This is a genomic window from Nodularia spumigena CCY9414, from assembly GCF_000340565.2.
In the GTDB taxonomy this organism is placed as follows: domain Bacteria; phylum Cyanobacteriota; class Cyanobacteriia; order Cyanobacteriales; family Nostocaceae; genus Nodularia; species Nodularia spumigena.
This window is the reverse complement of sequence record NZ_CP007203.1, coordinates 1205635-1320977: the sequence shown is the minus strand read 5'-3', so window position 1 is coordinate 1320977 and position 115343 is coordinate 1205635. Positions and strand designations below refer to the sequence as shown.

Genomic DNA, 115343 nt, shown 5'->3' with positions numbered 1-115343 from the left:
TGCCGAAATGACAATTGAGAAAGCCAGGAAAACTCAAGCTGCTCATGGTGTATCTGTTGTAGAGATATCCAAATTCGGGTGGAGCGGATTATTTTCAATAGACAGATCTGGTAAGAGCTGGAGTGTTGACCGCAATTCTCGTTATGGTCGCCGGATCACTGGTAACACAGAGATGCGAGTTTCTGGGCCAGCTGCGGGTGATGCGTTGATGAAATCCAAGAAATTCTCCATTCAACCTAATGGATCATTTGAAATTGGTATCAACGATGGCTACACAGCTTATGGTACGTTAAACAATTGCGCCCACGGCATAACACCTTGGGGTACTTACCTGACTGCTGAAGAAAACTTCCAAGGTTATTTTGCCAACCGGACATTTAGTAACGACCAAGCTGACGATGTAAATAACGATGTCCTGGCAAATCTAGGTCTGGAAGGGAAAAAGGCTGATATCGTCAATGGACAAAGACGCTACGGTATCCCCACATCATCCGGTTATCGCTGGCCTGTGGTTGATCCACGCTTTGATGCTTTTGACAATCCCCTAGAACCTCATTTGTTTGGTTGGATGGTCGAAATTGACCCTTATGATCCCAACAGCAAACCAGTCAAGCGTACTTCTCTAGGTCGCATCAGACACGAGAGCGCTCAATATGTTGTCGATGATAACAACCGTCTGGCTTACTATACAGGTGACGACAACGTAAACGAGTATATCTATAAGTTCGTTTGCTCTAGACAATATAATCCCAATGTTCGTAGTGCCAACCGTGACCTGCTTGACCACGGTACGCTGTACGTTGCTAAATTCAACGATGATGGTACTGGCAATTGGCTTCCTTTAGTCTACGGTCAGGGCGGACTAACTCCAGCTAACGGATTTAATAGCCAAGCTGAAGTTCTGATTAAAACCAGACAAGCTGCCGATAGAGTTGGCGCAACCATGATGGACCGCCCAGAGTGGATTGCTGAACGTCCCCGCATTGGTGGATTCAATGAAGTTGAAGTTTACTGTGCGTTGACCAACAACTCTCGTCGCGGAACAACTCCGTCCTCCGTTAATAACCCAGATGGTACAACCCCTGGAGGTAGTTCACGTCCTCCAGTTGATGCTGCTAACCCCAGAGAAAGCAACATTTACGGTCACATCATTCGTTGGCGTGAAACGGGACGCAGCGTTGCATCTACCACCTTCAGTTGGGATATTTATGTTTTGTGTGGCGACAGACAAGACAACGACCCGAATCGTAAAGGCAACATCAATGGCGACCACGACTTCGTTGCACCAGATGGTCTTTGGTTCGACTACTACGGTCGTCTCTGGATTCAAACTGACCAATCAGGTACTGGTACAGGTACTTTAAGAAACATTGGCAGTAACTCGATGGTTTGTGCCAACCCTAATGATCCTAGAGAAATTAAACTTTTCCTCAGCAGCCCCACAGACTGTGAAGTAACTGGTGTGATTACTACACCTGATCACAAAACCATGTTCATCAACATTCAGCATCCAGGTTCTCGCGGAAGTGTTGCTAATCCCACCAGCAGAAGTAACTGGCCACACAGCCAAGGTTATGGCCCCCAAGGTCGCCCCCGTTCGGCAACTGTGGTCATTACCCGTGATGACGGTGGCATTATTGGTGAATAAATCTTTGATGCTGTATTAGTTAAAAACTAATAACTTTGGATTTCAGATCCCCGACTTATTGAAGAAGTCGGGGATCTTTTTTCTTTTATTCTTTCACTTTTTTCGATATCTTATTCTTAATTTTACCTTTTCTTAAATTAACAAAGAGGGGTTTTATCATATTATTGTATGTGTACTGCTGTTCAAGCATTCTGATATTGAGAATCAAGTATTTACGGAAAAATTTGTGGGTCAGTTGATCAAAAAGTGTGGGATAGCATATTTTACCCATCGCTGTATTAAAGATAAGCTTTTAACCGCAGTATTTCCATCCTCTATGGAAATATTCTGCTAGTGAGCAACTTTAGGCTGATACTAATAAGGTTTTGGAGAATGTTTTCACTTCAATGGTGTGAATGTGACTGTACAGATGATCCAGAAATAATACTGCAAAGTCAGCAAAAAACCAAGATTTTATGGTTAGCAGCAGGCTTACTTACTTGTTTTTTTGTGGTTGAATGGACTGTGGGTTTGTGGAGTCAAAGTTTATCTTTACAGGCTGATGCTGGACATATGTTTTCTGATATTGCCGCTTTGGTAATATCTTTATTTTCTACTTATTTAGCACAGCAACCAGCCAAAGGTAAGGCAACATTTGGAAATCAACGCGTTGAAGTTTTAGCTGCTTTGTTAAATGGCTTAAGTTTGCTAGCGATCGCTACTTTTATAACTTGGGAGGCAATTCAACGCTGGCAACACCCAGGGGTGATTTTAGGCTTACCAATGTTGGTAGTTGCCGTCATGGGTTTAATTGTCAATTTGCTTAATATCAGCTTGTTACATCCCCACTCTCATAATGATTTGAATTTGCAGGGAGCGTTGTTACATATTATCGCTGATACTGCTAGTTCTGTGGGAGTAATTATTGCGGCTGTGATGATTCATTTGTGGGATTGGTGGTGGGCTGATGTGGCGATTAGTTTGGTAGTGGCAACTTTCACGGGTGTGAGTGCATTGCCTTTAGTCCAAGAAAGCATCAAGATTTTTTTGGAATATGCACCTAAATCTATTGACCCTGTGGAAGTGGAAAAATTAATCAAATCTTTTGCCGGCGTTGTGCAAGTAGAAAAACTACATATTTGGACAATTAGCAGTAATAAAGTCATGCTGTGTGCCAACGTAATTGTAGAATGTGCCACAAATCAAGAGCGCGATCGCCTCATCAATAAATTGCAAATTCACCTCCAAGAAAATTTTAAAATTGCGGAAACAACTTTGCAATTAACTAGCCCACCAAAGTCGGCAAAACTTCCCCTACATCCGTTGTTTAACCAAGATTTATCACTGATGTTAGCGGCTAATAAATCTAATTAAATATAAATTTTCCCTTTAAATTCGATGTTAAACATGATGCTTACCCTGTTTTTTAACCAGTCAAAGCATATGATCACCAATTTATCAATTGGTTACTACCTACTATGAGGTCTTTTAATCGATGAAAGATATTTCCGGATTCGGGTCTGTTAGGACTCGATTGCAAGCAGCAGGAATGGTACTGGTATTGGTGCTATCTTGCTGGTTAGGAACAACAGTTCCAGCTTACGCCCAACCCTTTAATAATCTGCAAGACGAAGTGAGAATTTGGCCTACCAATAATTCCACTCTCTTGGTAGACCAACGTTTTGATTTACGGGTAGAAAGCACATTCCCTGCCGAATCTGGTCAGGAACCTACCTTAACTTCTCTGAGAATCAATGGAGTAGACTTTACCAATACTTTTAGAGAAGGTATTAACGAACAGTTGCAACTACCCGGTGGTGAACTGGAAATTGGTAAGCCAACCAATGCAGGACTATTTGGTCAAACACTGCGGAACTATTCATTTGAAAATCCTGGTACTTACACCGTAGAAGCCACAGTCAACATTGGTGGTAGAAGCGTTTTTGCTCGCAATACCTACAAAGTACAGCGTTTCCAACGCTCCGGCGACCTCAGTCGGATTATTTTCTACGTCGGTGATGGTATGGGGGTTCCCCTGCGGACTGCGGCCCGCATTATGGAATATGGTGTAAAAGATGGTCAACCTGCTGGCTATATGCAAATTGAGCAAATGCCAGAATTGGGTTTAATGTCTACCCATTCATTGGATAGCATTATTCCTGACTCTGCTAACACTGCTGCGGCTTGGGCTTCTGGCGTTAAAACCATTAACAACGCCATGAACGCTGTCCCAGACAACACTCCGAGTAATCCCTTCGACAATCCTCGCGTTGAAACTCTACCTCAGTACATGAAGCGGAAATTTAACTGGGGTATTGGTTTAGTTACCACTGCGTTCACTACCGATGCAACACCGGGATCATTTGGGACTAATATTGTTAACCGTGGTCAAAATCCCGCGATCGCACAGTCTTATTTCGACTTTTTTAGTGATGATGGCTATGTTCTACCCGCCACTGGCTACCAAGGTTGGAAGAAATTAGCCCAACCAGTTGATGTGATTTTAGGACCTGGCGCACGGAACTATGTACCCCAAAGCCGGAGGGATGAATTTAAAGACACTGCATCTCGTCCTGATGGCAAAGATTTAACTGAAGTCGCATCAGAACTAGGCTACAGCATTGTTAAAAACTTAAACGAGTTAAACAGCGCTCCTAACAACCGTCCGATGTTAGGCCTATTTTTAGGAGACTTCCGTGAAGGTTCAGCTTTAGGAGCTTCAAATATTCCTTCAGAACTAGACCTATTAATCTCTAGAGGTTTAGCCAAAATTGAAGGACGCGGAGCTAATGAACTTAATCCTCCTATTCCTTCAGAATTTGCCAGCATTCCCACATTGGCAGAAATGCACCAAAAGGCGATCGCAGTTTTAGATCAACTGCATCCTGAAGGTTGGATCTTACTGGTAGAATCTTCTCAAAGTGACAAGTTAGCTCATCCTCTGGATACTGACCGGACAATATATGAAGTCTTGGCACTTGATAAAGCAGTTAAAGGCGGACGCGAATATGCTCAACGCTCAGGTAACACTCTGTTAATCGTCACCTCTGACCATGCCCAAGGTCAAACCATTGGTGGTACTGTAGACAGCGTTGGTATCCGTGAAGGTCGAATTGATCTCAGAGATGCTATGCGTTCCTTCGGTGGTGCTGGCTTTACCAATTACGTTGATGCTGATCGTAATGGTTTCCCCGATGATGCAACTCCTTCTAGAAAATTAGCCATCGGTGTTTCGGCTCGCCCAGTCTTCCGTACTGACTTTTTAACTGATGACATTAACCGAGCGCCAGCTGTAGGTGGTGATGGGACTCAAGTCAATCCAGCCCGTGATCCAGAAGGACTGCTGTTAACTGCTGACTTGCAACGTGCGACTACAGTTGCTAACCACACTGCTGATGACGTAGCGATCGCAGCTGAAGGGCCAGGTAGCACCTTATTCAACGGTACGATTGATAACATTCAAGTATTCCAACGCATGGCGGCCGCGATTTCTGGTGTACGCGATCGCAACGCCTTATCTCAGTTGTTGACCGAAACCAGACCAGATCCCCAACGTCCACAGCGTCCAGTTCGTCCTGAACCTCCAGTGCGTCCAGTGCGTCCATTTCGCTAATCTCAAAAAGATTCGTAATCGTTAATTCATCAATTGCAATCAGTGGCGAGTTCCAACTCCCACTGATTACATATAACTTAACTACGAATTACGTAAAGCCTGCGGCATAGCTGCGCTTAGAGCGTAGCTCTCCCAAAGGGAGCATGACGAATTAGTAATTATTCACTAGTAGGTGTAAGATATGTTGAAAATGAAACTTCAGCCGAATTTTTGGAGCTTCCGCGCCAAACAACTGCGACGATTCGTGAGTGGCTTGTTAGTCATGGCTACTGCGATCGCCGCGATCGCCATTCAGCAACCTGCTATGGGTTTGTGGAACCCACCCCAAGGCGACAGCATAATTTACGGTCAACTCGCTGATACTCATCGCTGGAACGGTCTCCCAGCAGAAGATTTGGTAGAAAATGCCAAAGTTACCATCAATACCTTGCCACCCCAAAGTACTCGTACTGATGAACATGGTAACTTCTGGTTCAAGAACTTACCAGAGGCTGACTATCTCCTCAAGGTGAAGTTGCCTTACGACAAAAAAGAGTACAGCTTTAGAACTGAGGTTCATGGCAAAACCGGTACATTCTTAGATGTGGCAATGGATGAGGAACACAACCTCAAGGAAATCGATTACTAAAGAACCTAAATATCCACGACTTCTACCCGCCTGTAAGCTGCTGTTCCCCTGTTTACAAGCCGTTGGGGAATGTAATTAGAGGGTAGCGATCGCACAAACTGAAATTAATTGAATTAATTTGAAATATGAGGGTGCGTTTTAATTAATGCACCCTATTTTATGGTATTACAAAGTGCTGAGTATAAAGCCAGTAGGGGCGGGTTGATTAAAATTATTATTGGTAGTAGCAATAAATAAAAACTTAACCTTTAATTTTTGTTAATCTTAACTTAATTTAAATCATTAGTATGAAGGGTTAAGGTATTAGGATATGCTTTGATATCATATTGGTCTATAACAAACTAATAAATATATTCTCTATCTCTGCCAATAAATTGAGGCATTTAAAAGTACTTTCTCTAATTAGACAGGACTTACGCAATAATTGCCAAAAATCTTGATTCCAAGCCGCCCGCGCGCAGCGATGCCCGCAAGGGCTGTAGAACGCCAAGAAAATGTAGAGTGTGCGTAAGTCCTATTAGATAACCGCTATAGATAGCAGTAGTTGATTTTGAGGGTTTAAAAACCGAAATTTGATATTTCGCTCTCAGCATTAAATTAATTAAATAAAACCAGTACAGCACAACGTAAATAGACCTACATCTCAAGTGAATGAAAAGCGCACGGAACAAGGTTTTTGACTTTTGGCTTTTGATTTTGAATGCTCTGTTTATTTATGCTGACATTGAACAAATGCTTTTATATTAATAGCAACTGTTGGCTTTTTAATGGCAAAAACAATAAGTAATTACTTTGTATTTGTTTTAAGATCAGGTTAAATTTAGTTAAAAGATTGCTGAAATCAGTAATAACTAGAAAATTGATTTTAACTACTTGACTAAGTAATTCTTTTTAAGTAATATAAATCTGTGATAAAATTTACGTATTGCATTTTTAACCTAAAGTTAACCTAAATCATGCTGTAATATCATGTTTTATTACTTCAGATACTAAAGAGTAAGCACACCTTAAAATCAACATATTCTGTTGAAAAAATTACTGGCGCTCACAGTAAATGAAATAGTGAAAATGACCACAGCACAGATGTTAAGATGCGTAGATAGTCAGGACATTGAAGTTTCAATAACAGGAATAAAAATCCATGAAATTCAACAAAAAAGTAGCGATCGCCTTAGTTACAGTTTCCACTAGTGTATTTGGCTTCGGTGCTGTAGCTTCTGCCGGTGAAGGCGGTGCTGCTGGCGCTGTAGCAGCTACACTTGACGCTGATGGGTTGGTAATTGAAATGGTTGCTGCTGGCGCTGTTGGTAAAAATGATGCTGCTGCTGTAGCTACCGCTAACTTTGGTGTAATCTCAGCTTCCGCCTTGGGAAGCGCTGGTGTCATCCAACTACTCAGCGATAACGGATTTTATTCCTTCTCAGAGGGTGATTTTTCTGAGGAAGAAGTTTACAACAACGTCACTATCGAAGGTGGTACAGACACTGCTTTAGAAAATAACCAAGCTAACTCTATTGCTACCTTCACTGAAACCCCCATCGGATCTATTGAAACTGGGTTTTAGTTGATTTCTAGTCTTGTTGCTCTCACTCACACTCTATCCAAGTAGTGTTAAGGTCAGTTATCTATAGTAATCCGCTTTGATTTTTGATAGCTTGCGTAGGTGGGGAGTGGTCTGTAGGGAGTAGTCCGTGGGAAACAGCTTTTTGAGTTGTCAGCGCAAAGCGCAGACTACGCCAACAGAAATCAAATAGGAGTCCTATAGCATCCCTAACAACTACAAAAAAATAGGATATCAAGAATTAAGAAGAATCAATATCAGGAGTCAGACTGATAGTGTTCTTAAATTCTTTCAACCCTATATCTGTTGTGATTATCTGTTAGAGACATGATTACCTTATGTCTCTAGCTCATTATATCAGCGAATTAAATCACTGCTAAAATAGCACCATTTTGAATTTTTACCCATTCAATATTATAGTCTAATTTTATCGAATTACCGCAAAAATCAGATTTTGCCAGGTATTAATTGCTGGTCTGTTATAAATGTTTATGATGATTTCGTTGCAAAAAAGCTCCAAACTGGTATTTGTATTATTATTTAGTTCAATCACAATATTCTTTGGTAAAACGGCTGGTGCTGAGATATCTGCAACCTCAGAAGATGCTTCTGTATTAATTACTAATTTGGAATATTTGAGGCTTGTGTCAGGTTCCCAGAAGCAATTACCACAAGTAACAGATTTAGCAAACACTAATTCCCAGTTTCCATCTTGTCCTCCCCCCAATGCTGGACAAACAGAATTCACCAAAGTCACAGATTTAGCAAACACTAATTTTCCAGTTAAATCTTGTCCTCCCAATAGGATGAGTCAAGCAGAATCTAATTCTAATCGCCAAGAACTAGATCCACAAGACCCTCCACCAGTTCCACAACCTAGAGTTGATGAATTGGAAATTGACCAAAAATCACCAACAAAAAAACCACCCGAAGCTGAACAAGAATATATTATTACCCCTAGAGTTGCTGATGAGAAAAAAATTCATCCCCGCACAACTACCATCCCCATGAATGGTGTGTTAATTAATCATTTGACTCAAAGAGAACTTAGTGTAGGTTCCAGATTTGGTAATAACCAAAATACTACTTTTGATATTAACGGACTGGTCAAGCTTAACGGACAAGTCCAAGAGAATTTGACAACCAATAATATTTTCACTGTAGAGCAAACAGGAGAATATTTGCAACTGCAAACGGTGAGACAAAAGAGAGAAATTACTGTAAATCTCAAAGAACCCCGGACTGTATTGGGTACAGAACTCCAATTAAGTATTACAGCTTCATGTATATTACCTGGTGCTAACCCCAATCAAATATGCACATATACTCCTGGGTTAAAATCTGCTGATATCAACCCTGATACCCAGACACCAAATCGGATTTTGCAAACTGCAAATGTAGGTGATGTGGTAGAACCAGAAACACTAGCAGCAATTCGCCAACCGGGTTTTCAATCTGGGGCGAATGGTCAAGAAATTGGTATAGACTTGTTTTTACCCAATACAGGTTCATTTGTTGGGAATAGCACGGGAGATCAACTTTCTATTACCAGAAGAGAAGAGATAGAAAATACACCCACAGCTATTTATTCTAGAATTAGACAGATTGTGAAGGTGAATGACCGTGAAGCTGTAATGGGTAGGACAGTCCGGGGGTTTAGCTTCATTTTAAATGATGATAATACTTTACTAAATACAGCTTTGCAACTGGGATATACTTTGTTACCTGATATTTTACCTAATATTTCTAGTTCAGAAAATCGAGTCAACCCAAATGTCAACAACAATTTGTTTTTAGCTGCTAATAATGTCAGACTTCCTGCTAATAGTTTAACTGCTTATCATGGGGGAGTTGCTAGAGCGCAGAGTGTCCCGCCAAAAGCGACAAATTTGAAACAAGTACCTGCTGCGACATTCAATAGTATTTGGTTGGGTGCATCACCTATTATTAAACGCAGGTCTAATCTTATTACTCGTTTTGAAGAAGTTAGCCCTCAGACAGTTTTATCTTCTGGGGGTGAAGAAGGGGGATTTGCATCTAATTTGAGTTTTGTTTCTAATATTAATAATGAAATTTTTTCTACAGCTAATTTACAAGATTATTACACTCAGGTTTACGTTACAATTCTCAATCAAGAAGTAAATAATGTTACATCTAACAGATATAGAGAAGAAACCGAATATGCTCCACATCTGAGTTTTACAGGAAATATCACAGGGACGCAGGAAGCTTTGAGATATTATACAGGTGTGATAGGTGCAGAAGAAATTAAAGCTTATGGTGGCGTAGATTTTACGAAAAATACTGCCAATGGATGGACTTTTTCTGGAGGTGTGATTGGCTATGTTAATCCAGATGTTGATTATTACAGTCAAGTAACAGGTAGTGTTGGTAAACGGATATCTTTGAGTGGGAATAGTAATTTAGTGCTATCCACTGGAGTTAATTATGCTTTGGATAGAGAAACTCGCCCTAATGACTTTGTGAACTCAATTACAGTCAGAGCTAGAGCAAATTTAGGTAATGTTTGGTTTGGTTTAACTAACTATTTTGGGGATGTTTTACCCGATGCAATTAAGAATACTCTGGTAACAAGTGTTGGTATTCAATTTAGCAAGAGTTTTTCATTATCAGGATACTATAATCTGATTAATGAAAATGCTGCTCGTTCTGTCTATGGTGCTGGAGCGCGATTGAGACTGGGCAAAAATCAAAATAGTCCTACACTCAACCTATCTTGGAGAAATAATGAGTACGACTATGGTAGAGATAGGGCTGATAATGAATTGAAAATTAACGAGAATATATTTACTGTGTTTTTGAGGGGTAATTTTTGAGATGGTTTTCAACCTACATATCTTATAATGATGACTCATTCTTTGTTTTTCTAACTGGAGAAACCAATGGGTCGCGCTAAAAAGGTTGTCTTGGCATATTCTGGGGGGGTGGATACCTCTGTTTGTATTCCCTACCTGAAAAATGAGTGGGGTGTAGAAGAGGTGATTACCCTCGCAGCAGATTTAGGTCAGGGAGATGAATTAGAGCCAATCCGAGAAAAAGCGCTGAAATCGGGTGCGAGTGAGTCTTTAGTGGTTGACGTTAAAGACAGTTTTGTGAAAGATTATGCTTTTGCGGCGATTCAAGCAAATGCTCTTTATGAAAATCGCTATCCTTTGGGGACAGCTTTGGCTCGTCCGTTAATTGCTAAGATATTAGTAGAAGCTGCTGATAAATATGGTGCTGATGCGATCGCTCACGGTTGCACAGGTAAGGGTAATGATCAGGTTCGCTTTGATGTGGCTTGTGCTGCTCTTAATCCCAATTTGAAGATACTTGCACCGGCGAGAGAATGGGGGATGAGTCGTGAGGAAACTATCGCTTATGGTGAGCAATGTGGTATCCCTTCCCCAGTGAAAAAATCTTCTCCCTACAGTATTGATAAAAATTTACTTGGTCGTAGTATTGAAGCTGGTGTACTGGAAGATCCAGCCGTTGAGCCACTAGAAGAAATCTATGAAATGACTAAGGCGATCGCTGATACGCCTAATGAACCAGAGTACATTGAAATTGGTTTTACACGCGGTATTCCTACCACCCTCAACGGTACACCTAAAAACCCCGTGGAGCTAATTGAACAACTCAATCAGGTGGTGGGAAATCACGGGATTGGGCGGATCGACATGATTGAAAACCGCTTAGTAGGGATAAAATCTAGGGAAATCTACGAATCACCCGCTATGTTAGTGCTAATTCAGGCACACCGAGATTTAGAAAGCCTGACTTTGACAGCAGATGTTAGTCACTACAAACGAGGTATTGAAGAGACTTACACCCAAATTGTTTATAACGGTCTGTGGTACAGTCCACTCAAAAGCGCACTAGATGCTTTTATTCAAAAGACACAAGAACGTGTTTTGGGAACTGTCCGAGTAAAACTTTTTAAAGGTAACGCTACTGTGGTTGGGCGTTGGAGTGACCATTCTCTCTATAGCCCAGATTTGGCAACTTATGGTTCTGAAGACCAATTTGACCACAAAGCTGCTGAAGGCTTTATTTACGTTTGGGGTTTACCCACTCGCATTTGGGCGCAGCAAGGTAGAAGTTAGGGAGTAGGGAGTGGAGAGTAGGGAGTGGAGAGTAGGGAGTGGAGAATAGGGAGTAGGGATTGGGAAAAAACTTCTCCCCTGCACCCTGCTCCCCTGCTTCTTCTCCCCTGCACCCTGCACCCTGCTCCCCTGCTTCTTCCTACTCTCCTGCGGCTCGTTTGACTTGGCGGGACTCTAACCAGATGGGTATAGCAATCAAGGCCACAAGGATAAGTAAAGCGGCGATCGCAAATTGACTCACCCAAGCAACTAGTTGTTCTAGGGAGACAACTTTGCCAGCAAAGAAAGCTAACGTTACCATCACACTAGCCCAAGTGGTTGCTCCTGCTAAGTTGTACAAAAAGAATTTTCTGAAAGGCATTTCAGCTATACCAGCTAGTGGCGCTGCAAAAATTCGCAATAATGCGAAAAATCGCCCAAAAAATACAGCTTTAGTAGCATTTTCACTAAATTGATTTTTAATATTCAACAACCGCTCATCGGAAATCCGAAAGAGTTTACCTATTTGTACCAGGAAAGGCCAACCGCCAATTTTACCAATCCAATAACCGCAAGCACCACCAATTACAGCACCTGCAACGGCATCACTGAGAACTAACCAATAGTTTAGTTCCTCACTCCCAGCCAGAAATCCGCCGACCAAGGTCACGGTTTCACCAGGAAGGGGAATACCCAAATTTTCTAGTAAAATTCCCAAAAAAATTGCCCAGTAACCATACTGGTGGGCAAATTCCTGGATGTTTTCTAGTGAAATCAGCTCAAGAGACATCCCGCACCGCCGCCTTTACAATTTTTTACCTTTCATATATCTTGGCTGCTATATAAAACCTAGACAAAACTAGACTTTACTTTCTACTTCAACGGGAGCATGGGAGCAGTTATCCCTCAGTAGACTTTCACGCCTTAGCCAGACGCGATTGTGTTCCAATTAAGTTTCTGAAAAAGACTACCACCATCATTGCTTGGTTTTCGCGTCGGCAATAGTCTCAATTCAATACTTGATATCACCGTATTATATATCAAGTAGTTGATTTTTTCCTAAAATATATATTGATTTTTGTCAATATAAGTATAGTTTTGTTTATGAAATTGTCAACTTAGGACTTGCTCTTCTATGGCTGGGCTGTCAATGAATCCGCTACGTGTCATTGGTCATTGGTCATTGGTCATTGGTCATTGGTCATTGGTCATTGGTCATTGGTCATTGGTCATTAGTCATTGGTCATTGGTCATTGGTCATTAGTCATTGGGAAGTTACGGTCTTCTCCCCACACCTCCCACACTCCCCACACTCCCCACACTCCCCACACCTCCCACACTCCCCACACTCCCCACACTCCCCCTGCCTCTTCTCGTTAGTCATTGGTCATTACCACAAATGCATATTTGATGCCACTTGAGCAAGTATTTTTTATAAAAAATTTATGAAAATCCTGGTTAAATATAAAAATTCTGATAAAAGATACGATTGATACCGAAATTGTCAAGGCATTATGCCTATATTTAGGAAAGTTAACATAAACTATACGACATAATTACTGGAGTCAATTGTCTCAACCCCAGGGCTGTAAATTCTTAAATCTCAAAATTAAACAGTAATTTTGCCGTTGACACTGAATCAGTATTGATGCCAATTTTCTGTTCTGTTACGTGTTCCAAATATTTAGTTAAATTATGACTATCTCACAAGATAAAGTGATTTTATTCAAGCCTCTGGGCAGTATAGACTTGCAGGGTGGAATGACTTTTAGCGAACAGATGCTTGAGGTGACACCCAAGCCTGATCAACTCTGGGTTATTGATCTGTCAGAAGTTGATTTCATGGACAGTTCAGGATTAGTCCCGTTAATCAATGGACTAACATCTGCTCGTGAATGTGGTTGTCGTCTAGTTTTGTGCAACGTGCAAGCTCCGGTAAGATTAATTTTGGAACTCACACAACTGGACTCAGTGTTTGAAATCTTCGGTACTTACGAGGATATTTTCACCCACACCAATGAGAAAAATTTAGCCCTAGCAAGCTAATTTACTAATTTCCAGATAATCAATTGCTACCTAACAAGCACCAAGTAAAAATCTGAGATTGCTACTAAAGTTTGCCAGAACTGACCACTTCCGCAGAGGGAAGTGGTTTATTTTTGGGAATAATTGCCGATATTATGCCAAAATGAGCTAATTTATGGATTTTATAGCAAAGTGCTGTAGGAGGAATGTGAGGAGCATATAGAGTATCAAATGTAACTATATCTACCCGTAAAATTTCCAATGGCTATCAGGCATTCTGCACAGTAGAAATATGATTTTTTTGACCGAAAAACGAGACGCAAGCCCCTGGCTTCAGACATGGGGATAAGTCGGGTGCGGCTTTAGCCGCATTAAAAAGATATATAGAACCAGCTTCATATAATCTTTAAATTGTTATTTAGCTCAAAGCTGTATAATTACGGAATGATCCAAAAATACAAATCAAACAACAATATTACCTACTCTTGTAAATACCATGTTGTCTGGTGTCCCAAATATCGGAGGAAAGTTTTAGTTCAAGGTGTAGATGTTCGCCTTAAAGCTATTTTGCAGGAAGTAGCTACAGAGTTCAAGAGCGAACTTATCGAGATGGAAGTAATGCCAGATCATGTACACATATTAGTCGAGGTAGATCCTCAATTTGGAATTGCAAAATTAATTCGATATATGAAAGGACGTTCATCTCGGTTTTTGAGACAAGAGTTTCCTTGGCTAAAAAGTCGGCTACCAACACTTTGGACAAATAGCTATTTTGTTTCAACTGTTGGGGGTGCGCCGATTTCAGTTATTAAGCAATACATCGAAAATCAAAAAAATGTCTAATTATGGTTGCCAACAAGTTTTAATCAGTCCAGACAAAGAATTGAGAGCCATCTTAGAGTTTGTTTGCGAACAGTCAAACAAACTTGCTAACTGTGGACTATATTATTCTCGCCAGTTATTCTTTAAAACTGGCAAGATACCGAGCAAAGCTGAGTTGCATCGGCTATTGAAATCTAACGCTCATTTTCAGGCTCTTTATTCCCACGTAGCACAGCAAACTTTAACAACTGTATTTGAGTCATTTCGGTCGTTTATTGGATTGCTCAAAGGCGTTAAAGGTGGAACTGTTGAGCAGCGTCCAAAATTACCAGGGTATAAGAAAAACGCTCTCAAGTTAGTTACTTTCCCTCGCGCAGATGTCAAATTGAAGAATGGGCAATTACGCTTTCCTCTAGGCACTAAAGTTAAAGCATGGTTCGGAATAGATGCCTTCTATTTACCGATGCCGTCAAACTTAAAATATTCTGATCTAAAAGAGATTCGGATTTGTCCTCGCAATGGATGTTTCTATGCTGAGTTTATTTATTCAGTTGAAGAAATAAAAGTAGAATTAGACTTTGAGAAAGTSCTAGGTATAGATCCAGGCTTAAACAATTGGCTAACTTGTGTAAGTAATACAGCCACTAGCTTTATTGTTGATGGATTGCACCTCAAAAGCTTAAATCAATGGTACAACAAACGGGTATCAGTCCTTAAAAAGAATCAACCCCAAGGATTCTGGAGTAAACAATTAGGTGGTATAACCGAGAAACGTAACAGACAAGTTAGAGATGCAGTAAATAAAGCAGCAAGAATTGTAGTCAACCATTGTTTAGAATTTCAGATTGGTAGTATTGTATTTGGTTGGAACAAAGGACACAGACAAGAGATAAATCTGGGTTCAAAAACTAATCAGAAATTTGTCCAAATACCTACTGCACGATTAAAAGACCGTATTGCCCAATTATGTAAGCAATATGGCATCAAGTTTATAGAAACGGAAGAATCTTACACTTCTAAAGCATCCTACGTTGATGGCGATTTTCTACCTGTATTTGGTTCCAAACCAGAAGGGTGGAAAGCGTCAGGAAGAAGAGTTAGTCGTGGTTTGTATCAGGCTTCTAGCGGACTAAAAATAAATGCAGATGCGAATGGGGCTGCCAATATTTTAAGAAAAGTAGCGGTAAAACTGGGATTTAATCTCAGTGGAATCAGTAGCGGCGAATTGATAGCGCCTTTGAAGATCCGTTTGTGGACTCTTCAAGAATCCCCGTCCCTTTAGGGCTGGGGAGTATCAAATACCTCCTCTTTCTGAAGGAGAGAGGATTCCTTAACGCTTCATTGGGTTGTCCTATAAAAATAGTCTTACCATCCCTCGACGTTCGTTTAAAGTCTCCCAATGCCCTATGGCGACTATACTTATTTTAATTTTACCAGAAAGCCATCTTAAAAAGACGGGGCTTGTATCCCATTTTTTCGGTCAGATTCTTCTGGGCGGGCAAAATTCGGTAAATCAATACCACTGTGACTCGCTGTGCGGGTTTTTATGGCCAAACGATAACTTACACTTTGCAGTTCTGCCTGCAATTTGCGGTTTTCTCGTTGTAATGTTGCCACTTTTTCTCTAACTGGAGCCATACGCTCCTCGAACTTACGACGGTAAATTTGCGGTAATTCTTGTACAACTTGCTCTAACATCCGACTGCGATCTGTTAGTTCTTGAACTGACTGCCGCAGTTGGTAAATTTCGGTATCACGAGTGGTAATTTGTTCTTGGTAGAAAGTTACCTGCTGCTCAACTGCTTGCAATTGTTCTTGCAATGCTTGTAAGTGACTCGGATCAAATTCAGGTTGAGAGCGCTGCTGGGGCATAAAGTTAGTATTACCCTTTACCAGCCGGAAGAGTTCTTGAGATAGCTGCTGCACTAATTGATCGCGAAGCTGCAACTCTTGGCGCAGCTGCGATACTTCGGTAGAGAGCGCTTGGATGTTGGGTGTGTCAGTTTGGCTCACAGTGGCTTACAGCTCCCATTGACGAATGCTTGTCTAATCTTAGGTATAACTGCGATGGTACTGCCTTTAGCAGGTACTTGTTAATTTAGCATTCCCAACTCAACCCAGAAATAAGCAAATGGTAAAAATTTTTGGAGATTTACGGTTTTGATGACTGAGTACTGAGTTGGAAAAACTCAACACTCAGTCTTGCTGACTCAGAAGTTTTTTTTAGGCAGAAACAGCGACTGTTTCTTCTGCTTCTTCTTCTACTGTTGCTTCTGGTATATCCTGCTTAATAGTTAAGTAGCGAATTACTTCTTCGCTCAAACGCATAGCACGTTCCATAGGAGCGATCGCAGTTCCTGGGCCAGTGTAGTTCATTTGAACGTAGATGCCATCCCGATGCTTTTTAATTTCATAAGCCAGGCGACGTTTACCACGATTTTGAATTTCGATATTTTCAGCGCCTTGTTCAGTCAGCAGTCCCTGATATTTAGCAATTGCTTGCTCTACCTGTTCTTCTCCTAGATCAGGACGCAGAATGTAAATTGTTTCGTAAACTGTGGACATGATTTTAAGTCACCTTATGGACGAAGGGGCTGCTGATGTGATTTTATACGGAAGTATTATAAAAAATACTATGAATAATCAACATCTAAGCAACAAGGAACTATAATCTTACCAGTTTTCAATTTAAATCATCAGCTAAATCCGCAAAATTCGCCTCTTTAACAAAAAGCTGCCTTTGAAGCTATCTACTGAGCTAAAGGGGTAGTACAGGTATACTTCCCAAATTGAGACTGTAGTTATCAGTCTGAGGCTCAGGCCTACCACAGACTAAAGATAGCTACCCGCTAACAGCTTTTAATCGCAGACAAAAGGATAATCATCAAGGTTATGGCGCAGCGCTATGTGCGAGTTCAAAATCTAGAAGGCAAGATTTACTATGGATTGCTACAACTATCCCTGAATGTGCAGGTGCTAGATGCTCCACCTTGGTTACAAGGGCAACCCACAGATTTAATTCTAGAAGCCGACAATTACCAAATTCTTACCCCCTGTGCGCCCTCAAAAGTTGTGGCGGTGGGTAAGAATTATGCAGATCATGCTCAAGAAATGGGAACTACAGTACCAACTGAACCATTAATATTTCTCAAGCCGCCGACATCAATCATTCCCACGGAAACAGAAATTAAGTATCCGCCCCAGTCGCAACGGGTAGATTACGAAGGTGAGTTAGCACTGGTGATTGGCGATCGCACTTGTGACTGCACAATAGAGGAAGCCCAAACCAAAATTTGGGGCTATACCATCGCTAACGATGTCACGGCGCGGGATTTACAACAAAAAGATAGCCAATGGACTCGCGCCAAAGGTTTTGATACTTTTTGTCCTTTAGGCCCTTGGATTGTCCGAGAATTGAATCCTGGGGCGAGATTACAGACCTTTTTGAATGACGATCCTATCCCTGTGCAATCTGCCTGTATTGATCAGATGGTGTTTCCCCCTGATGTGCTAGTGTCCTACATTAGTCAGGTGATGACACTACTACCAGGAGACGTGGTGCTAACTGGTACACCATTGGGTGTTGGGCAGTTACACATAGGCGATCGCATCCGGATCGAAATTGAAGGCATTGGTCGCCTAGAAAACAAAGTAACTAGGCGTTAACTCTTAGCGCACTTGCATATGTACTGCATCTGAAATTGCCGGAATTTCTGCATAACGCCCAAACAGAGATTGAGCAACAGAATATACCACTGCTGCCACTATGCCGATAAAAATGGTGTTGGAGATGGTTTCTAAAGCAAAGTCAACACCAGGAATTGAACCTAAAACTTCCAGCACTATGAAACACAAAAATAAAGCAATGTCCAAAAGAATAGCCTGCATAGTGTTGAAACGAATGAAGTGACTAATTTTTTCGTTTCTCACCACTAAAAATAATAAGGCAAAGAAAATAATCAGGCTGGCAAAAGGGATACTGGCATAAATTCCCTGTATGGGACTCAAAGGGAGAAACAGCAACGCTAGTAATGGAAACTGTGCAAACAAATATCTACCAAAGGCTAGGCCTTCAATCAGGGGTAGCAAATAAGGTAAACAAGCAAAAATCCGGTCGGAAACCGTTGTAGACCCGCGCCAAGTCATTGTGCGTTCTCCTATGGCTAAAATGTAAGACTTCTTGAGCCTAGGATAACGCAGTTGCTTTATCTTGCTGACAAATCCGATTATTCTATATCGGCAATTCGGAAACCCATCAGACATTGATACTGCGCTGGCTGCTGTGCAGTTAGTTGGCGAATTGCTTGACCGCATCGCAGTTGACCCCCACGCCAACGGGGTTGACCGCTACCGTCAGCAAGTAAACAAGATTGGCAAACTTGCGTGGGAGCAAGGATTTGATTATCCATTAAAATGACTAACATCCCATCCCTCCTGTAAATTTTGATTACTATCTTTATAGGTTTTAAAATTGCGCCTGAAGCCGCATTAAAGTGATTATGGTCAGCGATCGCCTAAATTCCAGCGAGCTTCTTCAGATGCTGTAGGTAAATACGAGGGTAGTTAGAAAAAATCCCTAGTAAACTTTCATTTATTTTATGTTCTGTATCGAAAATATGGCATTTTTCGTAACAAATCATACAAAAACACAGACTCTCGCTTTGAGTAGAGATATGCCACAGTATCCAATCAAAGTGTAAAATTTAAGATTCAGGAAAAAACTTGACAACGTTAGTAGTCAGCAGTGAAAAACTTTTGACGGAGCTGCTATACCAGCCCCTATTGACAGTTGTGCAAATTTTCACCAAGGATAAATGTAAGTGACTAGAACGAATTCCGAATTTTTGGCGAACTCCGATCCCGCGATCGCGGAGTTAATTAACCAAGAACTACAGCGTCAACGCGACCACCTAGAGTTAATTGCTAGTGAAAACTTTACCTCAGCTGCTGTCCTAGCAGCCCAAGGTTCCGCATTAACCAATAAATACGCCGAAGGATTACCAGGTAAACGTTACTATGGCGGTTGTGAATTTGTCGATCAAATCGAGCAAATCGCCATCGACCGAGCTAAACAGCTATTTGGTGCAGCTCATGCGAATGTTCAACCCCATTCCGGCGCTCAGGCAAATTTTGCAGTTTTCCTGACATTACTGCAACCCGGTGACAAAATCATGGGGATGGATTTGTCACATGGCGGACACCTCACCCACGGTTCACCTGTAAATGTTTCGGGTAAATGGTTCCAAGTTTGCCATTACGGTGTCAGCAAAGAAACAGAACAGCTAGACTACGAACAAATTCGGGAGCAGGCGCTGAGGGAGCGTCCCAAGCTCTTAATTTGTGGATATTCTGCTTATCCTCGTGTAATTGATTTTGAAAAGTTCCGTAGTATTGCTGATGAAATCGGCGCTTACTTGCTGGCGGATATTGCCCATATCGCTGGTTTAGTGGCTAGCGGTCTGCATCCTAACCCCCTTCCTTACTGTGATGTCGTCACCACCACAACTCATAAAACCCTCCGTGGCCCTCGTGGTGGGTTGATTTTGACCCGCGATGCCGAATTAGGTAAAAAGTTCGATAAATCCGTTTTCCCTGGCACTCAAGGCGGTCCCTTAGAACACGTAATTGCCGGGAAAGCAGTGGCTTTTGGAGAAGCACTGAAGCCAGATTTTAAAGACTATTCAGCGCAAGTAATTGAAAATGCTCGTGCTTTGGCAAGTCAACTGCAAAACCGTGGTTTAAAGCTGGTGTCAAATGGTACAGACAATCATTTGATGTTAGTAGATTTACAGAACATTGGACTTACCGGAAAGCAAGCCGATCAACTGGTGAGTGGAGTGAATATTACCGCTAACAAAAATACAGTTCCCTTTGATCCGCAATCACCATTTGTTACCAGTGGTTTGAGGTTAGGTTCTCCAGCCATGACGACACGGGGCATGGGTGTAACAGAATTTACCGAGATTGGGAATATTATCGCTGACAGACTGCTGTCGCCTGATTCTGAGACAGTAGCACAAGATTGTCGGCAACGGGTAGCGGCATTGTGCGATCGCTTCCCCTTGTACCCACATCTCCAAATTCCCGTACCAGCCTTAGCTTAAATCAGTGAACAGTGAACAGTTATCAGTGATCAACGCTGAAAAACATCGAGTTTGCATATTTCAATTAGATTAAACTCTTGTGGGGTGGGCATCTTGCCCGCCTTCTACTCGTTATGTGTAAAACCCCTCTCCAAACCTCTCCCCTGCAAGGAGAGAGGCTTTAAATTTTCCCCCTTCCCTGGTAGGGAAGGGGGTTAGGGGGTTAGGTTTTCCACATAACGTGAAAAGTCCAGATGAGAAAAAAGCGGTAAAAAGTCATACAATATATAATGGTTTTTCCCTATACAACCTCACCCTAGATGGATTTATCACTGCAAAACAAAATCGTTTCCTTTATTTGGTCAATTGCTGATGATTGTCTGCGGGATGTCTACGTTAGAGGCAAATACCGGGATGTGATTCTGCCTATGTTTGTTTTGCGGCGGCTAGATTGTTTGCTGGAATCAACTAAAGCAGATGTCCTGGAAGAGGTGCGCTTTCAACGGGAAGAAGCCAAATTTGAGGTGCTTGACCCGTCGGGTTTACAAGAAGCTTCGGGTTATGTATTTTATAATGTTTCTGAGTGGACATTAAAGAAATTATTGAACCTCCCCACGTCTAAAGCCGGGGGATTCTTGCCCACCTGAAAAAGGCGACAACGGGACATTCAAGTATCCCTCTACTCACTCAAAGAGCTTTTGCTCTCATTCGCGCATACTTTCTGAGTCCTTCATATTTTAAAGATGAACGCTCCATATCCTGCCCTTATTTGCCCTTTAACTATTCCGAATCGAGTCGGATATGTCCGTTGCCGGGATTGCTCCGTACTAGGATATTTCAAGGCGCTGAAGGTTATTCCTACTTGTTTTCTCGCTAATCTATTTTAACACTGTGGCTAAAGCCACGCAATCGTTTGACGGAACTTAAAAGTTCCTACCGCCTTCTCCCCATGCCTAAAGTCAGGGGCTTGCGTCTCGTTTTTCGGTCAAAACTGCTGCTAATAATCGCCAAATTTTAGAGGCAAATTTTAAAGCTTATTTGGATGGGTTTAGCGACAACGTTAAAGAAATTATCAGCAAATTTGAACTGCGTAACCAAATTCGGCGCATGGTGGAGGCTGATGTTTTACACGATGTTTTAGAGAAATTTACTTCCACAGACATTAACCTGAGTCCCCATGAGATTGTAGACAGCAAGGGAGAGACATTACCTGGGCTGAGTAACCTGGGAATGGGTTATGTATTTGAAGAATTAATCCGCAAGTTTAACGAAGAAAATAACGAAGAAGCCGGGGAACACTTCACCCCCCGCGAAGTTATTAAGTTGATGATTCATTTATTATTTATTCCCATTAAAGATGAAATTCCGCCAGTAATTACGGTTTATGATGGGGCTTGCGGTTCCGGGGGAATGCTGACAGAATCTCAAGGTTTTATCGAAGCAGCAGAAGGAGAAATTAATTCTCAGTCTAAGGTGTATTTGTATGGGAAAGAAGTCAACGGCGAAACCTATGCTATTTGTAAATCAGATATGATGATTAAGGGGAATGACCCAGAAAACATTAAGTTTGGTTCTACTTTAGCGACGGATGATTTTGGGGAAATGCGGTTTGATTTTATGTTATCAAATCCGCCTTATGGTAAATCTTATAAATCTGACCAAAAATATATTTTAGATGGTAAAGAAGTTTTAGATCCTCGCTTTCAGGTTGAACTGCAAAACTTTCAGGGACAATTAGAAACATTACCAGCAATTCCCCGTTCTTCTGATGGTCAATTGCTGTTTTTAATGGATATGGTGGGGAAAATGAAACCCCTAAATCAAAGTCCTTTGGGTAGCCGTATTGCTTCTATTCATAATGGTTCGGCTTTGTTTACTGGGGATGCGGGAAGCGGCGAAAGTAATATTCGGCGGTGGATTATTGAAAATGACTGGTTAGAATGTATTGTGGGTTTACCTTTGAATATGTTTTATAACACGGGTATTGCTACTTATATTTGGGTGCTTTCTAACCGGAAACCGGAAAAGCGTAGAGGCAAGGTACAATTAATTGATGGTACTGAATGGTATGGCAAGTTAAGAAAGAATTTAGGTAAGAAGAATTGTGAGTTAACGCCTGAAAATATTCAGCAAATAACGGAAACGTTTTTAAGGTTTGAGGAAACAGCAGAATCAAAGATTTTTGATAATCAAGATTTTGGTTATCATAAAATTACTGTGGAGCGTCCTTTAAGGTTAAGTTTTCAAGTCACACCAGAACGAGTAGAGCAGTTTGGCAGTTTAGCTGATGATAAATTATATCCGGTTTTGGGGATATTAAAGGATTTATTTGGGGATGAGGTTTATCAAGATTTTAATTTGGTTAAACAGAAGTTAGAAAAAGCTTTGAAGGCGGAAGGATTTAAGTTAGCGGCTAAGGATTTGAAGTTGGTTTATGATACTTTTACAGAAAAGGATGAAACGGCGGAAGCTGTAATTAAGAAGAAAACGAAGGCGGGGGTAGTTTATGAGTCTGATTCTGAGTTGCGCGATACTGAGAATGTGCCTTTAAAGGAAGATATTCAGGAGTATTTTAACAGGGAAGTTTTACCCCATGTCCCTGATGCTTGGATAGATTTTGAGAAGACGGTACGGGGTTATGAGATTTCTTTTACTAAATATTTTTACAAGTTTCAGCCTTTGCGGAGTTTGGCTGATATTGCGGCGGATATTTTGGCTTTGGAAGCTGAGACGGAAGGGGTTTTAAAAGCGGTTATTGGGGTTTGAACCCCCTCTAACTCCGCCTTGTAAAGCTACGGTGTACACACAAGTGATCGAATCACTACCAGTCCTCGCATTACCCCACCCTAACCCTCCCCTTGCAAAGGGGAGGGAACTAGATTTTCCGGTTTCCCCCCTTTCCAAGGGGGGATTAAGGGGGGTAAATTCAGGGTTTGTGCTTGATTTACCAAGATATGTGTACAACGTAGCCCCGCAAGCGAGGAGGGGGCTATGATATGTGTTTTTTGATGAGCAAGTATAAGCGGTGACAGGTTTTGCAAGGATATACAACAGGCTTTTTACATTACTTTCTGGGTGCGGAGGTTGAAGGGTGAAGCGTTATCCACATTATAAAGATTCGGGAATTGATTGGTTGGGGGATATTCCTGAACATTGGGAAATAGTGAGATTTTCTAACTTCATTAATTTTCAAGAAGGACCCGGAATAATGGCGGCTGATTTCAAAGATTATGGTGTCCCTTTATTACGCATTCATAATTTGAAACCGGGTTTTGTAGATTTAGAAAGATGTAATTATTTAGAACCCCAAAAAGTCGAAAAGACTTGGAAACATTTTAAGTTAAATGAAGATGACATTCTGATTAGTTGCTCTGCATCTACTGGATTAGTTTCAATAGTTGACAAAAAAGCAGAGGGTTCTATTGCATATACAGGAATTATTCGGCTTAAACCAGCTAATTCAAATATTTGTAGAGAATTTATAAAAATAATAGTTGCTTCAGAATTATTTTTTACTCAAATTGAGTTGCTCAAAACAGGGACGACAATTCAACATTATGGACCAACACATTTAAGGCAAATAAAAATAACTTTCCCACCGCTATACGAACAAAAAAAGATCGCTTGCTTCCTTGATAGCAAATTAGAAGAGATAGACAAGTTCATCAGCAACAAACAACGGCTGATAGAATTACTCAAAGAACAGAAAACCGCCATCATTAACCGTGCTGTTACCAAGGGACTCAACCCCCATGCACCTATGAAACCTTCTGGTATTGAGTGGTTAGGTGATATTCCAGCCCATTGGGAGGTGACACGAGCAAAGCACATTAGTTATGTTTTTGTACCCCAAAGAAATAAACCAAACCTTAACCTTAATATTGGATTTCCTTGGATAACAATGGAAGATATTACTTCACCTTCCATATCAAAGTCTACTTTTGGTTATCTTGTTAGTGAAATTGACGCAATGAATGCAGGTTCAAAATTATTACCTGAAGGTTCTGTTATTGCTAGTTGTGTAGGAAACTTTGGTTTATCTTCAGTAAATACCCTACAAGTTATTATCAATCAACAATTACAAGCATACATACCCATCAAAATTAATCCTTACTATTTGAGGTATTTAATTGGTATATCTAAGAGTTACTTCGAGCAAATAGCCAATGCAACAACTCTAGCTTATGTAAATCAGGCAGGATTTGCTGAGTTACCCATAATTTTACCTCCTAATGATGAACAACTAGCAATTGTCAGAAATATTGATAAAGAATTAACTACAATAGATAAAGCCATAACCACAATAGAAAAAGAAATAGAACTAATAAAAGAATACCGCACCACCTTAATATCAGAAGCAGTCACCGGGAAAATAGATGTACGGGAAACAGCAGCGCATGAATAATGTTTGATAACCTATTAACAAGGGTATCGCCTAAATAAAACCCACTCCCCAGACAAAAGAGAATTATTCACCATGACAGAATTACTCGAACAAGCCATTATCAAACTCAAAAGCTTACCGGCTAATGAACAAAATGCCATAGCTGCGATAATTTTAGAAGAACTGGAAGAAGAACAGCAATGGGATGAAGCCTTTTCCCGTTCTCCAGATGCACTAGCTACACTAGCAACTCAAGCAATGGCGGAACATCGCGCAGGTAAAACTCAAGAATTAAATCCAGATACATTGTGAATTCTTATATCACTTCTCAGTTTCGCCAAACTTTTGGTAAGTTACCGGAAAACGTTCGGGAGCAAACCCGCGAAGCATATCGCCAATTTAAACAAAACCCAAACCATCCCAGTTTACGTTTCAAAAAAGTGCATCCTGAATTACCTATTTATTCTGCAAGAGTCAGCAAAAGCTATAGAGCCGTTGGACAGTTAGAGGGAGATAAAATTATTTGGTTTTGGCTAGGAACACATACAGAATATGACAAGCTACTATCTCAGATGTAATAAAACAGTCGCCTAAATGTTGGGTTTCACTTCGTTCTACCCAACCTACAAATACTTAAACTCTCATGACTCTGTGTCCTCTGCGCCTCTGTGGTTCGTTTATCCCCTAAATCGTAATAAAATAGGTATGATAAAAAAGCCAGTGTAAAAAATATCATGAATTTCCTATGGTCAGCAAAACCAACGAGTCAGCCTTAGAAACCTGTATAGAAACTGCACTCATTGAAGGCGCTGACTATGAAAAAGGAAACCCCGCAGACTTTAACCGAAAAATAGCCATAGACGAAGAAAAATTCTGGCGCTTCTTAGAAACCACCCAACCAGAAGAACTAGCCAAACTTCAAGACCGACCCAACTGGAAAAACTTGATTTTAGAACGGTGCGATCGCAAAATAAAAAAAGATGGTATCCTCTCAGTCCTCAAAAAAGGATTATCCATAGATAACGCCCATCTCACCTTACTTTACAGCCAACCATACAACGACACAAACCAAGCTGTAACAGAAAACTTTCAAAAAAACATCTTTTCAATTACCCGTCAAGTACATTATTCCCAAAAAGATACAGCATTATCCATAGATATAGTACTATTTATCAACGGATGTGCGATCGCCACCATAGAATTAAAAAACCCCTGGACAAACCAAACAGTTTACCACGCCAAAAAACAATACCGGGAAAACCGCAACCCCCAAGAACCACTCTTCCAATTTGCGCGTTGTCTAGTTCACTTCGCAATTGACACAGATGAAGTGTGGATGACAACAAAATTAGACCGAGAAAAAACCTACTTTCTCCCCTTCAACAAAGGTTTTAACTTCGGAAAAGGAAACCCACCCAACCCCAAAGGACATAAATCTGCATACCTGTGGGAAACCATTCTTACCCGTCCCAGTTTCACCAACATCATTGAACACTTCGCCATTCTCATTCCCAGCGACAGCAAAACATCCCTAATTGAAAAAACCCTATTTTTTCCCCGCTATCACCAACTAGATGTAGTCCGCCAACTATTAACTCACGCAAAAATAAACGGTACTGGACAAACATATCTGATTCAACATTCCGCAGGTTCAGGAAAATCCAACTCCATCACTTGGATAACATATCAATTAATAGAACTCTACGCCCAAAACGCAGACAGTCCCCTATTTGATTCCGTCGTAGTTGTCACAGATAGACGCATCCTAGATAAACAACTCAAAGACAATATCAAAGACTTTTCCCAAGTTAAAAACATAGTCGCCCACGCCACAAATTCCAAAGACTTAAAAACCGCCTTAGAGAACGGTAAAAAAATCATCATTACGACAATTCAAAAATTTCCCTTCATCATAGAAGGTATTGAAGACTTGAGTAAAAACACCTTCGCTGTAATTATCGACGAAGCCCACTCATCCCAAAGCGGAAAAGCCGCAGATAATTTAAATATAGCCCTTGGTAAAGCCGAAGAAGAAGACGAAGAAGATTTACAAGATAAAATTCTCAAAGCAATGGATGGGCGCAAACTGAGTAAAAACGCTTCTTATTTTGCCTTTACCGCCACACCCAAAAACGCCACCCTAGAAAAATTTGGTCAACCAAACCCAGAGGGCAAATTTACACCATTTCATCTTTATTCAATGAAACAAGCCATAGAAGAAGGCTTTATATTAGATGTCTTAGCCAATTATACCACATATAAAAGCTATTACGAAATTAAAAAATCTATTCAAGATAATCCCGACTTTAATACTACCCAAGCCCAAAAAAAGCTGCGCGCTTACGTCGAAGGAAATAAACAAACCATCAGCACCAAAGCCGAGATTATAGTTAACCATTTTATCACACAAGTGTGGCAACCCAAAAAGCTCAAAGGTGAAGGAAAAGCAATGGTTGTCACCCGCAATATTGAAGCAGCAATTCGTTATTTTTTCGCCATCCGCGATTTATTAACACAGGCGAAAGTCCCCTTTAAAGCCATTATCGCCTTTTCCGGTAAAAAGACCATAGACGGAATTGAATACACCGAAGAAATCATTAATCAATTCCCCAGTAAAGATATTTCTGACGAGTTCAAAAAACCCGATTATAAAATATTAGTCGTCGCCAATAAATTTCTCACCGGCTTTGATGAACCTTTATTACATACCATGTATGTGGATAAAAAATTACAATCAGTCACAGCAGTCCAAACCCTATCACGCCTAAATCGCTGTAACGCCAAAATGGGGAAACAAGACACATTTATTTTAGACTTTAACAACACAGTCAGCGATATTCAAACCGCCTTTGACCCCTTCTACACCGCCACATCATTAAGCGAACCCACAGATATTAATGTTCTCCATGACCTGAAAGAAGCATTAGACGAAGTGGGAGTTTATGAATGGTCAGAAATTGAGAAATTTAACGAATTATTTTTTAATAACGTCGAAGCCGAAAAACTCAGCCCTCTGATTGATATTGCTGTCGCGCGTTTTAGCTCAGAATTAGAACTAGAAGCAGCCAGTAAAATAGACTTTAAAATTAAAGCAAAACAGTTCGTCAAAATTTATGGACAAGTAGCCTGCATGATTCCCTATAATAATCTGCAATGGGAAATGCAGTATTGGTTCCTAAAATTCCTCATTCCCAAACTAGCGGTAAAAAATCCTGAGCAAGACCAACTTGATCAACTTTTAGAAAGTGTAGACCTTTCCACCTACGCCATAGAAAGAACCAAACTAAATTATAGCATAAAACTTGATAATTCTCCATCAGAAATAGACCCACAAAACTCAAATATCCGGGGATACCACAGTGAAGCACCACAACAAGACCCGCTAGATGAAATCATCGCCGCTTTTAACAATCGCTTTTTCACAGACTGGGATGTAACACCCGAAGAACAACGAGTAAAATTCATTAACATCGCCCAACACGTAATAGAAAATCCCGACTATAAAACCCAAATTGTCAACAACCCAGACGAACAAAATCGCCGTTTAGCCTTAGAAGAATTCATTAAACAAGCCATCAACAAAGAACGTAAACGTGAACTCGACTTATACAAACGTTACGCTTCCGACCCAGAATTTAAACGTGTTTTTGATGCCACAATCATGCAATTACTAGCCCAGATTAATCTAGAAAATCCCCAACAATTTGAGGGATAAAGAATAGCAATTAAATATAGGACTCATATTTGGTTTATGAAATACACGTAGGGTGTGTTATCGAGGAGAGTACCGCACCAATACCCAGAAGACGGTGCGTTAGGCTAAAGCCATAACACACCCTACATATACTTAGATTTTTTCAATAATCAAATCGGATTTCTGTAACATCAAAACCGAGGCTTTAAACCTGCATTCCAACCTCCCCTCTCCTTAGTAAGGAGAGGGGCTGGGGGTGAGGTTCTTTCCTTTATTAAACTCACATTCCTAAGAGTACCGCACCAACACCCAGAAGACGGTGCGTTAGGCTAAAGCCATAACACACCCTACATATACTGAGATTTGTTCAATAATCAAATCGGATTCCCATAACATCAAAACCGAGGCTTTAAACCTGCATTCAAATCTCCCCTCTCCTTAGTAAGGAGAGGGGCTGGGGGTGAGGTTCTTTCCTTTATTAAACTCACATTCCTAAGAGTACAACACCAACACCCAGAAGACGGTGCGTTAGGCTAAAGCCATAACACACCCTACATATACTGAGATTTGTTCAATAATCAAATCGGATTCCCATAACATCAAAACCGAGGCTTTAAACCTGCATTCAAATCTCCCCTCTCCTTAGTAAGGAGAGGGGCTGGGGGTGAGGTTCTTTCTTTGATTAAATTCACATTTTTACAAGTATTTTCAGGTAAATAGACCAAAATCGGGTTACTGTAAAATACAGCCCTTTCTCCCTTCCCTTTCATCTCAATGAGTGCAGAAATTATTTGTGTTGGTACAGAACTCTTACTAGGGGATATCCTCAACAGTAACTCGCAATATTTAGCCCAACAATTAGCCCAACTAGGGATACCGCACTATTATCAAACAGTCGTAGGCGATAACCCAGAACGATTAAAGCAAGTTATAGAAATTGCTATATCAAGAGCGCAAATTCTTATTTTTACTGGTGGTCTTGGTCCCACACCCGACGACCTCACCTGCGAAACCATAGCAGATTTTTTTGGCGTTCCTTTAATAGAACGTCCAGAAATTATCGAAGATATAACTCAGAAATTCGCCCAACGTGGTCGGGTTATGTCCCCCAGTAACCGCAAACAAGCATTAATTCCCCAAGGTGCAGATATTTTACCAAATCCCACTGGGACAGCACCGGGGATTATTTGGCAACCGCGCCCCGAAATCACGATTTTTACCTTTCCCGGTGTCCCCTCAGAAATGCACAGGATGTGGACAGATACAGCAGTCCCTTATCTGAAAAACCAAGGCTGGGGAAAGGAGATTATTTACAGTCGGAGTTTAAGGTTTTGGGGTATTGGTGAATCGGCTTTAGCAGAAAAAGTTGCGCCCTATTTTAATTTACCTAATCCCACTGTCGCCCCTTATGCAGGTAAAGGTGAAGTCAGATTACGAATTTCTGCGAAGGCTAATTCAGAAGCTGCTGCTGAGGCTTTAATTTCACCTGTGGAGAAACAGCTAAAAGATATTGCTGGCTTAGATTATTACGGGGCTGATAATGAAACTTTGGTTTCTGTAGTTGGTGATTTGTTGCGTTTATCAGGGGAAACGCTATCAGTAGCCGAGTCCTGTACTGGTGGTGGTTTGGGACAAATGTTAACGGATATTTCTGGTAGTTCTGATTACTTTTGGGGTGGGGTAATTTCTTATGATAATTCGGTGAAGGTGGGGTTACTGGGAGTTAACCCAGAGGATTTAGATAAATTTGGGGCGGTGAGTGGTACTGTTGCAGAACAAATGGCGATGGGGGTAAAAACCCGCCTTTCCACGTCTTGGGGTTTAAGTATTACTGGTATTGCTGGTCCATCTGGGGGAACTCAGACAAAGCCGGTGGGTTTAGTTTACATCGGTTTAGCCAGTCCCAAAAATGAAGTTGCTAGTTTTGAATATCGCTTTGGCGCAATGCGGGGACGTGATTTAATTCGTTATGTGAGTGCTAATACGGCTTTGGATTTGCTGCGACGCAAATTAATTCAGTAGTCATTTGTCATTAGCGGATTTAATAAAATACAGAACCTCACCCCCACCCCCTCTCCTTACTAAGGAGAGGGGAGACTTTGATGCAACTTTTTAGGCGGGGTGATTGCAAAAACCCGAATTTGGATGTTATTTAATTCATATTCCCAAGAGGTTGTTTTGCTACCGAAAATAGGACTTTTCAAACAACCTCTAATGACTAATGACTAATGACTAATGACTAAAAACCTCACCCCCAACCCCTCTCCTTCTCCCAAAGGGAGACGCTACGCGAAAGTAAGGAGAGGGGAGACTTTGATGCAACTTTGCCACGCCAGCAACAACCTCTAATGACTAATGACTAATGACTAATGACCAATTTATTCTGTTTCTATGAATTCTATAGTTTCCACAAACTCTAAAATATTCTCCTTAATTTCCTCGGCTTCTTCTTTAATGGAACTTGGTTTTTCACCGTTAAAAAAGCTGTGCTGGCTGCTAACTATATACAAATAGTTAGAATTCATAAATGCCAGCAGCCCTCGGTATGCGTCTAACCTGGTGGCTGTGCCGTTATTTTTTGACTGGGAAATTGTTGAACCTTGGGGCATATCAATCAGCGCAAAGTAAGAACCCTCAACCGCGTCTTTCAAATATTCAGTATGCCTGACTTCAGCCCTGGGCAAATTCGTAAAAATGGCTTCTGGTACATACTTGTTTAGGAGAATTGATTGCAAGTATTCTTCTTGTCCAATAGATTCTACTTCTTCCCATTGTTCTGAGGATATGGGATAGTGATCAATTCTCAGCATTGTCCCGAAGTTATCAAAAAAGCCCACTACCCCGTCTTGACTTTCTACTTTACCTCCCTGTTGTGGGTCAACAGGAATGGGGACTGAAAAATTACCGGAGGGCGATTCATATATCTCGTCGCCATAATCTCTGACTATAACTGTGTCTTCTTCGTCGTCTAGGTAAATTTCGTTTTCTGCTTCTTGATAGGCGGCAATTACTTCCTGTACAATCTCATGGGCTTCTTCATCTTCCAGGTCTAAGGCTTGCTGTAACTGTTTGAGATAGGGCTGTTTCTGTTTGGGGATAATCAGATCGTCTTCATCTATACTTACCATTACCCCGACGGCAAAAGCGTCTAGAACTAGTTCATCAGAAAGGCTTTTACTGGCGAGATTAAATAGGGTTCCCACTCCCTCTTTTTCTGCAATCCCTATGAGTTTATCGATGATTTGGGCAATTTCATCTTCTGAGTAGTCCTCAAAAACCTCAAAGTCCCACAGGATGCTGGCTAAAATTTCGCCATCTACTTCCTCTACAGACAAATCAGCCATTTCTGTGACAACTGCGATCGCTGCTACGGCTTCTTCTGGACTCAGTGATTCATTTGTGGTCTTTGTTGAATTAAAAATCTTGTCATATTTAGTCATAAATATTACCTCTTTTGTTGATTCCTAACAGCTTAAAAGTAACAATGGTTAGTTTAGTAACCTTGGTGTATTGTGTAACCCTAGGATGCTGGAATATTTAATCCTTTATACTTACTTTACAATTCAATTCCCATAGCAGTAATCATCTTTTGCTGGAATCAGGTGGCAAATGAATTTCATCTGTGGGTAGAATTATCAACTAACTAGAGATGGATTTCTATACCAAGGGCAGGATGTCATATAATACCGTTGTTTGCAGTGACACATGGCATTGGGGAGTGGGGAGTGGGGAGTGGTCCGTAGGGAGTGGTCCGTAGGGCGGGTTTAGTAATATTGTGGGGTGGGCATCCTGCCCGCCTTCTTTGTTGAATCATATCTGAGAACCCGCCCCTACTAGGCACTGGGTTGGGAGATTCGGGCTTCAATATCTTCCAAGGTTTGTAACAATAAACGCTTGGCTTGTAATTTCCAACCCCACTTTTGAATTCTGAAGGCGGCGACAGTCCCCACCACACCTACTAATAGAACTAGGGGCTGATTCAGAGAAATTCCGAATAATAAACCCAATCCGGCAATTCCCCAAAATGGTAACGCTGCGGCTTGCCTTTGTTCTTCGACAATATTAGTAATAATACTAGGCTTCATAGTAGTTAATAATTCAGCTTTGATTTGCCGTTGTTCTGCTAGTGATAGAGATAAACTGATTTTACGGCGCATTTTTTCGATTTTGCGGGCATCACTGCTATATTCAGTTAGCTCATCTTCTGCCATTTGTAGTAGTCGTTCTAGTTGTGCCATTTTGCCATAAACTTGGGATTTTAATATTGCTATTATCTAAGAAAATGTTAAATTTTCCTAACTATAATCTTGCATGGGATAGCACGATACTAAATCTTAAATCTAAAATTAAACATAGGGAAAATATCCTAGCGATAACAACCTGACAACCAGAGCGTCTACTTGAGAGGTAATACAGATGGTTACGGTATCTCCAAACACATTGACTCAAACTGACAAAGGGCGATCGCTGATTCTCTGGTTTAATGAAGTTGGTATTGGTGATATACCCTTAGTTGGGGGGAAAAATGCCTCACTAGGGGAAATGATTCAACAGTTGACACCCCAAGGCGTGAACGTTCCCACAGGATTTGCTACCACTGCTTATGCTTATCGGTATTTCATCGAGTCGGCTGGGTTAGAAGCACAGTTACGGGAACTCTTTGCGGATATCGATGTTGAGGATGTGAAAAATTTACGGGTACGGGGAAAAAAAGCGCGATCGCTACTGATGCACACACCGTTTCCTGTAGACTTAAGGGATGCGATCGCCTCAGCATATCTCAAACTATGCGAACAATACAACACAGATACAGATGTCGCCGTCCGTTCCAGCGCCACAGCCGAAGACCTCCCCGACGCAAGTTTTGCAGGACAGCAAGAAAGTTACTTAAACGTTGTCGGAGTCCAAGGAGTTTTAGCAGCTTGTCATAAATGCTTTGCTTCTATATTTACCGACCGCGCCATATCCTATCGCCACACCAAAGGATTTGATCACTTTAGCATTGCCCTCGCCGTCGGCGTACAAAAAATGGTACGTTCTGACTTAGCCACATCTGGAGTCATGTTCTCCATAGACACCGAAACCGGATTTAAAGATGCTGCACTAATTACAGCCGCTTACGGTTTAGGCGAAAACGTAGTTCAAGGAACCATTAACCCCGATGAATACTATGTTTTCAAACCCACATTAAAAGCAGGTTTCCGCCCCATTATCGATAAAAAGTTGGGCAGCAAAGAATTAAAAATGATCTATGATGACGGCTCAAAATTCACCAAAAATGTCGCCGTCTCCCCCACAGAACAAGGTAAATTTGCTCTGAGTGATGCAGAAATTTTACAACTAGCACATTGGGCTTGTTTAATAGAAGACCATTATTCCCAAACCCACGGTCATTACTCCCCAATGGATATCGAGTGGGCAAAAGACGGAATTACCAATCAACTTTTTGTTGTCCAAGCCCGTCCCGAAACAGTCCAGTCGCAGAAAACAGAGAACGTTTTGCGGAGTTATCATTTCCTGAAAACAGATAAAGAAGTAAAATTCCCCCATTCCCTAGTAACAGGTCGGGCTGTAGGAGAAGCCATTAGTCAAGGGAAAGTACATCTAATTTTAGATGTGAATAAAATCGACCAATTCCAAACCGGCGATGTATTAGTAACAGAAAGAACAGACCCCGACTGGGAACCGATAATGAAACGCGCCAGCGCCATTGTCACCAACTCCGGGGGGCGCACCTGTCACGCGGCGATTATTGCGCGAGAATTGGGAGTCCCCGCCATTGTGGGGTGTAGCAATGCGACAGCAGTCTTAAAAACTGGTCAAGAGGTAACAATTTCTTGCGCCGAGGGAGATGAAGGCAAAGTTTATCCTGGTTTATTACCCTTTGAAATTAAAGAAGTTCTCCTAGAAAACTTACCCCGCACCCGTACCCAAATTTTAATGAATGTGGGAAACCCCCAAGAAGCATTAAGTTTATCTGCAATTCCTAATGATGGCGTAGGTTTAGCCCGCACAGAATTTATCATCGCCAACCAAATCCAAATTCATCCAATGGCGTTGATTCACTACGATAAGTTAGAAGATAAATTTGTCAAAGCCAAAATTAATCAAATTACCGCCCTTTACGACGTTAAACCCCAATATTTTGTTGATAAATTATCCCAAGGTATAGGCAGAATTGCGGCAGCTTTTTATCCTAAGCCAGTAATTGTCAGAATGTCGGATTTCAAAAGTAATGAATATGCTAATCTTTTAGGTGGTCAGCAATTTGAACCCAAAGAAGAAAACCCCATGTTGGGTTGGCGGGGTGCAGCCCGTTACTATGACACAGGATATCAAGAAGCTTTTGCCTTAGAGTGTGAATCTATTAAGCGAGTTCGGGACGAAATGGGTTTAACTAACGTTATCCCAATGATTCCCTTCTGTCGCACTCCCGATGAAGGGCGGATGGTGTTAGCAGAAATGGCAAAAAATCATTTAAAACAGGGTGTAAACGACTTGCAAGTGTATGTAATGTGCGAGTTACCCAATAATGTGATTATGGCTGAGGAGTTTGCAGAGGTTTTTGATGGCTTCTCCATTGGTTCCAATGACTTAACTCAGTTAACATTAGGCATAGATAGGGATTCAGCCTTGGTGGCGCGGTTATTTGATGAACGCAGTCAGGGTGTGAAGCGCATGGTGAAAATGGCCATAGAAGCGGCGAAAAAATATCACCGCAAAATCGGTATTTGCGGTCAAGCGCCCAGTGATTACCCTGAATTTGCCCAATTTTTAGTAGAACAGGGAATTGATTCTATCAGTTTGAATCCAGATTCGGTGTTAAAAACAATGTTGGAAATTGCCAAAGTGGAGCAAAATATCTAGAAATTCAACCCCTGGGGAAACCGCTCATAAAAATCTAGACAAACTTAACCAAGAGTCACCAAATCTAGACAGATAAATTGTCAACTTAAAACTAGGGCGTGTTTTCAAAGTCTAGAACTAGGTTGGGTTAAGCGCAGCGCCACCTGTACGAAGCAAACCAAATATTGGGTAAAGTTGGGTTTCCCAAAACCTCAACCCAACCTACATTTACGTCTAATTTTGGGTTTCAAAACACTCCCTAGCTTTATTGGCTATCGCACAGTAATTTCCTCAGTTTTTTCGCTAAAAATGGTCTGACCGTTTTTCACAATAATGGTCTCAGTCCTTTCTACACTAAAGCTCTCATTACCGGGAGTCATCGGGTTCTGAACTCCTACCTCTCTGACTCGCGCAGTAATTTGACTGAGTAAGTTAAACAGTAAATTGCGAAATCTATTTCTGTCAAAGAAAAATCCAAATCCCCCTTGTACCTTCTCGGTTTCTTCCTCGGTTAGTTCTGTCCACAGCGACTCTTGAGGCTGGCGTTCGGCAGAAATGTGATTAGACTTCATTGAAGTTGTCTCCCTTTATGGTGCTTACAACAACATTTAAGCATATTTGTTATTTGAATTGGAGGAAATTTACTTATATTGTCTGTAAATATTATTCTCTGTATAAAGAAACAAATCCCAGTTGTCTCGGATGCAGTTGCAGATTCATCTTATATCTTCCCACTCCCAGGGCAAGGACTGCGTTGCGTTATGTCCAAAATTACTGCTATAGCCTAGAGTTTAGCCTATGGCAGGGGAACAAAAAATCAGGGGCGATCGCACTTATTATTAAAGACAGTTAGATATTCTCAAAAAAATTACTAATGAGTACAACAACACCTCAGCCCAAACGATTAGACCCCGAATTGTGGCATAAATTTCTCAAGGTTGCCAAACCCTACTGGTTTTCTGAACAAAAATGGAAGGCTAGGGGATTATTAGGACTTTTGCTACTCTTGGCATTAGCCGTTAATGCGATTAATGTCGGTATTAGCTTTATTTTCCGGAATATTGATACTTCTCTGGCAACTTTTCCCCAAACTAAAGATGCGTCAATCTTTTGGCGCTTCATCACCTTGTATGCTGGGTTGTTAGTCCTTGGTACTCCCATTGTGGTCATGTATGGCTATATCCAAGACAAATTGGGATTGCAATGGCGGGAGTGGTTGACAAACCATTTTCTCGATAAATATTTCCAAAATCGTGCTTATTACCAAATTAATTTTAATCAAAAAATTGACAACCCAGACCAGCGAATTGCTGAAGATATTAGGTCATTTACTCGTACCAGTTTATCTTTTACATTGCTGATTCTGACATCAATTATTACTTTAATATCTTTCACTGGAGTTTTATTATCTATCTCAGTTTCTTTATCAGTGGCGCTGGTAATTTATGCAATTCTGGGGACAGTGGTTACGGCTGGGATTGGTCAACGATTAATTGGCATTAACTATAATCAACTTAAACGAGAAGCTGATTTTCGTTATGGACTCATTCATGTGCGAGATAATGCCGAATCTATTGCTTTTTATCAAGGTGAAACAGAAGAAATACTTCAGCTAAAACAGCGTTTTATGCGAGCAATTCTCAACTTTGATTTATTGATAAATTGGCAACGTAATTTAGGTTTTTTTACTACTAGCTATAACTATTTTGTTTCCGCACTTCCTTACTTGGTAATTGCACCTATTTACTTTGCAGGTGAGACTGATTTTGGGACATTCACTCAAGCGGCGATCGCCTTCAGTCAGATTTTTAGTGCTTTATCTGTGGTGGTGGGACAATTTGAAAGCTTAACAGCTTTTGCTGCCGGTATTGAACGGATGGGCGACTTAGACGAAGTTCTGGAAACTTCAGACCAACAACAGCCAGGAATCAGGACTATCGATGTTACGGAAGACTCTCGGATTGAATTACGTAGCGTCACCCTAATGACTCCCAACTACGAACGCACCTTGGTTCGGGATTTACCATTCATGTTACAGCCTGGTGAGGGTTTGGTAATTGTGGGAAATAGTGGTAGTGGTAAGAGTTCTTTATTAAGAGCGATCGCCGGATTATGGAATGCGGGTACTGGTCAAATTATCCGCCCTTCTCTATCGGAAATGATGTTTTTACCCCAACGTCCTTATATGGTATTGGGTTCGCTGCGGAGTCAGTTACTCTACCCCAATCCTGACAATGATATCCTCGAAAGCAAAATGCGCCATGTCTTAGAAGAGGTGAATTTGGCAGAGTTACCAGAACGAGTTGGTGGCTTTGATGTCGAGTTAGACTGGGCTAATGTACTTTCTTTAGGCGAACAACAGCGCTTGGCTTTTGCTCGACTTTTGCTGAGTATGCCTAACTATGTCATCCTTGATGAAGCTACCAGTGCGCTGGATTTAGCTAATGAAAAGAACCTTTATCAACAACTCAAAGCCAAGGAAACTACATTAATTAGTGTGGGACATCGCCCCAGTTTGTTACAGTACCATGAGTACGTGTTAGAACTCGATGGTAGCTCTAATTGGCGGTTGTTACCGATGGATGAATATACTGTTAATTTGAATGCTTTTAGCTAATTTTCTGCCATTAAGTACAGAGAAAGCTATGCTTGAGAACAGAAGTGTTGATGCTGTAAATGTTGCACTACAGACTCAGATCAACCAGTGATGCGATCGCTTCAATTGCCATTCCTTCTGCTAGTAAGTTAATGGCAATTTAATGTGCTTTCTCCTGACTACCTTCTTGTCTACCTTTTTCCAAACCTTCAGTTTTATTCGCGCATAATATCCTTCTGTATTGACAAATGACTAAAAAGTGGTTTCAAATTGGGATATTAGGTGTCTTTCTTCTATCACTGTGCTTACGGTTTTGGGGATTAGAGCGATTTAACACTCTAGTATTTGATGAAGTTTATTTTGCCAAATTTGGTAATAATTATCTCACCAATACACCATTTTTTAATGCCCATCCGCCCCTGAGTCAATATATTATTGGTATTGGGATTTGGATGGGTAGTCATCTTCCCTTTGGACAAGATACAGTAAATGAACTTACAGGTTCAGTGCGATCGCCTTGGAGTTATCGTTGGTTAAATGCCCTAACTGGCTCATTTATTCCTTTAGTTGTCGCAGCTATTGCCTATCAATTAAATCATCGTTATCGTTTTGCTTTATTGGCAGGTTTATTTACAGCCTGTGATGGTTTCTTTTTAGTAGAATCGCGATATGCTTTAAATAATATATATATTATCATCTTTGGTTTATTAGGACAATGGTTTTTACTATTAGGATTAAATCACCAAAATCAACAACGTTATTGGTATTTAGTGTTAGCTGGGGTGAGTTTTGGGGCATCAGTTGCCACTAAGTGGAATGGCTTATGGTTTTTGTTAGGTGCTTATTTAATTTGGATAGCAGCTTATATAATTCGCGGAATCCAATCTTTTCCTGATAACCCAAATCTGGTAACATCTCCCGCAACAGTCATCAGACAAACAAAGATATTTCTGAATAATTGGTATCGCAAATGGGTTGATATCAATCGCACATCCCCAGAAATTGCCCTTCAGACACCACTACAAAAGCTGACGCAGATCAATATTTTTCAAATGCTATTTTATCTGGGAATTATCCCAGCTATCGTATACAGCATCATTTGGATTCCTCATCTCCAGCTAGATAGAAGATATGGATTTATTGCAGTACATCAGAAAATTTTGAGTTTTCACCTCCAGATGGGGGGAAACAGTGCCGATGTGCATCCTTACTGTGCAGCATGGTATAAATGGCCATTAATGAATCGACCAATTGCCTATTATTACCAAACGGCTGAGAGTATTAATCAACCCTTGTCAGTATTGCAGCCTCCTTTACCTCCTGGGACCGAGAAAATTATTTATGATGTCCACGCAATGGGAAATCCTTTTTTGTGGTGGTTTGGTGTCGCCGCCATTTTGTTTTTAGCAGTGATGTTGGTATTACAAGTGGTGATTCCTTGGTTGCAAAAAAAGCAACTTGTAGTACCTGCAAATATGACCGTTAATACTTGGATGTCCCTATACTTAATTTTAAATTATGCTGCTAACTTATTACCTTGGGTAAAAGTAACAAGGTGCGTTTTTATGTATCATTATATGAGTGCTGTAGTATTTGTATTTTTAGCGATCGCTTGGCTTGTAGACCAGTGTCTTAGCAGTTATTACCGCGAAATTCGGGCAGTAGGTATCAGCATAACATTCCTAATTCTTGCTGCCTTCATCTTTTGGATGCCCATATATTTGGGTTTACCTCTATCCCCAGAAAGTTACAAAATCCGAATGTGGTTTAACACCTGGATATAAATCCAGCCATCCTACAGCACTTTGCAATATATAAATCTTGTGGGGGAGGGCAAAGATGCCCGCCCTTGTTTATTTCATTCAGATATAACTAATAAAAATTCAGACAAGCACGGTTTAATCCTCCGGTAAATTAGCAAATGCCTGTCCCACTAAATCCCTAGTCTTATCTTCCAAACACTGCCAATCCACCTCACCCGCCTCATCAATTAAACGACTATCAATATTTACAGCTTCACTCACAGGAGAGTAATTAAGAAAACAGACTTGATAACAAATTTCCCACAAATCTATACTCACCTGATGCTGTTGACGTTGCAAAAGCAGATGGTATCCTGGATGGGGCATGGGCAGCGAGGCAAGAGTCGCGCGAATTTCATCCGCCTGTTCTAAGGTTGCAGTTTCCATTTCTTGCAATAACTGAGTTACCAAAGCTTTAATTTCATCAGTGGTGTTAGCTGGCCAAATCAAGACATCATGGTAAGTTCCCTTCCAAGTAGACGTGTCAAGATGCTTGCGAATATTATCGACAACACGAATAAACGCAGGTTGCATGAGGAGTTCAGCCTGCTGCCATGTGACTGGGTTAGATATTCTAGGTGGCATTGGTAATAAAAGGGGACACTAATTGACAAATAAACCGTCTAACTTGATTAAAAAGCAAATTTTTTAGTTTAAATCTTTATCCCAAGATAGCGGATTTCATGCCATAAAATTTGGAGATACTTATTACCACAGAAAAATCAGGTAATAACTCTGAGGGGAAAATATGATCGGCAAGCTACTAGACAATCGTTACCAAGTTATTCAAGTCCTAGCGCACGGGGGATTTGGTCAAACCTATATTGCCCAAGATACCAGGAGGCCAGGGAACCCAATCTGCGTCGTCAAGCATCTCAAACCTGCAACTTCCGATCCCAGAGTTTTTGACACAGCCAAGCGTTTATTTAACAGCGAAGCCGAAACGTTAGAAAATTTAGGACATCATGACCAGATACCCCGGCTACTGGCTTACTTTGATGAAAACCAAGAATTTTATTTAGTCCAAGAATATATTGCCGGACAAACCCTAGCAGAGGAACTCATACCCGGTGAGCCTTGGAGTGAAAGCCAAGTCATAGAACTGTTGCAAGGAGTTCTGGGAATCCTAGAGTTTGTTCACACTCAAGGCGTGATTCACCGCGATATTAAGCCAGATAACATTATCCGTCGCGCCTGTGATCAGAAATTAGTTTTAGTAGATTTTGGGGCAGTCAAACAGTTAAGATTACCAATGGTCAGCGTGGGAGTCCAACCTACAGCAACAGTTGCCATTGGCACTCCCGGCTATATGCCAACCGAACAAGGACAAGGTAAACCCCGCCCCAACAGTGATATTTATTCCCTGGGCATTATTGCAATTCAAGCGCTCACAGGAGTACCCGCAGCCGAATTACCAGAAGACCCCAATACTGGAGAATTCCTCTGGCAGCATTTAGCACAAGTCAACTATCGGTTGGCAGCAGTCATCACCAAAATGGTGCATTATCATTTCAAAGACCGCTACCAAAGCGCAACAGAAGCACTGCAAGCTTGTATAAGCAGCACTAATCGGGTATTTACACCAGCCACACCTCCAGAAATCTCTCACCATCAGCCCTACCAACCCACTAAGTCTTTATCTCAATTATCTCCACAAAAAACCATTGCAGTAGCGCCAGCAAATCCTTTGGCTGCTAAACCAGTCCGTCAAGAATCTCACAAAATTGACCCGTGGCCGTTCTTAATTGGCTTATTTTTGGCAGGTGGGGCGGCTTTAGCCACAAATGTCTACCCCAATGTCAGGAATTTAGCTCCTAATTTTACGGGGAATAATACCCCAGGGAAGAACTGCTTGGCTGTGGTCGCAGGTAATTCTAATGTTCGTTCTGAACCTAGCTCGATTAATTCTGATACTGTGGTGCAAACAGTTGGTGAAAATACTGGGTTTGAGGTGACTGGCAAGCGCACAAAACGGGGTTGGGTAGAAGTTAAAATCAACTCTGGTGGTTTGGCTTGGGCGCACCTAGATGTCATTACCAATAAAGAACAGTGGGTTTCTTGCCTCCGAGACAAAGGCATTGCTATTAATACAGTAGATGATAGTAATTTGATTACCGCTCGACCGATTCCTCAGCCTAAACCACAACCTCAGCCAGAACCAGCAGATACTTCCAATCAATCAGAGCCTAGTGATGATAGTGAAAAGATTATAGCAGAAGCTCAACAGAAGTATGAATCAGGAGATTTGCGAGGAGCGATCGCTTTAATGCGGTCTATTCCTGGTCATGCTTCTTCTGGCTTTAAAGAGACAGTTTCTATGATTAATCAGTGGCAAAAAGATTGGGCTAAGGCCGAGGCGCTATTTAATGACATCAATAAGGCAATAGACAACGGTGAATGGGACAAAGTTTTAGATTATAAAAATCATGCCGAAAAGTTGCCTGATACTCAATACTGGCGCAACAAAATACAATTGTTATTTCAACAAGCCGATGAAAATTTGGCAAAACAGAAATCACCTAAAGTAGATAATCAACATCAGTCCCCACCGGAAATTCCCAATGCTGAAGAAGCATCTGCAACAGAAGAGGCAGGGGAGCAGGGAGCAGGGAGCAAGGGGGAGTAAGAAATTACTTTAAACTTCGGTTACTTAAAAACCGTTCCTCTTCTCCCCTGCCCCCTGCTCCCTGCCCCCGTTCCTCTTTTCCCCTGCCCCTTATCCTCTTCCTTGACCTAAAATTAGTATTTTATTTTGCCCTTAGTGCATCTGGTCATATTCTGGGGTTTCAACTCGTCTTGCGTCCATCCGAGGCGAAGGCAAAAATTCCGCGCGACGTACAGGAGCTAAGGGCGGTGTGGGACCGTGGTAAGGATGCATTACTTGTACTGTACGGGTGGGACGCTGCCGTGGTGAAAATAAAGCTAATACACCAGCGACTACAACACCACCGCCAATAGTGAGAGTTGCGCCTCCTACTGCCCAAATGATCGGTGAAGACCACCAAGGTTCTTCAGTTTGAGGCTTTAATACTTCTGGTGCAGCAAGTTTTTGGCTATTTTGTTGGGCTAATTGCATCTGCTGGTGATTCCAATTTTGGTATTGGAACTGGAGTTGTTGGTTTTGCGCTCTGAGCTGCTCGTTATCGCTCTTTAAACGTTCCAACTGCATATTCAGCCGTTCCATTTCCACACGCTGCTCTGGGTTAACCTGAGCAGGCGGTTGACTGGGGTTAGGATAATATGGATTCACCCCATAAGGCGGATACATTGGGGTTTGCGGCGGCATCATCGGCAGGGCTAGATTAGCCGGCATCTGCGGAGAAGATACAGCGAAATTACTTTGCATGGGACTATCTGCGCCCCTGAGCATTACAAGCGCAGCCAGCCCAGCCACGGCGACTCCGCCGATAAATGCCATACTCTCACTCATCGCCTTTGCTCCTCTGTCACTTGTGACTGACTCACTCTCACACTCATTATTATTCGCCTACTCAACGTCACATAAAACTCAACTATAAGCGACCGGACTAGCTAGTTTTTTTACAGCTTACTATGTGCTGTTAATATTCAAAACTATATTCGCTAAATTGTCCACCAGTTCATGGTAAAAAAACGACGCTGTTATCTTTTTTAGTCTACTTTATCGTTTTGAGCAAGTGATGTATTTGTGCTGCTGTCAGTTGTCTTAATGGCAGCTTTGAGACTTTGACAAAATTCAGCGATCGCCTTTAGTCCCTGCTCTGGTGTACCCTCTGCTAGACGTTTGACAAAGGCACTACCCACAATTGCCGCATCTGCGCCCCATTCTCTGACTTGATGAGCTTGTGCAGCTTCGGAAATACCAAATCCTACCCCAATGGGTTTATCTGTAAAACTACGAATTTGTTGCAATAAATCTGATACTCGTGATTCCATTTGAGTCCGCATCCCGGTAACACCAGTCACACTAACCAAATAAATAAATCCTTGGGAAGAACGAGCGATCGCTTCTATCCGGTCAGCAGAACTAGTAGGAGCCACCAACAAAGTTAAATCGATACCCATTTCACCGGCTGGTTTGAGCAAGCCTGCTGCTTCTTCTAGGGGCAAATCTGGGACGACTAATCCTGATACCCCAGCCGCCGCAATTTGTTCCAGAAACTTGTCAATACCACGGTGCAAAATGGGATTGTAATAGGTAAACAGGATAATAGGCGATCGCAAACTCGGAGTAGTAGCTTGCAACATTTCCAACACCTGTTCCAACTTAGTCCCTCGTTGCAAAGCGCGGGTAGCAGCCGCTTGAATCACCGGACCATCGGCGAGAGGATCAGAATAAGGTACACCCAGTTCAATAATATCGGCTCCATGAGTATCCAGAACCTTCAAAGCTGCTGCTGTCGTGGTTAAATCTGGATCTCCAGCAGTAATAAACGGAATCAGAGCGCACTCTCCATTTCGTCCCAATGTCTTAAAGCAATCAGAAATCGCGGTCATGAGTCAAAAATTATGAGTCAGTGGTCAGTGGTCAGTTAAACAAATAACGAATAACTGACCAATGATAACTTTACACTTGACTTTGTTCTTCTTGTGCGATTTCGGCTTGAATTTTTGCTAGTTCTTCAGGAGTCAGTTCATCCAGCCGTTTTTGCAGAAAGGCTTTTTCATACTGTTCCCGTTGTTCATGGTAGGTCATTTTATTTCCCACCGCGCGGAATATGTAAGAAGCTAACCAGCCAAGCAAGCCACTGACCAGTAAGACTTGGCTCCAGATTCCAGCTTGTTGACCATCTAAACCCACTAGCTGTAAACCTACATATCCCAAACCACCAGCAATAAAAACACCCAAGCCAATTCCAATAGCGTCAATGCGTCGCATGAGAGTTATGACCTACCAATCTATTTACACTTCAATTTGTCGTGGCCGGGGGCGAAGATTCACAAAAGGTGACAAAACTAACAACCCAGGCAAGAAGAAAAACACCATAAAATACATTACAGTCCGCTCAATGGAGCTAGCTACATACCAGCGCTGCTTCAGGTACAGCATGACAGCAATAGGGACTACTAACAGGTAAGCTCCAGCCAGAGCTAGATACAGCAGGGCTACAATCATAGATTTTCTCTTTAAAGTGGACAAGAGCATTCAGTGCATCTATTTTCCATCATAGGCTGAACCACTCCGCAGAGCGGAAGTCAAAAGTCAAAAGTGAGCCAGCGCGGTCTTCTCCCAAAGGGAGAGGCTAACGCCAAGGGGGTTTCCCTCATGAGCGACTGGCGAACCCCGAAGGGGTCAAAAGTCAAAAAACTTATTCTATTCATAAAAACGCCATATTTGATTTTTACCAGAGGTGGAAAATTTTTATTGTATATTTCTGATATGTATGCTACAGTTGCAAAGGCAGTAACAAAGAATTGCTTGAGTAAGGCAAAATTGAAGATCCGAAAACCAGATAAATTGAGAAGAAACAGCAAAAACTTCCAAATCTGGAAAAAATTTTTCAATTTAGTTGTACAAAAGACGCAATTGATGCTAAATTAGGCAAGAGTTATTTGCTGCTTAAGCAAAAGCCGATCCCAATCAATATGGGGGTGTGGCGGAATGGTAGACGCTACGGACTTAGAAAACTGAGCCTTGATCGAGAAATCTTTCAAGTGGAAGCTCTCAAATTCAGGGAAACCTAAATCTGTTTACAGATATGGCAATCCTGAGCCAAGCCGAAACAAGTCCTGAGTGTTAAAGCTCATAACTCATCGGAAGGTGCAGAGACTCGACGGGAGCTACCCTAACGTTAAGCCGAGGGTAAAGGGAGAGTCCAATTCTCAAAGCCGAAGGTTATTAAAACCTGGCAGCAGTGAAAGCTGCGGGAGAATGAAAATCCGTTGACCATAATAGGTCGTGTGGGTTCAAGTCCCTCCACCCCCACTAAAAATTGAAGATACAAGCAGACCTGCCTGTCACTTTACCCATAAGTTTGCCGTAACAGCAAGCTTATGGTTACAGTAAATGTTGCTTTACCTTGATCACCACTGGGCGATCGCCTCAAGCGTACATCTGGAACTACTGTTTCGTCAACGCCTATAGCGTCAGCTTGTGATTTACCCAATCTAAATTGAAAATTGTGGCGTAGATTGGGTTTTTGACTGTTAAATTGCTTTGGTGTTGGGTAACAAGTCCCGATAAAAATAATTCTAGATATTCAGGGGAATTGTGAACTAAGATTTTTCCCCGTTGGAGAATTTTATTATATAGCTGCAATAGATTTTTGCTTTTAGGAATATTGTAAAGTAAGCGATCTCTGATAGTTATTAAATGCTTTGGTTCGTCTTGAGCTTCCCAATTTTCAATAATTTGCTTCTGGACAATTTGCTTAACCCACTGGTTTTCTTCATCTTCTAGATAAGGGTAAATTTCTCTACTATTATGGCAGTTATTCACAATTAAAAACAACAGTTTTTGGGTGAGAAATGGCTGTCCTCCCGTCCAAAAAAAAACTTCTTTTAAGATTGCTGACGGGTTACTAACTTTGCCTATTAATCCTGTTAACAAAGGCTGACTATCTTTGATTTGTAATTCTTGAAGTTGAATGACTCTACCAATATTAAAAGGTTTAGAGTAGTGTTGGTCTTGAATCAAGTCTGAAGGTGTAGCTACTCCCAACAAAGCAAATGAAAGTCGCCTATAGGCTGGTTTGATAGCGCGATGATCATAGCAGTGACGAATCAGGGCAAAAAATTCGTCTGTGGAAAAATTCAAATTTAGCAGATGATCAATTTCATCAATAAAGATCACAATTTTTTCCTGAATTTGCGTTAATAATACTGTTTCGATAAATTTATTTAAGCACTGGATAGGAGAAAGATGATCATGTTCTCTTAACCAACTACGCCGATTTATTTGTAGTTTAAAACCGCTTATCAATTCCTGAATAATCCCTCCATACCATTGAGGTGGAGTAATTTCCTGGCTACCAATCCCGCTCAATTCAATTTCAGTACAGGCTATTCCCATAGCTCGTAATTTATCCATTGTCCGCACTCGCAAGCTAGATTTCCCCATTTGTCTAGCGTTGAGAACATAGCAATAATCCCCTGCTAATAAACCTTGGTAAAGTTCTGTGTCAGCCTGTCGCTCTAGGTAGGTAGGGGCATAAGGCGGCAGACTGCCACCTAACTGATATTGATAGGTGGCGTTGAGTTTGGCAAACATTGGGATGATTCAGATGCTTAAAATCAGGTTTAGTTATAATTATTACACAACTTAAGATTTTCAAAATAGGACTTACGCAAGAACTCTCTAAAACCCTCTTAACTTTGTGTCCTTTGTGTCCTTTGCGGTTCGTTCTTTCATAATTTTGCGTAAGTCCTGCAAAACCTGAATTTAACTGAATTTAACTAAATTGGCTGATTTTTTAAACTCCTAAATTTAACTCAAGTATTGAACTGACAAGCTGGGTATCATATAAACAACTGCTATATATCTGATAAAAAATGTGGGCAGATAAATTTATATAGCAGTTAAAAATAGTTAAACAGCCTCTAAACCCCACATTCCGCACTTCCTTTACTAATGAAACTTGAGGACAAAATATGGCTACTTATCAATAGTCCCATAAGCGATCGCTAATCGCAGCTTTTTCCAGTTGGGACGATTTCTGCCTTTTTCATACCAAGAACGCAACAACCCAAAAAAGTCTTCATAAATTTCAGGATAACGAAAAAGCACGTCTACATCATCTAAGTATAGAACTAGAGGGTTGGGAAATCCTGCCAATAAATATGTTTCTAAATAAGTTGTGCAACTTACCTTAGCGCCCATACCTTCTGCATCCCAATATTCATCTAACTGATTAGGTAAGTTAAGTTCTCGACTAAGATTTAGACATAACCAACGCAAGAATTTATTTAGGTTAGTGAAGTGAGTTTTCCTCTCAGCCATCTCTAAACTTAAACTGACTATGCGATAGCCTTGCTTTGCAATTTGAGTTAATACCCGTTCCATAAGGTACGTTTTACCCATGAGTTTAGGTGCTTTAATCCGAATCAGAGAACCAGGCTGCAACAGAGTTTCATAGCAGAGAAATTCAATGGCAAAACGCTCTACATATAATTCTGGAATTGGTAAGTTGTGTTTAGTTTGAGTTAAATATAGAGAAGTAGTAACTTCTTTGAGATTGCCGTTGTGCTGTAGGATATTAGCAGTAATTGATTCTGGAGTTCGTGAGCAATATTCATCTTTAAATTGCTTATCCCAACATTGCTTTTCCCAATGTCGTTTTAGGGCTTCTTTGAAATTACTTTTTTTGACTTTTTCTCCTAGAGCTTTTGTCAGTAATTTCCAAAGTTTGGGTGCAACGTCTTGGCTAATATAACTTGTTGCATATTGATTTTTAGCCGCAATTTTATGATATTCTTCTCTTTTCCAAGATCCTTTAATTATAATTATTTCAACATCAGTTAAGGCTCTATTACACTTTGCCAAAACTGCTTGGTTAGCAATTTTAATTGCCTGATCTAAGTTTAAATCCATAACCATGAAAAATGAAAGGGTATATTTATCTATCTAATGGCAGGGTCACGATTTACAATGCGTTCTTCTAACTTGCTAGATGGAGTGTAATATTGAAGTATGACCTTTTTTGATGTAATAACTGTTAACTGTTAACTGTTAACTGATTTACTCAGGCGTTCATCTAGGGAAGCTAGGGCTGCACCAGCAGTTTCAGCGATAATACTAATGAGACGATAGGAGGCGATCGCACTAATTATAACCGCAGATGGAAACCTGTGCTGCAAAAGTGCGATCGCAGTCACTTCAAATACACCCAAACCACCAGGCGCACCCGGAACCACAAAACCTAACAACCAAGCAAAGCTAAAAGCCCCTAATAATAAAGGCAATTGGCTCAGATTTAATGGAGTTAGAGCAAACACAGTTAAAATAAACCCAGTACCACGCAATACTAAAAAACCTAATTCCCCTAACAAAGGTCGTAGAGGATAGCGTTTAACTTTAAAGGGAATATTCGGCTGAGTCTTCGCACTAGACCTTTTCACCTTTAATTTGTAGACAAAGCGAATTGCTGGATTCAAAAACCGGGGATGAACCGCACAAAGCACCACAGCTAAACTCACAAATTGTAAAATTTGTACAGACAGAGTAGTATGAGTAGCTGCAAATTGGCTGCCAAATATAACAATAATAATTAAAGCCGCCGCCGCCATCAATAGCGGTTCTAGCAATACGCTTAAAGTAGCCGCACCAGCAGGAATATTAGCATTTTTCGCTGCCACAATTCGCCCATAATGATGCCAGACATTACCAGGTAAATATTTAGCAATATTTGTTTTTAAGTAGACTTGAATAAATTCCGCACATGGCACAGATTGATTTAATTCCTTGAGAATCCAAGTCCATATCCAACCACCCCAAATATGTGCCAGTAAAGTTACGCCTGTCGCTATGGACATAATAGCCCATCCTACTGCATCAATTTGGATTGCAATCACTTCAGACCAGTGATCCTTCAGGGCTTTCCCTAAAAAAAATAGTGTTCCCCCTAAAATTAGCCAGCGTAAAATTTGCTTCATCATTTACAAAAATAAAAATATTTTCAATCACCAAAATCGCCTAAATTTTCGCCTGATATCTCTCTACAGTTAGATAAATGTCTGATTTTAGTATCAAGTATATTGTTACCTACGCTAGAGGCGAACTTATTTTTTTATTCGTAATCTTGGGAAGGGTTACGAAATATTTGCCAAGTCTAACACCAAGCAAAAACTTGCTGATTATCCAAACTATTAAACTAAGCAAATCAATGACCTGTTGTCCTGTATCAAGGAGGGCTAGATGAATAGTGTAATAGCTTTCTGGAAAAAATTAAAACTACGCCAGATTTTAACTATCTTTGTAGCTGGTCTATTGTTGATAGTTAGCACTGCTTGTAGTGGCGCAAATCCTCAAGGTGCAAACCCCGAAAATCCTGCCGTCCAGGCTGGTGGCGCTAACAATCCTTATAAGGGTGGTGGAGACAAATATACCAAATATAGAATGACCACCGATCCCAAAGCGATTGAAAGAGAAGAGAAAAAAGAAAGTGATCGAGCTAGTTTACAGCCAGATTTACAAGTTTTGATTGCCATAAATAGAGACTCTGAAATACTTTATCCCGGTGCTGAAACACCCAGAGGTAGAGTTGAAAAAGAGAAGGAATTGCCAATCATCACTGACAATAACTTTCAAAGACCTGCGCCTGGTGGTTTGATTCAACGAGAACCAGATGTAGGAACTCGGATTCAAAAACGCATTGAAACAGTGCAGGATTCAGTTAAAGAAGCTTCTAGTTTTTTGCAAGACAAGGCAGAAGAAGCAAGTTCTCGACCTGAGTTACAAAAAAATCCAGCCGTCGGTAAATAGAACTTTTGTTTTATGCCCAGATTTGAGATTTTAAGTCAATCCCAAATCCTCTCAAACAAGTGCTAAACAGAAACGCGATTCATCGCGTCTGAGTGCAGCATAAGTTTAACTTAATCACAAGCATTTCAGGAGTAACATTATGAAAAAAGTCATTACTTGGCTAAAAAATATCCGTCCTGTTAAAATTTTAACAGTCTTTTTGGCAGCAACATTCCTCTTGATGACACAGGCGTGCAATCGTCCGGGAATAGCGCAACAGCCACCACAACCAAATGCTCAACCACCAAATGCTCGACAATACAATCCCACAAAAAGTTATGAACTCAACGCCCCAGAAGGTGGGATGAATAACTTTAGTGATGTAGATCCTACAGCCAAAGCAGCTGAAAGAGCCGCAAATGCTAGAGCCGCAGAACTGGCGAAAAATGCGCGCAGAAACGTTGAGCAGAAGGGTATTGATAGTTCAGAGCAATATGTCCGCAATTATCAAGAGGGTACACCCTTGGATGAACGAATCAAGCGCCTCGGTGAGGATGTTGGTAGTTCTGCTGAAGAATTAGGTAAAGGTGTCACCAAGGGAACTCAGCGCGGAGTGGAAAATATTCAGAAAAATACTGGACGTGCTGCTGAAGACTTGAGTAAAAGTGTCAAACGTGGCACTGAGGATACCACAACTAATCTGCAACGCCAAGCTGAGGATACAGCTGATGCAGTGAAAAGGACTATGAGAGAAGTTGATTTAGATTAGTTTGAGGTAAAAGAACCCTGGTTTATTGACTAAATCGGGGTTCTTTCGGCTAATTAGGGTTAACTAAGAATATGGATTTGTGTCACGCAAAGGCGCAAAGAAAAAGAAAATCTAGTCATAGTAGGTTGGGTTGAGGGTTTGCAAAACCCAACGCCAAAAAACCTCGCTTTTGTTGGGTTTCACTGCATTCAACCAAACCTACAAATACTTTATGTTTTCAGAGTCATAGAAAAGCGCTAATGACTAATGACCAATGACCAATGACCAATGACTAATTTTGCAAATACCAAGTTTGTAGTGCTAATCTTTGAACTTCACGCCAAGGGATATTATGCTTGCGAGCTAAGTCTGCACAATCTTCATATTCTGGCTGGATGTTAATAATAGATTTATCTTTTTTTTGTCCTTTCCATGCTATTTTAACCCGAACTTGGCCGTATTCAATTTCTACTGATTGAATTTCTCGTTGTAAGATGGCGCGCTGTTGGGTACTCCGGCGAATTCCTAAAGTTGTGGTTTCGCGGAATAAAACTGCTTCACAAGCCGGTAAATTTTCCTGATGACAGATGACAGTTAATAAAATTCCTGGACGGGATTTTTTCATTCCGATGGGTTGGGTGAAAACATCCACTGCACCAACGGCAAATAAGGCTTCAAAGACATAGCCGATCGCCTGGGGATTTAAGTCATCAATTTGGGTTTCCAGTACGATGATGGTTTCTAAATTAGAATGGGGATCTTCAGAATTATGAGGGCGATCGCCTAGCCAAAGACGTAATATATTAGAAATAGGTAAATTGATAGTTCCGGCTCCCAGTCCTACTTGTTTAATGCTCATTGGTGGTGGTGAACCAAATTCTGTAGCTAGGGTAGTGGCGATCGCCGCCCCTGTTGGTGTCACCAGTTCCCTCTCAATGCCATTACTAAAAACCGGACAACCCCGCATTTCCCACAACTTCAATACAGCAGGTACTGGTACAGCCATCTCACCGTGAGCGGCGCGCACTGTTCCCCCACCTGTGGGCAACGCTGAACAGTATAGTAAAGGTAATCCCTGATCATTACTAGCAATCCCTAACCAATCCAAGCCCAAGCACGTACCCACAATGTCCACAATGGCATCTACAGCGCCCACTTCATGAAAATGAACCTTTTCTGGCGCAATGCCGTGTACTGCCCCTTCTGCCACTGCTAGCTGTCGAAATACCGCCAAACTCCAGGCTTCTGCCCGTGTTGGTAATTCGGCTTTGAGGATCATTTTTTCGATTTCTGGCAGGTGACGGCCGTGGTGGTGATGGTGGTGGAGTAAATCAACATGAACTTTCGTCGCCTGCTGCCCATTACGTTGCACAAGTTCGCCTCTGAGCTTATAATCTTGGGCAATTCCCAATTTATTGAGTGTTTCACTTAAATATTCCACGGGAACACCCAGACTAACTAAAGCCCCTAGACACATATCACCAGAAATTCCCGTCGGACATTGAAGATAAGCAACTTTAATCATATAGATAACTTAATCAACTTTATTTTTAGACTTTGCACAATTATTTTGATGTAAATCATTGCGGATTTGTGGAATGCGCTCATCCATCGGTGAAAATATGTCTAATGCGGAATTTAATATTTTCCCTGAACTGCGACATTTCCCACCTCTTACTCAGAACTGGCTATGGCAAAAATTTTCGCTGTCCATCCTGATAATCCCCAAACCCGCCGTATAGAGGAAATAAAGTCAGCGCTCTCTAGTGGCGCAGTTATGCTCTACCCTACAGACACAGTTTATGCTATTGGTTGTGATTTAAATGCCAAGTCGGCAGTAGAACGAGTGCGGCAAATTAAACAGTTAGCTAATGATAAACCACTGACATTTTTGTGTCCCTCACTATCGAATGTGGCAACTTATGCCTTTGTCAGTGATACAGCTTATCGGATTATGAAGCGCTTGATACCAGGGAGTTACACGTTTTTACTACCTGCTACCAAGTTAGTGCCTCGACTAGTACAAAGTCCCAAGCGAAAAACTACTGGGATTCGTGTACCCGATCATCCGGTATGCTTGGCATTGTTAGCCGCGTTGGAAAATCCGATTATTTCAACTTCGGCACATCTACCACCAGATGATGAACCAGTAGAGCTAGATTTAGAACCTAGACTATCACGGGTGGAACTGTTTGATCGTTTGGATAACTTGGTAGATGTAATTATAGACACTGGTGAGGAAACAACTTATGAGGTGTCTACAATTTTGGACTTGACGGGAGACGAACCAATGATCACAAGGCGGGGTTTAGGTTGGGAAGCAGCAGCAGCTTGGGTATAAAAAACAAACTTCACAGGCAGATTCTTAATTTTCGGTGAAATGTTATAAAAAAGGCTCCAGTTTTGAGATCGTCATACCGAGAATATCTGGCAGTGGGTAAAATAGGATGGCGATAAATGTCGATATAGCAAGTCTTTTCACCACTTTTAAGGCGTGGCAGATATCTATGTGCTATCCCCAATGTGGTTGCTGGTACAAAAAGCGACACACTAATTTTGTTGTAACTTTTTAACTAGCTTACAGTCTTATATATGAGCAGTGCTTGCAGTGGGTTTTGAGAATGTCAAAAGAGGCAGGGGAGCAGGGAGCAGGGAGCAGGGGGGAGGATTGGAAGGAGCTTGTACTCCCACCAATCGAGAACGCCCTGGAAGGGCGGGGCTTGATACCCATGTTCCGCTCCGCTTCACGGCTTCGGGTCAGGGATTGCTCCCCCTGCTAGAAAGCCCCCTGCCCCTCCGCCTCTTTGGTCAAATAATTCTCCAGCCAAGGCTGGTCTCATTTGCTGTATCTGCGTTGTAGTTACGGTGCAATACCACACTTAAAGAAAAGTCATGAAAGCCAACCTTGCAAATCTACCAACTTCTCAATCCGCTTTTTTCTGCAATGTTTCGCCGGACCAATTGCTCGCGGACAATCACAATAGCTTGAGACAAGTGCTATGTAAGGAAATGCAAGCTCAAGTGAAGGCGGGATCTAAGTGTGTACAAGCCGTATCAGCACGCATCGCTACAGAAGTTGAACGAATATGTGATAAAAGTTCGCGCATCCAACAATCTGGCGAAATCCAGTCATGGCAACTTAATTTAGCTCGGCATCGTTTGCAAAAGTGCCTGCATTATTACCAATTGGGTTCCAGACGGGGAAGGGTGGAATTACATAGTACTTTAGGTGCTATGGTTTATCGCCATGTGACGATTGCGGGTTCTGAGTTGGGGTTTAATGCTCGTTACAGTCTGATTGAAGATTTTCTGCAAGCGTTTTACATTGAAGCTATTAAAGCTTTCCGGCGGGAAAACCAACTCCCAGAAGATTATCAGCCCCGGACTCAGTTGCAATTGGCAGAATATATCGCGTTTACAGAGCAATATGCCAAACGCCGGATTAATTTACCTGGTGGTAATAATCAGCAATTGATTATTCTCCGCGCCCAAGGTTTTGCACGTCGTCAGCCCCAGGAAACGACTGTGGATATTGAAATGGCGGTGGAATCTGCTAAGAGTGAAGAAGCTGAATCTTACCAGCGTAACTCGGCGGTGCAACAAATCAGGTCACAGATGGTTGCCCAAGCTAATTTTGATCCTTCGGAGGAGTCGGAACGCGATCGCGTGATTGCGGAATTGGCAAAATACTTGGAAGCTCAAGGTCAATCTGACTGTGTGGACTACCTGACGCTGAAGTTACAAGACCTCTCAGCCCCAGAAATTGACGAAATTCTCGGTTTAACTAGCCGTCAGCGCGATTATCTGCAACAGCGTTTTAAATATCATGTGGAAAAATTCGCCAAAAATCACCATTGGCAATTAGTTCATCAATGGTTAGGTGCGGGTTTAGAGCAAAAGTTGGGTTTAACTTCTGGACAATGGGAAATCTTTGTGGGTGTATTATCTCCTGAGCAGGAAGAAATTTTGCAGTTGAAAATTAGCCGACACAGTGATCAGGCGATCGCTAAAACTATCAAATGCACACCCAAACAGCTACAAAAGCGCTGGACTCAAATGCTAGAAATAGCATGGGATATCCGTAATGGTCAAAATGACGTTCAAGCTAGTTAAAGCTAAATTTACTCAAGCTCAACTCCTGTAATTACAGATATCAATTCCCTTTACTATTTTTCCTGATTTGGGATAACTTAGAGGCGAACATCGGGAAATTAACAGGAGTTTATCTTATTCGTAATTTCTCCAAACTTGTAAAACTGTGATTTTTATAGTACAAAAATACCATTATTTGAGATTGTTGTTGATTAATCTAAACTGACATAACCAAAATTAAAAATTTTAGGACTTACTCTTGCTTCCTGGGAATCGTAAAATCAGGAAACCTTGTGAAATGAATCAGGATAAATATGAGTCAAGGCGGAAGAGCAGTTACATCTGGTAATGTCTTAGAAAACTCTGTCGAAGGTGCTTTACTGGGACATAGATATGTTCAAGTTGGCTGTGATTTACCCAGAAAACAGCGCCTGGGATGCCTTTTAAGCTCCCATGACATACCCAAAAGATATGCAAAACAGGTTTATATTGGAAAAGGAATTTATGGTAGCGATATATATGTAGATTTTTATATTATTGGTGCTGCGCCAATTTCTGCGGGACTAATTATTGAATGTAAATGGCAGCAAAGTAGTGGTTCAGTCGATGAAAAACTGCCCTATCTCAATTTGAATATTCAAAATTGCTATCCCACACAAGCCCTCGTATTAATCGACGGTGGAGGTATGAAAACACAAGCAATCTCATGGTTAGAAACACAAGTTGTCTCTAACCAAAACTTATTAGCAGTTTACGACTTGAGGAAATTTATTATTTGGTCTAATAATCATCTTTAATAGTTACCAGTAAAGAAACCTCATTGGCTTTAATTACTGACAGCCGATTAGTAATAGGCGTTGGTAGTGGGTCTAAATCCAATACTACTCGGTTAAGCAAATTCGTGAGCCGAAAACTTTTGTAGAGAAGTTCCATGAAACGTCTCTACATTCCTTAACCGAAAAGTAGTGGATCTAAATCCCCCAGCAGAAGCATTGATAACTGATAACTGATAACTGATTTAATAGGAAGTAACTAAGACTTCAGTGATTTTGCCTCGCTTTTTGGCATTAGAATTAATTGATCTGGCTGCTGATATTGTGTAAATATTAAACTTGCTATAAAGTTCACGAATAAAAGTACAATCTGAATTAGATAACATAACTTTTACTCCACGGTCGGCTAATTGTGCAAAGATATCCCTGAGTAAAAACTGTTTATTTTCAGTAAAGCAATAGGTGCTATAAGCTGTAAAATAGCTGGTTTCACTTACAGGATAGTATGGTGGATCAAAATAAACAAAATCATCACTGCTAGTGGCATGATTTAAGACATCTGTAAAGTCTGCTTGTTTAATTTCCGATGTCGCCAGTCCGGCTGAGGCGGCTCTTAGGATATTGTCAGGACAAATATTAGGATTTTTATATCTGCCCAACGGCACATTGAATTTACCTTGGGAATTAACTCGATAAAGTCCATTAAAACAAGTTTTATTCAGATAAATGAAACGAGCCGCTTGTTCTAAATCACTACCTCCAGGATAGGCTCTCACATCATAGTAATAGTCTTTGTTATGCCGCTTTTGATGTTCTTCCAACAGTCCAATTAATTCTTCTACATGGTTTCTCACACAGCGATAAGTAGTAATTAATTCGGCATTAATATCAGTTAATATGGCTGCTGGGGGATGGAGATGGAAAAAAATGGCTCCACCGCCTAAAAATGGCTCGTAGTAAGTTTTATATTGCTTGGGAAGATAGTTAATGTATTGTGGAATTAACCGACTTTTCCCCCCAGCCCACTTTAAAAAGGGACGCGGGCAAGTTTCTTTGGGGATTTGACTTACCATGTATTTACGGTTGACCTAAAACTCAGCTACTAAATATAACAAATATAGCTACAGAAGCATATTTTAAATGATTTGCGTAATTTTTGGCTGCATAGATTACAATTGGATAGAATCAAAGCAAATGTAATTCTATAACAAGGCAGTCTATATTCAAATGTTTGACGGATTTTGGGATAACGTCTTTCGCTACCCCCGCTACTTCATTACAATCCTCTTAGGGGTGTTTCTGAACACGATTGAGCCATTAATGCCATTGCTAAAACGCCCTGTCACCTTGATTGCTCTGGTGGGCTTTTTTGTGGGTACTCTAGTTTTTGTGAGTCTCACTGTCCGGGCGATGTTGGGCTTGAGTACAGTCTAAGCTAAAAGTGTCCGGGTGTTGATCTCTAGGCAGCAGCTATGGCCGTTGAATGCGTCAAGCTCTGTTCTACCAGTTTATATATAATTTATGTCGTACAACCTCTGTGAGGAGGCAAAAATTTATGGCTACTAATCGCCGCATTTCCCGCGTTGCTGAGTTGATTAAACGGGAAGTTAGCCAAATGCTACTCCACGGGATTAAAGATGATCGTGTGGGTACTGGAATGGTCAGTGTTACCTATGTAGATGTTTCTGGTGATCTCCAACACGCTAAAGTCTATGTCAGTATTTATGGTACAGAGTCAGCTAAGTCAGAAACAATGGCGGGCTTAAAGTCAGCCACTGGTTTTGTCCGTAGTGAACTGGGTTCAAGAGTCAGGTTGCGTCGCACCCCAGAGGTGATTTTTATCGAAGACGATTCCATCGAACAGGGTAATAAGGTGTTGTCGCTGTTGAACAAACTTGAGGATGAGCGATCGCCATATAATATGACAGTATCCGAGAATACGACCGATGAAGACGATGAATCTTCTGAAGAAGTAACTCATTAACAATGTCATTTTAGAACAATTAACCCCTAGGGAATTCGCTAAGGAGTTTACAGACGGGATCATATCACGTCTGTTTTAATCTGAATATAACGAAGTGTAAAGAGTCGGTAATACCAGGTAGATAGCAGGACATTTTTTTGAGGAGAAAAGCAACGAAAGCAACATCCATGCTAAAATCCGCTAATACGCACTATAACGTTTCGCGACGTGTCCCGTAGCAAATTGTTTTTACCCGTAAGTTAAGAGTTCACCACAAAATCAAATATTTCATGCTTGATGAATTTATGGCTAGCACAAATGATGATGGCGGCGAAAATTGATCATTCTCTCGTTCATGACTTACGTAACCTTTGGTGGCAAATGAGCAGGTATTAGGATTGTGGTGATCATCTTACGCCAATTATGAGTAAAATTGGCACTGCCTTGTTCTAAATACTGTTAAGCTGAGTATAAAGGCAAAAAAGCATATTTGATCACAAGTGTTTACCGACACAAAGTCGTTAACCTCAGTGCTACAATTTACCAGAAAAATTGTTTGCTTTTTCAGCAATTATTCAAAAGTCTCACATTTTGAAGTTTTTCTGATATGGCAACGGCCTCATATTTGGCAATAGTTTATGGCGGTTTTCCGGCTGAAAATTAGCCATAACCAAATTCCCAAATATCTCAGGTAAAGCTTCTATAGCAACCGCCAAGGACGTTAGGACATAAACTGATCATAAAAGTTAGACACCGAAAGGTTTTTACCCTACGGACCACGGACCACGGACCACTCCCCTGCTATATGTGATTATTTTGTACATCAGCTATCCACTATATGATATAATTCCGCCAAAATAACCATGCTGAAAATTAACAGCAGCAAGACCTTGAGGTATATTGAAGACAAATCAAACTATCTGGCCAGCAAGTTAAGTTAATTACCCTAAGATCACAAACTCCAGTGCATTTTTCATTCTAGTCAGGATTTGTTGACATTCTTAACATTTCTTTAGATAATTTGAAGGTGTATAGCGTCAAAATAAAATGAGTTCCGTATAGCAAACTACAAAATCCTAGCCACAAGTCTAATCCTTGTCATGTTTGTTTCCGGCATTTAATGGGAACACTATCTACTTGTAAACTTTGTGAGTAAAAACCATGAGTGTGAATACGGTGCCTTCTATCAATTACTACTCTTACTACTCTTTGGATGTGATCCAAGATGAAGCACGCCGACTGGTGGAAAGAGGAATGGTCAGTCGGCAACAGCCAATATATACCCTCTGCCAATACATTCCTGCGAGAGAGTGGGTTTGTGTGGAAAGTGAGTTAGAAAAATGTGATTTTTTATTACGCGATCGCATTGGCGATCTGATTGGTCGTGAACAATGGGAAAACGACTAATCATCATGTGATTCAGATTTTGGATTGGGACTTTATTTTGGATGTCTATATTTGACAGCAACGAATTGAATAGCTAATTTGAGGGATAATCTCTAGTTTTGATATATATTTCCCCATCCAGAATCTTAGTTTTTCCATTAACCCAGAAGCATTAGACGCTGAAATTTATACAATTTTTCCAGTTACGAATAATGTAGATTTGCTGTCCGGGGCGGTTTAATATGTTAAACTGCCCCGGTAATTTTTTTGATAGTCAACCTACTTGCTCTAAATATTGGTTAACGTCTTCAATAATTCGCGTCAGTTCAGCTTCTGTAGTTAAGCGAATGTTGATATTGCGGATAGTCAGCAGGACTTTAGCCGCAAAGGGAGTAGGCCAAATATTGGGGTTACAAAAAACTTCTAAAAATACATCACCAGTGTAGCGATACTCAACGGGAGGCTGAGGAGTGACTTTACCGCCCCCTGGAGTGGGTTTAGCGGCGACAGCTTTCAGGCGTTCCATTAATTGGTCAGTTGCTGCCTTTAATTCCCGTGCTGCTTGGGGTGAAAAACTGAAAGTGACAGAACCTTCAATCAGATTCAGTGTCAGAGGAGTTGAAGACATGAGTTCTTGATAAAACTGATTGATAATTATCTATGTTACCGGAATAGGTGATGCTTAACGCGGAGACTTTCCCTGCCATCGTGCAAATTTTGACAGAGTGGTGTGAATTTAGGATAAAAAATTGCTCCCGAAATTTACTGCTATTAATGATAATATATGCTGTTATGGCGTAGTGAAGTATACAAAGGTGGGCAAGAACCACAAGATCCATCATCTTCAGATGTGTACTTGATTTACTGGCAAAGTGCTGTTATTTGTATAGCGATCGCCTATATCTATCAAGGTTAGAGAAAATTTTAGTGATAAATACTCTCACTAAACCCACAAAAAACCAGAGACTAAAGACAGATATAATCCTTACGGCGTAAGACTTTGACACAATTAAACTGAGTTTTAAGTTTTACATTATTAGTCATAGATATAAATGTTAAATCTACTCTATGACTGACGATAATCGCCCCGAAGTGCAAAAGGTTTTAATTATCACCCTATTGCTGAACCTGCTAGTAATCGGATTGAAAGGATTTTTAGGGTACATGACAGGTTCTTTAAGCTTGTTAGCCGATGCCTTGCATAGTGTTACCGATGCTGCCAATAATGTTTTAGGATTAATCGCCAGTAAATATTCTGCCCCCGAACCAGATATAGAACACCCTTACGGACACCAGAAATTTGAAGCTGTGGGGGCTTTAGGAATAGCAGCTTTTTTAGCCATAGCCTGTTGGCAAATTCTCCAAGGTGCTGTGGAGCGGATAATTCAGGGTAGTGAACCTGTGAATATATCCCCTGTGGAGTTGTGGTTATTGCTGATTGTCCTGGGTATAAATATTTTTGTGGCGTTTTACGAACGTCGTGTAGGTAAGCGGGTAGGTAGCCCAATTTTGGTGGCTGATGCGGCACATACTATGAGCGATGTTTGGGTGACTATAACTGTAATTGGGGGTTTGATCGGGGTTTGGCTAGGTTATCAATGGCTGGATGTAGTCTTAGCTTTTCCTGTGGCTTTGTTAGTGTTTTGGACTGGGTTCTCAGTTGTTAAAACCAATTTACCTTGGCTTGTAGACCAAATGGCCATAGCACCAGAAACAATTTATGCGATCGCCACTGCGGTTCCGGGAGTAATTAACTGTCATAAAATCGCCTCACGGGGTGTTCTCGGTCGCCAAGTCTTCATAGAAATGCACTTAATCGTCGATGCACCAGATGTAGAAACTGCTCATCACATTACCGAAGAAGTAGAACGCCGACTAGAACAACGTTTCAGTCCCGTGAGGATTTTAATTCATATCGAGCCACCAACATACAAATCTGAGCAAATTAGCTTTTAACGCAACGGCGGGGACTCGCCCACCTCTGTCTTTTGTCATTTTTTTACCATCAAAAAATTTCACAAGCAATTTTGCCGGGATTCCTTAGTTATTTATAATACAAATAGCTGGAATTGTTCATAAAAATTATTATATATAATTCATTTTAATTAAAATTTATTTATCCGACTGTCAACAGGAATTTACGCAAAAATACGGCAATTTTAAAGAAATTGTGAACTGCTGATGAACACAGTCACAACTCGTTAATATCAACTCCATTAATTAACTCTGTAATATAGTTATGCTAGGAATGAGAGTATTTAACCATTAACGGTGTTTGAGAAATTGAAAAAAACTGCTATGGCACAATATTAGAGGATATTTTAAAACAACTTGTAATCACTAGGTTTGAAACGTGAGTACTAACTATATTAACATCCCGGTGACAATTGATATTAGCAGATGTAATAAAGAGCCAATTCATATTCCTGGCTCTATTCAGCCTCATGGAGTGCTTTTTGCTTTAAAAGAACCAGATTTAACTATCCTGCAAGTCAGCGATAATATATTCAACTTATTTGGGTTACACCCCGAAGAATTACTAAATAAAAATTTAAACTATTTTCTCGAAACTGACCAAATTAGTTTACTAACAGAGTCTTTAGTACAAGAAGATTTACCGATTGTTAATCCCATTGAATTGACTATCAACTTAAAAAATGAGCCTGTAAATTTTGATGGGATTATTCACCGTTCTCATGGAGTTTTAATTTTAGAATTAGAACCGACAAAAGCGGAAAAAAGTAATACATTTTTCAAATTTTACCATTTAGTAAAAATGGCAATGTCAAAGCTACAATCTGCATCCAATTTGGCAGAAATTAGTCAGATTGTTGTCAAAGAAGTCAAGAAAATTACTGGTTTTGATAGAGTCATGCTCTATCGATTTGATCAAGATTGGAATGGTACAGTTATTGCAGAAGAAAAACCAGAATATCTGACAGCTTATTTAGGCTTACATTATCCGGCTTCTGACATTCCCACCCAAGCCAGAAAACTCTATAGCCAAAACTGGCTGAGATTAATACCAAATACTTATTATCAGCCTGCGGCCATTGTACCAACCAATAATCCCTTGACTGACGAACCTTTAGATTTAAGCAGGTCAGTCTTACGGAGTGTTTCGCCTTTACACGTTGAGTATATGCACAATATGGGCGTGACAGCATCAATGTCAATTTCTATCATGAAAAATGGCAACCTCTGGGGACTAATTGCTTGTCATCATCAATCACCTAAATATATTCCCTATGAAATTCGGAATGCTTGTGAATTTTTGGGGCAAATGACATCTTTAGAAATGGCGGCTAAAGAAGATAGTGAAGATGTAGAATATAAAATGCAAGTGAAATCTTATAATTCCAAGTTAGTGGAATATATGTCATCAGAAAGTAACTTCATTGACGGTTTAATTAACAAGCAGCCAAATCTCCTCAATCTTGTGGATGCTCAAGGAGCAGCCGTCTGTTTTCATGGCAATTATTTCACGGTTGGTAAAACTCCTGAACAACAGGATATTAAAGATTTAGTGGAATGGATAAATCAAAACCAGCAGGAAGAGATTTTCTACACTGATTCCTTATCTCAAGTTTACCCACAGGTGGAAAAATTGCGGGATGTGGCAAGCGGTTTGATGGCAGTTTCCATTTCCAAAAGTCAAAAAAACTATGTTTTATGGTTTCGCCCAGAAGTAGTGCGAACTGTAGATTGGGGCGGTAATCCTAATAAACCTGTAGAAGTGAAACAAAATGGAAGTATCCGCCTATCTCCCCGGAAATCTTTTGATTTATGGAAAGAAACAGTCTTATTAAAATCAGTTCCCTGGAAATCCTATGAAGTGAATGCAGCACGAGAATTGAGAAGTGCAATTATTGGCGTAGTGCTGCGGAAAGCAGATGAACTAGCACAGTTGAATATTGAACTAGAACGCAGTAATCACGAATTAGATGCCTTTGCTTATATAGCTTCTCATGATTTAAAAGAACCACTGCGCGGTATTCACAATTATTCTAACTTCTTGATAGAAGACTACGCTGATACCCTGAACGAAGAAGGTAAGAACAAATTAAAAACATTGATTCGTCTGACGCAGCGCATGGAGGATTTAATCGATTCCCTGCTGCATTTTTCTCGCTTGGGAAGAGTAGACCTTTCCATGCAACCAACAGACCTGAATGATGTAGTGTATCGCAGTTTAGATTTATTGAGCGCCCGCATTGAGGAGATGAAGGTAGATATTCAAATTCCGCGACCGCTACCAACAGTGTATTGCGATCGCGTCCAACTAGGTGAAGTCTTTAATAATTTGATTGCTAACTCGATTAAATACAATGATAAACCTGAAAAATGCCTTGAAATTGGTTATATAGAGGAACCACAATTACCAATCACATTGTACGTCCGAGATAATGGTATCGGTATTCGAGATAAACACTTTGAAGCCATTTTTCGGATTTTCAAACGGCTCCACGGACCGAGTAAATATGGCGGAGGTACTGGGGCGGGTTTAACTATTGCCAAAAAAATAGTAGAACGTCATGGCGGTAAAATATGGGTAGAGTCAACCTACGGTGAGGGTAGTACCTTCTATTTCACATTACAGGGAGTGAACTAAACCGATGATTGGTAATTTTGCCAGACCTTTACTAGTAATTGAAGATAGCGACGAAGACTTTGAAGCCTTGTGTCGAATCATGAAAAAACAAGCTGTTGTCAATCCTGTGTTTCGCTGTAGTGATGGCGAGGAGGCACTAGACTTTCTTTACCACACCGGGACTTACAGTGATAGCCAAAACTCTCCTCGTCCCGCCCTTATTTTGCTCGATTTGAATTTACCGGGAACTGATGGGCGAGAAGTCTTAGAAAAAATCAAGCAGGATGAAGAGTTTAGATATATTCCGGTAGTTGTATTTACCACATCATCTAATCCTAAAGATATCGAAATATGTTACCAATATTGCGTTGCTAGTTATATGTTGAAACCAATTGATATTAATAGATTGGTTGAGACTATTCAAACCTTCATCACTTATTGGTTAGATATTGTAATCCTCCCTGATGCTGTTAACAATTAGTTATGGCGCAACCGCTAACTGTTTTAATTGTCGATGATTCTCCTGAAGACCGGCAAGCTTATCGTCGTTATCTATTACAAGACCAGGAATACAGCTACACAATTCTCGAAGAAGAATCAGGAGAAGGAGCGTTAACATTATGTCGGCAGTTTCAGCCTGATGCTATTTTATTAGACTTCTTACTGCCAGACTTAGACGGTTTGGAATTTATGGCGGAATTAAAACAGCAATCACAACAAGCCATCCCAGCAGTGATTATGTTAACTGGTTATGGTAACGAAGCTGTGGCGGTACAGGCAATGAAAAGCGGTGTCCAAGATTATTTAGTCAAGGGACAAACCACGGGCGAGTATTTGCGCTCAACTATACACTCAGCAATTAAAAATGCTCAACTTAGTCAAGAATTGCAACGCAGCGAGGAACGTTTCCGCACCTCCGTTGAGAATATGCTGGATTGTTTCGGCATTTTTTCGGCTGTGCGCTATGAGACGGGCGAAATCCTCAACTTTCGTGTTGATTATATGAACGCCGCAGCTTGTGAATTTAGCCAGATGAGTTCAGGAGAACAGGGCGAATATCTGGGCGAAATTCTGCTGAATATTCGAGAGAATGGCTTGTTTGATGAATGTTGCCAAGTTGTAAAAACTGGTCAGCCCTTAGTTAAAGAAGCACTCGTTTATACTTCTTTGAATAGTCAACAGCAATCAACCAGAGTTATTGATATTCGCATTACCAAAATGGGCGATGGCTTCGTCGCTGCTTGGCGAGATGTGACGGAAAAAAAACAGGCAGAGGCAAAATTACGAGAGAGTCAGCAGTTCATTGAACGCATTGCCGATACCACACCGGGAATTTTGTACGTTTATGATTTGATGAAACAGCAGAACGTCTATACCAATAGTCAAGTTATTAATCTACTTGGTTATACTTGCCAACAAATTAAAGGTATGGATTCTGAGTTTCTATCAACTTTAATGCATCCTGAAGATAGGGCGCGATTTCTGGAACATCTGCAACTAATCAACGTAGCTGAGAATGGCGAAATTCTCGAATTTGAATATCGGATGCGACACGCCAATGGTGAATGGCTGTGGTTTTATAGTCGGGATACTGTTTTTAATAGGAATGTTGACGGTTCGCCGCGCCAAATTGTGGGTACTGCTTTTGATATCACTGAGCGTAAGCAAGCAGAGGAACAGCTACGTTTAAGTAATGAGCGTTTTCAACTAGCAGCAGCAGCAGTTAATTGTCTAATTTATGATCGGGATATTAAAAATAATATTGTTAGTAGAACAGAGGGGTTAACCCGGATTTTGGGCTACTCCTTAGAAGAAGCTGACCCCAGCGCTGAGTGGTGGATAGAGAAGGTTCATCCCGAACATAGAGAGCGTCTGCTCAATCAATTGACGGATTTCTTTAACCGTGAAAATTACTATACTATTGAGTATAAGATGCGTCATAAAGACCAAGAGTATAGGTATGTATTAGATCAGGGCATAATTGTTCAAGATCCTCATGGTCAGGTAGTGCGAACAGTGGGCAGTGTGACAGACATTAGCGAACGCAAACAGGCTGAAACAGCTTTGCGCGAAAGTGAGGAACGTTACCGTTATTTATCAGACTTAATTCCACAACTTGTCTGGACGTGCAATTCTCAAGGGGAATGTGAGTATGTCAATCAACGATGGTATGAATTGACTGGGCAAATGCTCGAAGAGGCGAAAGGGTTTGGTTGGACAAAAGTTATACATCCAGATGATCTCTCCTCAGTCATACCGGAATGGACACAAGCCTTGCAGAGAAAGAAGCCCTACGAACAAGAAATGCGCTATCAAAAACATGATGGCAGCTATTGTTGGCATCTAGTCAGAAATGTGGCTATTAAGGATGAACAAGGACGAGTCGTCAAGTGGTTTGGCACTGCTACAGATATAGACCATCGCAAGCAATTAGAAGCGGAACGGGATCGGCTGTTGCAGAGGGAACAAGCGGCACGCAGTGCAGCCGAAAAAGCCAACCAAACTAAAGATGAGTTTGTGGCTATGGTATCTCATGATTTGCGATCGCCACTTAATGCTATTCTGGGTTGGGCAAAATTATTGCGGACTCGGCAACTACCTCCAGATACCGTTACCAATGCTTTAGCAACCATCGAACGCAATGCCCAATCTCAGGAAAAACTCTTAGAAGATTTGCTAAATATGTCACGCATTCTTCGGGGTCAGTTGCAGTTGGAAGTCTGCCCAGTCAACCTGGTGAACATTGTCAAAGCATCTGTGGAAACTGCTTACCCCTCTGCTCATGCTAAGGGAATTCATTTAGCATCTGTAATTGATGAGTCCATTCCGCCCATTGTCGGTGATACCCACCGTTTGCTACAGGTTTTAGGTAATTTACTTTCCAATGCTATTAAGTTTACCCCATCCGGTGGACGAGTCCAAGTGCAACTGGCAAAAAGTGATGATTCCGAAATCCTCATCCAGGTGAGTGACACAGGTTTGGGTATAAAACCGGAATTTCTGCCCCATGTGTTTGACAGGTATCGTCAAGCACATTGTACTGCCAAACACAGTGGTTTAGGATTGGGTTTAGCGATCGCTCGTCATTTAGTAGAATTACACGGAGGTACTATTCAAGCCCATAGCCAAGGCGAAGGACTAGGAGCTACTTTTAGCATCAAGTTACCTTTTTGACACTCCTGTGCCTAAAGGCATCTCGTAAGTCAGGTTAAACACTCAATCACCTCCTGACTTATTTTAGCAGATATAATAATCGGTGTTATGGTTTTTAGAATAAAGTCGCCCTAGAAGGCGATGCACTGAGCCTGTCGAAGTGGCGAGGCTCTAACCCCATGTTTTTGGTAGCTATTTATCAGTTAAGAAGGCAGGTTGTGATAACTGATAACTGTTAACTGTTAACTGTTAACTGATTTACTCACTAGGTATAGTGATAAAATCTTGCACTGATCCCAAAGAATAATCTTGTAACTTAAAATCAGCAAAGGGTTTATTTTCTAATCTATCCCGTAAAGCTTCATCGATAATTACACCTGGTGCTTCTTGTTTAACACCAATAATAATGACACTTTTTTGGTATGCAGTTAAATCCTGATTTTGCTGACAATTATTTCCTTGAAATTGACCAAAATTTAATAAGCGATAGCCTTGAACACTGGGTGTATTCCTAAATAAACTTTTGGCTAAACGTTGTACTTCTTGAGCGCGTTCTAAAGCTTTGCGTTCTTGAACTCCTGAATTTTCCCCACAAGCAGCCATACCTACAGAAATAATTTCATTAGGTTCTGCCATTATTTGCTGAATCCCTTGTTGTTCTAGTTTCAATTTTAAAACATCAAGACTAATAATTTGATCATTATATTCAATTTGAAAATTACTCCCAGTCAGCCATTTATATTCAACTGATAAAACAGCGATATTAAACTTGGCGATTTTACCTTGACTATCCCTTCCCTCCTGATAAGGAAAGTAATCAATCGTACCTTTTCTTTGAGGTGATTTCGTTGATGTTCCCAAAGTAGTAAACTTCTGTGAAAGTGTTGCGAAAGCTGTCAAACCGAGTAAACCTAAAGAAACTAACAAAGCTGTGAATAGGGCTGTTAGTGGTACTTTTTCGGAATTCTTAGCTGAGTTGAGCCAAGTTACATTATTTGGAGAACTGTTCACCACATTTGCGGGTATGAATCGTTTTAACCAGTCTACAGCTTCTCTTGGGGAAATCAAACGATTTTGCTGCTGTAACCACCCATCCAAGTGCGGCTGGTCAATTTTTCCCATCACAATGCAGTGCATCACTAAACCATTTCTGGTTTGATACTGAAAATAATCCTCAAATTTGGGAATATCTGGATGATTCAGATGTGCTGAAATTGATGCTTCTTGGCAAAATAATTCCACGGCTTGAGCGTCATTTGATAGCTCTTGATTGAGTACCTTGAGGATTTTTGGTGTGTTTTGTTCATCAGCTGCATAGACTTTGCTAAAACCATTTTTGTCACTCAACAAATTTATCACCCGATAGCGTCCTAATAGTTCCAAGGGTGAACCACAACTTTTACAAAAACGGTCTTGATTATCTGGGTGGTAAGGTTGAGGACAAGCTGGATTAATACAAAGGCTCATGATCAAATTCAGTCAAAGTCAGACTTGTTTTATTCAGGACTTACGCAAAATTATGGAAAAACGAACCACGAAGGACACGAAGGACACGAAGTTAAGAAGGTTTCAGAGAGTTCTTGCGTAAGTCCTATTACTTAAATTCTGCTAAAAATGCGGCTACAGTCCGGTTAAATGCTTCAGGTTCAGTCAAAAATGGCCAATGATTTCCCGGAACTTGACACAGACGGAAATTTTTTAGGTGGGTTTTGTAAGGTTTGATTTGCCAATTTTGACGGTTTAGCCCTTTTTCTGGTTGTACGAATAGCGCCGGTGTATCCACAGGTTCAATAAAACCGGGTACACACATCACGTCTTCAAAAATGCGATCGCGCGCTGCTATAGTAAATTTACTACCCCAACTCCCATCGGGTTTTTGTTCAATTCCGGCTTGAAATACTTGCTGTTGTAAGCTAGTCCAGTCCTGATATTGCTTTAACTGACGCGCTTGTGCTTCGGCTTCTGCGTAACTAGCAAAGGGACCCATACCTTTGAGAAAAGATAAGTAACGGTATAACAGAGGAAAAGTTAACCGTAATAAACTCGGCATTTTCCAGATAAAAATCGGGTCAACTAGAATCATACTGCGTAAACGTGCGGGATTTTTTCTCGCCCAGATAGCGGCTAGTTTCCCCGTCCAAGAGTGACTAACAACGTGAGCAGAAGACCATCCCAGATGATCCATCAGGGTTTCCAGGTCAGCGATCGCACTATCAAAGGTATAATCATCTTCTGGCTTACTGCTTTGGCCATGACCACGCATATCCGGCGCAACTATGTGATATTCTGCCGCTAGGTCATCTCCCAAACCAGACCAAACGAAGGCGTTATCAGCTAAACCGTGTAACAGCAGTAAAGGTTCTTCACCTTGGTTCCACTCTAAATAAGAAAGTTGAATATCAGATTTCGATAATGTTTGACGTAAAGGCATCGTTATACAATTTTGGATTTTAGATTTTGGATTTTGGATTGACCCACAAATATAGTCAGGAGGGGGAACAAGTTTATTTAATTTTTTTGTATTTAGAAAGATAATTATGTAATGTTACAAAAAACATTAAAGTGTAACTTGTATAAATAGCAATACTCAAAGTAACAAAGGTAGGCAAATTCAGGCTTTTAATTAAAATTATCATGAAAACACTAAAAAATATACTAGCTATAAAAGCTAACAAATCCTTATTCAAAATCATCGCCTAAATATGATCTATTACGACTTGATATACTCATAGGGGATTAATGGGTCTAAATACCGTAAACCTTGTTACGTAAAAACCTGTTTACGAGTTTATTTAGATTAGTTTTATGATTTAAAATAAAATCAGGTTTCCTAATTTAAAGTTAACCAAAGAAATATCCGCGACGAATGGAATAATTAGGAGATTGGAGGCTATCGGTGTTTGCAATAGTTCCGGACTTATTCTAATACTGAAGTAGGTGTATTGATTCCATAAGGAAAAATTGACGATATGTATCTCTCTCTCTGGCCTGGTAAACCCTATCCTTTAGGAGCAACTTGGGATGGTAAAGGCACTAACTTTGCTCTATTTTCAGAAAACGCCACAGGGGTTGAATTGTGCCTGTTTGACCAGCAAGACAGAGAAACTAGACTAACTCTCACAGAAATTAGTAATTTTACTTGGCATTGCTACGTCCCCTCTATCGTCCCTGGTCAGCGATACGGATTTAGGGTACACGGTCCCTTTAACCCCCAGGAAGGGCATCGCTTTAACCCCAACAAGCTGCTGATAGACCCCTACGCCAAAGCACTTGACGGCGAAATCGGTTTTGGGGAAGAAATGTTTGGCTATCCCTGGGATGATCCTCAAGCAGATTTGGGATTTTCGGAACTGGATGACGCGCACCTCGTACCAAAAGCGGTGGTGGTGGATGAGTCCTTTGATTGGGAAGGAGATGAACTGCTGCAAACACCTTGGCACGAAACGGTAATTTATGAAACCCACGTCAAAGGTTTTACCAAGCTGCACCCAGCAATTCCCGCCAAACTCCGAGGAACCTATGCTGGACTAGCTCATCTCGCCAGTATTTCCCATCTCCAGTCTTTGGGTGTGACAGCTGTGGAATTGATGCCTGTGCATCATTATCTCGCATATCCCCGACATTTAGTCGATACAGGGCTGAGAAATTACTGGGGTTATGACTCTATCTGCTATCTAGCTCCTTACCACGGTTATAGTGCTAATTCTGGTCATGGCGAGCAGGTAAAAGAGTTTAAGGAGATGGTGAAGGCACTACACAAAGCCGGAATGGAGGTGATTTTAGATGTAGTTTACAACCACACTGGGGAAGGTAATAATTTAGGGCCGACTTTATCTCTGCGAGGGATAGATAATACCTCTTATTATCGCCTAGTAGATGGTAACGCTCGTTATTATATGGACTTCACCGGTTGCGGTAATTCTTTGAATGTGCGCCATCCGCAGGTGCTGAAACTGATTATGGATAGTCTGCGTTACTGGGTGCTGGAAATGCACGTTGATGGTTTCCGGTTTGACTTGGCTTCGGCTTTGGCGCGGGAACTTTTCGCAGTTGACAGGCTGGCTGCTTTCTTTGATATTATTCACCAAGACCCGGTTTTAGCTGATGTGAAATTGATTGCAGAACCTTGGGATGTAGGGGAAGGTGGCTATCAAGTGGGGGAATTTCCTTTGCTGTGGTCGGAATGGAATGGTAGATATAGGGATACTGTGCGGGACTTCTGGCGAGGTGAAGATAGTAGTTTGGCAGAGTTTGCTTATCGGTTTACGGGTAGTTCTGACCTGTATCAGTTAAACGGACGCAATCCGAGCGCTAGTATTAACTTTATCACAGCCCACGATGGTTTTACTCTCAATGATTTAGTTAGTTACAACCAGAAGCACAATGAGGCGAATGGGGAAGACTGTCGGGATGGGGAAAATCATAATCGCTCTTGGAATTGTGGCGTAGAAGGAGAAACGAATGACCCGGTAATCAGCAAGTTACGGAAGCAGCAACGGCGAAACTTTCTCGCAACTTTACTGCTTTCCCAAGGTGTCCCGATGCTGGTGATGGGTGATGAAATGGGGCGGAGTCAAGGCGGGAACAATAACGCTTATTGCCAAGATAATGAAGTTTCCTGGTTAGATTGGGATTTACCAGAAGAAAATGAAGCGCTGTTAGATTTTACCCGTCAGCTGATTGATTTTCGCCGCAAGCATCCAGTTTTTCGCAGACGCAAGTGGTTCCAAGGTAGAGCTATCCACGGTTCTGGGGTACATGATATTGGTTGGTTCAATCCCGATGGTCAGCAGATGACTGAACAACAGTGGAATGAAGGTTTTACTAAGGCTATTGGTATCTTTATGAATGGTGAAGAAATAGCGACTCCTGGGCCACGGGGGGAACGAATTATGGATGATTCCTTTTTGTGGTTTTTTAATGCTCACCATGAAATGTTGGAGTTTGTGATTCCCAAAGGGTTACAGAACTGGGAATGGCTGACTATTATTGATACAACTAAGCCACGCTTTGTACAACGTGGTAAACGTTACATCGATGATAAACCAATTTCTGTGGCAGGGCGATCGCTTGTGGTTTTACAGCGTTTGGGTAGAGCTTTATTTGAGAATGAAGAGTAATTTGTAATAAATTTGTAATATAGTCCCAACAGATCCCCGACTTAAAGAAGTCCGGGATCTGAGAGCTTTTTTTAAAAGTGTCTGGCTGTGATTTTAGGCACTTAATGATCCCCCCTAGCCCTGCCTTAAAAAGGGGGGAACAGTGATCAAAGTCCCCCTTCTCAAGGGGGATTTAGGGGGATCTAGAATGTTTTGCTACCGACAATAAGACTTTTAAAACATCCTCTGAGCCTCTGTTTCATAAACTATTGTATATTGTCTGGAAGGATTCAATCAATCCTGTCATAAAAGGTGACATCCAAACTAATAAACTAGCATTTTTAACTAATATCGATGTCATATTAAGGTAGTGTAAAATCATTAAAAGTCCTCCAATCAAATGAACGAATAGTGTGTATAGATTTAACTAATTTTTGCTGCTTGACAAATTTAGTTAAAAAGTATTTTTAGGAAATTACATTCCTGGTTGATCAACGCCATTAATCAGGCATTATTGCTGAAATTACGCAAATATCAATATCAAGAGATTGTTATGATATCTCTTTTCAGATCAACTAATACAGCTATTGAAACCGCCTAGAAATAAATTTTCTGACTAATAGCTTAAGTAGACTCAATATATATTGAGTCATGTCTAAACGACATATACTGCAATAATGGGACTTAAATAAAGCCCAAGAGGTTCCCGTAAATTCTTGGCTAGGCTAGATTATATCTAAGACCCTTAGCCTGCTATTTTCTAGTTTTGCTAAATAACAACAAAACTGCAATTGCAAAGAGCAAACTCATCTGCATTTTTAGTTTTGCTTTCTAGGATAAATTGTATTAAGGTATACAAAATACCTTATACTGTTGACCAGCTATGATCAGGCAAAAATTTAGACAAGAGACTGAAAAAAGTCTTTGTTCTTGAATTATATAACAAGTATATCAACAAAATCCTTGACGCACAGCAATTTGAGAATATTTTTTATATTTTATTTTTACCTTAAGCATAAACCCTGTTTATTCGTCGGTAGAAACATAGTTAAATAGTTAAATGTTAACAAACATCAAGGCGTTGAATGTGTTATCAAGTTACCGAGCCGTAATTTTTGATATGGATGGTCTACTTTTTGATACGGAAAGTATTGCGCGATGGGCTTGGAAACAGGCTCTCAAAGATCATGGCTATATCATGAACGACGATTTATATATGCAGTTTGTCGGGCGAGATTTGACATGGCGGGAAAAATTACTCAAGAAAATCTACGGGGACAGTCTACCTTTTGAGTCTGTGACAGTCCAACGCATCGAAATTGGTGATGAGCGAGAATTGCGAGAAGGTTTACCAATGAAGCCAGGGGTGTTAGATTTGCTTTATACACTTAGTGACTTGGGTGTGGTGATTGCATTAGCTACGGGGACGGCTCACACTAGAGCGATGCGACGGTTAAAAAATGCTGGTATTAATCAATACTTTACCACAATTGTGACGAGTGCAGATGTTGCTGAGGGCAAACCAGCACCAGATATTTTTCTGGAAGTTAGTCGCAGGCTGAATGTTGAGCCTGTGCAGTGTGTGGTTTTTGAAGATTCATTTGTGGGGGTGGAAGCTGCTTTTCAGGCGGGGATGTGTCCGATTATGGTTCCTGATATCGAACAGCCATCTGCGGAAATTAGACGTTTGGCTTATCGTGTGTTGGACTCTCTGGAAGAAACCAGGGAATTATTACCAGAATTATTTGGAGAACCCATTAAAAATTAAAAATTAAGTAAGTGGGCGGAAATAAAGTTAACTGGTGGGGGTCGTCATTTGTCCTTTGTCATTGGTCATTGGTAAAGATTTCCGGCGTGTTTACCTTTCGTAATGTAGTTTGGTTTTTCGGTGCTTACCTACTGAGAAATTCCGAATTATTGAGGCTCAATTGTGGCGACTACTTCCCCCGTTTGACTGGTATTATAACCGCCGATGGCTTCTAGCTGTGAGAGTACGCGCCGATGTCCTAATGTGCCGAGTAATTTTTGTACGGGAGCTTCATCTAAGTATGATTTGAGAACTGCTAAATCATATCGTGATTGTTGTAAGGGGATGAATCCTAAGCCGAAGGCGGTGGCTACAGATGCTGTGCTGATACCAGATGTAACTCGGCCGGTGGCGACTGCTTGGGCGACTTCTAAATGTCCGTTGACAATTTGCTCAAATCCTTTGACGGCGGTAAATGGTATACTTGCATCTTGGAGCGATCGCTCTAATACTTGGCGACTCCCTGAACCTGTTTCACGGTTAACAATGGTGACACCTGTTTGGGCTAAGTCTGCAATAGTTTTCAATCCTAGAGGGTTATTTGGCTGAGTGAGCATTCCCTCTTCCCAAACGCCGAGGTTAATTAATACAACCGCCGTATCTTTGAGAACTGAACGCACAAAGGGAGTATTATATTCTCCAGTGTGGGGATCATATAGATGCATCCCTGCAAAGTGAACTTCTCCCCGGCGCAGTCGATGCAATGCGGTCATACTGTTATCTAATGTCCAGTGTACTCTGAGGTTAGGATGCCAACGTTCAGCAGCCCGCGCCCATAAGGATAAAGCCGGCGCACAACCTGCCAAAATGACTGTTTGATGTAAATTTCCGGGGTCATCTAGTAACTTGACGACCATTGTCTTTGTACCGGGTAGGCGATCGCCTTCGCCATCAGCTGGTATCATTTCTGTACGAAAAGCATTTTGCCCAATTAAAGGATGAGCAATCCATTGATTACCCACTTGAGCCAAAATCAGCCGCAGACGCTGACCTAATGGCACATTATAGGCTGGTGTGGCTGCTATTTCTGGTAAATCCTGCTCTAACCAAAATAAATCTTCCACTTGACAACCCAAGGCTTTTGCCAACCGTAGGGCTATAGTAGTGGATGGTGCATATTGTCCCGACTCGACACCGCTAATAGTTTGTCGGGTAACATTAGCCAAGTTAGCCAAGTCTTGCTGACTCATACCCAAGCGGATTCTGGTTTGTTTTAATTTGTTGCGAAGTTCGTCCTGTTTTACCACTGGTTAAGTCTTCAGTGTTTGTGGTTTCGTCTTCCTTTAAAATACCGTGAAATGGTGATTATTGTTCTATTTGATGCGATCGCTTGTGCCAGATTCTTGACCACCAAGCCTTAAAATTAGATTAAGTCAACTATCATCATATATGATTAATGTCCTTTGACAATCTTTGCAAACTGCTTTCGGAAAAATATCCCCAACAATTCGCCACTTGGGTGCTAGGAACACCACAAACAGATGTGACAGTCCTCAAAACCGAATTAAGCATTGAACCCATCCGTGCTGATTATGTCACTTTGTTACAGATTGAAGGTAGAATTTTACACTTAGAATTTCAAACCAAAATCGAATCCACACCACCCCTACCTTTGCGAATGCTCGATTATTGGGTGCGGTTATATCGGTTGTATCGATTACCAATTACCCAAGTAGTAGTTTTATTATTACCTCCCAAAGATAACACTGAAATTCCTAACGCCTTTGAGGTAGAAAATACCCGTCACGAATATCGTGTAATTAAGATGTGGGAAGAAAACCCGGAACCATTTCTAGAGAATGCAGCCTTGTTACCATTAGCATCATTAGCAGCCAGTAATCAACCCCAAGTGTTGCTAGAACAAATTGTGCAACGAGTTAACCAATTAGAAACAACACAGCGACCGGAAATTTCTGCCTATACGCAAATCTTAGCCGGGTTAAAATTTAGAAAGGATTTGATTAGAACATTGTTTCGGGAGGGTATGATGCGAGAGTCAGTCATTTATCAGGAAATTCTCGAAGAAGGGGAACAACGAGGCGAAAAGAAAGGGGAACAGCGAGGACGACTAGAAGGGGAACAGCGAGAACGAACTCTCGTTTTACGTCAACTTGCTCGCAAGGTGGGAGAATTATCATCTAACATCCGCGAACAACTGCAAACTTTATCTTTAGAACAATTAGAAAATCTGGGTGAAGCTTTACTGGATTTTACCAGTGTGTCTGATTTGGAGAATTGGTTAGCTCAGAATTAGTGTAACTGTTTGCGGGAGTCAGTGATTAATCATCAGTCTTTCCGCGAACAGGATATAGTCCGGGAGTGGAGATGAAACCGGACAAATACTTAAATGCTGCCTAAATATAGTATACTTTGATTCTAAAATATAAAATTTAGGTGAGCAACTCGTGGGCTATTTTGATACTCTCATTGATAAATTTGCAGAAGATAATCAACTAGAAACAGCATTTGGTCAACATATTCATTGGGGTTACTGGGAAGATCCTTCTCAGGCTAAGGGTACTTTATTAGATTTTGCTCTAGCTGCTAATAATCTCTCTCAAAAAGTGATTCAAGTCAGCGAGATTAATCATGGTGATCATATTTTAGATGCCGGTTGTGGTTTTGGTGGCACAATCAGTATGTTAAATAATCAATTTTCTCAACTAAATTTAGTGGGAGTAAATATTGATGAGGCGCAGGTAATCAGAGCTAGCGAAACTATTCAGCCTCAAAATGATAATCGGATAAATTTTGTTTGTGCTGATGCTTGTGATTTACCAGATTTTACCCATTTATTTGATTATGCGATCGCTTTGGAATGTATTTTTGCTTTTCCTAGTAGAAAAATATTCTTTAAAGAAGTGAGAAACCAATTGAAGCCAGGGGGTAAATTAATAATCGTAGATTTTCTGATTAACGATAAAATCAACCGTCTGTGGCAAAATTTAGAAAAACAAGTATTAAATCGTCTCATCACTGATACCTATGGCTCAAAAGCAACGCAAAAGATAAATTTTATCACTTTGCGAGATTATCAAGAGATTGCCAAAAACACAGGATTTTAACTGGAAAAAGTAGTTAATATCAATAAAAATGTTCAGCCTACCTACCCAGTAATCAACAAGTTAATTGTTAAGAGTTTCGGTGATTGGATTACAGCTACAGGCTTGGAATATTTTAGTTTATTCGACCTGATTAGTTATGAAATTCTAGTGTTCAAATAGTGAAGATAATCACATTAAAATACGGCGTGCTGATTTAAAATATGAATTTGGTGGGCTACGCCCCGCTTCGCTAACACGCAAAGGCGCAGAGGCGCAAAGAAGAAGAGTTAAAAAAGTGCAATTTTGGCCTTTCATATTCTGATTCAGCAAAGCCGCAAATCTTCTACTCTGGCATTAAAAAGAGTTTTATTATATCTAAACGCACATACCAGGGGAAAGGTTTGTCTTTGATATTCAGCCATTTTTCTTTAAATACTTCGGCTTGTAGGTGATAATCATGATTGTTATTCAATGAATTGTGCAGTCGTAAATACAGCGTCATCCGGTGCGGTGTTTCCCTTGTCCTTACTAACCAACAGGGAAAGGTATTCTCTGCGTTGGGGTCGCTTGTAAAGGTGATATGATGGGCGCGAATGCCTATATAAGCTGGTGACTGGGGTAAAGGTTCCATCACTTTTAAGGTGCAGTCCCAATCTAAAGCTTGGACTTGATTAGCAGATACTACTGTGACTGGGGAAAAGTTTTTGCAACCTGTTAACTGGGCGACTGTGTAATTATTGGGATGTGCGAATATGTTTTGTTTATCATCGTTAGCAATAATTTGTCCTTGGGAAACTACTAATAATTGTTGACAAATTTCATAAGCTTCTTCTAAATTGTGGGTAACAAATAGTGTTACGCCTGGATATGTGCTGAGGGTTTCACTTAATTGCTCTTGTAATTGATAACGCAGATATGTATCTAGGGCTGAAAAGGGTTCATCTAATAGTAATGCTTCTGGTTTGATTGCTAAAGCTCTGGCTAAGGCTACCCGTTGTTGCTGTCCTCCTGAAAGTTGATGTGGATAGCGATTTTCTAATCCCTCTAACTGTACTGCTAATAGTTGCGCCTGTACTTGTTCCTTAATCGCTAATGTGGATAAGCCTTTAGGTAAGCCAAAGGCGATATTTTGCATTACAGTCATGTGCGGGAATAGTGCGTAATTCTGCATTAAAAATCCAATGCGGCGATCGCGCGAAGGCAAATTAATTCTTTTTTCAGAATCAAATAACACTCGCCCATTTAAAACAATACGTCCTTTTGTGGGTGTTTCGATGCCTGCAATGCAGCGCAAAATCATACTTTTACCAGCCCCGGAACCTCCCAAAAATCCCAAGGTATTACTATCGCCATTAAAACATACTTGCAATCTAAAGCCTGAAAGTTGTTTTTTAATATCAACAAATAATCCTGATAAATCTGGTTTCTGACTGGTTTGACATATCTGGTATTCTTGATTTCTCATTCCTTGGGGTAATGGGGAAGTTTGTTGTTTGTGTTTCCCCCGGTTTTCTTGCCAAAGGTTAACTGCAATAATCCCAGATAAAGAAATACTCATGATGGCGATCGCCCAAAACCAAGCTTCATTCATTGCACCAGCTTCCACAGCAAAATAAATTGCCATCGGGATATTTTGAGTTTCTCCGGGAATATTACCAGCTAACATTAAGGTGGCTCCAAATTCACCCAAAGCCCGCGCAAAAGCTAAACTTGTGGCGGCAACAATTCCGGGAAATGCTAGGGGTAAACTGATGCGCCAAAAGATGCTTGATTCAGATGCACCAAGGGTTCTGGCTACGCGTAAAAGATTACCATCAATTTGTTCAAAAGCTCCCAAGGCGGTTTTATACATGATAGGAAATGCTACCACTGTGGCGGCGATCGCTGCACCGTACCAAGTAAAAACAATGCTAAAATCGAAAGGTTCCATGAGTTTACCTACCGGACCATTTCTGCCAAAAAATAGCAGTAATAAAAATCCCACAACTGTAGGCGGTAAAATCAAAGGAGCGATAAATATTCCTTCAATTAATGACTTGGCTTTACCTCGATATCCTAACATCCAGTAAGCAGACAAAATCCCTAAAAAAAATGTGATAAATGTAGCAAGCAAGGAAGTTTTTATTGATATCCAAAGAGGTGATAAATCCATAATATTTTGAATTAATTCGTGTTTTAGTCGAATTATATGAGTAACGAACCACAAAGGACACAAAGGACACAAAGGAAGAAGGAAGATAAAAGAAAGAAATCCATTAATTCACGATAAATCCGTATTTTTTAAGTACGGTTTTGGCTTGATTACTGGATAAAAATTCTAAAAATTCTTTGGCTGCTGGGATATTTTTACTCCTTTTAATTACTGCCATTGGATAAATAATTGCTGAGTGATATTTTTCATCAGCCGCAACTACAACTTTGACTTTATTGGAAATTTTAGCATCTGTGGCGTAAACTAAACCTGCATCGGCGTTACCACTTTCTACTGCTGCTAACACTTGGCGGACATTATTGGCTAAGACTAATTTAGATTTAATTTTCTCAAAAATACCCAGTTTCTTTAATACTTGATCAGCGTATTGTCCTGCTGGTACGCTTCTGGGTTCTCCTAGGGCAATTCTCTTAATTTTGGCATCTGCTAAATTGAAAAAACTATTAATGCTATTAGTATTATTCGGTACTATCAAAACTAAGCGGTTATTTGCCAGGTTGGTACGAGTACCTGCAACTAAGAGTCCTTTTTGCTCTAGTGCATCTACTTGGCTTCTAGCGGCGGAAATAAAGATATCTGCGGGCGCACCCTGTTCAATTTGTTGTTGTAATGCTCCCGAAGCCCCAAAGTTATATCTGATATTGACGTTTGGTTTACTTTGTTGATATAGGGGCTGAATTTCTTCTAGTGCATCTTTCATACTGGCAGCCGCAGATATCAGTAAGTTGATGTTTGGCTGTGCTGTTAGGGGAGTGGGATTAATTAAGGGTAAGGCGATCGCTAGGAAAAAGCTAGTAACTGCGATACCAATCAGAGACAGAATTTGTTTTTTATTCATCTTTTTATTTTTACTGTGTAACTAAAGTTTCCAGGTGCTATAAAGCTGCTTGTTTGTATTTACACATGAATTTAATTTTAATTCTGTAGCAAGCATAACTAACATGATGCCAAAATATATGCTGGCAGGGGTCTTTTTTAACGCAGAGGGGCGCTAAGGTAAACGCAGAGGTACGCTGAGTTGTGGCTAATAATCTGGAAATTACGACATCAAAATTCGCGAAAAAGACGTAGAGTTTTACTCCCGCTCAGACTAAATTCTGAATTTTAAGTCTCATCTGTACTTTACACTTTACATATATAGAATCAATTTTTTAGCAGACTTAATTTACTGTTTAACTAAGACAATAATTACTATTAAATGTCTTTTTAAAACTGCTTTTGTCCTTGACTTTCTCTAATTGCTTGAATAAAAATAGCAGTATCGATTAAGCGAACTCAGCTTAATTGTTAAACGACTAAACAATAAAGCAATAAATGCTTGAGGAGCAAATAACATGGCTAATATCACTCTTTCTGAACTAAACAATGCTGGTGCTGAATTATTTCAAGATTCTGAAAGTTTCCTAAATGAACTCAAAGATGTAGATTCCATCTCCGGTGGTAGCACCGACACCTACGGTTATGTCAGCGATATTTCCACACTGACTAAGTTGGCTGAGGCGTTTGTGACAACTTATGCAATTGGTCATGTTACCGTACTAGCTAAGTCATTCAGTTACGGATACTAATGACTTTCATCGCTTCATTTAACTAGTATTTCTGCACGGCATTCAAAAGTCAACAGGCTTTAATTATAGGCTAATTGAACTGTTGAGAATGGTATCTCTCTTGATGCCGTGCTGTACTAGATGGCTGTTCAGGGATTAAATTTACTCAGAATAATCCCTGATAGCTAATCCAATTAAAATTTTTCGCAACCAATGCTTGAGGAGCAAATATTATGGCTAACATTACTCTTTCTGAATTAAACAATGCTGGTGCTGAATTATTTCAAGATTCTGAAAGTTTCCTGAATGAATTCAAAGATGTAGATTCCATCTCCGGTGGTAGCACCGACACCTACGGTTATGTCAGCGATTTGTCTACACTGACTAAGTTGGCTGAGGCGTTTGTCTTCACTTATTCCATTGGTCATGTTACCTACTTAGCCAAGTCAATCAGTTATGGATACTAATGACTTTCATCGCTTCATTTAATTAGTATTTCTGCACGGTATTCAAAAGTCAACAGGCTTTAATTATAGGCTAATTTAACTGTTGAGAATGGTATCTCTCTTGATACCGTGCTGTACTAGATGGCTGTTCAGGGATTAATCTATTTACTCAGAATAATCCCTGATAGCTAATCCAATGGAAAATTTTCGCAACCAATGCTTGAGGAGCAAATATTATGGCTAACATTACTCTTTCTGAATTAAACAATGCTGGTGCTGAATTATTTCAAGATTCTGAAAGTTTTCTTAATGAACTGAGAGATGTAGATTCCATCTCCGGTGGTAGCACCGACACCTACGCCGCCGGCTATGTCAGCGATTTGTCCACACTAACTAAGTTGGCTGAGGCGTTTGTCTTCACTTATTCTATTGGTCATGTTACCTACTTAGCCAAGTCATTCACTTCTGGATACTAAATAAGTTAAGAAACCAAAGATCCCCCACTTCTTAAAGAGGTGGGGGATCTGAACCTTGAGAGCATATTAGATAGGATTGCTATATTAGATTGTGATAATTATCCGTTAGGAATGCTTCCAGGTGGGGTACATCTATCCAATTTGATGTTTTATGAGATTTATGAGATAAATCCATTAATAACTGGGAATAAACGCCTTCTCGCAAGGATGGAATTATTTGTTGTTGGCGTTCAATTCCTTGTACCCATTGGTCTACTACACGGATAAATGCCGAAATGCGTCCATCGGCGTGAATTTGGGGAAAAACTAAGCGGTTGGGAATTTCAATTTCTTGGAGGGGTTGACCTGGTTGGGAACCCCAAACCCGAAATCCATGTATATAATCTTTTTGATTTTCACTACCTAATATTAGTGTACCGCGATCGCCATAAACTTCTACCCAATGTGTCCTCGATGCGTGAACTACAGCACTGATAGTAACTTGACAAGGTGTACCATCAGCTAATTCCAGAGATAGCAGACAGGTATCATCTGTATTTACTGGCTTTAATTCTTTGCTAACAGGGTCAAGTCGTGCGGGAATGGCTGTACTCAAGTGGGCGTTTAATCTGCTGACTGATCCAAATAGCCAGGATATATAATCGAAGGCGTGGGAACCTAAAGAACCTAATGCACCACCTCCCTTATCTTGAGAAGAATACCAGTTCCAAGGGCGGGAAGTATCGGCGCGGGAGGAACCTAACCAATCAATTTTAATTAAGCGTTTGTTTCCTACATAGTTGCTGGCTAATAATTCAGAAAATAATTGCCATCCTGGGACAAAGCGAAATTCAAAGTCTACTGTAGCAGTTACGCCTTTTGCTTGCGCTAATTGATATAATTCTTTGGCTTCAAATACATTTAAAGTTGTGGGTTTTTCTAATAATAAATGTTTTCCGGCTTGCAGGACTTCTTTAGCCATTTCGTAGTGCAGAAATGGTGGTGTTGCTATACTGACGGCTTGCACTTCTGGTAATGCTAAAATATCGGCTACAGTGTCGCAGGCGTGCGGGATATTATTAGTCTCGGCGATGGCTTTGGCTTTGTTAATATCTCTATGATAAATTGCTACTATTTCGGTGCGATGATGGGCTTTAAATCCGGGAATATGGACTTTTTGACCAAATCCTGTGCCAAGTATTGCTACACCAATTTTATTTTGATTTGTGGGGATTTCGGAAGGCATAAATTAATAGCGTTTATATTATGTGTGGAAGGACGAACCGCCTTCGCGCAGCGTATGCCCCTTGGGCTTTAGACGCATTCGCGTAGCGTCTCCCCTTGGGAGAAGAACGCCAAGGTAAGAGGGTTTAATAGGTTTTTTACATCGGTCTTCTTCAGAATTTGAGGATTTCTCGATCATAGTTGTCGGGGAGGGGTTCTATTTCCCAGACTATACCTTCTCCGGGTTCTAAGGCAACTTCTATGTACAGTTTTTCTACTGCTGTTGTGGCTATATCTTCATTCTGGGGAAATGGTTGTAAGTCTTCGGTGAGGAGTCTGAGTTTAAAACCGCCGGGTATGACTGCGCCTATGGTGGTGTTACGTAGTTCAAACCGCCAATGTGTGGTTTCTGGTTGTCCTTGGGGTGTAATTAGCAGTTCATATGATTGACCTGCGATCGCTAGTTGCCGTGATAAACTTACTCCTGGTTGTCTTTCTTCTAAACTCCGCGCGCCCGCTAGACTCAATTGCAGATTTAATTTTTCCCAGCCCATCGCTGCTGCAATTTGAGTTACACCGCTTTGCAACCATTGGATAACTGACCTTTGTTCTGGTAGTCCTAAACGCTGTTCCGATAAACGTTGTCGCCAACCCCCATGTTCTATGAGTCCCCCCCACAATGGAAAAGGAACGGCTAAACGAGGGGTCATGATTTCTGGTTTTCCCAGGCGGGTAATTAAATTTTCGGCTTGGGTTTGTGGTATGATTGGTAGTTCTACTGTGGCAACTCTTTTAACTTCATCTGCACAAAATTCTCTCGCCACTTTTAACACACTTATATCTGTAATTATATCAGCTTCATCTAAGGCATAAGTGCGATCGCCTGGGTAATAATTGCCTTTAGTCTTGAGTTTTTCATGGGTACAATAACCCCAAACCCTGACATAGCCTTCATCCGGTTCTACTTGCACTGCTAAGTAATAATCCCCTACCCAACTGGGTAAATCTACCCATTCTTGCGGTACACGTAACTCAGAGTTATCAATATTTTCTGTAGGAACTAAGATCAATCTCGTTGCGTCCACTATTATAGCCGTACCATTCACCAGTTCCCAAAAACTCGATAAAGCCGCAGGATGAGGCCAAACTTGGGCTTGGGGTGTAAAATCTTCTTGCAACCAAGGTAAAACAGCACCCAAACAAAGTTCATTGAGATAGGCTTGATAACTCATAGAATGAGCAAAAGATTGACTTTGCAAATCAACTTGATGTTGTACCGTGGGGGGAATTTCCAAAATCAGGTCTGTGGAAGCAAAACTTAAGATGGGGGTATTAGCAGTCATGAGGTTTTCTTTTAGAGAATTTTTCGGCTTATTTTGGGTTTATTTAGGGAAATATTCTCTTCCCCGGTAAACAGACGGAAACATTTGTTCTCACATAAGTTAGTCAGGAAATGCAGTGTAGTAATTGTGTAACCATTCCTCAATCACAGGACTCATACTGGTTAGTAGGTCTGTGTTTACAGAAATATGCAAAGTTTCTTGACTCCAATTCGCCAAAGAGCGCAGCAATATTTCCTTGGCTTTTGTTAATCGCCGCGAAACTGTATATTGCTTGATTTCTAGTTGTTTAGCAATTGCATCCTGATTTAGTTGTTGACTATAGCATAGTTGTAAAATCTGTTGGACTTGCGTTTCAAGTTTGGTAACTGCATTCGCTAAAACTTGGTTAATCTCGACTTGCACACAAATGCGGTTTTGTGCTTCTTCTTGGGCGATAATTTCATGGATTAAAGATTCTTGTTCTGTCCCTGGTAGATTATCAAGTAATTCCCCCGAATGCTCACCACCTTTGGATATATTCAGCGAATCTGGGGTGGGATAAAGATATTTTCTGACAGCTTTAGCCGTATTTACTAACCAAGTTTCTAAGATTTGAGGATTGACTTTTTGATGAGTTTGTGAGTTATAAGCTTGAGCGATCGCTTGCCAAATTTGCTCATCAGGTCGAGAAAGTTTGCGAGATTTAGCAGCTTTTTCCGGGACATAGAGAGTTTTAAAACATTGCCAAGCCAAAATATAAGCGTTAATCGTCTCTGAAGACAAGCCGGCATTTTGTAGAGACTCATCTAAACGCTTTTGGGAGATTTTCCGCAACAAACCCCAATCTGTACAGATATCAACTTCACGACGTTGGCGCAAAGTTTCGCGAATCATATTCCCAAACACAATACTGGCGTAGCTTTTCAAGGTACTGCTGTGATTGGGATTAAAATTTTGCAGCACTTTATCAACTTGTGCGATCGCAATTTGAAAGCAATCGGAAACCTTATACTGATTACTCACAAAATTAGCGGCTGTTTTTTGAGAACTCCAATAACAAGCTTCTTGTAAATAAGCCGTAAGATGTTGCTGTGCTAAAAATTTAGTTTCAGGAACTTGCCAAAACTTATACCAATACAATACCCAAAAATTTTCGTTTGTGTTTTTTGGTGTTTGCTGAAGACAACTTTGGATGCTGCGACGCAATCTTGATTCTGTCGCCCAACGACTGAAGCTGTCTTCGTCAAACTGCACGAAAGTTGCAAAAATTTCAATGATGCTTTGTCGAGGTTGCATAAAAAATAGGAACCCAACCTATAGGAAAACTGAAGGCGTTAAAAGTCGCCTGCACAAACTTTACTACACAAGATGAGTCTCCTGTTTCGCCTTGCACTCAAAAGATTATAAATCTTTGATGCAATGCTTAATAAATCAAAAAATAGTTTCTAAAATTGTGGAGAAAAAATGATGTTGGGAAATTTTAAGAGAGCTAAATTGATATTTTTAGCTGTTTTGAGCAGTTTATTAGTGAGTGTTAGCGCTTTTGCCCAAATACCCCGGATACCCCAAAATACTCAACTGATAAAATCACAAATTACTGTCACACAGTTAAGAAATGCAACAACCAGATTAAACCAGCTAGAAACTGCATTGAACCAAGTAGAACGCAAAAAAGTAGCTACCCTCAAAGACACTGAACAAGTAGAACAAGCAGCATTTGCTTATGCAGAAGCCCTAAAAGCCGGCTTAGATAATGCTTTAAAAGAAGCCGAGACTTTAGCCAAAACTGAAGGTAAACAAGGCAGTATTAATTCTTTAGTAACATTTGAAAAAGCCGAAAAAGCGAATCAGCCCCGTTTAGAAAAAATTGAACAAAGGGCTAACACGATTGAGAGACAAATCAAAGTAGGAACTATCCGACTTGATAAATCTATTATCCAAAATTTATCAGTTACCGAACGCCGCGAGTTATTGGAGTCCATAGAACCACCAGCAAAACAGATTTATCTGCGAGAACAACCAACATTATTCAAACCTGCTTTGGAATTACAAATCAATAACCCTACTTTACAAACACCTCAAATTAACCCTACCTTACAAACACCTCGAAACAATCTGAAATTCCTCGAAGATAAGTTTGATAAATTTCAAAGCTTTGTCCCAGCAAACATAGAGAATACATTAGCTAACTATCATATTGGCATTGCAGTTTCTGGTATGATGCAAAGCATTAGTAATATGTTGATACCTCCAGCGTATGCAGCAGCAGCAATACCCTGTATTGGTTACGCCGTAGCCGGAAAGTGGACTGCTTTAGCCGCTTGTGTAGTGAAAGCAGGTTCAGAAGCCACAAGCATATATAATCAATTTGTGAGTTGTTGGAATAACGCCAAGCGTCCTTTCCGGTGGCTAAAAAGAAGCCGTTGCGTAGCGCGATTAATCGTGAGGATTGCGTAGATTTTAGTTTCACCCAACCAAAATCCCGGTATCTCTCAGACACCGGGATTTTAACAACTCCGCGTACCTACCCTGCGGGAACGCCTAAAGGCGAATGCGCTTACCTCCGCGCCCCTTTGCGTTAAAAATTAAATTTGTAACATTCCCTCTGGATTCACAGTTAAAAGCGATCGCCTTTGTAAACCCTCACGATGTAAAATTTCATTAGCTGCTAACAAACCACTACTAACAGCGCGTTCCATTAACCCACAAGGAAAAGGCATTTTCACCCAGTCCCCAGCAAACATTAAATTAACAATACCAGAACTCGACTCTGGACGTTCAGCATAACTCTGGGGTGGATATCCCGAAAAATTACGTTGATTGACTATTTCCCGATGTAAGATTGTGGCTTGTTTTAACTCAGGAACAATTTCATAAAGTTCTTGTTCAAAAGTTGTTAATAAAGCCTCTTGGGTGGGAAATTCCTTTTCTTTATAACAATAGGCGTGTAACTCCACCACACTCCCGCCTGTGCGTTCCGACCAATCAATAAATTGTTGTTGTATGCGATGATAAAGAGTGATGCTGTCTGTTAATGAATAGCCAGATAAAGAAGTAAAATTACTTTGTTCCCACTCAAAATCTCGGTCAAACCAGAAACGACACACAGCAAAAGGATCGGCGATGCTTAATTTTTCCACTTGCGATCGCACTTTAGCATCCACATCTCCACTCACACGCTTAAATAATTGTTGCACACCAGGAACATCAGTAGCAAAAACATAGTAATCTGCGGTGATTGTCTGCGGTGGTACTGATTGATAATTCGCTGCTACCAACTGCAACTGATCATCTTGTCGTTGGACTATTTCAAACTTAGGTAAATCTCTTTCGGCTGGGCCTTTTAAAACTTTACCATCAGCAGCGAAAACCGCCCCATGACAAGGACAATGAAAATTACCATCTGCGGCTGCTTTGACAGTACAACCTTGATGAGTACAAGTGAGAGAAATAGCTGCTTTACTATCAGCAGGAACTGCAAATACTTCATCAGCAGCACCAAAATATTCTACCTTTTCATCAGTAATAATTGCATTGCGCTTCACCCAGAAAGGCACATTATTCTGATTACTATCAAGATAATATTTCAGAGTATCAATTTGACCATCTACAGCCGGAATCTCACTAACTGTAGCCCCAGTAATAATTTTACCACCTTTACTTTGAATAAACTGAGCAATTGGTTGAACTAAACTTGTCCCCATATCGTCTACAGTTCCATTAAAAGCTAAACCTTCTGGATTTCCAAAAAAGTAAAAATGGAAAAATTGCATGAGTTCGCCCACACTCATCTCATCTGGTGCGTTCAAGCTAGATTTAGCAAAAGGGAGAAAATATAAGTCGTATAAACCTTGGGGAAATTCGGTTTTTACCCAGTCAGCTACAGAGATATTATCAAAGCGGCGATAGTTTTTTTCCCGTTCAAAACCAGTAATGGCCTGAAAAACTTGTAAATGTTTGAACTTAGTTAAGTTTATACCCCAACGTAACCGATTTGGAGAGGCGATCGCTAAATCTATAATATTCCAAGGAAAAGCCGAACTACTGGGGCGAAATACCTCCGGTTTGTATTTCACATCGCGATAAACCAGAGAATAAAAGTTTAACGATTGAAAATTATTAGTAATCTCCAATTCAGAAACCATACTTTTGAGATTATAATACTGAGGGAAAAATCCATGAAAACCATGTTCCATCATAAAATCTTCCCCAGCAGCTTCAATCGGCCAACTGGCAATTTTTCCACCGAGTTGGGGGGCTTTTTCTAAAAGTGTAACTGCAAAACCCCTTTGACTCAATTCATAAGCACAAGCCAAACCAGCCAAACCACCGCCAACCACCGCAACACTTTTATTTTTATTTAATATTTGCGGCAGTTCCAGAGTATCTTTTTGATAAACAGTAGGCTCAGGCTTACTAAAGCGGGAATATCCCGTACCTCCGACAATTGCACCAATACCAAATATTTTCAGTAGTGTCCGCCGGGATATAGTAGATGATTCTGGGGAATTAAATAGTAAACTCATGGTAAAAAATTAAAGCTTCACAATCAACGACTGCGGGAAATAATGATTATTAGGTAAATAAGTTAGTCAGAAAACACAAAACTATGTCAATCCAGCAAAATCTCTGGATAGTTTTCGTAGTTGGGCTTCAGCGCTAAAGAGTCAGTTTAACATCCTATAATTTGCATACAATCATTTAATATAACTCTAGTGGGGTATTCTGCCCGCCCTTGATGTAAAAATTCCAAGGGTAACAGCTTAACTAAGAACTGGCGAAGATTTTTTAATTATTTTTTCTCTCTTAATTTATCCTAAACAAATTTATTTTTGCAGAATTAGAGAATTTGTCAATGCTTAAGAGTAAAATTTGATCATAGGCATCTTTAAATTGCATAGCAGAGGTTTTTATCTGATAAAATATCAGATAACAAAATTTAAGTTAACAAATTAGAAGATTCTTTGATAGTTTAATATATTATTTACTATTTCGCTACCAGGGGTTAAGTAGCCTTCATGAAGTATTGGCGTGAAACCATAGCTGTAACACAGCGCATCTTAATTGAATTGTTGCGACGCAGACGCAGCTTAATTTTTTGGAGTATTTTCCCAATTTCCGTATTAATCCTCAGTGGATTTATTTTAGCAGAACGGGCGGAATTACCATTGGCGGAAGCTTTTGCCTATGCTGCGCCCTCAACTTTGGTAGGTGCGGCGTTATTTTTTAGCTGTTTGGGTGGTAGTGTAGCCACTGTCGTTGCGGAAAGAGAGCAGCATACTCTCAAACGCCTGTTTATTTCTCCCTTAAGTGGTGTGTCCTACTTTTTAGGAATTTTTCTGGCTCACAGCTGCATTGGTCTAGGACAGACGCTTTTAGTTTATACTATTGCTGCTTTTTGGGGTGCTACCTTCAATGGTTCTATTATTTTAGGACTGACAATTATTCTCATGAGTATTGTGGCTTATGTTGGTTTAGGCTTTATTTTGGGTACTCAATTAGCACGGCGCATTGAAGATGTTAATGCTTTGGTGGCGGCTTTTGGCGTTCCTTTGTTAATTTTAGGCGGAGCATTTTTACCCGCTTCTCTGTTTCCCCAAGGTTTGATTAATATTGCCAGATTTAATCCTATTTATCACATGAATGAAGCTCTAGTTGGGGTTTCTTCTCAGGGTGCTGATCTTAGTAAGATTACATCACATTTTTGGTTTTTACTAGTGTTTGCTTTGGTGATGGTTATTGGTGGTTGGTTATCTTATCGGCGAATGTTAATGGTGGAAAGAAGACTTTGATTAAATTTGCTTGTAGTGAGGAATTTATTCCTCTTTTATTTTCATATTTACCCTAGAATATTTATGCTGAAAATTACTCATTTAAATAAGTCCTATGGCTCTGTTAAAGTTCTGCAAGATTTGAATCTACAAATCGAGTCTGGGGAAGTTTACGGTTTATTGGGTGCAAATGGATCCGGAAAAACGACAACAATTAATATTATTTGCAATTTACTTAAGGCTGATAGTGGTGATGTGATAATCAATGAGCAAAGAGTTTCTGAAGCTACTAAAAAGATAATTGGGATTGCTCCCCAAGAAAATTTACTCTACAAAACTTTATCTTGTGAGGAAAATCTCAATTTTTTTGCGAATATTTACGGTTTAAGTCGGGAATTACGGCAAAAACAAGTACAGGAAACTCTCGCATCTGTGAATTTACTAGATAGAGCTAAAAGTCCTGTAGAAACTCTCAGTGGAGGAATGCAGCGACGGTTGAATATTGCAGTGGCTTTGGTACATCAGCCGCAGTTAGTTATTTTAGATGAACCCACGACAGGATTAGATATTGAAGCTAGATATCAAATTTGGGAGTTAATTCGGGAACTGAAAAATCAGGGTGTTACTGTTTTATTAACTACTCATTTATTAGATGAAGCCGAGCGACTTTGTGACAAAATTGGCATTCTCAAAAATGGTCACATTTTAGCTGAGGGGAGTTTAGCCCAGTTACGCAAATTGATTCCCGCTTCAGAAGTTTTAGTGGTAAAAACTGCTGAAAAAGAGCAAGCGATCGCTCGCGGAAAAGAATATAATTTTACACATAAATCTTATGGCAATGAGTTAGCTTTTTGGTTGCCAGAGCCTCTAGAATTAAAGGAAATTCTCGCCCGATTTGAAGGCATAGAACTTGATTCCATTTCTCGGCTACCTGTGGGATTAGAACATATTTATTTAGAGGTGACACAAGGATAAAAACCTCACCCCCAACCCCTCTCCTTACTAAGGAGAGGGGAGACGCTACGCGAAACTAAATTATAAAGTTGCTGCGAGTTCCAACAAGCGATCGCCTCCATCCCGAAACACAGGCCAACCGTCACCCACTAGCACAGCTTCTATATGAGGAAGTGCCGCCAGTCGTCGCACAGAAGCCACAGCCGCCTCGCGATTCAGCAACTTCTCATCAGGCAAAATTGTTAAACTACCAGCCTTGCGGGCGCGTACCAAGTCCCCTGTGATTAAAGTTGTTTCCTCCAGTAACAAAGCCAACTCACCCGGAGTCTTAGAACCTTGGAGTTCCAACACTTGTAGTCCTGGAACCACTTCCTCACCATCAGCCAACCAGCGATCGCAATGTATAGGAAAACCATCCTTTTCCCCCACAGGACCAGCGATTTTAGCATAAGTTTGATCAGCAATTTCCTTAGCAGACCGGATATGCTCAGAATTTGTCAACACAATCCAAGCCACACCACCGAGGGATTTCAGGTGATTCCAATCATGATTTGATAAAGCTACGGGGTCAACCAAGATATTACCACCTGGACGAACCCAGGCCATGCCATTGAAATCAATATTTCTTGCAGGATTGAAAGTAGACCAGCCATATAGATCGGGACGGTGTAGAGATTTCATAAAGTTTCTGGTTCAGTACCTTCAATAACTCTGGATTTATAGTTCAGCATCAATAATGTATCAATAATCCCGTCTATAATTCAACGCTTATATATAGTTTTTTGCAATTAGATTTACATTATAGCTTACCTGGCGTAGCTATAGAATAACGAACCACTGAACACAGATGAATCGAAAAATCCCCTGAAATCTGCTGTTTGCTTCTCTTGTTTGTCTGTTTTGCGACACAAGGAAGTCCCAGTGATCAATGTTACAACTTGACAGGATGAAATTTCCCAAAAATCAGACATTATTCTGAGGCGAGATATTAGCTCAGATTGTGATCCCCAGTTCAGCACTGCATAGTTTAAATTAATCTCTACCTAAAGAGAGGAGATTTAAACTATTGCTAAATAAGAGATTTGAAAAATCCTACACTAAAATTATGTAGAATTGGCTAAAAAATCCGGTAATTATGTCGCGTTAGTAGGTTGATAAAATCTGCAAAAAAAATCCTATTGACTCTACAAAAAATATGATTACTGTTAGAAGTAGTCCTGCTTAAAACACTAGATAAGCATCAACAATTCAGGAGGAATTTCCGATGATGATGATGATGACTGAAACCATGACCACCGAAATGCAAAACTGCATGAATGCTTGCATGGAATGTCACAAAATGTGTTTGGAAACCATGACTCACTGCATGAGCCAAGGTGGTAAACAAATGAACATGAGCATGATGGGTATGATGCGCGACTGCGCGGAAATGTGCATGATGTGTATGAACATGATGATGGGTGGTTCTGAATTCATGGGACGCACTTGTATGCTTTGCGCGGAAATGTGCGATCGCTGTGCCACAGCTTGCGAACAAATGAGCCAAGATCAAAAGATGATGGATTGTGCTGCTTCTTGTCGTAGATGTGCGGAAGCTTGCCGATCTATGCAAATGATGCCTGCTTAATACTACCACCTAGCAGAAATTTCTCTGCGAGTTAGTAGTTCAAGCGCTCAGGCTTTGCGGTTTGGGCGTTTGAAGTGTTAATTGAATTCTTTTAGTAACGTTTCCACACTAGCATTGTGATCCAAAAAGGAAAATAAATGCCTGTAAAGCAATTTACCATCTTTATCCAAAACAAACTGGGCTGGTAAAGGCGCACCTAAAGCTTGTCCGACATTGTATTTACGAAACACTCGACAACTAGGATCACTCAACAACGGCATTTTTAAACCCAAATCTTGGATAACTATTTGACTTTGCTGTTCATCAGTGCTAGTAATCATTAAAACTTCGATCCCACGACTTTTAAATTGTTCGTAGTTTTCATTCAAAGCTTTGATATGAGGAAAACAAAAAGGACAATATTGCTTCTCTGTAAATATGCGAGTAAAAGCCAGTAATACTGGTTGCTTACCTTGATAATTTGATAATTTCACCACAGTGCCATTAGTGATATCTGGCAATTGAAAATCTGGTGTTCCTACTCCCAACCTTAGCTGATTTATCGCCGGGATGGGGAAAAAATTGCGAAAAAAGCGCTCATTGAATAACCCACTAAAATCAGTAGAAGTCAGCATATTTTTATGATAATTTATTTAAAAAACCACAGACATACATAGAAAATAACACTTACATAATAACTATCTGTGTTCATCTGTGTGCATCTGTGGTTTTTACATCTTATTTTCTCAAAAAATCTAGACAGCCGAGAAGTAGACTTTCGACTTCACAGGGTCAGGAACCATTGTTTGATCACCAGGTTGCCAACCGGCTGGGCAAACTTCATCGGGGTGAGACTGAACATACTGAAGGGCTTGCAATGTCCGCAGGGTTTCATCAACGCTGCGACCAAAGGCGAGGTTATTCACTGTAGAATGCTGGATGATACCATCTTTATCAATAATGAACAAACCGCGTAAAGCAATACCTGCGGCTGGGTCAAGGACATTGTAGGTGGCGCTAATCTCTTTTTTGATGTCCGAAACTAAGGGATAATTGAGGTCGCCGACACCACCAGACTTGCGTTCAGTTTGAATCCAGGCTAGGTGAGAGAATTCGCTATCAACGGAAACACCGAGAACTTCTGTGTTAACTTTCTTAAATTCTTCGTAGCGATCGCTAAATGCTGTGATCTCAGTGGGGCAAACAAAGGTAAAGTCTAAGGGGTAGAAAAACAGAACCACATACTTACCGCGATAGTCGGAAAGTTTAATGGTCTTAAATTCTTGATCTACCACAGCTGTGGCTGTAAATTCAGGAGCCTGTTGACCAACGCGGAGGCATCCTTCTGTTGCGTAAGTGAGGGACATTAAACGAATTCTCCTTCAACTTATATAAGTATAATAGTGTGGGAATTTGGGTGAGTTGACACTTACCCGGTTACAATTGTCAAAGTTTAATTACAATCTGTTACGACTATATCATAGTCATAACGATTTTGAGTACCAAATGCCTGATTTAGATACAAGAGAATGGTTAGTGACGAATGGCTTGGGAAGTTTTGCCAGTGGGACGATTTCTGATGTGCGGACTCGTACCTATCATGGTTGGCTATTTGCGGCGACCAATCCGCCCTCTGGTCGGACTTTGCTGTTTTCCCACCTAGAAGCCAGTTTAGAAGTCTCAGGAAGGTTGATAGCACTAGGAACAAACTTCTGGGGAAATGGTCAGATTTCGCCCCAAGGCTATAAATTCCTGCACTCTTTTGATATTAACCCAGTTCCCAAATGGATTTGGCAACAAGATAACTGGCAACTAAGCAGACAATTGCTAATGCCTTATGGGTTGGGAAGTGGGGAACAAAATATTTGCTCACATCGGCTGTTGATACAGTATCGCTATGAAGGCAGTGATACAGCCATTTTACGGCTACGGTTGCTCATAGGCGATCGCGATTTTCACCACCAGCAAAAAGGTCATCCCGGCTTAGAGTTTTCCCAACTACTCGCTCAAAATCAAGTTTGTCTCCAAGCCATATTTTCTGGGGAATTTGGCACACCTTGGCATTTGCGTTGGACTCAAGGAGAATATCAAGCAGATGGCGTTTGGTATTGGGATTATCAGTTACCAGAGGAGAAAGAAAGAGGATTAGGCGATCGCGAAGACCTCTATAGTCCTGGTTACTTAACAGTTATACTCCAACCAGGAGATGCAGTCACCCTAGAAGCACAGACGGGTTTACCCAATCGGGAGCAAAGTCTACTCACTCCCGAAATTTTTGCCCAAGCTATAGAAACAGAACAAGAAAGGCTAGCGCAAATTTTTGGCTGGGGAGAAAATAAACCCTTCACATCTCCCATTTGGCAGAAATTATTAACAGCCAGCGATCAATTTATCGTTTATCGAGCCTCGATATCTGGTCCCACAGTCATTGCTGGTTATCATTGGTTCAACGATTGGGGGCGTGATACCTTAATTGCTTTACCGGGTTTAGCCTTAGTCACCCAGCGCTATGAATTAGCAAAAGGGTTATTACAAACCTTTGGGCGTTACTGTCGCCACGGTTTAATTCCCAATGTTTTTCCTGATGTTGATGGAGAACCGGCTTATAACAGTATTGATGCGGCGTTATGGTGGATTGAAACTTTAGGACTTTATTTAGAAGCTACCCAAGACTGGGAATTTTTAGCAGCACAGTTTCCCGTAGTGCAGCAAATCCACAAAGCCTTTATGGGTGGTACACATTACAACATCCAAGTTGATGCTACTGATGGGTTAGTGAGTTGGGACGTGCGCGGTGTTGCACTTACCTGGATGGATGTAGTGATTGAGGGAGAGCCTGTAACACCCCGCAATGGTAAAGCAGTAGAAATCAACGCGCTGTGGTATTCGGCTTTATGTTGGATGAGTCAATGGGCGGAACGCTTGAGCCAAATGGAGTTAGGCGATTCAGCCCGTTTGGCAAAGCAGGCGCAGCGTTATACTCAGCAAGCGCAACAAGTGAGAAATTCGCTGCAAAAGTTCTGGAATCCGCAGCTTGGTTATTTGTATGACACGATTTATCCAGATGATAGTCGTAATTCCCAGATTCGTCCCAATGCAGTTTTAGCGTTGTCGCTGCATCATTGTGGGTTTTCAGAGCAGCAAAGGCGAGCAGTAGTAGATTTAGCAACTTCCCGTTTACTTACTCCCTATGGTCTTCGCAGTCTTGATCCAGCCGACACCGATTATATAAGTAAATACACGGGGGACTCAGAACAGCGCGATCGCTCCTATCATCAAGGTACTGTTTGGGCTTGGCTGATTGGTCCCTTTGTGCGTGCGTGGCAGCGTTCTTACCCAAAACGAAGTTTACCCTTTGATTGGCAACCATTGCTGGATCATTTCCTGGCTGATGGCTGTATTAACTCGATTTCGGAGATATTTGATGGAGATTCGCCTCATGCTCCTAAAGGTGCGATCGCACAAGCTTGGTCAGTTTCCGAGGTAATCAGACACTTTCAATAAATAGTTTATACTTTGATTTTATACAATGATACAATAAATCAAGTATATTTATAGTTACTTTGATTTAGTTTTTTTTAAAACGGCTGCAAAACAGTAAGCGCAAAAATGACAGAAGTTTTACACTTTACAGGATTTATCAAGGGAGTAACCTATAAAACTTACTTAGGAGAAGAATTAAAAGAGATTAGTTTAGAGGAATTTAATATTATCCAAGCAAATACATCTGGATTAATTAAGTCTCCCACTACAGAAATCGCCTATTCGCAATGGGTATCACCTAAAAGAACTAGAAGTTACCCCTTTGCTAGAATTTACAATACATATAATGCTTCCAAAGTAATTACTATTATCCCGGTTATTAAAGACGAGGGTAAAGATGGTGATAGAGATAGAATTCAGTATTCGACAATCTCGTGGATGAATTTACTTAATATTTATATTGTTCTTGCTTATTATGAAACTGCGGAAAAAAGTACAAAAAAAGGGCAAAATAATAAGCATAAACTAACCAACCAGCAATTTAATAATGAATTTGTTAAATCTCAAATTAATGAAATACTTGCATACCGCCAGAGCGCTCTCCATTGGAATAAAAATTTATTTGAAGAAAGATTTGTACAAATTTTTGAAAAAGCTCTCGATTGTTATGATGTTATTTCCAGAAAAACTGAAGTAATGATTCACCCTCGACAAGGGATGGATAACTATTTACAAAGAATTATTGAGGAATTCGAGGAGTTTAAAAATATTTCTCTTAAAGGTTCCCAAAACGCTAGCAAGAGAGAAGCTTTGACATCTCATAAACTGGAATATTTAATTGATGGATTAAAAGCTACTTTTAGTATTGAAAATTACTTAGGAGGAGTGTACTATTTAACTCCCGATGAAATATTCCACGAAAATGATATTTATATAATACAAGAGTCAAAAAACACTTCCAAAGAATCTTTGCCAAAGCTACCTGATATCCAAGATGGTTTATTTAAGTTAATATTATTTTCTAATCTAGATTCGTTAAATCTTAACGGACAACCAGTATCTTTTATAACTAAGTTAAAATTAACTGGTAAAAACGTGATAGGCTCTATTGTGTTTCCAGATGCATCAGCAACGCAGCTAGAATCTTTTTTGAATACTAATGTCAAAATTTTTAACAATAACCAAAGAGAAATAATTAGAAAACTCGCTGTAGAGGCTGATGATAATCAAAAGCTTAAAATAGAAGTGACAAGTAATTAGTATAAGAAATAATTGTAGGTTGGGTTGAACAAAGTAAAACCCAACAAAAGCGAGAATTTTTTGGCGTTGGGTTTCGTTCCTCTACCCAACCTACACCTACTACACCCTTTCCTTCCTTCTTCTTCCCCTCTTCCTTCGTGTCCTTCGTGTCCTTCGTGGTTCGTTCCTCCATGATAAAAAGCCCATTACGATACCCAGGTGGTAAGTCAAGAGCTATTAAGCAAATAGCCGAAAACTTACCAGATAGCTTCTCTGAATTTAGAGAACCATTTGTAGGAGGTGGTTCCGTCTTTATATACTTAAAGCAAAAATTTCCTCACCTCAAAATCTGGATAAACGATTTAAACCGCGAGTTATTTCTATTTTGGAAATATGCGAAATCTGATTTACCCCAGCTAGTCGAAGAAATTCGCCATGTTAAAGATAAATATACAGATGGTAAAATCCTATTTAAAGAATTAACCAGTATAGATACCAAAACATTATCTGATTTTGAGAGAGCAGCACGCTTTTTTATTCTCAATAGAATTACATTTTCTGGGACTGTAGAATCTGGAGGTTATTCTGAGCAAGCTTTTCAGAAACGCTTTACTTACTCCTCAATAGAACGACTAGAGAAATTAGCAGAAATCTTAACCGATGATGTCAAAATCACTAACTTAGATTATAGTCAACTATTAGACGCAGAAGGGAAAAATGTATTCATATTTTTAGACCCCCCTTATTTTGCTGCGACTAAATCCAGGTTATATGGTAAAGATGGTGATTTACACACAACATTTGAGCATCAAAGATTTGCGGAATTGCTCAGAGAATGTCATCACCGTTGGTTAATAACTTACGATGATTCACCTCAAATCAGAGAAAATTTCCCCGACTCTCATCTGTGGGAGTGGGAATTGCAGTATGGCATGAATAACTACAAACAAGGTAGTGCAGCGAAAGGTAAAGAATTATTCATTAGCAATTTTGCTAAAAATCATCAACAGTTAAATCTAGAACTTTAATTGTAATCCCATCAAAATACTTTTCTTTCTTCCAAATGAGCATTAATTTCCTCTTTTGTTCGCCACACTTGTAATTTCAGTTCGTAGGCATCCCAGCCATCATGAGTGTTAACGGTGTGAGTCCAACCTAAATTATCATTGAAGGCGATCGCTAACACGGGAATACCTACCAGTCGCCAGTCTAGAGAATAATCAAATTTAGTTTTTGTAGCAATAAACATTGTATTCATTTGTAAAAAAAATTCTCAAAATTCTTCAACGCAGAAGAATTTTTTCATCATGAAGCTACAATGGTCAAATAATTTTGGAATTTTCAATTATTTAAACACGCCGTATGCGACTAATGGGGATACACATTGGTGTAAGAGCAACTGGGTCTGTAACAATCTGGGAATCTAAGCCAAATACTTCTTGCACAGTGCTTTTACTCATCACTTCTGCTGGCGGACCATAACTATAAACGCTACCCTGCTTTACCGCCACCAAATAATCTGCATAACGACAAGCCTGATTTAAATCATGTAACACCATCACTAAAGTTGTACCATGATTTTGGTTTAATTCCCATAGCAAATCTAAAACTTCAATTTGATATGCTAAATCTAAAAAAGTAGTCGGTTCATCTAATAGTAATATATCCGTATTCTGAGCTAGTGCCATCGCAATCCAAGCCCGTTGTCGCTGTCCACCAGAAAGAGTATCTAACTCACGTTCACTTAGTTCCTTCATTCTAGTGGTTTCTAAGGCTATCTCGACAAATCGTTCATCTTCTTTAGTCCATTGCTGCATCCAATTTTGATAAGGAAACCTGCCACAAGCCACTAAATCTCGTACAGTTAAACCTTCTGGTGCAACTGGTCCTTGAGCCAGAATGCCTAATTTTTTCGCTACCTCTTTTGTTGATAACTTAAACAAATCTGCTGTATCTAAACAAACTGTACCTCCATGAGGTTTCAATAACCTAGCCAAACCCCGCAAAAGTGTAGATTTTCCGCAACCATTAGCACCAACCAAGGCAGTAATTTTTCCTTTTGGGATAGTCAAATCTAAATTTTTGACTATGGTAATGCCATCGTAACCGAGAGTTAAATTGTTAGCTGTTAGTTGATAATCAACCTGAGTATCTAATGTCATTTTTTCCGGGTTTGCACTAATAGATATATAAAATAAGGAGCGCCAATTACAGCAGTCACAATTCCACAAGGAAGTTCCACAGGAGCGAAAATAATTCTTCCCAATAAATCAGCAACCACTACAATCATTGCGCCCCATATCGCTGATACGGGAATTAAACCTTGATGATTACCACCGACTAACTGACGGGCAATATGGGGAGAAATTAATCCGACAAAACCAATGCTTCCAGCAGTGGCGACTGCTGCACCAGAAAGTGCGGCACTAATTAATATTAAAAAACTCCGTTGCCACTCTACTCGACTACCTAAACCTTTTGCTAGTTCATCCCCCAAAGCTAAAGCGTTTAATTGTGGTGCGCTGGCTAAAGCTAAAGGTATAAATACTATCAACCAAGGTAATAAAGCTACTAGCTGTTCCCAACTGCGGCCATAAATACTACCAGCTAGCCAAACTAAGGCTTGACTAACATTGTTAATCTCGCCAAATGTCACCAATAGGCTAGTAAAAGCACCAGTAACAGCAGAAATTCCCACACCAATTAAAATCAGGCGAATGGGATGAGTACCACTATCCCACGCTAGTAGGTAAATCAGCACAGCAGCAGCTAAAGCACCACCAAAGGCGGCTAGAGGCAAACTTCCCGTGGGTAAGTTGGGAAACAGCACAATTAAGGACACAGCAGCTAGTCCAGCACCTGCATTAATCCCAATAATACCTGGGGCTGCTAAAGGATTTCTGGTGATACCTTGCATAATTGTGCCGGAAATTCCTAAAGCCATACCCACAAGTGCAGCTGTTAAAGTTCTTGGTAATCTTAGAGTCTTGATCACAAAAGCATATTCAGGGTTTCCTGTATCTATGCCCAAAACTGTTTGAATTACGGCTAGGGGTGGTGTGGGATATTCGCCGATGGAAGTGCTAATTACCATTGTTACCACAGTAATGATCACTAGGATGAGTAAAACAATGGGAACACGTTTTTGCAGGCGGAAAGAAATCGGAAATATTTTAGAACGGAAAATTAAGCTGTTATTCCTCATTTTTTGATTTTATTTTTCGCTAAATAAATGAAGAATGGCGCACCCAGTAAGGCTGTCATAATCCCTACGGGTATTTCTTGGGGTCGAATGACCAATCTGGCAAAGATATCTGAACTTAACAGGAGAATTGAGCCGAAAAGGGCGCTGTAAGGTAAAATCCATCGGTAATCTACTCCAACGAAGAAGCGAACCATGTGGGGAACAATTAAACCAATAAATCCAATCCCACCAGCAACTGCTACTGCACTACCTTGAAGGAGAAAAACGCTGATGGCGGCGGTAATTTTTATCCATAAGGTTTTTTGACCTAATCCTTGGGCGATATCTTCTCCCAGGCTGAGAATTGTGATTTGTCTTCCCAGGAGGAATGCCAAGATTAAGCCAATACAAATATAAGGCAACACTTGAGTAATGATACTGGTATCGGCACTGGCTAAGGAACCTGCTAACCAAAAGCGAATTTCTTCTAATGTGCGTTGACTGACAATTAAGACGGTGGTGATTAGTGAAGCAAGTAAGGCGCTAATAGCTGCACCAGCAATAGTGATATTAAGTGGCGTTATGCCACTGCGACCCAGGGAAGCTAAAAAATAAACGCTGATAGCGGTTATTCCCGCACCTGCGAAGGCATACCAAATATAAACACTGGGTGCAGATGTACCAAAGATAAAGATAGCGATGACCACAGCGAAGGATGCACCGGCGTTAATTCCTAAAATGCCTGGGTCGGCTAAGGGGTTGCGGGTTATACCTTGCATGAGTGCGCCAGATACAGAAATTGCTGCACCTACGATCACAGCGAGGAGCGATCGCGGTAGTCTGACTGTACGAATAATTAAATGGTCTTTAGAGCCATCAAAGTCAATCAAGGCTGTATAAACTGTATGCCAGGAGATATCTGCTGCGCCGAGAGTAACGCTAAAAAGTAGGGATATAAGGAGAATTAGTAGTCCTATAACTAAACCCGCGACGGGTAAAGTTAGGGACTGTAAAAATCCTTTGTTGAAAGAGGAAGTTAATTTACTCATTATCAATCTGATATTTCTTCTCAAGAGAGTTTAAATTAGTTGATAATTATTTCAAGTGTATATAAGACTAAATAGCATAAATTCTTATTTATTTAAATAGGGATTGCTGAAGAAATGGCAACAGGTGGTAATTTATGGATGACCAGGGCAAAGGTGCAAGGAAAAGGGTTAAAATACGTAAAAACTCTTATACTAAGATGCCTATTTATGTATCTAAAAGCGCCAGAACAGGAAACTGCATCAGAAAAGTTTGAACTATCCTTCCAGGGAAATGTAGCGTCAGAGAGCGGTTTCGACACCCATATTTATAGGTGTAAGATGTGAGCGCCCCAGGAGGGGAAGTCAAAAGTCAAAAGTATTAAATTCCCTCGCAACGAATGAAACAAACACATTTTTTTGTTTGGCTAAAAGCCCTGCTATATAAGGGTTATAAAATGTGTTAGTTAGAAGTTAAGGCAAATATTTAAATAGGTCATCTAAGACTCGATTAGCTGCAATAATTCCCCATCCAGCAACCCATGTATCACCTGTAACTGGATAAACCCGATCTTGTTGAACGGCTTGTAAGCGCGACCAGAGAGGATGATTGGCGAATTGCTTTAACCTTGATTCATTGTGTCCTCCGAGAATTAAGAAAATAACATCACCACCGATTTGAGGAATTAATTCCAAAGAAATGTTTTCGTGATTTTTATCTTTATCTTCATATCGAGGACGAGGTAAACCGATTTCTTTGAGGATTGAGCCACTAAAAGAACGGTGCATATACAGACGAGTATAATTAGCCCAAAAATTAACTAAAGATACTTTAGTTTGGGAAAGGTTTTCTCCCATTTTTTGACGCAGACTTTCTATTCTTTGCTGATAGTCTTGCAATATTTTCTCAGCTTTTGCTGTTTCTCCTAGTGCTTCTGCATATTTTTTTAACCAATCTTGCCATGCACTGTTTTCATCTGCTAATACTGTTGGAGCAATTTGGGATAGTTGCTCATACAATTCAGCATCCCAAGAAAAACCTAAAATCAAGTCTGGTTTGAGATATAAAATCTTTTCTATATTGGGTTGACCATTAGTACCAATTTTTTCAATTCCTGATGTTAAATCATCTAAATAGTTGAGAAATTGATGATCACCTAATGTTGTCGATGCTATTGGTTTTACCCCTAAAGCTAAAACATTATCTAATCCACCTAATACAACTACTCGTTGTGGATGTAAAGGTATTTTGGTTTCACCCATAGCGTGTTTGACTACTCGCATTTCTGAAGTTAAATCTACAGAAGTTGGGATGACATTTTGCGGTGTACTCATTCCACAGCCGATAATTATTAACGCTGTGAAAATGCTGAATAAAACTAACTTAATTTGACGATAATAAACTAGGGAATGCACGAGGGTAAACACCCTGATTAAGAGATTATCTTTAATTGACATTTTCTTGACTATAGCGATGATTACCCAAGTAAATATGGTTTTACTAGTGATTAGACTGTGATTAATGATGGTTTAATTTCCACAAGTTCTGTAATTACAACTTGAGGAAATTTGCTTAATTCATTGTTATTGCATATTCCTCGAAAAATCAAACTTTTACTTTCATCTTCAATCACATTACATCTGTAACGGTTAACCATACCATCAGGTGTTGTGAAGGTTATTTCTACTTTATTAAAAGTTTCATCTTCGTTTTCCTCAATTACATGACCTTGAACTTGGTAATTAAACCAATCCCAATCATTCCTAACAAAAAGCCATAATCAAATAGGAGTCCTATATATATTTATTTCAGAAAAAGGCGGGCAGGATGCTCGCCCCACAATATTACTAAACCCGCCCCTACCACTTCTGAATGTATTTCATTTATTACCAAGTAATCCGATATCCAAAGCTTAAGGTTCTACCTTTACCAGCATAATTAGCACTATCAAAGAAAGGTGAAAAATATTGTGAGTAAACCGGGAAATATTGGTTATTAAATAGGTTTTGAATACCTATTTGTAATTCTCCTTCACCTATTTTGATGCTGCTGAGGTAATCTACTGTCACGTAGCTGCTAATTTTGCCATCTTCTACTCCATCTTCAAAACCGCGATCGCGATTACCAGAATAAAGTAATTGTAATCGGTTGCGCCAACCTTCGAGAGTTTGGTTTTCTATGTAAGCAGTCAATTTGAAAGGTGGAACTGTAATACTATTGAGTGCTACATACTCTCCATCATTATCTTCATCATTTTCACCTTCCGTCCAAGTCGCTGTACCACCCAAATTCCAACCTTCAGAAGGCTGGACATCAACAGCAGCTTCTATACCGTAAACTTTTTGGGGAGCGCGAACAGTTTCTAGGAAATCAGTGTTAGCGTTAAATGAAATAGCCGAACCTAAGTCAGAATAGTTGTAAAAACCAGCAAGGGATGCTTGGAGATTATCCCATTGACCACGAACCCCAATTTCATAGTTGTCTACTTTCTGTGGTTCTGTTAATTGCAAAGAATCCAAAATATTAACTACACCTCCAGGGGGTCTGCGGAAGACACGACCCAAATCGGGAACGGAAAACCCTTGAGCAAAGTTACCAAAAACACTAACTTCTGGCGTAAATTTGTAGACAATTCCAGTATTAAACACTGTAGAATCAAAACTGCGATCGCCTCCTTGAATATCCCGACGGGGAGATTCCGCAGTGGTGTAATCTTCCAAACTCACATCTATATTCACATAACGCAAACCACCGCTTAACCGCAGATTATCACTAACCTCCCATTGCAACTGACCAAATACACCCAATTCGCTAAAGTCATATTCTGGGACAAAAACACGCTCGTCAATTTTGCGAAAGACTCGACCCCCTGATGCATCCAATTCATCACCATCAAAAATATTAAACTTTTGAGAACTTTGCTCATTCTGATAGTCAACACCCCAAAGTAAACTCACGGTTTGTTCAGAATTGAAGGGGGTTTCAACTTGCAATCGTCCTCCCAACTGTTCCGATTCTCCTTCTGACTGAGTGATTGCATCTAATCTTCCCCCTCGGTTATCACTAGGAAGTCCCCCACCAAAACCATAATTACGATAGTAAGCTTGAGCCTGAAGTTTACTATTTAAAATGTTGTCATTAGTGTAATTTAAGCTCAATAAGGTATTGTTGATAAAGCTCCCATAATCAGCACCAATGACAGTTGTTCCTTCTGGTATCTGCAAAACGCGAGATTTTTGAATTCCGGGAATGTCATCAATTGCTTCATCCGATTCAAAATTAGTATCTTGTTTTTGATTAAAATGATTAAAGGTAAATTGCAGACGTTGTTCTGGCGATAATTCTACCCCTATCTTAGCCAAAGCATTTATTTTTCTGCTGTCTTCATCACCTGAAAAATTAGCAATGCGATCGCCTTGTGCATCATAAAAACCCGCAGTTGTAACCAGAGAAAAACCCACCGTATAGTCAAATATGCCTTCTGTCCCAGATATTTGGTGAGATAGATTATAGCCAAAACTATCTTCGGAACGAGTCAAAGAAGTATCCAAACCAATGTTTGTTGTGGAAGTTAATCTTTGACCGCTTGGCCTCTTAGTAATAATATTGACAACCCCACCAGTAGCTTGACCACCATAAATCGCATTCGGACCGCGAACCACCTCAATTCGTTCAATCGCACTGGGATCGATGGTTGTCAGTGCGGCGGGAATTGATTGCAAGTTAGCATTTTGGGGAACACCGTCAATTAAGACGGAAATATTGCGGCCTCGTAAAGTTTGCCCAAATGTATTACTACGATTAGTTGGTGAACCAAAGCCAGGAACAGTTTTCGCCAGAATATCAGCTAAATTGGTACTTAATTTAGATTGCTGCTCAATCTGGTCACGAGTAATTACCGTTACAGAACGCGCGATATTTACGACATCTTCTTCAGTACGAGTTGCCGTCACGACCAATTCTATCCCCTCATCCTCCGGTAATGGTGGTTCGCTCGCTATCTGCTCAGGTTCGGGTGGCTGAAATTCTGTATTTGCTTGGGGTGGTTGAGGTGATATTGTTGATGCAGCTTCAAAAATCAAACCCTCGTTACTATCAAACAACTGAACAGTTGGTAATCCCGACTCTCCTATCAGCGTCACGCGAATAGTATTCTGATCCTGATTAGTTACTTGTAAGAGCGTAATTCCTGCTGTTGGGTTATCTTGACTAAATGTTGTTTGACCATTAGAGAGTTGTAATTGAGCATTACGAATCTCACTAATGTATGTATTACCTTCACTTTTGGCTGATACTTGCAGCTGCTCACCTTTGGAAGTCTCTAAAATAAACTCCACACCCTTATCTGTGCGGTTTACTTTTACACTAGTAATTAGTATGACTGCTTGTTCTGTGGACTGTACTAGCTTTTGAGAACCAGTCAATGGCACCTTGATCTTTGAGTGTTGTATCTTTTGAGAATTTATACTTGTGTCACTGGTATCAAAAGGCTGTAATTCTATCTTTTGTTTCTCCTTACTAAAGACAGGAGTTGTTAACAGCAAAGAAAAAGCACCTGTCAACAACAGGGTTTGAAATAACCGATCTTGTTTCATTCTGCTCCTCACACCCAAGGCTTACGCTTAACTTATACTGGTTATTCCAGTAAACTATTAGCACTAATTTTCAATATGATATTAGATCAAAGTTCAAATTATTACAATCATTTGTCATTAACTAGTGACTTGCATCGCAACTGAGGTAACAGGTTATCTCACCAAGATTCAGTCATTGAAATTCAAGCCCCAAGCCAATCCTAGCGGAAATCTTATCAGCCCCTAGTATTGATTTCCAGAGAATCAAAACCATCAGCAGACTGGTTCCGTTTCGGCTTAAATCCTGACCAAACAAAGGTTTTAAGTAAAAATAGTAATTCTGTTCACTAACTTTCAAGTTTGAGAACTGGGTATTAATAAAAATATCATTGTTCTACAGACATTTTGCTAATTTCTTTTAATAAAAATAAAAATAATAGCTATGTCACTAATTGATAATATAAACTGATGTATCAGTAGTTGCAAATGACTTGTAATTGAAGTAAAGCAAGAATTATTGAAAGTAATTTGCATTAAATACCTTTGGTGTTAGAAATTTGGATATTGAAGTAAGGTAACAACTATTGAGAGTAATCGCACGGGTGCGATTACTCTCAATTACAAGTATTAAATTTAACGGGGGAACGGGCATTACTACTATATCCACCAGGGCTAGATTATCTAACTGCCCTTAGACACCTGAATCCCAACTTTCATATTAATCCCCTGACTATTTTGGATAGTCAGGGGATAGTCAAAAGAGCTTAAATAACAAGTTCAGCCCCCTACAACTATTGATGACTAGGAGGTGAAACACTTATACACTAAGCTTTATTAAATGGCTCAGGTCAGATTTGAACTGACGACCCCAGGCTTATGAGTCCCGTACTCTAACCAACTGAGCTACTGAGCCTTACGTTTCATACTTTCTGATCATAGCATATAGGTTTTGGTATGGCTAGTATTTTGAGAAATTAATTTTTTCAGAGGGGGATGAGGGGTTTTTTGTCACGCAGAGGCGCACCAGGCGCACAGAGGAAGAGAAGAAAAGAGGAGTTCATCCCGCAATATGCATTTTAAATTCCTCTTTCCACCCTTTCCACCTTTCCACCTTTGCGCCTAACGCACTTCGTGCTTCGCTTCGCTGGTGCGCCTTTGCGTGTTAGCGTAGCGGGGCGTAGCCCAACTAACTCTTATTTCCTCCCCGTTGAATACTGCTTTAACACCTGCTGCAAATATTGTCCAGTATAAGAACGGGGATTTTTTGCAACTTCCTCCGGTGTACCCACAGCAATGATTTCTCCCCCTTTATCGCCACCTTCGGGACCTAAATCAATTACCCAATCAGCGCAACGAATCACGTCTAAATTGTGTTCAATGACTAAAATTGAATTACCTTTATCTACTAATCTTTGCAAGACATCCAACAATTTATGGACATCATAAAAAGATAAGCCTGTGGTTGGTTCATCTATTAAATAAAGTGTCTTACCTGTCGCCCGGCGAGATAGTTCTGTGGCTAATTTCACCCGTTGCGCTTCACCACCAGATAAGGTAGTTGCAGGTTGTCCCAGTTTGACGTAACCTAAACCAACATCATATAAAGTTTGCAACCGAGTTACGGCTTTAGGAATGTTTTGGAAAAATTCTAAACTTTCCTCAACCGTCATATTCAGAACATCAGAAATTGATTTATCTTTGTATTTCACTTGCAAAGTTTCCCGGTTATATCTCGCACCTTTGCAAACTTCACACTGGACATAAACATCGGGGAGAAAATTCATTTCAATGACATTTACACCCTGTCCGCTACAAGCTTCACAACGTCCACCTTTAACATTGAAGGAAAATTGTCCGGGTTTATATCCCCTAGCTTTCGCTTCGACTGTTTGGGAAAATACATCCCGAATTGCATCGAAAATACCTGTATATGTTGCAGGATTAGAACGTGGTGTACGTCCTATAGGCGATTGGTCGATAACAATGGCTTTATCAACTGCATTTAATCCCTGAATTTCCTGTAAGTGTCTCGGTAAGGGAATTTTTTTGGTTAAATGATGTTGTAATGAGGGATAAAGTAATTCGTTAATTAAGGTAGATTTACCAGAACCAGAAACACCAGTTACGGCGACAAGTTTACCTAAAGGAATTTCGACATCGATATTTCTTAAATTATTGCGATGGGCGTTTTTAATGACTAAACTGCGCCCGTTTCCTTTTCTCCGTTCCTGTGGAGTGGTAATTACTCTTCTTCCTGATAAATAAGCCCCTGTTAAAGAATCTTCTGCTGCTAATAAAGTTTCTAAATCACCTTGAGAAACAATATTTCCGCCGTGGATTCCTGCACCGGGTCCAATATCAACGATATAATTGGCTGCACGGATGGTTTCTTCATCATGCTCAACGACTATTAAAGTATTACCTAAATCGCGTAATTTAGTTAAAGTTTTGAGTAACCTTCCATTATCTCGTTGATGCAAACCAATACTGGGTTCGTCTAAAACGTAAAGCACTCCTGTTAAACCAGAACCAATTTGCGTTGCTAACCGAATTCGTTGGGCTTCTCCACCAGAAAGAGTCATGGCGGGACGATCTAAGGTAAGATAATCTAAACCAACATCTAACAAAAATTGCAATCTAGCTTTGATTTCTCTTAAAACTAAATCAGCAATTTGAATTTGCCGATCGCCCAATTCTAACAAATCAATTCTTTCCCGACAATCTTGAATCGAAACCCCAGTTAAATCTAAAATTCCATATTGTCCCAACCGTACAGCCAAAGCTTCCGGTTTTAACCGTTTCCCTCCACAAACCTCACAAGGTTGATCAACTAAATATTGCTCTAACTTCTGTTTAACTAACTCCGTTCCACCCTCATATTGACGTTGCAAAATCGGAATCACACCCTTAAAACTCTGTGTCCTCTGCGCCTCTGCGGTTCGTTTTTCCTTCTCCCCATACATCACAGTATGCTGCTGTTCTACTGTTAGCTGATTCCACTTAGCTTGTAACTCAAACCCAGTAGACTGTCCCACACTATAAAGCAATTCCAAATAATAAGAATTATCTTTTTCCGACCAAGGAGCGATCGCCGCGTAAATTGGTGCGTCCGGGTCTGGTACAATCAAATCAGGCGTAAATGTCTTTAAAGTCCCAATTCCGTGACAATGGGGACAAGCACCATAAGGCGAGTTAAAAGAAAACAGGCGCGGTGATAACTCTTCCATCACCGCCCCATGTACCGGACAAGCAAAGTTTTCCGAAAATACTAATTCTTCTTCTGTATCTTCGCCGCTATCAGATGTCACACTCACAAGAATGGTAGCAATACCACCAGACTGTTTTAAGCACGTAGACAAAGAATCAACCAAACGCTCTTGAATACCAGCTTTTTTCACCAAGCGGTCGATAACAACTTCTATAGTATGGGTAATATTTTTATCTAATTCAATCGAGTCAGAAAGTTCCCGCACTTCTCCATCTACACGCACCCGCACGAAACCCTGAGAAGCGAGACTTGATATCAGCTTGCGGTGAGTCCCTTTTTTACCTCTGACAACAGGCGCAAGAATTTGGAATTTAGTTCTGTCTGGTAAATCGGAGATGCGATCGCACATTTCGTCAATGGTCTGGGGTGCTATCGAGCGATCGCATATCGGACAATGGGGTTCACCAGCGCGACCAAACAATAGTCGCAGATAGTCGTAAATTTCCGTTACCGTCCCCACCGTCGAACGGGGGTTATGGGAAGTAGACTTTTGATCGATGGAAATCGCCGGACTTAAGCCTTCAATGGCTTCTACATCCGGTTTGTCTAATTGACCTAAAAATTGCCGAGCGTAGGCGCTGAGGGACTCTACATAACGCCGTTGCCCTTCTGCGAAAATGGTATCAAAGGCTAAAGAAGATTTACCCGAACCAGAAACGCCAGTAAAAACAATCAGGCGATCGCGCGGTAATTCCAAATCAATATTTTTCAGATTATGCTGCCTAGCACCCCGAATGCGAATGGTATTCTGGCTATGATGGTGAGATAAGGATCGGGCGAGCTTGTGATCTGACATATCGGCTTAGTGATACCTAAGAGGCGACTGGAAACAATCCTTCATAATACTATCTTTAATCCGGTTCTCGTAGAACAATTGTACTGTTTCATGTAGTGATTTCTTCACAGCATTTTTTTAAGCTATTTGTGATATTTTTTACAGCCGACACAATTGCAGATGTGCCAGCTAGTATGGTAATTTTACACCCGTAGGTAAAGACATAGAATTGCGTGTAAATGGCCTCTTGGCAGATCCGACTTGAATTGGGAGAACAGAAACCAATGACAAGACTAACTTAGTAATGCAGACATGGTATGGTGTCTCCCTCAAAGAAGGGCGCTGAATCTAGAACTGTTTTTTGAGAGTGTAAACCCCCGAATCAGAGGCGCGATGCTATTAAACATCGACTGAACTCAAATATCCGTCTGAAAAAAACTTTGTAGGAATCGCTATATTAATCCAGTAGCCACATTGGTGACGTGATATTTTTTGCCAAAAGATATTAAATGAAACTTAAAATTAAGGTGAAAACTTGTTCAATAGGATACTAAATTTGTTAGCCTTTCATGGAGATATAGCAAAACTCAAAAGTGAAATGCTTGCTGTGAATTGGTTTGGGAATTTTGTCATGTCTTAACCACCCTGGCGGTTGCTGTATCATAGGCATTACTCAATTAGTTATTTTCAATTGAATCAATAATTATGCCTAATATTTCCGCAAAACCTGGAAAAATTAGTCATTAGTCAGATGAAATGCTGACCACAAACAACTAAACTGGCATACTGACGACCTAATCAAAATAATTTTGGCATCGAGGCTAATATGACTTTAGTAAGTACCCCACAAACAAAGCCTTTAGCAGATGAAGAACTGCATAAAATAAACGCTTACTGGCGTGCGGCTAACTATCTTTCAGTTGGGCAAATATATCTATTCGACAATCCCCTGCTACGAGAACCTTTAAAAAAGGAACACGTCAAACCCCGACTTTTGGGACATTGGGGAACAACACCGGGGCTGAACTTTATTTATGTTCATCTCAACCGAGTCATTAAAAAGTATGACCTCAACACAATATACATTGCTGGCCCCGGTCATGGCGGCCCCGGACTGGTAGCCAATACCTACCTAGAAGGAACTTACAGCGAATACTATCCCAACATTTCCCAGGATACTGAGGGAATGAAAAAACTCTTCAAACAGTTTTCTTTTCCTGGTGGTATTCCGAGCCATGTAGCACCAGAAACCCCTGGTTCAATTCATGAAGGTGGTGAACTGGGTTATGCACTTGTTCATGCTTATGGTGCGGCTTTTGATAACCCCGACTTAATTGTGGCGGCTGTTGTAGGCGACGGTGAAGCGGAAACAGGGGCTTTAGCGACAAGTTGGCATTCTAACAAATTTCTCAATCCTGTCCATGATGGTGCAGTGCTGCCGATATTACACCTGAATGGCTATAAAATTGCTAACCCCACCTTACTCGCAAGGTTGAGTTATGAGGAATTGGAAAATCTATTTTTAGGTTATGGTTACAAACCTTATTTTGTCGAAGGTGTTGAACCCGCAGATGTTCACCAGCAAATGGCCGCAACTTTAGATATTGCGATCGCCGAAATTCAAAACATCCAAAGAGAAGCCCGTGTACATGGTTTCAGCCAGCGTCCCCAGTGGCCGATGATTATCCTCAGAACCCCCAAAGGTTGGACAGGCCCCAAGGAAGTTAATGGCAAAAAAACCGAAGGTTACTGGCGATCGCATCAAGTACCATTTGGTAACGTCACCAGCAACCCAGAACACCTGAAATTACTCGAAGAATGGATGAAGAGTTACAAACCAGAAGAACTCTTCGATGCTAACGGAACACTCATTCCCGAACTCGCAGAACTAGCGCCCGCAGGACATCGACGCATGGGCGACAATCCCCACACCAACGGCGGTATGCTGCTGCGGGACCTAAAAATGCCTGATTTCCCAGACTATGCAGTTGATGTTACCCACCCAGGGACAACTTACGCCGAAGCTACCAAAGTGATGGGACAGCTTCTGCGGGATGTCATGAAACTCAACGAAGAAAGCAGCAACTTTCGCATCTTTGGCCCTGACGAAACAGCATCAAATCGCCTCGGTGCTGTGCTGGAAGTCACAGACCGGACTTGGGTAGCCGACATCCTCCCAGAAGACGAAAATCTTTCCCCCAATGGTCGGGTGATGGAAGTCCTCAGTGAAACCAATTGTCAAGGCTGGTTAGAAGGCTACCTACTTACAGGTCGTCATGGGTTTTTCTCCTGCTATGAAGCCTTTATCCACATCATTGACTCGATGTTCAACCAGCACGCCAAATGGCTGAAAACCACCAATGATATCCCTTGGCGGCGACCCATTGCTTCTCTCAACTACTTACTAACTTCTCACGTTTGGCGACAAGACCACAACGGTTTCTCTCACCAAGACCCTGGTTTTATCGACCATGTACTCAACAAAAAAGCCGAGATTATTCGCGTCTATCTACCACCCGATGCTAATACTTTGCTATCAGTCACAGACCATTGCTTGAGAAGTCGTCACTATGTAAATGTCATCGTTGCAGGTAAGCAGCCATCATTACAATACCTAGATATGGATGCCGCAATCAAGCACTGCACCAAAGGACTGAGTATTTGGGAATGGGCTAGTAACGATAAAGGTAGCGAACCCGATGTAGTCATGGCTTGTGCTGGGGACGTTCCCACCTTAGAAACCTTAGCCGCCGTGGATATTCTCCGCCAGCACTTCCCAGAATTAAAGGTGCGGGTAGTGAACATCGTCAACTTGATGAAACTACAGCCCCAAAGTGAGCATCCCCACGGTTTAAGCAATAAAGAGTTTGATACAATTTTTACCACAGATAAACCGATCATCTTTGCTTTTCATGGTTATCCCTGGCTGATTCATCGCCTGACTTATCGCCACACCAACCACAAGAACTTGCACGTCCGTGGTTATAAGGAAGAAGGAACTACCACTACCCCCTTTGATATGGTAGTGCTGAACGATCTTGATCGCTTTCACCTCGTAATGGACGTAATTGACCGCGTACCACAACTAGGTTCTAAAGCCGCTTATGTGAAACAGATGTTACAAGATAAGCTGATTGAACATAAGCACTATATTCAGCAACACGGTGAAGATATGCCGGAAATTCGCGATTGGAAATGGTCTTATTAATGGCTGACATCAAACCATTTTTAGGATTTCATTAATTTTTTAACTTAGCAAATCAGATCCCCGACTTCTTGAAGAAGTTGGGGATCTTTGTGTTTATAAATCGGAGATCAAATTTTTTTGGTTGTTGTTAGTGCTGAACTAAATCACGCTGTTGTCTTGTATAATGACTTACACAAAATAGTAAGTTTTAATTATATTAAGGTTTGCCTGTATGGGATTTGCGGAAGATATTACTAAATTATCTAAACAGATACGTAAGCGAATAGACAATGTTTTTGGTGAAGAAGCCACTAAAATGGCATTAATTGTCCCTTTTTTGAGCGCCCTTGGTTACGATGTTCATGACCCTAGTGAAGTTATACCAGAATATATCGCAGATTTTGCCATCAAAAAAGCCGGACAGTTTGAAAAGGTAGATTATGCTTTAGCTATAAATGGTTCTATAGTCATGTTCGTAGAGGCTAAAGCCTGTGGTGAAAAAGCTGAAGCACATGATGGGCAATTAAGTCGTTATTTCAATGGGTTGCTAACCACAAAAGTTGCTATCGTTACTAACGGAATCGATTATCGGTTCTTTACAGATTTACGTCATAAAAATGTCATGGATAAGGAGCCATTTTTCATTTTTAATATTCTTGAGTATCAAACTAAAGACATTGAAAATCTCCAGTTTTTTCACCGCAATATCTTTGATATTGCAGCTATTAGTCATCATGCTGAAGAAATGATCTATGTAAAAGCTATAACTCAACTTATTGGGAATGTCTTACGTTCTCCCTCCGAAGGATTTGTGCGTTTTTTAGTGAGTGAATTGGGTACGGTAGCCCCTGGTTATGAAATTCCCGGTCGAATTACTGCTAAGGTGATTGAAAAATTTCAACCTATTATTAAAAAATCTATTCAAGGTAGTTTAGGAGAATTAAGGACTTGTTCCCTCAATCAAGAAATGGTAAAGTCCGGGGAATATATTAATTTTTATCAGTCTGATCAACCAAATATTGAAGCTGAAGAATTAGCAGCTTTTGCTAAAATACAAACAATTATCAAAAAATCTAAAAGCTATAAATTTGAACTTCAGTATAGAGAAACAGCAAATTATTTCGTAATTAACATTGGTAAAGTCACATGGTGGTTTTTACGATTGTATTTATCTTCAACAAAGAAGAGTTTTATTGCTCGCATAAGTATAGATGAAGTGAAAAGTTTAGCGTCAGGTTTCCTAGTGCAAGAAGTCACAGCAACTACAGGGGAAGCATGGTCAAAAATCACCATTTCTTCGATTGATGATTTAGATAGACTAGCAAGGGTGATTATTCGGTCTTATGAACTAGAAGCTGCTAAACATTAAATCACAAAGTTAGACGGGTCTTGATCTCGTCGATGCTGAGTGGGAATGGGGGCTGGCTGTCCATTACCTGCAAGGGCTGCGGTTTTCTCCAGGGATTCCCGCAATCGCTTGGCTGCGTAGATGGACATATCTCGTGGTACATTAATGCGATCGCGCAAATATCGTAAAGCAACATCAGATCCCGATGGAGGTACACAGTCTTCACCCGTCATCATGTGTGTTAAAGCACAACGTAGCGCTTGATCAAACAAATTATCATCTAAGGGGTTAACTCGGATAATATTGATGCGATGTTTGATAGTTCGTTGAAGAGCCTCCATGCGGGAGTTTTCGGGTTCTGGATAAGAAACATCCGGTAGTCCAAACCAGGGACCGTTATCCACCCTCGCCTTATTGAGAAGCATCTGGGGTTCGCCGTTTTCCCAACAGCCCCCCATCTGGGGCGGTAAATCATGTGCGTGGGTGTGAAAGTCGCTCTGAGTACCGCAGTAGGTAGGTCGGCTTTCCATTGCCGCAAACCATGCGCTTAAGCGAGGGTTTTCCTCTCGCAGCGAGTAGCCCTTGTAGTAGTAAAGGCTGGCATTCATCCGTTCCAGATATGGCGTAAAAATCACATCAACAATACCGAAGCTATCCAGAAAGTAAGGGCTTGGGGTGCGACTTAGAGCATCCTCAACCTTAGCCACCACTGTGATAAATTGTTCTCGGTTGCGTTGTTCTTGTTGAGAGGAACCTGCTCTAGAACACAGCCACATACACCAAGCTCTAAATAAAAGTCGTTCTAATCGACGTAGAGTCAGCACCTTGGGGTCTTCCATCCCTTGGTTTAATGGAGCAAAAACCTGTTCCAAAGCGAGCAAAATATCATCGCTTTCCTTAATAATTCGTCCATCTAGCTCAA

92 protein-coding genes, 1 tRNA gene and 2 pseudogenes (2 of these 95 only partly in view) are annotated in these 115343 nt (G+C 40.6%); 52 read left to right on the top strand and 43 right to left on the bottom strand.

Going from position 1 to position 115343, the window contains the following annotated elements; all coding sequences use genetic code 11:
- The 7 genes from NSP_RS05800 to NSP_RS05765 form a co-directional block, all read left to right on the top strand.
- A protein-coding gene (locus tag NSP_RS05800) for a PhoX family protein (protein ID WP_006196830.1) crosses the window boundary here: on the top strand, positions 1-1648 show its 3' portion. It extends 584 nt beyond the left edge of the window; only the last 1648 of its 2232 coding nucleotides appear in the window; the start codon falls outside the window, past its left edge; it ends in the stop codon at positions 1646-1648.
- A gap of 372 nt (positions 1649-2020) precedes the next feature.
- Entirely contained in the window at positions 2021-3001 is a 981-nt protein-coding gene (locus tag NSP_RS05790; protein ID WP_006196828.1) for a cation diffusion facilitator family transporter, read from the top strand.
- Between the two features lie 121 nt (positions 3002-3122).
- Positions 3123-5240: an alkaline phosphatase gene (locus NSP_RS05785; protein WP_017803887.1), complete on the top strand. Its 2118-nt coding sequence runs from the start codon at positions 3123-3125 to the stop codon at positions 5238-5240.
- A 181-nt stretch (positions 5241-5421) separates the two neighbouring features.
- Complete coding sequence (locus NSP_RS05780; protein ID WP_006196826.1) at positions 5422-5868, top strand: carboxypeptidase-like regulatory domain-containing protein; 447 nt, start codon at positions 5422-5424, stop codon at positions 5866-5868.
- A gap of 1141 nt (positions 5869-7009) precedes the next feature.
- On the top strand, positions 7010-7432 hold the full coding sequence (locus NSP_RS05775) for a hypothetical protein (protein ID WP_006196825.1): 423 nt from the start codon (positions 7010-7012) through the stop codon (positions 7430-7432).
- A 488-nt stretch (positions 7433-7920) separates the two neighbouring features.
- Positions 7921-10266, top strand: coding sequence for a hypothetical protein (locus NSP_RS05770; protein ID WP_231859541.1), 2346 nt, complete (start codon positions 7921-7923; stop codon positions 10264-10266).
- Positions 10267-10332: 66 nt separating this feature from the next.
- The gene (locus NSP_RS05765; RefSeq protein WP_006196823.1) at positions 10333-11535 is read left to right on the top strand and encodes an argininosuccinate synthase; all 1203 of its coding nucleotides are present in this window, start codon (positions 10333-10335) and stop codon (positions 11533-11535) included.
- Positions 11536-11674: 139 nt separating this feature from the next.
- On the opposite strand, the gene NSP_RS05760 is transcribed toward NSP_RS05765, so the two are convergent.
- The gene (locus NSP_RS05760) at positions 11675-12304 is read right to left on the bottom strand and encodes a DedA family protein (protein WP_006196822.1); all 630 of its coding nucleotides are present in this window, start codon (positions 12302-12304) and stop codon (positions 11675-11677) included.
- Positions 12305-13209: 905 nt separating this feature from the next.
- On the opposite strand from NSP_RS05760, the gene NSP_RS05755 reads away from it, so the two are divergent.
- From NSP_RS05755 to NSP_RS05745, 3 genes are all read left to right on the top strand, one after another.
- The gene (locus NSP_RS05755; RefSeq protein WP_006199289.1) at positions 13210-13560 is read left to right on the top strand and encodes an STAS domain-containing protein; all 351 of its coding nucleotides are present in this window, start codon (positions 13210-13212) and stop codon (positions 13558-13560) included.
- A 423-nt stretch (positions 13561-13983) separates the two neighbouring features.
- Positions 13984-14382 carry an IS200/IS605 family transposase gene (gene tnpA / locus NSP_RS05750; RefSeq protein WP_006194806.1) on the top strand — a complete coding sequence of 133 codons (399 nt, stop codon included), beginning with the start codon at positions 13984-13986 and terminating at the stop codon, positions 14380-14382.
- Positions 14375-15643, top strand: coding sequence for an RNA-guided endonuclease InsQ/TnpB family protein (locus NSP_RS05745; protein WP_006194805.1), 1269 nt, complete (start codon positions 14375-14377; stop codon positions 15641-15643). The genes tnpA and NSP_RS05745 overlap by 8 nt, the downstream gene beginning before the upstream one ends.
- Positions 15644-15807: 164 nt before the next feature.
- On the opposite strand, the gene NSP_RS05740 is transcribed toward NSP_RS05745, so the two are convergent.
- Both NSP_RS05740 and rpsF read right to left on the bottom strand, forming a co-directional pair.
- Positions 15808-16374 carry an Npun_F5560 family protein gene (locus tag NSP_RS05740; protein WP_006199003.1) on the bottom strand — a complete coding sequence of 189 codons (567 nt, stop codon included), beginning with the start codon at positions 16372-16374 and terminating at the stop codon, positions 15808-15810.
- Between the two features lie 210 nt (positions 16375-16584).
- Positions 16585-16926, bottom strand: coding sequence for a 30S ribosomal protein S6 (gene rpsF, locus NSP_RS05735; RefSeq protein ID WP_006199002.1), 342 nt, complete (start codon positions 16924-16926; stop codon positions 16585-16587).
- A 327-nt stretch (positions 16927-17253) separates the two neighbouring features.
- Here rpsF and NSP_RS05730 point away from each other — a divergent pair, with 327 nt between their 5' ends.
- The gene (locus NSP_RS05730) at positions 17254-18027 is read left to right on the top strand and encodes a fumarylacetoacetate hydrolase family protein (protein WP_006199001.1); all 774 of its coding nucleotides are present in this window, start codon (positions 17254-17256) and stop codon (positions 18025-18027) included.
- Positions 18028-18030: 3 nt separating this feature from the next.
- Here the strand turns inward: NSP_RS05730 and NSP_RS05725 are convergent, their stop codons facing one another.
- Both NSP_RS05725 and NSP_RS05720 read right to left on the bottom strand, forming a co-directional pair.
- A complete protein-coding gene (locus NSP_RS05725) occupies positions 18031-18507 on the bottom strand; it encodes a Tic20 family protein (protein WP_006199000.1) in 477 nt (158 codons plus the stop codon).
- 80 nt (positions 18508-18587) lie between these two features.
- Positions 18588-18785, bottom strand: coding sequence for a hypothetical protein (locus NSP_RS05720; protein ID WP_006198999.1), 198 nt, complete (start codon positions 18783-18785; stop codon positions 18588-18590).
- Positions 18786-19181: 396 nt separating this feature from the next.
- On the opposite strand from NSP_RS05720, the gene glyA reads away from it, so the two are divergent.
- From glyA to NSP_RS05680, 8 genes are all read left to right on the top strand, one after another.
- Positions 19182-20465: a serine hydroxymethyltransferase gene (gene glyA, locus NSP_RS05715; protein WP_006198998.1), complete on the top strand. Its 1284-nt coding sequence runs from the start codon at positions 19182-19184 to the stop codon at positions 20463-20465.
- Between the two features lie 299 nt (positions 20466-20764).
- A complete protein-coding gene (locus tag NSP_RS05710; RefSeq protein WP_006198997.1) occupies positions 20765-21091 on the top strand; it encodes a type I restriction-modification system subunit M N-terminal domain-containing protein in 327 nt (108 codons plus the stop codon).
- Between the two features lie 391 nt (positions 21092-21482).
- Positions 21483-23210, top strand: coding sequence for an HsdM family class I SAM-dependent methyltransferase (locus NSP_RS05705; RefSeq protein WP_006198996.1), 1728 nt, complete (start codon positions 21483-21485; stop codon positions 23208-23210).
- Positions 23211-23535: 325 nt separating this feature from the next.
- A complete protein-coding gene (locus NSP_RS05700; protein ID WP_006198995.1) occupies positions 23536-24849 on the top strand; it encodes a restriction endonuclease subunit S in 1314 nt (437 codons plus the stop codon).
- 72 nt (positions 24850-24921) lie between these two features.
- The gene (locus tag NSP_RS05695; RefSeq protein ID WP_017803885.1) at positions 24922-25140 is read left to right on the top strand and encodes a hypothetical protein; all 219 of its coding nucleotides are present in this window, start codon (positions 24922-24924) and stop codon (positions 25138-25140) included.
- Entirely contained in the window at positions 25137-25406 is a 270-nt protein-coding gene (locus tag NSP_RS05690; protein WP_017803884.1) for a type II toxin-antitoxin system RelE family toxin, read from the top strand. The genes NSP_RS05695 and NSP_RS05690 overlap by 4 nt, the downstream gene beginning before the upstream one ends.
- Before the next feature lie 167 nt (positions 25407-25573).
- Positions 25574-28543: a type I restriction endonuclease subunit R gene (locus tag NSP_RS05685; RefSeq protein ID WP_017803883.1), complete on the top strand. Its 2970-nt coding sequence runs from the start codon at positions 25574-25576 to the stop codon at positions 28541-28543.
- Positions 28544-29296: 753 nt separating this feature from the next.
- Positions 29297-30544 carry a competence/damage-inducible protein A gene (locus NSP_RS05680; protein ID WP_017803881.1) on the top strand — a complete coding sequence of 416 codons (1248 nt, stop codon included), beginning with the start codon at positions 29297-29299 and terminating at the stop codon, positions 30542-30544.
- A gap of 356 nt (positions 30545-30900) precedes the next feature.
- On the opposite strand, the gene NSP_RS05675 is transcribed toward NSP_RS05680, so the two are convergent.
- Positions 30901-31962: a tellurite resistance TerB family protein gene (locus tag NSP_RS05675; protein ID WP_017803880.1), complete on the bottom strand. Its 1062-nt coding sequence runs from the start codon at positions 31960-31962 to the stop codon at positions 30901-30903.
- A gap of 393 nt (positions 31963-32355) precedes the next feature.
- A complete protein-coding gene (locus NSP_RS05670; protein ID WP_017803879.1) occupies positions 32356-32760 on the bottom strand; it encodes a hypothetical protein in 405 nt (134 codons plus the stop codon).
- Between the two features lie 178 nt (positions 32761-32938).
- Between NSP_RS05670 and ppsA the strand changes: the two genes are divergently transcribed.
- Complete coding sequence (gene ppsA, locus NSP_RS05665; RefSeq protein WP_017803878.1) at positions 32939-35389, top strand: phosphoenolpyruvate synthase; 2451 nt, start codon at positions 32939-32941, stop codon at positions 35387-35389.
- Between the two features lie 251 nt (positions 35390-35640).
- On the opposite strand, the gene NSP_RS05660 is transcribed toward ppsA, so the two are convergent.
- The gene (locus NSP_RS05660) at positions 35641-35940 is read right to left on the bottom strand and encodes a hypothetical protein (protein WP_017803877.1); all 300 of its coding nucleotides are present in this window, start codon (positions 35938-35940) and stop codon (positions 35641-35643) included.
- A 302-nt stretch (positions 35941-36242) separates the two neighbouring features.
- On the opposite strand from NSP_RS05660, the gene NSP_RS05655 reads away from it, so the two are divergent.
- Complete coding sequence (locus NSP_RS05655; RefSeq protein WP_017803876.1) at positions 36243-37985, top strand: ABC transporter ATP-binding protein/permease; 1743 nt, start codon at positions 36243-36245, stop codon at positions 37983-37985.
- A 227-nt stretch (positions 37986-38212) separates the two neighbouring features.
- Positions 38213-39748 (top strand): dolichyl-phosphate-mannose--protein mannosyltransferase, encoded by a 1536-nt coding sequence (locus tag NSP_RS05650; RefSeq protein ID WP_017803875.1) that lies wholly within the window; start codon positions 38213-38215, stop codon positions 39746-39748.
- 114 nt (positions 39749-39862) lie between these two features.
- On the opposite strand, the gene NSP_RS05645 is transcribed toward NSP_RS05650, so the two are convergent.
- The gene (locus NSP_RS05645) at positions 39863-40351 is read right to left on the bottom strand and encodes a hypothetical protein (RefSeq protein ID WP_044482732.1); all 489 of its coding nucleotides are present in this window, start codon (positions 40349-40351) and stop codon (positions 39863-39865) included.
- A gap of 163 nt (positions 40352-40514) precedes the next feature.
- On the opposite strand from NSP_RS05645, the gene NSP_RS05640 reads away from it, so the two are divergent.
- Positions 40515-42392, top strand: coding sequence for a serine/threonine protein kinase (locus NSP_RS05640; protein ID WP_017803873.1), 1878 nt, complete (start codon positions 40515-40517; stop codon positions 42390-42392).
- 132 nt (positions 42393-42524) lie between these two features.
- Here NSP_RS05640 and NSP_RS05635 read toward each other — a convergent pair whose 3' ends face one another.
- The 8 genes and pseudogenes from NSP_RS05635 to NSP_RS05600 all read right to left on the bottom strand — a co-directional run bounded on the left by NSP_RS05635 (position 42525) and on the right by NSP_RS05600 (position 49339).
- The gene (locus NSP_RS05635; protein WP_173403263.1) at positions 42525-43196 is read right to left on the bottom strand and encodes a heterocyst differentiation related protein; all 672 of its coding nucleotides are present in this window, start codon (positions 43194-43196) and stop codon (positions 42525-42527) included.
- A gap of 200 nt (positions 43197-43396) precedes the next feature.
- Positions 43397-44242, bottom strand: coding sequence for a tryptophan synthase subunit alpha (gene trpA / locus NSP_RS05630; protein ID WP_006194988.1), 846 nt, complete (start codon positions 44240-44242; stop codon positions 43397-43399).
- Positions 44243-44312: 70 nt separating this feature from the next.
- A complete protein-coding gene (locus tag NSP_RS05625) occupies positions 44313-44624 on the bottom strand; it encodes a DUF3007 family protein (RefSeq protein WP_006194987.1) in 312 nt (103 codons plus the stop codon).
- A gap of 24 nt (positions 44625-44648) precedes the next feature.
- Positions 44649-44891, bottom strand: coding sequence for an NAD(P)H-quinone oxidoreductase subunit L (gene ndhL / locus NSP_RS05620; protein WP_071839274.1), 243 nt, complete (start codon positions 44889-44891; stop codon positions 44649-44651).
- An 817-nt stretch (positions 44892-45708) separates the two neighbouring features.
- Positions 45709-45852 carry a hypothetical protein gene (locus NSP_RS25885; protein ID WP_157133642.1) on the bottom strand — a complete coding sequence of 48 codons (144 nt, stop codon included), beginning with the start codon at positions 45850-45852 and terminating at the stop codon, positions 45709-45711.
- Positions 45825-46955 carry an AAA-like domain-containing protein gene (locus NSP_RS05610; protein ID WP_006194984.1) on the bottom strand — a complete coding sequence of 377 codons (1131 nt, stop codon included), beginning with the start codon at positions 46953-46955 and terminating at the stop codon, positions 45825-45827. Before NSP_RS05610 ends, NSP_RS25885 begins: the two co-directional genes overlap by 28 nt.
- A gap of 396 nt (positions 46956-47351) precedes the next feature.
- Positions 47352-48275: pseudogene (locus NSP_RS05605) on the bottom strand (AAA-like domain-containing protein); the annotation flags it as partial.
- 131 nt (positions 48276-48406) lie between these two features.
- Positions 48407-49339, bottom strand: a complete 933-nt coding sequence (locus NSP_RS05600) for a lysylphosphatidylglycerol synthase domain-containing protein (RefSeq protein ID WP_006194982.1) — start codon at positions 49337-49339, stop codon at positions 48407-48409.
- A gap of 259 nt (positions 49340-49598) precedes the next feature.
- On the opposite strand from NSP_RS05600, the gene NSP_RS05595 reads away from it, so the two are divergent.
- Together NSP_RS05595 and NSP_RS05590 are read left to right on the top strand one after the other, a co-directional pair.
- On the top strand, positions 49599-50165 hold the full coding sequence (locus NSP_RS05595; RefSeq protein ID WP_006194981.1) for a DUF6658 family protein: 567 nt from the start codon (positions 49599-49601) through the stop codon (positions 50163-50165).
- A gap of 139 nt (positions 50166-50304) precedes the next feature.
- Positions 50305-50913 (top strand): hypothetical protein, encoded by a 609-nt coding sequence (locus tag NSP_RS05590; RefSeq protein WP_006194980.1) that lies wholly within the window; start codon positions 50305-50307, stop codon positions 50911-50913.
- A 271-nt stretch (positions 50914-51184) separates the two neighbouring features.
- Here the strand turns inward: NSP_RS05590 and larC are convergent, their stop codons facing one another.
- Entirely contained in the window at positions 51185-52417 is a 1233-nt protein-coding gene (gene larC, locus NSP_RS05585) for a nickel pincer cofactor biosynthesis protein LarC (protein WP_006194979.1), read from the bottom strand.
- A 165-nt stretch (positions 52418-52582) separates the two neighbouring features.
- Here larC and NSP_RS05580 point away from each other — a divergent pair, with 165 nt between their 5' ends.
- The 3 genes from NSP_RS05580 to NSP_RS05565 all read left to right on the top strand — a co-directional run bounded on the left by NSP_RS05580 (position 52583) and on the right by NSP_RS05565 (position 55781).
- A complete protein-coding gene (locus NSP_RS05580; RefSeq protein ID WP_006194978.1) occupies positions 52583-53233 on the top strand; it encodes an L-threonylcarbamoyladenylate synthase in 651 nt (216 codons plus the stop codon).
- A gap of 551 nt (positions 53234-53784) precedes the next feature.
- Positions 53785-55005, top strand: a complete 1221-nt coding sequence (locus tag NSP_RS05570; RefSeq protein ID WP_006194977.1) for a HetZ-related protein — start codon at positions 53785-53787, stop codon at positions 55003-55005.
- A 293-nt stretch (positions 55006-55298) separates the two neighbouring features.
- On the top strand, positions 55299-55781 hold the full coding sequence (locus tag NSP_RS05565; RefSeq protein ID WP_006194976.1) for a PD-(D/E)XK nuclease superfamily protein: 483 nt from the start codon (positions 55299-55301) through the stop codon (positions 55779-55781).
- Here the strand turns inward: NSP_RS05565 and NSP_RS25880 are convergent.
- Entirely contained in the window at positions 55765-55917 is a 153-nt protein-coding gene (locus NSP_RS25880; RefSeq protein ID WP_157133641.1) for a hypothetical protein, read from the bottom strand. The genes NSP_RS05565 and NSP_RS25880 overlap by 17 nt on opposite strands.
- Before the next feature lie 85 nt (positions 55918-56002).
- Complete coding sequence (locus NSP_RS05560) at positions 56003-56830, bottom strand: DNA adenine methylase (RefSeq protein WP_006194975.1); 828 nt, start codon at positions 56828-56830, stop codon at positions 56003-56005.
- A 154-nt stretch (positions 56831-56984) separates the two neighbouring features.
- Between NSP_RS05560 and NSP_RS05555 the strand changes: the two genes are divergently transcribed.
- The 3 genes from NSP_RS05555 (at position 56985) to NSP_RS05545 (ending at position 59127) form a co-directional block, all read left to right on the top strand.
- Positions 56985-57191 (top strand): DUF751 family protein, encoded by a 207-nt coding sequence (locus NSP_RS05555; RefSeq protein ID WP_006194974.1) that lies wholly within the window; start codon positions 56985-56987, stop codon positions 57189-57191.
- A 121-nt stretch (positions 57192-57312) separates the two neighbouring features.
- A complete protein-coding gene (rbfA, locus tag NSP_RS05550) occupies positions 57313-57741 on the top strand; it encodes a 30S ribosome-binding factor RbfA (protein WP_006194973.1) in 429 nt (142 codons plus the stop codon).
- Between the two features lie 1140 nt (positions 57742-58881).
- A complete protein-coding gene (locus tag NSP_RS05545; RefSeq protein ID WP_006194972.1) occupies positions 58882-59127 on the top strand; it encodes a DUF4327 family protein in 246 nt (81 codons plus the stop codon).
- A gap of 253 nt (positions 59128-59380) precedes the next feature.
- Here NSP_RS05545 and NSP_RS05540 read toward each other — a convergent pair whose 3' ends face one another.
- Positions 59381-59734 carry a hypothetical protein gene (locus NSP_RS05540; protein ID WP_006194971.1) on the bottom strand — a complete coding sequence of 118 codons (354 nt, stop codon included), beginning with the start codon at positions 59732-59734 and terminating at the stop codon, positions 59381-59383.
- A 156-nt stretch (positions 59735-59890) separates the two neighbouring features.
- Between NSP_RS05540 and NSP_RS27160 the strand changes: the two genes are divergently transcribed.
- The 5 genes from NSP_RS27160 to NSP_RS05520 all read left to right on the top strand — a co-directional run bounded on the left by NSP_RS27160 (position 59891) and on the right by NSP_RS05520 (position 66871).
- A complete protein-coding gene (locus NSP_RS27160; RefSeq protein ID WP_006194970.1) occupies positions 59891-60022 on the top strand; it encodes a hypothetical protein in 132 nt (43 codons plus the stop codon).
- A 152-nt stretch (positions 60023-60174) separates the two neighbouring features.
- Positions 60175-61062: a CDF family zinc efflux transporter Cdf31 gene (cdf31, locus tag NSP_RS05535; protein ID WP_006194969.1), complete on the top strand. Its 888-nt coding sequence runs from the start codon at positions 60175-60177 to the stop codon at positions 61060-61062.
- Between the two features lie 397 nt (positions 61063-61459).
- A complete protein-coding gene (locus NSP_RS05530; protein ID WP_006194968.1) occupies positions 61460-63718 on the top strand; it encodes a sensor histidine kinase in 2259 nt (752 codons plus the stop codon).
- A 4-nt stretch (positions 63719-63722) separates the two neighbouring features.
- On the top strand, positions 63723-64178 hold the full coding sequence (locus NSP_RS05525; protein ID WP_006194967.1) for a response regulator: 456 nt from the start codon (positions 63723-63725) through the stop codon (positions 64176-64178).
- Between the two features lie 2 nt (positions 64179-64180).
- Positions 64181-66871 carry a hybrid sensor histidine kinase/response regulator gene (locus tag NSP_RS05520; RefSeq protein ID WP_006194966.1) on the top strand — a complete coding sequence of 897 codons (2691 nt, stop codon included), beginning with the start codon at positions 64181-64183 and terminating at the stop codon, positions 66869-66871.
- Positions 66872-67108: 237 nt separating this feature from the next.
- Here NSP_RS05520 and NSP_RS05515 read toward each other — a convergent pair whose 3' ends face one another.
- Together NSP_RS05515 and NSP_RS05510 are read right to left on the bottom strand one after the other, a co-directional pair.
- The gene (locus tag NSP_RS05515; protein WP_017803869.1) at positions 67109-68317 is read right to left on the bottom strand and encodes a 4-Cys prefix domain-containing protein; all 1209 of its coding nucleotides are present in this window, start codon (positions 68315-68317) and stop codon (positions 67109-67111) included.
- A gap of 127 nt (positions 68318-68444) precedes the next feature.
- Entirely contained in the window at positions 68445-69281 is an 837-nt protein-coding gene (locus NSP_RS05510; RefSeq protein ID WP_006194964.1) for an alpha/beta fold hydrolase, read from the bottom strand.
- A gap of 538 nt (positions 69282-69819) precedes the next feature.
- Between NSP_RS05510 and glgX the strand changes: the two genes are divergently transcribed.
- Positions 69820-71970: a glycogen debranching protein GlgX gene (gene glgX, locus NSP_RS05500; protein WP_006194963.1), complete on the top strand. Its 2151-nt coding sequence runs from the start codon at positions 69820-69822 to the stop codon at positions 71968-71970.
- Positions 71971-73009: 1039 nt separating this feature from the next.
- Entirely contained in the window at positions 73010-73717 is a 708-nt protein-coding gene (locus tag NSP_RS05495; RefSeq protein WP_006194962.1) for an HAD family hydrolase, read from the top strand.
- 146 nt (positions 73718-73863) lie between these two features.
- On the opposite strand, the gene NSP_RS05490 is transcribed toward NSP_RS05495, so the two are convergent.
- Complete coding sequence (locus tag NSP_RS05490) at positions 73864-75003, bottom strand: substrate-binding domain-containing protein (protein ID WP_006194961.1); 1140 nt, start codon at positions 75001-75003, stop codon at positions 73864-73866.
- Between the two features lie 149 nt (positions 75004-75152).
- On the opposite strand from NSP_RS05490, the gene NSP_RS05485 reads away from it, so the two are divergent.
- Both NSP_RS05485 and NSP_RS05480 read left to right on the top strand, forming a co-directional pair.
- The gene (locus tag NSP_RS05485) at positions 75153-76010 is read left to right on the top strand and encodes a DUF4351 domain-containing protein (protein ID WP_006194960.1); all 858 of its coding nucleotides are present in this window, start codon (positions 75153-75155) and stop codon (positions 76008-76010) included.
- Between the two features lie 151 nt (positions 76011-76161).
- On the top strand, positions 76162-76821 hold the full coding sequence (locus tag NSP_RS05480) for a methyltransferase domain-containing protein (RefSeq protein ID WP_006194959.1): 660 nt from the start codon (positions 76162-76164) through the stop codon (positions 76819-76821).
- A gap of 322 nt (positions 76822-77143) precedes the next feature.
- Here the strand turns inward: NSP_RS05480 and modB are convergent, their stop codons facing one another.
- Entirely contained in the window at positions 77144-78952 is a 1809-nt protein-coding gene (gene modB, locus NSP_RS05475; RefSeq protein ID WP_006194958.1) for a molybdate ABC transporter permease subunit, read from the bottom strand.
- A gap of 103 nt (positions 78953-79055) precedes the next feature.
- Positions 79056-79850, bottom strand: coding sequence for a molybdate ABC transporter substrate-binding protein (modA, locus tag NSP_RS05470; protein WP_006194957.1), 795 nt, complete (start codon positions 79848-79850; stop codon positions 79056-79058).
- Positions 79851-80346: 496 nt separating this feature from the next.
- On the opposite strand from modA, the gene NSP_RS05465 reads away from it, so the two are divergent.
- The 3 genes from NSP_RS05465 (at position 80347) to NSP_RS05455 (ending at position 81481) form a co-directional block, all read left to right on the top strand.
- Entirely contained in the window at positions 80347-80580 is a 234-nt protein-coding gene (locus tag NSP_RS05465; RefSeq protein WP_006194956.1) for a hypothetical protein, read from the top strand.
- Positions 80581-80792: 212 nt separating this feature from the next.
- On the top strand, positions 80793-81026 hold the full coding sequence (locus NSP_RS05460) for a hypothetical protein (protein WP_006194955.1): 234 nt from the start codon (positions 80793-80795) through the stop codon (positions 81024-81026).
- A gap of 215 nt (positions 81027-81241) precedes the next feature.
- Entirely contained in the window at positions 81242-81481 is a 240-nt protein-coding gene (locus NSP_RS05455; RefSeq protein WP_006194954.1) for a hypothetical protein, read from the top strand.
- Between the two features lie 79 nt (positions 81482-81560).
- Here NSP_RS05455 and NSP_RS05450 read toward each other — a convergent pair whose 3' ends face one another.
- From NSP_RS05450 to NSP_RS05440, 3 genes are all read right to left on the bottom strand, one after another.
- Complete coding sequence (locus NSP_RS05450; RefSeq protein ID WP_006194953.1) at positions 81561-82706, bottom strand: Gfo/Idh/MocA family protein; 1146 nt, start codon at positions 82704-82706, stop codon at positions 81561-81563.
- A 151-nt stretch (positions 82707-82857) separates the two neighbouring features.
- On the bottom strand, positions 82858-84027 hold the full coding sequence (locus tag NSP_RS05445) for a DUF1822 family protein (protein WP_006194952.1): 1170 nt from the start codon (positions 84025-84027) through the stop codon (positions 82858-82860).
- A gap of 99 nt (positions 84028-84126) precedes the next feature.
- Positions 84127-85302 carry a sigma-70 family RNA polymerase sigma factor gene (locus tag NSP_RS05440; RefSeq protein WP_006194951.1) on the bottom strand — a complete coding sequence of 392 codons (1176 nt, stop codon included), beginning with the start codon at positions 85300-85302 and terminating at the stop codon, positions 84127-84129.
- Between the two features lie 168 nt (positions 85303-85470).
- Here NSP_RS05440 and NSP_RS05435 point away from each other — a divergent pair, with 168 nt between their 5' ends.
- Positions 85471-86463, top strand: coding sequence for a hypothetical protein (locus NSP_RS05435; protein ID WP_231859539.1), 993 nt, complete (start codon positions 85471-85473; stop codon positions 86461-86463).
- Positions 86464-86591: 128 nt separating this feature from the next.
- Here NSP_RS05435 and NSP_RS05430 read toward each other — a convergent pair whose 3' ends face one another.
- Positions 86592-88532 (bottom strand): FAD-dependent oxidoreductase, encoded by a 1941-nt coding sequence (locus NSP_RS05430; protein WP_006194949.1) that lies wholly within the window; start codon positions 88530-88532, stop codon positions 86592-86594.
- A 492-nt stretch (positions 88533-89024) separates the two neighbouring features.
- On the opposite strand from NSP_RS05430, the gene NSP_RS05425 reads away from it, so the two are divergent.
- On the top strand, positions 89025-89798 hold the full coding sequence (locus NSP_RS05425) for an ABC transporter permease (RefSeq protein ID WP_006194948.1): 774 nt from the start codon (positions 89025-89027) through the stop codon (positions 89796-89798).
- 63 nt (positions 89799-89861) lie between these two features.
- Positions 89862-90752, top strand: a complete 891-nt coding sequence (locus NSP_RS05420) for an ABC transporter ATP-binding protein (protein WP_006194947.1) — start codon at positions 89862-89864, stop codon at positions 90750-90752.
- Between the two features lie 60 nt (positions 90753-90812).
- Here the strand turns inward: NSP_RS05420 and NSP_RS05415 are convergent, their stop codons facing one another.
- Positions 90813-91412 carry an MBL fold metallo-hydrolase gene (locus NSP_RS05415; RefSeq protein ID WP_006194946.1) on the bottom strand — a complete coding sequence of 200 codons (600 nt, stop codon included), beginning with the start codon at positions 91410-91412 and terminating at the stop codon, positions 90813-90815.
- Between the two features lie 583 nt (positions 91413-91995).
- On the opposite strand from NSP_RS05415, the gene NSP_RS05410 reads away from it, so the two are divergent.
- Positions 91996-92358: a four-helix bundle copper-binding protein gene (locus NSP_RS05410; RefSeq protein ID WP_006194945.1), complete on the top strand. Its 363-nt coding sequence runs from the start codon at positions 91996-91998 to the stop codon at positions 92356-92358.
- A 77-nt stretch (positions 92359-92435) separates the two neighbouring features.
- On the opposite strand, the gene NSP_RS05405 is transcribed toward NSP_RS05410, so the two are convergent.
- Together NSP_RS05405 and NSP_RS05400 are read right to left on the bottom strand one after the other, a co-directional pair.
- Entirely contained in the window at positions 92436-92972 is a 537-nt protein-coding gene (locus tag NSP_RS05405) for a peroxiredoxin family protein (RefSeq protein WP_006194944.1), read from the bottom strand.
- A 120-nt stretch (positions 92973-93092) separates the two neighbouring features.
- Entirely contained in the window at positions 93093-93704 is a 612-nt protein-coding gene (locus tag NSP_RS05400; protein ID WP_006194943.1) for a peroxiredoxin, read from the bottom strand.
- 139 nt (positions 93705-93843) lie between these two features.
- Between NSP_RS05400 and NSP_RS05395 the strand changes: the two genes are divergently transcribed.
- The 3 genes from NSP_RS05395 (at position 93844) to NSP_RS05380 (ending at position 98087) form a co-directional block, all read left to right on the top strand.
- Entirely contained in the window at positions 93844-95841 is a 1998-nt protein-coding gene (locus tag NSP_RS05395; protein ID WP_006194942.1) for an amylo-alpha-1,6-glucosidase, read from the top strand.
- Positions 95842-95946: 105 nt separating this feature from the next.
- On the top strand, positions 95947-97080 hold the full coding sequence (locus NSP_RS05390; protein WP_006194941.1) for a hypothetical protein: 1134 nt from the start codon (positions 95947-95949) through the stop codon (positions 97078-97080).
- Between the two features lie 170 nt (positions 97081-97250).
- Positions 97251-98087, top strand: coding sequence for a DNA adenine methylase (locus NSP_RS05380; protein ID WP_006194940.1), 837 nt, complete (start codon positions 97251-97253; stop codon positions 98085-98087).
- A 71-nt stretch (positions 98088-98158) separates the two neighbouring features.
- Here NSP_RS05380 and NSP_RS27490 read toward each other — a convergent pair.
- From NSP_RS27490 to uvrA, 9 genes and pseudogenes are all read right to left on the bottom strand, one after another.
- Positions 98159-98260 (bottom strand): annotated as a pseudogene (locus NSP_RS27490) (penicillin acylase family protein); the annotation flags it as partial.
- Positions 98261-98408: 148 nt separating this feature from the next.
- Complete coding sequence (locus NSP_RS05370; RefSeq protein WP_006194938.1) at positions 98409-99221, bottom strand: ABC transporter ATP-binding protein; 813 nt, start codon at positions 99219-99221, stop codon at positions 98409-98411.
- Complete coding sequence (locus NSP_RS05365) at positions 99218-100264, bottom strand: FecCD family ABC transporter permease (RefSeq protein ID WP_006194937.1); 1047 nt, start codon at positions 100262-100264, stop codon at positions 99218-99220. Before NSP_RS05365 ends, NSP_RS05370 begins: the two co-directional genes overlap by 4 nt.
- Positions 100261-101292, bottom strand: coding sequence for a FecCD family ABC transporter permease (locus NSP_RS05360; RefSeq protein ID WP_006194936.1), 1032 nt, complete (start codon positions 101290-101292; stop codon positions 100261-100263). The genes NSP_RS05365 and NSP_RS05360 overlap by 4 nt, the downstream gene beginning before the upstream one ends.
- Before the next feature lie 450 nt (positions 101293-101742).
- The gene (locus NSP_RS05350; protein WP_006194934.1) at positions 101743-102726 is read right to left on the bottom strand and encodes an ABC transporter substrate-binding protein; all 984 of its coding nucleotides are present in this window, start codon (positions 102724-102726) and stop codon (positions 101743-101745) included.
- A gap of 50 nt (positions 102727-102776) precedes the next feature.
- Complete coding sequence (locus NSP_RS25875; RefSeq protein WP_006194933.1) at positions 102777-102926, bottom strand: hypothetical protein; 150 nt, start codon at positions 102924-102926, stop codon at positions 102777-102779.
- Between the two features lie 229 nt (positions 102927-103155).
- Positions 103156-105864 carry a TonB-dependent siderophore receptor gene (locus NSP_RS05345; protein ID WP_006194932.1) on the bottom strand — a complete coding sequence of 903 codons (2709 nt, stop codon included), beginning with the start codon at positions 105862-105864 and terminating at the stop codon, positions 103156-103158.
- An 818-nt stretch (positions 105865-106682) separates the two neighbouring features.
- Positions 106683-106756 (bottom strand) — tRNA-Met (locus NSP_RS05340).
- Positions 106757-107036: 280 nt separating this feature from the next.
- Positions 107037-109907 carry an excinuclease ABC subunit UvrA gene (gene uvrA / locus NSP_RS05335; protein ID WP_006194931.1) on the bottom strand — a complete coding sequence of 957 codons (2871 nt, stop codon included), beginning with the start codon at positions 109905-109907 and terminating at the stop codon, positions 107037-107039.
- Between the two features lie 805 nt (positions 109908-110712).
- Here uvrA and NSP_RS05330 point away from each other — a divergent pair.
- Complete coding sequence (locus tag NSP_RS05330) at positions 110713-113094, top strand: phosphoketolase family protein (protein WP_006194930.1); 2382 nt, start codon at positions 110713-110715, stop codon at positions 113092-113094.
- Between the two features lie 211 nt (positions 113095-113305).
- Positions 113306-114442, top strand: a complete 1137-nt coding sequence (locus NSP_RS05325; RefSeq protein WP_006194929.1) for a type I restriction endonuclease — start codon at positions 113306-113308, stop codon at positions 114440-114442.
- Here the strand turns inward: NSP_RS05325 and NSP_RS05320 are convergent.
- A protein-coding gene (locus NSP_RS05320; protein WP_006194928.1) for a glutathione S-transferase family protein crosses the window boundary here: on the bottom strand, positions 114439-115343 show its 3' portion. It continues 298 nt past the right edge of the window; 905 of the gene's 1203 nt are visible here — the last part of the coding sequence; its start codon lies off the right edge, out of view — the gene reads right to left on this strand; it ends in the stop codon at positions 114439-114441. The genes NSP_RS05325 and NSP_RS05320 overlap by 4 nt on opposite strands.

Coding starts and splice junctions, on each gene's coding strand:
- NSP_RS05790 (WP_006196828.1), top strand. CDS start 2,021: ATGTTTTCACTTCAATGGTGTGAATGTGACTGTACAGATGATCCAGAA.
- NSP_RS05785 (WP_017803887.1), top strand. CDS start 3,123: ATGAAAGATATTTCCGGATTCGGGTCTGTTAGGACTCGATTGCAAGCA.
- NSP_RS05780 (WP_006196826.1), top strand. CDS start 5,422: ATGTTGAAAATGAAACTTCAGCCGAATTTTTGGAGCTTCCGCGCCAAA.
- NSP_RS05775 (WP_006196825.1), top strand. CDS start 7,010: ATGAAATTCAACAAAAAAGTAGCGATCGCCTTAGTTACAGTTTCCACT.
- NSP_RS05770 (WP_231859541.1), top strand. CDS start 7,921: ATGATGATTTCGTTGCAAAAAAGCTCCAAACTGGTATTTGTATTATTA.
- NSP_RS05765 (WP_006196823.1), top strand. CDS start 10,333: ATGGGTCGCGCTAAAAAGGTTGTCTTGGCATATTCTGGGGGGGTGGAT.
- NSP_RS05760 (WP_006196822.1), bottom strand. CDS start 12,304: ATGTCTCTTGAGCTGATTTCACTAGAAAACATCCAGGAATTTGCCCAC.
- NSP_RS05755 (WP_006199289.1), top strand. CDS start 13,210: ATGACTATCTCACAAGATAAAGTGATTTTATTCAAGCCTCTGGGCAGT.
- tnpA (WP_006194806.1), top strand. CDS start 13,984: ATGATCCAAAAATACAAATCAAACAACAATATTACCTACTCTTGTAAA.
- rpsF (WP_006199002.1), bottom strand. CDS start 16,926: ATGTCCACAGTTTACGAAACAATTTACATTCTGCGTCCTGATCTAGGA.
- NSP_RS05730 (WP_006199001.1), top strand. CDS start 17,254: ATGGCGCAGCGCTATGTGCGAGTTCAAAATCTAGAAGGCAAGATTTAC.
- NSP_RS05725 (WP_006199000.1), bottom strand. CDS start 18,507: ATGACTTGGCGCGGGTCTACAACGGTTTCCGACCGGATTTTTGCTTGT.
- NSP_RS05720 (WP_006198999.1), bottom strand. CDS start 18,785: ATGTTAGTCATTTTAATGGATAATCAAATCCTTGCTCCCACGCAAGTT.
- NSP_RS05710 (WP_006198997.1), top strand. CDS start 20,765: ATGGATTTATCACTGCAAAACAAAATCGTTTCCTTTATTTGGTCAATT.
- NSP_RS05695 (WP_017803885.1), top strand. CDS start 24,922: ATGACAGAATTACTCGAACAAGCCATTATCAAACTCAAAAGCTTACCG.
- NSP_RS05685 (WP_017803883.1), top strand. CDS start 25,574: ATGGTCAGCAAAACCAACGAGTCAGCCTTAGAAACCTGTATAGAAACT.
- NSP_RS05680 (WP_017803881.1), top strand. CDS start 29,297: ATGAGTGCAGAAATTATTTGTGTTGGTACAGAACTCTTACTAGGGGAT.
- NSP_RS05675 (WP_017803880.1), bottom strand. CDS start 31,962: ATGACTAAATATGACAAGATTTTTAATTCAACAAAGACCACAAATGAA.
- NSP_RS05670 (WP_017803879.1), bottom strand. CDS start 32,760: ATGGCACAACTAGAACGACTACTACAAATGGCAGAAGATGAGCTAACT.
- ppsA (WP_017803878.1), top strand. CDS start 32,939: ATGGTTACGGTATCTCCAAACACATTGACTCAAACTGACAAAGGGCGA.
- NSP_RS05660 (WP_017803877.1), bottom strand. CDS start 35,940: ATGAAGTCTAATCACATTTCTGCCGAACGCCAGCCTCAAGAGTCGCTG.
- NSP_RS05655 (WP_017803876.1), top strand. CDS start 36,243: ATGAGTACAACAACACCTCAGCCCAAACGATTAGACCCCGAATTGTGG.
- NSP_RS05650 (WP_017803875.1), top strand. CDS start 38,213: ATGACTAAAAAGTGGTTTCAAATTGGGATATTAGGTGTCTTTCTTCTA.
- NSP_RS05645 (WP_044482732.1), bottom strand. CDS start 40,351: ATGCCACCTAGAATATCTAACCCAGTCACATGGCAGCAGGCTGAACTC.
- NSP_RS05640 (WP_017803873.1), top strand. CDS start 40,515: ATGATCGGCAAGCTACTAGACAATCGTTACCAAGTTATTCAAGTCCTA.
- NSP_RS05635 (WP_173403263.1), bottom strand. CDS start 43,196: ATGAGTGAGAGTATGGCATTTATCGGCGGAGTCGCCGTGGCTGGGCTG.
- trpA (WP_006194988.1), bottom strand. CDS start 44,242: ATGACCGCGATTTCTGATTGCTTTAAGACATTGGGACGAAATGGAGAG.
- NSP_RS05625 (WP_006194987.1), bottom strand. CDS start 44,624: ATGCGACGCATTGACGCTATTGGAATTGGCTTGGGTGTTTTTATTGCT.
- ndhL (WP_071839274.1), bottom strand. CDS start 44,891: ATGCTCTTGTCCACTTTAAAGAGAAAATCTATGATTGTAGCCCTGCTG.
- NSP_RS05610 (WP_006194984.1), bottom strand. CDS start 46,955: ATGTTTGCCAAACTCAACGCCACCTATCAATATCAGTTAGGTGGCAGT.
- NSP_RS05600 (WP_006194982.1), bottom strand. CDS start 49,339: ATGATGAAGCAAATTTTACGCTGGCTAATTTTAGGGGGAACACTATTT.
- NSP_RS05595 (WP_006194981.1), top strand. CDS start 49,599: ATGAATAGTGTAATAGCTTTCTGGAAAAAATTAAAACTACGCCAGATT.
- NSP_RS05590 (WP_006194980.1), top strand. CDS start 50,305: ATGAAAAAAGTCATTACTTGGCTAAAAAATATCCGTCCTGTTAAAATT.
- larC (WP_006194979.1), bottom strand. CDS start 52,417: ATGATTAAAGTTGCTTATCTTCAATGTCCGACGGGAATTTCTGGTGAT.
- NSP_RS05580 (WP_006194978.1), top strand. CDS start 52,583: ATGGCAAAAATTTTCGCTGTCCATCCTGATAATCCCCAAACCCGCCGT.
- NSP_RS05570 (WP_006194977.1), top strand. CDS start 53,785: ATGAAAGCCAACCTTGCAAATCTACCAACTTCTCAATCCGCTTTTTTC.
- NSP_RS05565 (WP_006194976.1), top strand. CDS start 55,299: ATGAGTCAAGGCGGAAGAGCAGTTACATCTGGTAATGTCTTAGAAAAC.
- NSP_RS25880 (WP_157133641.1), bottom strand. CDS start 55,917: ATGGAACTTCTCTACAAAAGTTTTCGGCTCACGAATTTGCTTAACCGA.
- NSP_RS05560 (WP_006194975.1), bottom strand. CDS start 56,830: ATGGTAAGTCAAATCCCCAAAGAAACTTGCCCGCGTCCCTTTTTAAAG.
- NSP_RS05555 (WP_006194974.1), top strand. CDS start 56,985: ATGTTTGACGGATTTTGGGATAACGTCTTTCGCTACCCCCGCTACTTC.
- rbfA (WP_006194973.1), top strand. CDS start 57,313: ATGGCTACTAATCGCCGCATTTCCCGCGTTGCTGAGTTGATTAAACGG.
- NSP_RS05545 (WP_006194972.1), top strand. CDS start 58,882: ATGAGTGTGAATACGGTGCCTTCTATCAATTACTACTCTTACTACTCT.
- NSP_RS05540 (WP_006194971.1), bottom strand. CDS start 59,734: ATGTCTTCAACTCCTCTGACACTGAATCTGATTGAAGGTTCTGTCACT.
- NSP_RS27160 (WP_006194970.1), top strand. CDS start 59,891: ATGCTGTTATGGCGTAGTGAAGTATACAAAGGTGGGCAAGAACCACAA.
- cdf31 (WP_006194969.1), top strand. CDS start 60,175: ATGACTGACGATAATCGCCCCGAAGTGCAAAAGGTTTTAATTATCACC.
- NSP_RS05525 (WP_006194967.1), top strand. CDS start 63,723: ATGATTGGTAATTTTGCCAGACCTTTACTAGTAATTGAAGATAGCGAC.
- NSP_RS05520 (WP_006194966.1), top strand. CDS start 64,181: ATGGCGCAACCGCTAACTGTTTTAATTGTCGATGATTCTCCTGAAGAC.
- NSP_RS05515 (WP_017803869.1), bottom strand. CDS start 68,317: ATGAGCCTTTGTATTAATCCAGCTTGTCCTCAACCTTACCACCCAGAT.
- NSP_RS05510 (WP_006194964.1), bottom strand. CDS start 69,281: ATGCCTTTACGTCAAACATTATCGAAATCTGATATTCAACTTTCTTAT.
- glgX (WP_006194963.1), top strand. CDS start 69,820: ATGTATCTCTCTCTCTGGCCTGGTAAACCCTATCCTTTAGGAGCAACT.
- NSP_RS05495 (WP_006194962.1), top strand. CDS start 73,010: ATGTTAACAAACATCAAGGCGTTGAATGTGTTATCAAGTTACCGAGCC.
- NSP_RS05485 (WP_006194960.1), top strand. CDS start 75,153: ATGTCCTTTGACAATCTTTGCAAACTGCTTTCGGAAAAATATCCCCAA.
- modB (WP_006194958.1), bottom strand. CDS start 78,952: ATGGATTTATCACCTCTTTGGATATCAATAAAAACTTCCTTGCTTGCT.
- modA (WP_006194957.1), bottom strand. CDS start 79,850: ATGAATAAAAAACAAATTCTGTCTCTGATTGGTATCGCAGTTACTAGC.
- NSP_RS05465 (WP_006194956.1), top strand. CDS start 80,347: ATGGCTAATATCACTCTTTCTGAACTAAACAATGCTGGTGCTGAATTA.
- NSP_RS05460 (WP_006194955.1), top strand. CDS start 80,793: ATGGCTAACATTACTCTTTCTGAATTAAACAATGCTGGTGCTGAATTA.
- NSP_RS05455 (WP_006194954.1), top strand. CDS start 81,242: ATGGCTAACATTACTCTTTCTGAATTAAACAATGCTGGTGCTGAATTA.
- NSP_RS05450 (WP_006194953.1), bottom strand. CDS start 82,706: ATGCCTTCCGAAATCCCCACAAATCAAAATAAAATTGGTGTAGCAATA.
- NSP_RS05445 (WP_006194952.1), bottom strand. CDS start 84,027: ATGACTGCTAATACCCCCATCTTAAGTTTTGCTTCCACAGACCTGATT.
- NSP_RS05440 (WP_006194951.1), bottom strand. CDS start 85,302: ATGCAACCTCGACAAAGCATCATTGAAATTTTTGCAACTTTCGTGCAG.
- NSP_RS05435 (WP_231859539.1), top strand. CDS start 85,471: ATGATGTTGGGAAATTTTAAGAGAGCTAAATTGATATTTTTAGCTGTT.
- NSP_RS05430 (WP_006194949.1), bottom strand. CDS start 88,532: ATGAGTTTACTATTTAATTCCCCAGAATCATCTACTATATCCCGGCGG.
- NSP_RS05425 (WP_006194948.1), top strand. CDS start 89,025: ATGAAGTATTGGCGTGAAACCATAGCTGTAACACAGCGCATCTTAATT.
- NSP_RS05420 (WP_006194947.1), top strand. CDS start 89,862: ATGCTGAAAATTACTCATTTAAATAAGTCCTATGGCTCTGTTAAAGTT.
- NSP_RS05415 (WP_006194946.1), bottom strand. CDS start 91,412: ATGAAATCTCTACACCGTCCCGATCTATATGGCTGGTCTACTTTCAAT.
- NSP_RS05410 (WP_006194945.1), top strand. CDS start 91,996: ATGATGATGATGATGACTGAAACCATGACCACCGAAATGCAAAACTGC.
- NSP_RS05405 (WP_006194944.1), bottom strand. CDS start 92,972: ATGCTGACTTCTACTGATTTTAGTGGGTTATTCAATGAGCGCTTTTTT.
- NSP_RS05400 (WP_006194943.1), bottom strand. CDS start 93,704: ATGTCCCTCACTTACGCAACAGAAGGATGCCTCCGCGTTGGTCAACAG.
- NSP_RS05395 (WP_006194942.1), top strand. CDS start 93,844: ATGCCTGATTTAGATACAAGAGAATGGTTAGTGACGAATGGCTTGGGA.
- NSP_RS05390 (WP_006194941.1), top strand. CDS start 95,947: ATGACAGAAGTTTTACACTTTACAGGATTTATCAAGGGAGTAACCTAT.
- NSP_RS05380 (WP_006194940.1), top strand. CDS start 97,251: ATGATAAAAAGCCCATTACGATACCCAGGTGGTAAGTCAAGAGCTATT.
- NSP_RS05370 (WP_006194938.1), bottom strand. CDS start 99,221: ATGACATTAGATACTCAGGTTGATTATCAACTAACAGCTAACAATTTA.
- NSP_RS05365 (WP_006194937.1), bottom strand. CDS start 100,264: ATGAGGAATAACAGCTTAATTTTCCGTTCTAAAATATTTCCGATTTCT.
- NSP_RS05360 (WP_006194936.1), bottom strand. CDS start 101,292: ATGAGTAAATTAACTTCCTCTTTCAACAAAGGATTTTTACAGTCCCTA.
- NSP_RS05350 (WP_006194934.1), bottom strand. CDS start 102,726: ATGTCAATTAAAGATAATCTCTTAATCAGGGTGTTTACCCTCGTGCAT.
- NSP_RS25875 (WP_006194933.1), bottom strand. CDS start 102,926: ATGGTTAACCGTTACAGATGTAATGTGATTGAAGATGAAAGTAAAAGT.
- NSP_RS05345 (WP_006194932.1), bottom strand. CDS start 105,864: ATGAAACAAGATCGGTTATTTCAAACCCTGTTGTTGACAGGTGCTTTT.
- uvrA (WP_006194931.1), bottom strand. CDS start 109,907: ATGTCAGATCACAAGCTCGCCCGATCCTTATCTCACCATCATAGCCAG.
- NSP_RS05330 (WP_006194930.1), top strand. CDS start 110,713: ATGACTTTAGTAAGTACCCCACAAACAAAGCCTTTAGCAGATGAAGAA.
- NSP_RS05325 (WP_006194929.1), top strand. CDS start 113,306: ATGGGATTTGCGGAAGATATTACTAAATTATCTAAACAGATACGTAAG.